Source organism: Pseudomonas sp. D4002, from assembly GCF_013385665.1.
GTDB lineage: Bacteria > Pseudomonadota > Gammaproteobacteria > Pseudomonadales > Pseudomonadaceae > Aquipseudomonas.
The window spans coordinates 356,496-452,172 of record NZ_JACAPN010000012.1 but is presented as its reverse complement, the minus strand read 5'-3'; the positions used below and the strand labels follow the sequence as shown (position 1 = coordinate 452,172).

The 95,677-nt window shown below is 60.4% G+C and carries 99 protein-coding genes (1 of these 99 running past the window's edge); 58 read left to right on the top strand and 41 right to left on the bottom strand.

The features are described 5' to 3' along the window. Window positions 1-143: 143 nt before the first annotated feature. Window positions 144-1,232, bottom strand: a complete 1,089-nt coding sequence (locus HX824_RS07070) for an LLM class flavin-dependent oxidoreductase (protein WP_177054370.1) — start codon at window positions 1,230-1,232, stop codon at window positions 144-146. 250 nt (window positions 1,233-1,482) lie between these two features. On the opposite strand from HX824_RS07070, the gene HX824_RS07065 reads away from it, so the two are divergent. The 4 genes from HX824_RS07065 (at window position 1,483) to HX824_RS07050 (ending at window position 4,790) form a co-directional block, all read left to right on the top strand. Next, complete coding sequence (locus HX824_RS07065) at window positions 1,483-2,346, top strand: ABC transporter permease (protein WP_177054369.1); 864 nt, start codon at window positions 1,483-1,485, stop codon at window positions 2,344-2,346. A 1-nt stretch (window position 2,347) separates the two neighbouring features. Continuing rightward, window positions 2,348-3,115: an ABC transporter ATP-binding protein gene (locus HX824_RS07060; RefSeq protein WP_008435484.1), complete on the top strand. Its 768-nt coding sequence runs from the start codon at window positions 2,348-2,350 to the stop codon at window positions 3,113-3,115. Then, window positions 3,108-4,097 (top strand): ABC transporter substrate-binding protein, encoded by a 990-nt coding sequence (locus tag HX824_RS07055; RefSeq protein WP_177054368.1) that lies wholly within the window; start codon window positions 3,108-3,110, stop codon window positions 4,095-4,097. Before HX824_RS07060 ends, HX824_RS07055 begins: the two co-directional genes overlap by 8 nt. Window positions 4,098-4,166: 69 nt before the next feature. After that, the gene (locus HX824_RS07050; protein WP_008435482.1) at window positions 4,167-4,790 is read left to right on the top strand and encodes a hypothetical protein; all 624 of its coding nucleotides are present in this window, start codon (window positions 4,167-4,169) and stop codon (window positions 4,788-4,790) included. Here the strand turns inward: HX824_RS07050 and HX824_RS07045 are convergent. The 3 genes from HX824_RS07045 to rfaH form a co-directional block, all read right to left on the bottom strand. Beyond that, entirely contained in the window at window positions 4,742-5,089 is a 348-nt protein-coding gene (locus HX824_RS07045; RefSeq protein WP_003211325.1) for a hypothetical protein, read from the bottom strand. The genes HX824_RS07050 and HX824_RS07045 overlap by 49 nt on opposite strands. Beyond that, the gene (locus HX824_RS07040) at window positions 5,086-5,394 is read right to left on the bottom strand and encodes a hypothetical protein (RefSeq protein ID WP_023658750.1); all 309 of its coding nucleotides are present in this window, start codon (window positions 5,392-5,394) and stop codon (window positions 5,086-5,088) included. Before HX824_RS07040 ends, HX824_RS07045 begins: the two co-directional genes overlap by 4 nt. Before the next feature lie 120 nt (window positions 5,395-5,514). Beyond that, complete coding sequence (rfaH, locus tag HX824_RS07035) at window positions 5,515-6,024, bottom strand: transcription/translation regulatory transformer protein RfaH (protein WP_003211330.1); 510 nt, start codon at window positions 6,022-6,024, stop codon at window positions 5,515-5,517. A gap of 232 nt (window positions 6,025-6,256) precedes the next feature. Between rfaH and HX824_RS07030 the strand changes: the two genes are divergently transcribed. From HX824_RS07030 to HX824_RS06950, 17 genes are all read left to right on the top strand, one after another. After that, window positions 6,257-6,697 (top strand): low molecular weight protein-tyrosine-phosphatase, encoded by a 441-nt coding sequence (locus tag HX824_RS07030; RefSeq protein ID WP_032899408.1) that lies wholly within the window; start codon window positions 6,257-6,259, stop codon window positions 6,695-6,697. A 45-nt stretch (window positions 6,698-6,742) separates the two neighbouring features. After that, window positions 6,743-8,971, top strand: coding sequence for a polysaccharide biosynthesis tyrosine autokinase (locus HX824_RS07025; RefSeq protein ID WP_177054367.1), 2,229 nt, complete (start codon window positions 6,743-6,745; stop codon window positions 8,969-8,971). A gap of 105 nt (window positions 8,972-9,076) precedes the next feature. Then, window positions 9,077-10,348 carry a DUF6369 family protein gene (locus HX824_RS07020; RefSeq protein WP_008435476.1) on the top strand — a complete coding sequence of 424 codons (1,272 nt, stop codon included), beginning with the start codon at window positions 9,077-9,079 and terminating at the stop codon, window positions 10,346-10,348. Next, window positions 10,345-11,805: an oligosaccharide flippase family protein gene (locus tag HX824_RS07015; protein WP_087694220.1), complete on the top strand. Its 1,461-nt coding sequence runs from the start codon at window positions 10,345-10,347 to the stop codon at window positions 11,803-11,805. Before HX824_RS07020 ends, HX824_RS07015 begins: the two co-directional genes overlap by 4 nt. Continuing rightward, a complete protein-coding gene (locus HX824_RS07010; protein WP_134326349.1) occupies window positions 11,802-12,953 on the top strand; it encodes a polysaccharide pyruvyl transferase family protein in 1,152 nt (383 codons plus the stop codon). The genes HX824_RS07015 and HX824_RS07010 overlap by 4 nt, the downstream gene beginning before the upstream one ends. Before the next feature lie 18 nt (window positions 12,954-12,971). Continuing rightward, the gene (locus tag HX824_RS07005; protein ID WP_307517645.1) at window positions 12,972-13,817 is read left to right on the top strand and encodes a polysaccharide lyase; all 846 of its coding nucleotides are present in this window, start codon (window positions 12,972-12,974) and stop codon (window positions 13,815-13,817) included. Then, the gene (locus HX824_RS07000) at window positions 13,818-14,360 is read left to right on the top strand and encodes a DapH/DapD/GlmU-related protein (RefSeq protein WP_102368815.1); all 543 of its coding nucleotides are present in this window, start codon (window positions 13,818-13,820) and stop codon (window positions 14,358-14,360) included. 53 nt (window positions 14,361-14,413) lie between these two features. Then, window positions 14,414-15,376 (top strand): glycosyltransferase family 1 protein, encoded by a 963-nt coding sequence (locus tag HX824_RS06995; protein WP_177022019.1) that lies wholly within the window; start codon window positions 14,414-14,416, stop codon window positions 15,374-15,376. Window positions 15,377-15,411: 35 nt separating this feature from the next. Next, window positions 15,412-15,867 carry a hypothetical protein gene (locus HX824_RS06990; protein ID WP_023658755.1) on the top strand — a complete coding sequence of 152 codons (456 nt, stop codon included), beginning with the start codon at window positions 15,412-15,414 and terminating at the stop codon, window positions 15,865-15,867. Beyond that, window positions 15,868-16,344 carry a glycosyltransferase gene (locus tag HX824_RS06985; protein ID WP_003211352.1) on the top strand — a complete coding sequence of 159 codons (477 nt, stop codon included), beginning with the start codon at window positions 15,868-15,870 and terminating at the stop codon, window positions 16,342-16,344. Window positions 16,345-16,398: 54 nt separating this feature from the next. Further along, complete coding sequence (locus HX824_RS06980; RefSeq protein WP_177054366.1) at window positions 16,399-17,826, top strand: mannose-1-phosphate guanylyltransferase/mannose-6-phosphate isomerase; 1,428 nt, start codon at window positions 16,399-16,401, stop codon at window positions 17,824-17,826. Between the two features lie 12 nt (window positions 17,827-17,838). Then, window positions 17,839-19,182: a UDP-glucose/GDP-mannose dehydrogenase family protein gene (locus tag HX824_RS06975; protein WP_003211357.1), complete on the top strand. Its 1,344-nt coding sequence runs from the start codon at window positions 17,839-17,841 to the stop codon at window positions 19,180-19,182. Window positions 19,183-19,361: 179 nt separating this feature from the next. After that, window positions 19,362-19,646 carry a hypothetical protein gene (locus HX824_RS06970; protein ID WP_003211359.1) on the top strand — a complete coding sequence of 95 codons (285 nt, stop codon included), beginning with the start codon at window positions 19,362-19,364 and terminating at the stop codon, window positions 19,644-19,646. 85 nt (window positions 19,647-19,731) lie between these two features. Next, window positions 19,732-20,844 (top strand): polysaccharide export protein, encoded by a 1,113-nt coding sequence (locus HX824_RS06965; protein WP_143495494.1) that lies wholly within the window; start codon window positions 19,732-19,734, stop codon window positions 20,842-20,844. 14 nt (window positions 20,845-20,858) lie between these two features. Further along, a complete protein-coding gene (locus HX824_RS06960; protein ID WP_371319409.1) occupies window positions 20,859-21,518 on the top strand; it encodes a YjbF family lipoprotein in 660 nt (219 codons plus the stop codon). Continuing rightward, on the top strand, window positions 21,515-22,282 hold the full coding sequence (locus tag HX824_RS06955) for a capsule biosynthesis GfcC family protein (protein WP_008435436.1): 768 nt from the start codon (window positions 21,515-21,517) through the stop codon (window positions 22,280-22,282). The genes HX824_RS06960 and HX824_RS06955 overlap by 4 nt, the downstream gene beginning before the upstream one ends. Next, entirely contained in the window at window positions 22,279-24,369 is a 2,091-nt protein-coding gene (locus HX824_RS06950) for a YjbH domain-containing protein (protein ID WP_177054365.1), read from the top strand. Before HX824_RS06955 ends, HX824_RS06950 begins: the two co-directional genes overlap by 4 nt. Before the next feature lie 262 nt (window positions 24,370-24,631). Here HX824_RS06950 and HX824_RS06945 read toward each other — a convergent pair whose 3' ends face one another. From HX824_RS06945 to HX824_RS06925, 5 genes are all read right to left on the bottom strand, one after another. Further along, the gene (locus HX824_RS06945) at window positions 24,632-26,026 is read right to left on the bottom strand and encodes an undecaprenyl-phosphate glucose phosphotransferase (RefSeq protein WP_177054364.1); all 1,395 of its coding nucleotides are present in this window, start codon (window positions 26,024-26,026) and stop codon (window positions 24,632-24,634) included. A 220-nt stretch (window positions 26,027-26,246) separates the two neighbouring features. Further along, on the bottom strand, window positions 26,247-26,936 hold the full coding sequence (locus HX824_RS06940; RefSeq protein WP_003211376.1) for a winged helix-turn-helix domain-containing protein: 690 nt from the start codon (window positions 26,934-26,936) through the stop codon (window positions 26,247-26,249). 32 nt (window positions 26,937-26,968) lie between these two features. Then, a complete protein-coding gene (locus HX824_RS32425) occupies window positions 26,969-27,724 on the bottom strand; it encodes an EAL domain-containing protein (RefSeq protein WP_008435428.1) in 756 nt (251 codons plus the stop codon). Next, complete coding sequence (locus HX824_RS06930; RefSeq protein ID WP_003211381.1) at window positions 27,717-28,445, bottom strand: winged helix-turn-helix domain-containing protein; 729 nt, start codon at window positions 28,443-28,445, stop codon at window positions 27,717-27,719. Before HX824_RS06930 ends, HX824_RS32425 begins: the two co-directional genes overlap by 8 nt. A gap of 291 nt (window positions 28,446-28,736) precedes the next feature. After that, window positions 28,737-29,588: a helix-turn-helix domain-containing protein gene (locus tag HX824_RS06925; RefSeq protein WP_008435424.1), complete on the bottom strand. Its 852-nt coding sequence runs from the start codon at window positions 29,586-29,588 to the stop codon at window positions 28,737-28,739. 109 nt (window positions 29,589-29,697) lie between these two features. Between HX824_RS06925 and HX824_RS06920 the strand changes: the two genes are divergently transcribed. Continuing rightward, window positions 29,698-30,108 carry a hypothetical protein gene (locus tag HX824_RS06920; protein WP_003211385.1) on the top strand — a complete coding sequence of 137 codons (411 nt, stop codon included), beginning with the start codon at window positions 29,698-29,700 and terminating at the stop codon, window positions 30,106-30,108. Here HX824_RS06920 and HX824_RS06915 read toward each other — a convergent pair. Continuing rightward, window positions 30,102-31,097, bottom strand: coding sequence for a LacI family DNA-binding transcriptional regulator (locus tag HX824_RS06915; protein WP_177054363.1), 996 nt, complete (start codon window positions 31,095-31,097; stop codon window positions 30,102-30,104). The genes HX824_RS06920 and HX824_RS06915 overlap by 7 nt on opposite strands. A gap of 167 nt (window positions 31,098-31,264) precedes the next feature. Here HX824_RS06915 and HX824_RS06910 point away from each other — a divergent pair, with 167 nt between their 5' ends. From HX824_RS06910 to HX824_RS06885, 6 genes are all read left to right on the top strand, one after another. Beyond that, complete coding sequence (locus tag HX824_RS06910) at window positions 31,265-32,395, top strand: Gfo/Idh/MocA family protein (RefSeq protein WP_177054380.1); 1,131 nt, start codon at window positions 31,265-31,267, stop codon at window positions 32,393-32,395. Between the two features lie 14 nt (window positions 32,396-32,409). After that, a complete protein-coding gene (locus HX824_RS06905; RefSeq protein ID WP_087694231.1) occupies window positions 32,410-33,462 on the top strand; it encodes a sugar phosphate isomerase/epimerase in 1,053 nt (350 codons plus the stop codon). A 42-nt stretch (window positions 33,463-33,504) separates the two neighbouring features. Further along, a complete protein-coding gene (locus HX824_RS06900; RefSeq protein ID WP_087694232.1) occupies window positions 33,505-34,731 on the top strand; it encodes a nucleoside permease in 1,227 nt (408 codons plus the stop codon). A gap of 104 nt (window positions 34,732-34,835) precedes the next feature. Then, a complete protein-coding gene (locus tag HX824_RS06895) occupies window positions 34,836-35,321 on the top strand; it encodes a DUF2199 domain-containing protein (RefSeq protein ID WP_003211394.1) in 486 nt (161 codons plus the stop codon). Between the two features lie 187 nt (window positions 35,322-35,508). After that, a complete protein-coding gene (glsB, locus tag HX824_RS06890; RefSeq protein ID WP_003211397.1) occupies window positions 35,509-36,417 on the top strand; it encodes a glutaminase B in 909 nt (302 codons plus the stop codon). A gap of 193 nt (window positions 36,418-36,610) precedes the next feature. Then, complete coding sequence (locus HX824_RS06885; protein WP_087694233.1) at window positions 36,611-37,297, top strand: M24 family metallopeptidase; 687 nt, start codon at window positions 36,611-36,613, stop codon at window positions 37,295-37,297. Window positions 37,298-37,359: 62 nt separating this feature from the next. Here the strand turns inward: HX824_RS06885 and HX824_RS06880 are convergent, their stop codons facing one another. From HX824_RS06880 to HX824_RS06865, 4 genes are read right to left on the bottom strand one after another with little or no spacing between them, the layout of a single operon-like run. Further along, window positions 37,360-38,625, bottom strand: coding sequence for an FAD-binding oxidoreductase (locus HX824_RS06880; protein ID WP_008435415.1), 1,266 nt, complete (start codon window positions 38,623-38,625; stop codon window positions 37,360-37,362). Beyond that, window positions 38,622-39,374, bottom strand: coding sequence for an amino acid ABC transporter ATP-binding protein (locus HX824_RS06875; protein ID WP_008435413.1), 753 nt, complete (start codon window positions 39,372-39,374; stop codon window positions 38,622-38,624). The genes HX824_RS06880 and HX824_RS06875 overlap by 4 nt, the downstream gene beginning before the upstream one ends. After that, a complete protein-coding gene (ehuD, locus tag HX824_RS06870; protein ID WP_008435412.1) occupies window positions 39,371-40,039 on the bottom strand; it encodes an ectoine/hydroxyectoine ABC transporter permease subunit EhuD in 669 nt (222 codons plus the stop codon). The genes HX824_RS06875 and ehuD overlap by 4 nt, the downstream gene beginning before the upstream one ends. Continuing rightward, entirely contained in the window at window positions 40,036-40,818 is a 783-nt protein-coding gene (locus tag HX824_RS06865) for an ABC transporter substrate-binding protein (RefSeq protein WP_177054362.1), read from the bottom strand. The genes ehuD and HX824_RS06865 overlap by 4 nt, the downstream gene beginning before the upstream one ends. Before the next feature lie 215 nt (window positions 40,819-41,033). On the opposite strand from HX824_RS06865, the gene HX824_RS06860 reads away from it, so the two are divergent. Continuing rightward, a complete protein-coding gene (locus HX824_RS06860) occupies window positions 41,034-41,813 on the top strand; it encodes an IclR family transcriptional regulator (RefSeq protein ID WP_177054361.1) in 780 nt (259 codons plus the stop codon). 213 nt (window positions 41,814-42,026) lie between these two features. On the opposite strand, the gene HX824_RS06855 is transcribed toward HX824_RS06860, so the two are convergent. Then, entirely contained in the window at window positions 42,027-43,271 is a 1,245-nt protein-coding gene (locus HX824_RS06855; RefSeq protein ID WP_003211412.1) for a saccharopine dehydrogenase family protein, read from the bottom strand. Between the two features lie 29 nt (window positions 43,272-43,300). Beyond that, on the bottom strand, window positions 43,301-44,398 hold the full coding sequence (locus HX824_RS06850; protein ID WP_003211413.1) for a carboxynorspermidine decarboxylase: 1,098 nt from the start codon (window positions 44,396-44,398) through the stop codon (window positions 43,301-43,303). Between the two features lie 184 nt (window positions 44,399-44,582). On the opposite strand from HX824_RS06850, the gene HX824_RS06845 reads away from it, so the two are divergent. Further along, complete coding sequence (locus tag HX824_RS06845; RefSeq protein WP_177054360.1) at window positions 44,583-45,245, top strand: DUF2268 domain-containing putative Zn-dependent protease; 663 nt, start codon at window positions 44,583-44,585, stop codon at window positions 45,243-45,245. Between the two features lie 218 nt (window positions 45,246-45,463). Here HX824_RS06845 and HX824_RS06840 read toward each other — a convergent pair whose 3' ends face one another. Then, a complete protein-coding gene (locus tag HX824_RS06840; protein ID WP_177054359.1) occupies window positions 45,464-45,937 on the bottom strand; it encodes a GNAT family N-acetyltransferase in 474 nt (157 codons plus the stop codon). 207 nt (window positions 45,938-46,144) lie between these two features. On the opposite strand from HX824_RS06840, the gene HX824_RS06835 reads away from it, so the two are divergent. The 5 genes from HX824_RS06835 (at window position 46,145) to HX824_RS06815 (ending at window position 53,886) form a co-directional block, all read left to right on the top strand. Continuing rightward, entirely contained in the window at window positions 46,145-46,990 is an 846-nt protein-coding gene (locus HX824_RS06835; protein WP_003210222.1) for a LysR family transcriptional regulator, read from the top strand. Between the two features lie 388 nt (window positions 46,991-47,378). Next, on the top strand, window positions 47,379-49,667 hold the full coding sequence (metE, locus tag HX824_RS06830) for a 5-methyltetrahydropteroyltriglutamate--homocysteine S-methyltransferase (protein WP_177054358.1): 2,289 nt from the start codon (window positions 47,379-47,381) through the stop codon (window positions 49,665-49,667). A gap of 247 nt (window positions 49,668-49,914) precedes the next feature. Continuing rightward, the gene (locus tag HX824_RS06825) at window positions 49,915-50,412 is read left to right on the top strand and encodes a sigma-70 family RNA polymerase sigma factor (RefSeq protein WP_102606001.1); all 498 of its coding nucleotides are present in this window, start codon (window positions 49,915-49,917) and stop codon (window positions 50,410-50,412) included. Beyond that, a complete protein-coding gene (locus HX824_RS06820) occupies window positions 50,409-51,356 on the top strand; it encodes a FecR domain-containing protein (protein ID WP_177054357.1) in 948 nt (315 codons plus the stop codon). The genes HX824_RS06825 and HX824_RS06820 overlap by 4 nt, the downstream gene beginning before the upstream one ends. A gap of 88 nt (window positions 51,357-51,444) precedes the next feature. Beyond that, entirely contained in the window at window positions 51,445-53,886 is a 2,442-nt protein-coding gene (locus HX824_RS06815; protein WP_177054356.1) for a TonB-dependent receptor, read from the top strand. A gap of 187 nt (window positions 53,887-54,073) precedes the next feature. Here the strand turns inward: HX824_RS06815 and HX824_RS06810 are convergent, their stop codons facing one another. After that, window positions 54,074-55,132 carry a HoxN/HupN/NixA family nickel/cobalt transporter gene (locus HX824_RS06810; RefSeq protein ID WP_087692446.1) on the bottom strand — a complete coding sequence of 353 codons (1,059 nt, stop codon included), beginning with the start codon at window positions 55,130-55,132 and terminating at the stop codon, window positions 54,074-54,076. A gap of 127 nt (window positions 55,133-55,259) precedes the next feature. Between HX824_RS06810 and HX824_RS06805 the strand changes: the two genes are divergently transcribed. Continuing rightward, a complete protein-coding gene (locus HX824_RS06805; RefSeq protein ID WP_177054379.1) occupies window positions 55,260-55,784 on the top strand; it encodes a DUF924 family protein in 525 nt (174 codons plus the stop codon). Here HX824_RS06805 and HX824_RS06800 read toward each other — a convergent pair. Further along, on the bottom strand, window positions 55,781-57,211 hold the full coding sequence (locus tag HX824_RS06800; protein WP_177054355.1) for a hypothetical protein: 1,431 nt from the start codon (window positions 57,209-57,211) through the stop codon (window positions 55,781-55,783). The two genes, HX824_RS06805 and HX824_RS06800, sit on opposite strands and share 4 nt — an antisense overlap. A gap of 171 nt (window positions 57,212-57,382) precedes the next feature. Between HX824_RS06800 and yfcF the strand changes: the two genes are divergently transcribed. Both yfcF and HX824_RS06790 read left to right on the top strand, forming a co-directional pair. Then, window positions 57,383-58,015, top strand: a complete 633-nt coding sequence (yfcF, locus tag HX824_RS06795; protein ID WP_177054354.1) for a glutathione transferase — start codon at window positions 57,383-57,385, stop codon at window positions 58,013-58,015. Window positions 58,016-58,048: 33 nt separating this feature from the next. After that, entirely contained in the window at window positions 58,049-58,780 is a 732-nt protein-coding gene (locus tag HX824_RS06790) for a GntR family transcriptional regulator (protein WP_003210205.1), read from the top strand. Between the two features lie 15 nt (window positions 58,781-58,795). On the opposite strand, the gene HX824_RS06785 is transcribed toward HX824_RS06790, so the two are convergent. Then, entirely contained in the window at window positions 58,796-59,059 is a 264-nt protein-coding gene (locus tag HX824_RS06785) for a hypothetical protein (protein ID WP_177049703.1), read from the bottom strand. A 143-nt stretch (window positions 59,060-59,202) separates the two neighbouring features. On the opposite strand from HX824_RS06785, the gene HX824_RS06780 reads away from it, so the two are divergent. Then, a complete protein-coding gene (locus HX824_RS06780) occupies window positions 59,203-59,841 on the top strand; it encodes an ATPase (protein WP_177022007.1) in 639 nt (212 codons plus the stop codon). Window positions 59,842-59,870: 29 nt separating this feature from the next. Then, the gene (locus HX824_RS06775) at window positions 59,871-60,212 is read left to right on the top strand and encodes a hypothetical protein (protein WP_177054353.1); all 342 of its coding nucleotides are present in this window, start codon (window positions 59,871-59,873) and stop codon (window positions 60,210-60,212) included. 159 nt (window positions 60,213-60,371) lie between these two features. On the opposite strand, the gene HX824_RS06770 is transcribed toward HX824_RS06775, so the two are convergent. Together HX824_RS06770 and HX824_RS06765 are read right to left on the bottom strand one after the other, a co-directional pair. After that, window positions 60,372-61,121 (bottom strand): creatininase family protein, encoded by a 750-nt coding sequence (locus tag HX824_RS06770; RefSeq protein WP_102368837.1) that lies wholly within the window; start codon window positions 61,119-61,121, stop codon window positions 60,372-60,374. Between the two features lie 86 nt (window positions 61,122-61,207). Next, the gene (locus tag HX824_RS06765) at window positions 61,208-61,921 is read right to left on the bottom strand and encodes a murein L,D-transpeptidase catalytic domain family protein (RefSeq protein WP_023658766.1); all 714 of its coding nucleotides are present in this window, start codon (window positions 61,919-61,921) and stop codon (window positions 61,208-61,210) included. A 37-nt stretch (window positions 61,922-61,958) separates the two neighbouring features. Here HX824_RS06765 and HX824_RS06760 point away from each other — a divergent pair, with 37 nt between their 5' ends. Then, entirely contained in the window at window positions 61,959-63,521 is a 1,563-nt protein-coding gene (locus HX824_RS06760; RefSeq protein WP_177054352.1) for a murein L,D-transpeptidase, read from the top strand. Here the strand turns inward: HX824_RS06760 and HX824_RS06755 are convergent. Continuing rightward, on the bottom strand, window positions 63,518-64,018 hold the full coding sequence (locus tag HX824_RS06755; RefSeq protein WP_177054351.1) for an AAA family ATPase: 501 nt from the start codon (window positions 64,016-64,018) through the stop codon (window positions 63,518-63,520). The two genes, HX824_RS06760 and HX824_RS06755, sit on opposite strands and share 4 nt — an antisense overlap. A 45-nt stretch (window positions 64,019-64,063) precedes the next feature. Then, the gene (locus HX824_RS06750) at window positions 64,064-65,122 is read right to left on the bottom strand and encodes an alginate lyase family protein (RefSeq protein ID WP_177054350.1); all 1,059 of its coding nucleotides are present in this window, start codon (window positions 65,120-65,122) and stop codon (window positions 64,064-64,066) included. Window positions 65,123-65,252: 130 nt separating this feature from the next. Here HX824_RS06750 and dapF point away from each other — a divergent pair, with 130 nt between their 5' ends. After that, window positions 65,253-66,086 carry a diaminopimelate epimerase gene (gene dapF / locus HX824_RS06745; protein WP_134326373.1) on the top strand — a complete coding sequence of 278 codons (834 nt, stop codon included), beginning with the start codon at window positions 65,253-65,255 and terminating at the stop codon, window positions 66,084-66,086. Here dapF and HX824_RS06740 read toward each other — a convergent pair. Together HX824_RS06740 and HX824_RS06735 are read right to left on the bottom strand one after the other, a co-directional pair. Next, entirely contained in the window at window positions 66,055-67,230 is a 1,176-nt protein-coding gene (locus HX824_RS06740; protein ID WP_177054349.1) for a PAS domain-containing sensor histidine kinase, read from the bottom strand. The two genes, dapF and HX824_RS06740, sit on opposite strands and share 32 nt — an antisense overlap. Continuing rightward, entirely contained in the window at window positions 67,217-68,035 is an 819-nt protein-coding gene (locus HX824_RS06735) for an alpha/beta fold hydrolase (RefSeq protein ID WP_177054348.1), read from the bottom strand. Before HX824_RS06735 ends, HX824_RS06740 begins: the two co-directional genes overlap by 14 nt. Window positions 68,036-68,162: 127 nt before the next feature. Between HX824_RS06735 and HX824_RS06730 the strand changes: the two genes are divergently transcribed. Continuing rightward, window positions 68,163-69,368, top strand: coding sequence for a YgcG family protein (locus HX824_RS06730; protein ID WP_177054347.1), 1,206 nt, complete (start codon window positions 68,163-68,165; stop codon window positions 69,366-69,368). Window positions 69,369-69,382: 14 nt separating this feature from the next. On the opposite strand, the gene HX824_RS06725 is transcribed toward HX824_RS06730, so the two are convergent. Then, the gene (locus HX824_RS06725; protein WP_134326377.1) at window positions 69,383-70,063 is read right to left on the bottom strand and encodes a class I SAM-dependent methyltransferase; all 681 of its coding nucleotides are present in this window, start codon (window positions 70,061-70,063) and stop codon (window positions 69,383-69,385) included. 132 nt (window positions 70,064-70,195) lie between these two features. On the opposite strand from HX824_RS06725, the gene HX824_RS06720 reads away from it, so the two are divergent. The 3 genes from HX824_RS06720 (at window position 70,196) to HX824_RS06710 (ending at window position 71,537) form a co-directional block, all read left to right on the top strand. Beyond that, complete coding sequence (locus tag HX824_RS06720; RefSeq protein ID WP_256346935.1) at window positions 70,196-70,711, top strand: GNAT family N-acetyltransferase; 516 nt, start codon at window positions 70,196-70,198, stop codon at window positions 70,709-70,711. 75 nt (window positions 70,712-70,786) lie between these two features. Beyond that, window positions 70,787-71,332: a hypothetical protein gene (locus HX824_RS06715; protein WP_017475120.1), complete on the top strand. Its 546-nt coding sequence runs from the start codon at window positions 70,787-70,789 to the stop codon at window positions 71,330-71,332. Beyond that, the gene (locus HX824_RS06710; RefSeq protein WP_087692434.1) at window positions 71,325-71,537 is read left to right on the top strand and encodes a hypothetical protein; all 213 of its coding nucleotides are present in this window, start codon (window positions 71,325-71,327) and stop codon (window positions 71,535-71,537) included. The genes HX824_RS06715 and HX824_RS06710 overlap by 8 nt, the downstream gene beginning before the upstream one ends. A gap of 10 nt (window positions 71,538-71,547) precedes the next feature. Here the strand turns inward: HX824_RS06710 and HX824_RS06705 are convergent, their stop codons facing one another. The 3 genes from HX824_RS06705 to HX824_RS06695 all read right to left on the bottom strand — a co-directional run bounded on the left by HX824_RS06705 (window position 71,548) and on the right by HX824_RS06695 (window position 74,098). Further along, window positions 71,548-71,973, bottom strand: a complete 426-nt coding sequence (locus tag HX824_RS06705; RefSeq protein WP_087692433.1) for an N-acetyltransferase — start codon at window positions 71,971-71,973, stop codon at window positions 71,548-71,550. Next, window positions 71,970-72,461, bottom strand: a complete 492-nt coding sequence (locus HX824_RS06700; RefSeq protein ID WP_177054345.1) for a GNAT family N-acetyltransferase — start codon at window positions 72,459-72,461, stop codon at window positions 71,970-71,972. The genes HX824_RS06705 and HX824_RS06700 overlap by 4 nt, the downstream gene beginning before the upstream one ends. 221 nt (window positions 72,462-72,682) lie before the next feature. After that, window positions 72,683-74,098 carry a cytosine permease gene (locus HX824_RS06695; RefSeq protein WP_008435358.1) on the bottom strand — a complete coding sequence of 472 codons (1,416 nt, stop codon included), beginning with the start codon at window positions 74,096-74,098 and terminating at the stop codon, window positions 72,683-72,685. Window positions 74,099-74,349: 251 nt separating this feature from the next. On the opposite strand from HX824_RS06695, the gene HX824_RS06690 reads away from it, so the two are divergent. Next, entirely contained in the window at window positions 74,350-75,261 is a 912-nt protein-coding gene (locus HX824_RS06690; RefSeq protein ID WP_003210159.1) for a LysR substrate-binding domain-containing protein, read from the top strand. A 117-nt stretch (window positions 75,262-75,378) separates the two neighbouring features. Here the strand turns inward: HX824_RS06690 and argE are convergent, their stop codons facing one another. From argE to HX824_RS06670, 4 genes are read right to left on the bottom strand one after another with little or no spacing between them, the layout of a single operon-like run. Beyond that, window positions 75,379-76,524, bottom strand: a complete 1,146-nt coding sequence (argE, locus tag HX824_RS06685; protein WP_177054344.1) for an acetylornithine deacetylase — start codon at window positions 76,522-76,524, stop codon at window positions 75,379-75,381. Further along, window positions 76,521-77,198, bottom strand: a complete 678-nt coding sequence (locus HX824_RS06680) for a DUF1028 domain-containing protein (RefSeq protein WP_003207324.1) — start codon at window positions 77,196-77,198, stop codon at window positions 76,521-76,523. Before HX824_RS06680 ends, argE begins: the two co-directional genes overlap by 4 nt. 16 nt (window positions 77,199-77,214) lie before the next feature. Next, window positions 77,215-77,625, bottom strand: coding sequence for a RidA family protein (locus tag HX824_RS06675; RefSeq protein WP_003207327.1), 411 nt, complete (start codon window positions 77,623-77,625; stop codon window positions 77,215-77,217). A gap of 24 nt (window positions 77,626-77,649) precedes the next feature. Continuing rightward, entirely contained in the window at window positions 77,650-78,981 is a 1,332-nt protein-coding gene (locus tag HX824_RS06670) for a flavin-containing monooxygenase (RefSeq protein WP_371135990.1), read from the bottom strand. Window positions 78,982-79,176: 195 nt separating this feature from the next. Here HX824_RS06670 and HX824_RS06665 point away from each other — a divergent pair, with 195 nt between their 5' ends. The 6 genes from HX824_RS06665 (at window position 79,177) to HX824_RS06640 (ending at window position 85,451) form a co-directional block, all read left to right on the top strand. Continuing rightward, window positions 79,177-79,974, top strand: coding sequence for a helix-turn-helix transcriptional regulator (locus HX824_RS06665; protein WP_052024240.1), 798 nt, complete (start codon window positions 79,177-79,179; stop codon window positions 79,972-79,974). A 46-nt stretch (window positions 79,975-80,020) separates the two neighbouring features. Further along, window positions 80,021-81,403: an aspartate aminotransferase family protein gene (locus HX824_RS06660; RefSeq protein WP_177054343.1), complete on the top strand. Its 1,383-nt coding sequence runs from the start codon at window positions 80,021-80,023 to the stop codon at window positions 81,401-81,403. A 119-nt stretch (window positions 81,404-81,522) separates the two neighbouring features. Next, on the top strand, window positions 81,523-82,902 hold the full coding sequence (locus HX824_RS06655; protein WP_177054342.1) for an APC family permease: 1,380 nt from the start codon (window positions 81,523-81,525) through the stop codon (window positions 82,900-82,902). A 39-nt stretch (window positions 82,903-82,941) separates the two neighbouring features. After that, window positions 82,942-84,432 carry an aldehyde dehydrogenase gene (locus tag HX824_RS06650; protein ID WP_177054341.1) on the top strand — a complete coding sequence of 497 codons (1,491 nt, stop codon included), beginning with the start codon at window positions 82,942-82,944 and terminating at the stop codon, window positions 84,430-84,432. A 27-nt stretch (window positions 84,433-84,459) separates the two neighbouring features. Next, window positions 84,460-84,957, top strand: coding sequence for a GNAT family N-acetyltransferase (locus HX824_RS06645; protein WP_080673230.1), 498 nt, complete (start codon window positions 84,460-84,462; stop codon window positions 84,955-84,957). A gap of 17 nt (window positions 84,958-84,974) precedes the next feature. Beyond that, complete coding sequence (locus HX824_RS06640; RefSeq protein WP_177008600.1) at window positions 84,975-85,451, top strand: GNAT family N-acetyltransferase; 477 nt, start codon at window positions 84,975-84,977, stop codon at window positions 85,449-85,451. Between the two features lie 162 nt (window positions 85,452-85,613). On the opposite strand, the gene HX824_RS06635 is transcribed toward HX824_RS06640, so the two are convergent. Further along, window positions 85,614-86,102 (bottom strand): HIT family protein, encoded by a 489-nt coding sequence (locus HX824_RS06635; protein WP_102368849.1) that lies wholly within the window; start codon window positions 86,100-86,102, stop codon window positions 85,614-85,616. A 141-nt stretch (window positions 86,103-86,243) separates the two neighbouring features. Here HX824_RS06635 and HX824_RS06630 point away from each other — a divergent pair, with 141 nt between their 5' ends. Beyond that, entirely contained in the window at window positions 86,244-86,573 is a 330-nt protein-coding gene (locus HX824_RS06630) for a DHCW motif cupin fold protein (RefSeq protein WP_087692424.1), read from the top strand. Between the two features lie 14 nt (window positions 86,574-86,587). Here the strand turns inward: HX824_RS06630 and HX824_RS06625 are convergent, their stop codons facing one another. Beyond that, window positions 86,588-87,502, bottom strand: coding sequence for a LysR family transcriptional regulator (locus tag HX824_RS06625; RefSeq protein ID WP_003207349.1), 915 nt, complete (start codon window positions 87,500-87,502; stop codon window positions 86,588-86,590). A 118-nt stretch (window positions 87,503-87,620) separates the two neighbouring features. Between HX824_RS06625 and HX824_RS06620 the strand changes: the two genes are divergently transcribed. After that, a complete protein-coding gene (locus HX824_RS06620) occupies window positions 87,621-88,853 on the top strand; it encodes a cation:dicarboxylate symporter family transporter (RefSeq protein ID WP_177054340.1) in 1,233 nt (410 codons plus the stop codon). 138 nt (window positions 88,854-88,991) lie between these two features. On the opposite strand, the gene HX824_RS06615 is transcribed toward HX824_RS06620, so the two are convergent. The 4 genes from HX824_RS06615 to HX824_RS06600 form a co-directional block, all read right to left on the bottom strand. Beyond that, window positions 88,992-90,602, bottom strand: a complete 1,611-nt coding sequence (locus tag HX824_RS06615; RefSeq protein ID WP_003207353.1) for an argininosuccinate lyase — start codon at window positions 90,600-90,602, stop codon at window positions 88,992-88,994. Window positions 90,603-90,622: 20 nt separating this feature from the next. Next, on the bottom strand, window positions 90,623-91,870 hold the full coding sequence (locus HX824_RS06610; protein ID WP_008435327.1) for an OprD family porin: 1,248 nt from the start codon (window positions 91,868-91,870) through the stop codon (window positions 90,623-90,625). A gap of 297 nt (window positions 91,871-92,167) precedes the next feature. Beyond that, window positions 92,168-92,644 carry a copper chaperone PCu(A)C gene (locus tag HX824_RS06605; protein WP_003207356.1) on the bottom strand — a complete coding sequence of 159 codons (477 nt, stop codon included), beginning with the start codon at window positions 92,642-92,644 and terminating at the stop codon, window positions 92,168-92,170. Then, window positions 92,644-93,249 (bottom strand): SCO family protein, encoded by a 606-nt coding sequence (locus HX824_RS06600; protein ID WP_003207358.1) that lies wholly within the window; start codon window positions 93,247-93,249, stop codon window positions 92,644-92,646. Before HX824_RS06600 ends, HX824_RS06605 begins: the two co-directional genes overlap by 1 nt. Before the next feature lie 265 nt (window positions 93,250-93,514). Between HX824_RS06600 and HX824_RS06595 the strand changes: the two genes are divergently transcribed. The 3 genes from HX824_RS06595 to HX824_RS06585 all read left to right on the top strand — a co-directional run bounded on the left by HX824_RS06595 (window position 93,515) and on the right by HX824_RS06585 (window position 95,162). Beyond that, on the top strand, window positions 93,515-93,898 hold the full coding sequence (locus HX824_RS06595) for a DUF2946 domain-containing protein (RefSeq protein WP_177054339.1): 384 nt from the start codon (window positions 93,515-93,517) through the stop codon (window positions 93,896-93,898). 62 nt (window positions 93,899-93,960) lie between these two features. Then, window positions 93,961-94,515 (top strand): putative natural product biosynthesis protein, encoded by a 555-nt coding sequence (locus HX824_RS06590; RefSeq protein WP_177054338.1) that lies wholly within the window; start codon window positions 93,961-93,963, stop codon window positions 94,513-94,515. A gap of 146 nt (window positions 94,516-94,661) precedes the next feature. Beyond that, on the top strand, window positions 94,662-95,162 hold the full coding sequence (locus HX824_RS06585; protein ID WP_102606270.1) for a DUF2165 family protein: 501 nt from the start codon (window positions 94,662-94,664) through the stop codon (window positions 95,160-95,162). 117 nt (window positions 95,163-95,279) lie between these two features. Here HX824_RS06585 and HX824_RS06580 read toward each other — a convergent pair whose 3' ends face one another. Next, a protein-coding gene (locus HX824_RS06580; RefSeq protein ID WP_177054337.1) for a metalloregulator ArsR/SmtB family transcription factor crosses the window boundary here: on the bottom strand, window positions 95,280-95,677 show its 3' portion. Its footprint extends 259 nt past the window's final position; only the last 398 of its 657 coding nucleotides appear in the window; its start codon lies beyond the right edge, outside the window; it ends in the stop codon at window positions 95,280-95,282.

The window sequence follows — 95,677 nt, the reverse complement described above, 5'->3', positions numbered from 1 at the left end:
GGCACCGAGTGGTGGGGCAAAGACCTTTTGGTTACTTTTGGCTGGGCCGGCATTCCGGGCGTTTGCCAAAAGTGACCCGCTGTAAGAGCGGAACCCTAAGTGGCCGTTACCGAAGAAACGGATATGTACTCGGTCCCCCTCCCTCAGGCCACTTTTCCAGCCGCCTGGCGCTCCCGCTCAGCCACCAACTGCCGAGTCAGCGGAATCAGCCTCTTCCCGTAATCAATAGCATCATTCAGCGGATCAAACCCACGAATCAAAAACGTCGTGATACCCAGGTCGTAATAATCCAGCAACGCCTCGGCCACTTGATCGGCCGTACCCACCAGCGATGTAGAGTTACCCTGGGCCCCCAGCAACCCCGCAATCCCGGTCCACAACCGAATATCCAACCGCGACCCCTGGGCCGCCGCCGCCAACAGCCGCCGCGACCCCTCATTCGGCGGTTCACGCCTCACAAACCCATTCTTCTCAGCCAACGCCGTCGCCTGCTCCAGGATGCTGTCCGCACGCTCCCAAGCCAGCGCTTCAGTCTCTGCCAGAATCGGCCGCAACGACAAACTGAAGCGAACCGTACGCCCATGCCTGGCCGCCTCAGCCCGCACCTGGGTGACTACTTCCTTCACCTGCTCGTAGGTCTCACCCCACAGCGCATACACATCCGCATGCTTGCCCGCCACCGCAATGGCCGCCGCTGAAGACCCGCCAAAATACAACGGTATATGCGGCTGCTGCGGCGACTTCACCGTCGAAAACGCACCCTCGTACCGGTAGTAAGTGCCGTGATGGTCGAAGGGCTTTTCACTGGTCCATTCCTGCCGCACCACGCTCAAGTACTCGTCGGTGCGCGCATAACGCTCATCCTTGTCGATATGACTGCCATCGGCCCGCAGTTCACGGTCGTCGCCGCCGGTGATGATGTGCACCGCGGTGCGCCCGCCGTTGAACACATCCAGCGTGGCGAACTGCCGCGCAGCGAGGGTGGGTTGGACGAAGCCGGGCCGGTGGGCAATCAGGAACTGCAGCTTTTTCGTCACGCTGGCCGCATGGGCAGCGATCAACGTACTGTCCGGGCTGTTGGAATGGAAGGCCACCAGCGCGCGGTCGAAGCCGGCCTCTTCGTGGGCGCGGGCCACGGTCTCCACGTAGTCGGGCTGCAAGGTCGGGCCGCTGCGAGGGTGGATCTCGGAGGCGTGGTGGCCGCCGATATAGCCGATAAATTCGATGCTCATGGTCAGTCCTTGTTGAGGGCAGGAATAAAGCTGCTATCGAAAATAGAGGCCGTACCCGAGCCTGTAAAATGCCGATTGGTTCTATCCTAATTATAAAAATACAGAATCATAGTTTTAGATTGTTATTAGTAATGCGCATTTTAATCGTATTAGGTTATTCCCAAATAGAATTTCACTGAGGTTTTTTATGCGAATAGCATGAAACCGCAGCGGCGCTCCTGGCCGTGTTCTTGATGAGGAAGGAAGCCCGATGACTGAAAAGTCCCTTAACGCCAGTTCGTTTTCCGTCGACAAGGCCGAGGGTCAAGCCGGCGTTGCATCCCGCTTGATTCCGCGCTGGCTGCGCAACTGGCGCACCCCCGATGTGTTGCTGCGGCTGGTCAGCCCGATTGTGTTGCTGTTGCTGTGGGAACTGGCCTCCGAGCTGGGCTTGATCCCGGCACGGATCATCGCCGCGCCGTCTCAGATTGGCGGCACCCTGTGGGCAATGATCGTCTCCGGAGAGCTGGGCAAGCACCTGCTGGTGTCCCTGCAACGGGCGCTGCTGGGCTTGAGCATCGGCGTGAGTATCGGGGTGGTGGCCGCGTTGATCACCGGCCTGTCGAAGCGCGGCGAGGTAATCCTCGACTCACCGATGCAGATGCTGCGCACCATTCCTTCCCTGGCACTGGTGCCGTTGTTCATCCTCTGGTTTGGCATCGGCGAGTTCACCAAGATCGCACTTATCGTTACCGGCACCACCTTTCCGGTGTACCTCAACCTGTTCGCCGGCATCCGCAACATCGACCCCAAACTGATCGAGGCCGCCAACACCCTCGGCCTCAACCGTCGCGAGCTGATCTGGCACGTGATCCTGCCGGGCTCGTTGCCTTCGTTTTTTGTCGGCCTGCGCTATTCCCTGGGCATCTCCTGGCTGGCCCTGGTGTTTGTCGAGCAAATCAACACCACCGCCGGTATCGGCTACCTGGCCAGTGATGCGCGGGACTTCATGCGCACCGACGTGATCGTGATCTGCCTGTTGATCTATAGCGTGCTGGGCCTGCTGATCGACGGCTTGATCCGCGCCCTGGAACGTTTTGCCCTGGCCTGGCGCCCATCGTTTGTGAGGAACTGACATGTCGATTCTCGAAGCTTCAACAGCACCGGTGCAGTTGCGCAATGTGGTGCGCCAGTTCGGCCAGCAGCGGGTCATCGACGGCCTGGACCTGGATATCGCCCCGGGGGAGTTCGTTGCGTTGCTGGGCGCCAGCGGTTCCGGCAAGACCACCTTGCTGCGCAGCCTCGCGGGCCTGGACAGCATCGACAGCGGCCAGTTGCGCGTGCCCAAGGCTCGGGCGGCGGTATTCCAGGAGCCACGCCTGATGCCGTGGAAGCGCGCCTGGAAAAACGTGATTCTCGGCCTGCGGGTTCCCGACGCCAAGGCCCGTGCGGTGCAGGCGTTGACGGAAGTCGGGCTGGCCCATCGGCTGGAGGCGTACCCGGCGACCCTCTCCGGCGGCGAGGCCCAGCGCGTGGCATTGGCTCGCGGCCTGGTGCGCGAGCCCAAGCTGCTGTTGCTCGACGAACCCTTCGCCGCGCTGGATGCGCTGACCCGTATTAAGATGCATCGCCTGATCATCGAGCTCTGGCGCAAACACACGCCGGCCGTGTTGCTGGTGACCCACGACGTCGACGAAGCGATCCTGCTGGCCGACCGCGTGATCGTGCTGGCGGAGGGCAAGATTGCCGAGCAACTGCGCATCGACCTGCCCCGTGCACGGGATACCGGCCAGGACGGTTTCCAGGCGATTCGCGCGCGCTTGCTGAGCCTGTTGGGGGTTGAAGTGGACGCCCCGGCCGCCCAGCCTGCGAACGCCAGCGTCAGGCGGTTTGCCCATGGTTGAATTCAGAACCCTTTGCCTGTTGGCGGCTGCACTGCTGATGGGCGGTTGCGACAAAGCCGCTGAAGCGCCGAAGTCTGCATCGGATTTGTCGGGTGTGACCCTGATCCTCGGTGACCAGGCCAAGGGCTTGCGTACGGTGGTGGAGGCCGCCCACGCCCTGGATGGCATCGACTACAAGGTCCAGTGGGCCAACTTCCAGGGCGCCGCGCCGCTGTTCGAGGCCTTGCGCGCCGGCGCCGTGGACCTCGGCCCGGCCGGGGATACGCCGGTGCTGGCGGCTGCCACCGGAGGCACGCCGCTGCGTATCGTTGCGGTGCGCCGCAGTCAGGCGCGCAGCATTGCGATCCTGGTGCCGCCCGATTCACCGATCCACAGCGTGGCCGATCTGAAAGGACGCAATGTGGTGGTGTCGTCGGCCCGTGGGAGCATTTCCCAGTACCTGCTGATCCGCGCCCTGGCGAATGCCGGCGTGGATGAAAAGGACGTCAACGTCGGCTTCGTGCTGCCCACCGATGCATTACCTGCGTTCAACGCCGGCAAGATCGAAGCCTGGGCGACCTTCGGGGTGTACCAGGCGTTCGCCGAACAGCAGGGCGCGCGGGTGCTGATCAGCGGGGAGGGCATCAATACCGGCCTGACGTTTATTACCGCGTCCGATGAAGTGCTCAGCGACCCGCTCAAGCGCCAGGCGTTGCGTGACGTTTTGCAGCGGTTCGCCAAGGCCTTTGAATGGGCGCAGCAGAACCCCGAGGAATACGCACGGGTGTTTGCCACGGTCAACGATATCCCGCTCAAGGTTTCACAGTTGCTGCGCACATGGGGTGATGAGTCGCTGCTGCCGGTAGAGGAGCGGGATGTGCAGGCGTTGCAGCAGGTGGATGATTTGTTTGTGGAAAAGAAGATTTTCCCGCATCGGGTAGAGGTACGGAAACTGACGGATACCGAGGTGTTTTCGCCGCAACCGCTGGCTGCCGCGCCCTGAAGTCGTTGTGTTTTGCCCGGACCTGAGGTCTCATGGGTCCGGGAAAAACTTGCGGGTAGGGAACAGCACTTGATACGGGAAGAACTGGCGCAATATGGCGGTATCACCGTCATGATTCCGGCCGCAGTGGTGATCGCCGTCTGGCTCTGGTATTCCCGGCCCCAGGCGGTCAAGTGGTGGCTGATGACCATCGCCTGCACCTATTCCATCGTGGCGTTCAGCAAGTTGCTGTTCAAGGGCTGGGGCGTGGCGCTCCAGCAGCTGGATATTGCGGTGCTCAGCGGTCACGCCATGAATACGTCGTTGATGGTGCCCGTGGCGATGAGCCTGGTGGCGCGCCGGGTCAACCCCGAGTGGCGCTGGCCCGCAGCTATCGCCGGGATGTTGATCGCCGGCTGGTTCAGTGCCTATTGCGTGGCACCCTATATTCACCCACTCAACGAAGCACTGGCCGGTGGCTTTTTGGGCGGCATGGCGGCACTGGCGTTTCTATGGCGCCTTGAGGTGGTGGAAGTGCGGGTTTCCCCATCGTTGATCGGGGGGGGAATGGTGATCCTGTTGTTAAGTGCGATGGCACCCAAGTACAACGCCGAGAAGCTGCTCAACCATGTGGCAGTGGCCGTATCAGGTGCCGACCAGGCCCATCAGGAGCCTTCCTGGCGGACCTCTTCCATGCAGTTGAACGCCGAGTAAGTGGCCAGGTCCAGGGCCAGGTTACTTTCCACCAGCAGCTCCAGCAGCACCGTCTGGCAATTGAAGCGCCGGGCATCGCCACGGCGCTGCGAACGCTTCATCTGCTTGAACAGCGTGTCGGTTATGTCCTGCGGTGAGATGCCGCGCAACTGATCCAGCCAGTGGGACATGATCCGGGTGTTGCGCGCATATTGCTCCGCCGGCAGTTGTTCGTGCGGTGCCAGGCCCACGAAACCTTCAAACGTGTTCGTCAGCCTTTTCAAGGCGTAGGCCCGTTTCAGATCCTCATAAATGCTCATGGCCGCTCCTCGGTGCAGGAAATATTCGCCAATAGTTCGGCCGTCTTCATTTGCATCAGGTGGCTGTCGCCGCGGCTCTCCACGCACAGGCAGATGGACAGGGGATTGCTCACCTGCAACTTGAAGCGCCAGTCGGCGAACACCATTGAAAGCCCGGTACAGGATTCGTCACTGTCCAGGGAATGGCCGGCGTATAATACCTGCATGCGTTCTACAACGGTGGTTGAACTATTAACCTTGACGTGAATGTTTCCCGAAGAAGGAAACAGGCCGATACGCTCTACCAATAGCTTTGAACTTTTCATGGCCGTCCCTCGCTGTTAATTCACGTATTACTTTATTCTCAAGAGGTGAAAAAGTAAGCGGATGTTATTTTTAGTCTGTTATTAAGTTGAATGTTATTTCTTGTCTGTTCAGCGCCGCTATCAGTCACTTCTTTGCACTCGGCTGATTTCTGCCAATGGCAAGTTGATGCGTTGTTCCCGTTGCAGGAAGTTCATCAGCAACACCACACGTTCCTCACCGTCCATGGCCAGGAAGACCGCTTCAAGTTCGGCAAACGGCCCTTCATTGATGCGCACGCTTTCGCCGGGCTGCAACAGGGCGCTCACCACGGCCTGGTGGTCGCGCTCCTGGAGTTCGTCCACCAGCGTGTCGCTGATGGGCAACGGGTGCGCGCCGAATGCCACCACCCGCGACACACCGCGGGTCGAGCGCAGTGAGCTCCAGCTGTCCTGCTGGCTCATTTGAATAAACAGATAACCGGGAAACAACGATTCACGGGTGGTCCTGCGCTGGCCCTTCAACAGCCGTTCGCGTTTATAGGTAGACCGGAAGCAGGTATAGCCCTGGCGCTGGAGGTGCTCCTCGGCGCGCTCGTCCTGCCGGGATTTGCACTGGACCAGGTACCAGGCTTTGTTGGCATTTGCGCTCATGGGAGTTCCTCTTCCTATATAAGACGATACGTGACAAGGCTGTAATTTAAAGCCGGTGGGAGTGACGAAGTAATGAATGTTATAAATTGTCGGGTTGAAGGCGGTGGTTGTTATTTTTCGTCCGGAGATAATTTTGGGGGAAGTAAGGGTTACGTGTTAATAAATACTGCCGTGAAGTAATGAAGTTGAAGAGGTTGCTTCATGGGGTAATGGATGGCCCGGGGATAGTGCCTTGTTTAAAAGAGTGTTGATTGTCTGTATTGGCAATATTTGCCGTAGTCCCACCGCGGAAAGTCTTTTGCGTGGCGCACTCCCGTGCTCCGATATCAAGATCAGTTCTGCAGGTATTGCCGCGTTGGTCGGCAAGCCGATTGAAACCACCGCCCGTGCGGTACTCGAAGCCCACGGTCATCCGGCCGACAAGCACCAGGCCACCCAGTTGGCGCCACAGGCGATCAGTGAAGCCGACCTGATCCTGGTCATGGAACGACAGCACATCAATGCCGTGCTCAGCATGGCGCCCGAGGCACGAGGCAAGGTCTTGCTGCTGGGCAAATGGCAAAACGAGCGAGAGATCAGCGACCCGTACCGTCAAGGCAAGGCCGCGTTTGTGCACGCTTATGCGTTGATCGAAGAGGCTGTAAACGCATGGGCGCAGCGTCTTGCACGCTGATCGCCACTACTTTTTGAATCGAAATAAAGGCTAAGAATCCGACTTATGCAGCAAACGCCAGCAGTCACCGTACAGGAAGACGATAACGGGGAGATTGATCTCCTCGGTCTGTTTGGAACACTGATCGACCATAAATGGCTGATCGCTGCGGTGACCGGTGCCTTTATGGTCACTGGCGCCGCCTATGCGGTGCTGGCAACCCCGGTCTACCAGGCGAATGCCCTGCTGCAGGTCGAAGCGAAAAAGAACGACTTGCTGGGCTTCTCGGACATCGGCGGGATGCTGGGCAAGGAGTCGCCGTCGGCCACCGAGATCGAGCTGATCCAGTCCCGCTACGTGATTGGCAAAACCGTCGACAACCTGAAACTCGATATCGTCGTACAGCCGATGTACCTCCCGGTAGTGGGTGAGTTCCTGGCGCGCCGCTTCCAGAAGGCCAACCCCGGTGCAATCGCCGAGCCGCTGCTGGGCCTGGACAGCTTCGCCTGGGGCGGCGAGTCGCTGAAGATCTTCAAGCTGGACCTGCCCGACGGGCAATTGGGCAAGAAGCTGACCCTGACCGTGGGTGAAAACGCGCACTACACCCTGGTGGATGAAGATGACCAGGTGCTGGCGGCCGGCGAGGCCGGGCAGCCGTTCGAGCAAAATGGCGTGGCATTCCAGATTGAAGAACTGCGCGCCAAGCCCGGCACGCGTTTCCGGGTGATCCGCAATGCGCGACTGACCAGCATCCTCGACTATCAGGAGAACCTGGATGTGGTCGAGCGAGGGAAGGAGTCGGGCATGATCGGCCTGGCGCTGGAAAGCACCGAGCCGGACCAGGCGATCAAAATCCTCAATCAGATCGCGGCGATCTACGTGCGGCAGAACGTGGAGCGCACCTCGGCTGAGGCGGCGCAAAGCCTGGCGTTTCTCAAGGAGCAACTGCCGGAGGTCAAGAAGGACCTGGAAAAAGCCGGGAAGGCCTTGAATGAATACCAGACCCGCAGCAAGTCGGTGGACATCACCCTGGAAACCAAGGCGATTCTCGACCAGATCGTGGGCCTCGATACCAGCATCTCCGAGCTGAAGCTGCAACAGGCCGAGATGGACCGCAAGTTCACCCGCCAGCATCCCGCGTATCGCGCATTGCTGACCCAGATCGGCGAGCTGACCAGCAAGCAGCAGAGCCTGGCGAGCCGGGTCGAGAGCCTGCCTTCCACCCAGCAGGAACTGCTGAGCCTCACCCGGGATGTCGAGGTCGGCACGGCCATTTACACCCAGTTGCTCAACAAGTCCCAGGAACTCGATGTGATGCGCGCGGGCACCGTGGGCAACGTGCGCCTGATCGACACCGCAGACGTCAATTTCTTCAAGCCGATCAAGCCGAAAAAGATCCTCATCGTGCTGATCGCGACGCTGCTGGGCGGCTTCCTGGCGGTGACGCTGGTGCTGCTGCGCAAGGCGCTGAACCGTGGCCTGGAAAGCCCCGAGGCCATCGAGCAACTGGGCTTGCCTGTGTACGCGTCGATTCCGTACAGCACGCTGCAAAAGGTCGAAGAAGACAAAATCAGCCGCGGGCGTGGGCGTGCCGATGCCGGTTCTTCATTGCTGGCCATCAGTCACCCCACGGACCTGGCAGTGGAGGCCTTGCGCAGTTTGCGCACCAGTTTGCACTTCGCGATGCTCGAGGCGCCGAATAACCGGATCATGATTTCCGGCCCCAGCCCCGAGGTGGGTAAAACCTTTGTCTCGGTGAACCTGGCGGCGGTCATCGCGCAAACCGGGCAGCGCGTGTTGTTGATTGACGTGGATATGCGACGGGGCTACCTGCACAAAGTGCTGGGTGTGCCGGCCAAGGATGGGCTTTCCGACATCCTCTCCAATCAATGCACCCTTGAATCCGCCATCCACAAAACCGGCATTGAAAACCTCGACATCATCAGCCGCGGGCAAATACCGCCGAATCCTTCCGAGCTGCTGATGCACCGCAACCTGACCGAGCTGTTGGCGCAGGTCAGCGAACGGTATGACCTGGTGATTCTGGATACGCCACCGCTCTTGGCCGTGACCGACGCAGCCATCGTGGGACGGCAATCGGGGACCAACCTGATCGTCACCCGCTATGGCTTGAACCCGGCAAAAGAGATCGAGCACACCATGCGCCGATTTGCCCAGAACGGCATCGTGCTCAGGGGCGCGATCTTCAACGGCGTTGAAAAGAAAGCGTCGGCCAAATATGGCTACGGCAACTACGGGTATTACCAGTACGAGTACCAGGCTGATCGGAGCTGATTCACCACTGTAATTGCAGGATAGAGGTCACGTTTTCAGGAAATGAACGAAAAATCCTGGGGCGGTAGCGTGCCAAATTCAAATCAGCATAAAGAATACCCAGCCATGTTTTACCTGTTATCCCTTATCGCGCTGTCAGCGGGTTTGCTCGCGGCGAAAAATCCAAAATACTCAATCGTAGTGTTCGGGATAATGCTGGCTGTTATTCCCACGGGTAACTCCTACAGCGAAATAATCTCGCTCAAGGGTATCTACTTCTTTGACTTTTATATCGTGGGCGGGCTGGGCGCACTGCTGATCCGGCAGGTGGCTACACAGAAGAAACAATTGACGGTACCGGGCGGCCTGCTTTTTGGTTGCGGGCTGTATGTGGTGTTACTCGCCTGCGGCCTGCTGGAGTCCTCGAACAAGTACCTGTTGAAGGATGTTCGGCCGTTTATAATGATCCTGTCATTTATCGTGCTCTCGAACATCGCGACCCTTGCCGCAAAAACGCTGAAGTTGCAGACAGTGCTCCTGCTATTGATCGCGATGACCGCCTTCAATGTACTGGACATTGCCTGGTTACGCTTGGGCTTGTACAAGTTTCAAGACGTCTACTATGAAGAAAACGCCTACCGCTACCTGGACGGCGGTACGTACGCCGCCGTGGCCTATCTGATTTATTACTTCATAGACCCACGGCTGTTCGAACACAGGAAAAAGCTCGCAAGCATTTGCCTGGCCACTTCATTCATCTGTTTGTTCATTGCCAACTCTCGCTTCATCTTTGTCTCGGTGTTTGCGGCGATTATCATCCACCAATACACCCGGCCCGCCCGCATGATAGGCGTTGCCCTGGCCGGGGCGGTGGTGCTGATGGCGTTCATTGGCATCAGCAATATGATCGGGGCTGATCGAATCAATGATGGTTTGTCGTCCGAAGGCATGGCCGCCCAATTGGCCACGCGCTTCAGCCCGGCACTGGAGTTGATTCGTGGCATGAACCCGCTGCATTACTTTGTGGGACTGGGCGCGGGCACGCCGTTCGAGATTCCCTGGTTCGAGTACCGTGGCCTCGATGACAAGAACTCGAATATCGACAGTGCCTACTTAACCTACTTCGTTAAGTACGGGCTGATCGGCGTGTACTTGCTGTACGTGTTCATTACCTCGATTACCCAGCACATGAACAGCCGGGTGGCGGTTTCGATCGCCATCTTTCTGGGGGTGATGTTCGTTGTCTCGGCCACGCCTTATCAGCCGTACGCCATCGGTATCGCGTATGGCGCGATTGTGCTGCGGGTCTGTTCCGAACACACCGCCAGGCAACGCAAAAAGATCCTCAAGCCTGGCCAGCCGCTGATAACCACACCCTTGCAGGTGAATGCCGGATGAACAGCACACTGTTGAAAAAGTTCGTGTCCAGTACGGCATGGAGTTTCGTTTCTGCCGTGGCCACCAAAGTGTCGGTGGTCATCACCGGCATCCTGGTTGCCCGGGTATTGGGTGCGCAATCGTTTGGCGAGTATGGCTTGATCCAGAGCGCGATTGTGATGCTTGCCAACGTCGCCGCCCAAGCCACCACCACGGCGACGGCCAAGCATATCGGGCAGTTCAAGGAGACCTGTCCCGAGAAGACCGGCAGGGGCATCGCGCTGACGCTGCTGTTCTCGGTTGTGTTCAGCGGGATGATCATCGGGACAGCGCTGTTTTTCCCGCACTTTTTCTCCAGCGTTATCCTGGGGGCAGACAGCCTCAGCGCTGCATCGCTGATCGTATTGAGCACCATCACGTTGATTATCCTGTCGGGATGGACCCAGGGCTGCCTGACCGGTTGGGGCCAATACCGGACAATCGCGACCATCAACGGAATCATTGCGATTGTCGCGATCCCGGCGACGTACTTCCTGACCCTGCAGTTCCGACTCAACGGTGCGCTGCTGGGCTTGGCCGGTTCTCAATTGCTGATCGTGTTCTTCAGCGCACTGGCCTGCTGGAAGACATTGAAGGCCCGAAATACCACGCTGAGTTTCAAAGGTGCAATGACTGAAAAGCACGCAGTGCTGTCGGTTGGCCTGCCGGTATTGCTGACGGGGTTGATGGTCGCCCCGATGAACTGGTTCGCCAACAAGTTGCTGGCGGAAACAACTAACGGCCTTGCCGCATTGGGCATGTACGCCGCCGCGATGCAATGGAACGCGATCTTTTCCCATGTTTCCGTGGTGTTGGGCTCTGTGCTGGTGCCGATGCTGGCCGCCGCGCTGGGCGGTAAAAGCCGCAAGTTGGACGCCTTGAACTTTCTGTCGGGCTGGCTGGTGGTGTTGGTGATCATACAGCCGGTGATCATGTTCCCCGAGTTGCTGGCCAAACTGTATGGCAGCAGTTTCCTGGGGCGGGATTTTGAAGTGACATTAGTCCTGGTAATCCTGGGTTCGCTGCTCAGTGCATTCAAGTCCGGTATTTCAAGAAAAATGATCGTGATGAACCTGGCCTGGTTCAGTGTGATGAGTAACATTCTATGGGGAGTGTTATTCATTGCCGGAGCACTGTGGCTTCGGGAAGAAGGTGCAATCGGGATTGCCAAGGCATTTATCGGTTCGCAGTTTATTCACTTCCTGCTGGGACTGCCGTATTTCGTCTACAAGAAGATATTACCTCTGGAGTTGCTCGTATCTCCCAGGATCCTGATCTTGTGGACATTGCCTTTCATCAGTTTCATATCAAGCGCCTATGTCGAAAGTGTGCTGTATCGATTAATGATCATGGCGCTGATATTTATCTACATTCTCGCAACAACGTTTGCCTTGAATGCCGTGTTTAATGACCCCGTGGAAAATGGAAGCCCAGCATGAATGTCAGCAAAGTATATATCCGGGGGGCATACGGTCCTGGTAATTTGGGTGATGACGTATTAATGCTATGCGTGATCAATATTCTGAAAAAACGCTTTAAGGAATCGGATATAGCGGTGGGTGTCGATCATCCGCAGATCGCCAGGAACTTCAACCCGCGTATCAAGTGGCTGCACATCAAGGAGCCGGTCAAGGCTGACCTGGTGGTGTTGGGCGGTGGGGGCCAGTTCTTCTCGTTCATCCCGCCGGCCAAAGAGGCGGCTGCCAACAAAGGCATCGTGGCGAAGCTGTGCAAGAGCATCAAGGCGCAGACCGACCTGAAGTCCACGCTTCTGCGTTTGTATGTCGGGTTGCGCGGTGGTGTCGACAGGATCTATTTCCACCGGCGCCTGGCAGCGTTCTGCATTGGCCTGGGCCCCTTCGATGGCGGCGGCAAGCTGCTGACCCGCGCCGTCAGCGTGATCAATCGCTGTGACTACATTTCCGTGCGGGACGGTACCAGCCAGCAGCATTGCAAGGCCTTCGGAAAGTCCGACGTCGAGGTGTACACCGACCCCAGCCTGCTTTCCGACCTGTGGATCTCCAGCAAAGACCTGGAGGTCGGCAGCCTCAAGAAGGGCAAGTACCTGTCCTTCATCCTGCGCGACTGGCCCCATGACGCGAACGGGCAACAGTTCATCAAGGCGATGGTCCAGGCCGCGGATGAGCTCGCCAAGCGTGGCGAGCAGGTACGCCTGGTCTCGCTGTACAAGGAACGTGACCAGCACCTGATCGACAAGTACCACACGTTCGAATGGTTGTGCTGGGACGCGGCGGGCGATACGCCCGAAACCTTCATGGCGAAACTGATCGTCGAGTCCGACGTGATCATCAGCGCCCGTGCACACGGTGTACTGCTGCCGGCTTCCCTGGGCTTTCCCACCATCGCGGTTGAAATCGAAAACAAGCTGAAAAAAGTCCATGAAATGCTGCCGCAGGGCACCCGGCTGGTCAGCACCCCAGACCCTGAGGTGATCAAGGCCACCATCAGCGAATTCCGGCAATCCAAGGCGCAAATGGCCGAGCACCTCAAGCAGGAGATCGCCCAGCGTTCTTCCCTTGCGCAAAAAGCGGTCGACGACTTTTTGAAATGGGTCGATGAAAAATAAAGTGGAGGGGCAACCGACGTGAAAAAGACAGCCTCGACGCTACTCATTGTGGCGTGCGCTCTGCAGGTGGCTGCCAGCGGCGCATCTGAGTTGAACGACCGTTGCGAGCCAGGCATCAAGAACATCTACCCGTCACTGCCGGACGTTTCGCAGATGGCCGACGGGCCCCAGGCGCAAAGCAGCATAAAGGGCAGGGCCAATCTGACGAACAAGGCCTACAGCCAAAAGATCAAGGACATTGCCGTGCATTTTCCGGCCGGCTCCTATGACCCGGGTTCGATGGTGCGCCTCGGGTTGCCCTACGGCGGCATTGAATTCAAATCCCCACTGCCGCAACCGGGCAGGGAATGCCTGGTACTGACCTATGAGTTGAAGTTCGACAGGAATTTCGACTTTGTAAAAGGCGGCAAGCTCCCGGGCCTCTACGGTGGCACCGGCAATACGGGCGGCAAGATACCGAACGGCCATGACGGCTTTTCCACGCGCTACATCTGGAAAGAAAAGGGCGCCGGCGCCATTTACGCGTATTTGCCCACCAGTAAAACCTGGGGCACGGCAGTCGGGTTGGGTTCCTGGATCTTTACGGTGGGGCAATGGCACAAGTTGGAGCAACTGGTGAAGTTGAATACGCCGGGGCAGGCCGACGGTGTGATTTCCATTTGGTACGACAACCAGCTGGTGCACTCGGAAACCGGGCTGACGTTTAGAGACACGCCGGAGATCACCATCGACGGCTTGCTGTTTTCGACGTTCTTCGGTGGCAATAACCCGTCTTTCGCCACGCCGGTGAGTACCAATATCCGCTTCAGGAATTTTGTGATGAGTTCACAGCGCGTAACGGATACTTCAGGGCAGGGCGAGTAGATGAAGAACCTGAAACTGAACATCAAGAAGGCCGCTGTTGCGCTGTTCAATACGCTGCTCAGCCTGGCGTTGTTTTTCAATCTGCGACGCGCGTTGCTCCGGGCAACCGGATGCCGGGTGGGCGCCCGGACCACGATCCACCGCAACGTGGTGTTTTTCTCCTTCGGCAACTTCTCGGTCGGGAAAAACTGCACGGTCAATTACGACTGCTACCTGGATAACCGGGCGGGCATCCGCATCGGCGACAACGTCAATATTTCCCATAACACCCGGATTTATACGCTGGGCCACGATATTGATGACCCCATGAGTTGCCTGGTGGGGAAGCCGGTGTTGATTGAAGACAATGCCTGGATCTTTCCCAATGTGATGGTGATGCCAGGCGTCACCATCGGAACAGGCGCGGTTGTTTATCCGGGCAGTGTGGTCACGCGCAACGTTGCAGCGTATTCGATCGTAGGTGGCAATCCGGCCAAACATATCCGCTTCAGAAACAACACCATTCGATACAACGCCGACTTTCCGATCTGGTTTGCAGTGTAAGCAATTTCACTGGCCCACCTTTATTTATGCAGGACTCTGACGTGAAATCATTAATGATTGCATGGATTGGCTATCAACGACGCGCCGATACCATGAAGCAATACTGGGCGTATGACATTTTGCATCTGCCCAACCAGTTCAAGAAGAAATCCGCGCGGCCGCTGGATTACTTGATCAAGTCGTTTAAAACCCTGAAGACCCTGTTGGCCGGTTCTCCCGACGTGCTGTGGGTGCAGTTGCCGCCGAGCCCGGTATTGCATATAGCACTGGCCTACAAGTTTATATTCAACCGGCGGCTGAAGATTATCGCCGATGCCCACAACAGCCTGTTGCGCAAACAATGGATAGGCTTTCCGGGCACGGTAGCGCTGTTGAATAGAATCGATGCCGTCGTCGTTCATAATTTTAAAGTCAAAGAGGAGTTGGCCGGCCTGGGCGTCAAGGACACCAATATCTTTATCCTGGAAGACTTGCCGTGTGACTTTCACGCGGCGCCCGCCAGTGAGCGCGAGACACCCTATGTACTGTTTCCGTGCTCGTTTGATATCGATGAACCGATCGAGATCGTGATCAACGCCGCCCGGGAAATGCCCGGTGTCGACTTCCTGATCACCGGCAAGCATCAGGGCAAGCTCTCCGAGGAGCTCGTGGCGTCACTCCCCGAGAACATCAAGCTGACCGGCTTCCTCAGCAAGGCGACCTTTGAACAGCTGCTGTGCGACGCGAATGTGGTGCTCGGCCTGACCACCCGCGACAACGTCCAACTGAGCGTGGCCAACGAAGCGGTCAGCGCCGGCAGGCCGATGGCGCTTTCCAATACCACGGTACTGCGCTCGTTGTTTTCCGAGGCGGCGGTGTTTGTCGACACCCTGGACCCGCTGTCCATCAAGGCCGGCGTCGCGCAGCTCATCGCCAATCAAGAAACCTATAAAGAGAAATCGGCCTTGCTCAAAGCCAAGCGAATAACCCGCTGGAAAGGCCAGGCCCAACTGTTAAGAACTGCCGCCACTATTTAATGATGTCTATTACACCTGACAGGAAGGGAACCGTCATGAGTCAATCAAGTGATGTTTTATTGATTTGTTCTGGAGGTGGGCACTGGGTACAAATGAGCAAGTTGCTGCCTGCCTTCGACGGTCAAAAAGTTACCATCGCCACCGTGGATATCAGCATTGGCTCGCAGTATCCAACCCATGCCTTCGCGCAAGTCCCGGACTTTAATCGCAGTGAACCGTTGAAGATCATCAAGGGCTTTTGCCAGATCTTTGCGATCGTTTACCGCAGCAAGGCCAGGTACGTGATCTCCACCGGGGCGGCACCGGGGTTGCTGGGGCTGGTCGCGGGAAAACTGATGGGCAAAAAGACCCTGTGGATCGACAGCATTGCCAATCCCAAGAAGCTCTCGTTGTCCGGCAGGATCGCTGTGTATTTTGTCGATGAGTTGCTGACCCAGTGGCCCACGCTGTCGCAAAACAGCCGGGCCCAATATAAAGGGAGGATTGTATAAATGATATTTTGCAGCGTTGGCACTCAAGCACCCTTTGAAAGAATGCTCGGCTACTTGCATGAGTGGAGTCATGCAAACCCGCAGGTCCCGATTGTTGCCCAGGTGGGCAATAACGAAAATGACCTGGGGCGCATTACGGCTTACAAGACCATCGCCGAGCCGCTGTTTTCCAAGAACTTCAATGCGTCCAAGGTGATTGTTTCCCATGCGGGCATGGGCAATATCATTCGCTCCCTTGAACTGGGCAAACCGATTGTTATTGTCCCGCGCGACAGTCGGCGCGGTGAACACATCAATAATCACCAGTACGACACCGCCGAAAACTTTTCAGACCTTCCCTCTGTGTTTATCGCCCATGATAAAGATGCGTTCTTTTCGGCGATTGATTCGGCGCTTAACTACAGCAGTGCCGAAAGTTCACTGGACTTTACCGAAAGGGACCGCTTGATCAGTTATGTGAAGTCATTCACTTCTTAAGTTTCGGCTGTTTGTCAATCCGCTCTTATTGCCTTTAATCATCGAGTAATCGTTATGATCCCAGTTATATTGTCTGGCGGTTCAGGCACGCGCCTGTGGCCGCTTTCAAGAGCGCTTAAACCAAAGCAGTTTATTGCGCTGCACGGTGACTTGAGTTTGTTTCAAGCCACCTTGGATCGCATCAAGAACCTGTCGATAGAGGGCGAGACCGTCAGCCCGCCGATCATTGTGTGCAACGAAGAACACCGTTTCATCGTGGCCGAGCAAAGTCGATCATTGGACTTGATCCCGCAGAAAATCCTCCTTGAGCCGACCGCCCGCAACACCGCCCCGGCGATTGCGGCGGCAACCCTGTCGGCGCTGGCGGATGGGGACGATCCGATCCTGCTGGTGCTGGCGGCGGACCATGTGATCGGCGATACCCAAGCCTTTAATGCGGCCTTGACGCTGGCCAAGGTGGAAGTCAACAAAGGCAAGATCGTCACCTTCGGGGTTGTGCCCACCAAGCCGGAGACCGGCTACGGCTATATCCGTACTCAAGCGGCTGCGGTGGACGGCGCCGCGCATGTCGATGCCTTCGTGGAAAAGCCCGACCTGGCGACCGCGCAAGGCTACCTGGAACAAGGCAACTACTTCTGGAACAGCGGCATGTTCATGTTCCGCGCCTCGGTGATGAAGGCCGAGCTGGAGCGCCTGAGCCCGGAGATCATGGTGGCTGCGGAACTGTCCCTCTCCAACGCGGCCCATGACCAGGATTTCACCCGGCTCAGCCAGGTGGATTTTGTGAACGCACCCAGCGTGTCGATCGATTACGCGGTGATGGAAAAGACCCACATCGCGTCGGTGGTCATCCTCGATTCGCCGTGGAGCGACCTGGGCGCCTGGGACTCAGTGTGGGAAGCGGGCCTCAAGGATCAGAACCAGAACTGCACCCAGGGCGACGTGCTGCTGCAGGACGTCACCAACAGCTATGTGCATGCCAGCCACCGCCTGGTCACGGTTGCAGGGATCAATGATGTGGTGGTCGTCGAGACCGCCGACGCGATTCTGGTGACCACCAAGGATCACGCGCAAGACGTCAAGAAAATAGTCGCGCAGCTGACTGAAAAGCACCGGATCGAGAGCACCAGCCACCGCGAAGTCTATCGGCCGTGGGGCAAATATGACTCGGTGGACCAGGGCTATCGGTACCAGGTGAAGCGGATCACGGTGAAGCCGGGGCACAAGCTGTCGGTGCAACTGCACCACCACCGGGCCGAGCACTGGATCGTGGTGTCCGGCACCGCGAATGTGCAAATCGCCGACAAGCAAGTGCTGCTGACCGAGAACCAGTCCACCTACATCCCCATTGGCGTTGTGCACTCCCTCGAAAACCCGGGGCGAATCCCGCTGGAGCTGATTGAAGTCCAATCGGGTTCGTACCTGGGCGAGGACGACATCATCCGCTTTGAAGACCGCTATGGCCGCCTCGAGCTTGTTTAAAGGAAGATTGAAATGAATGTAACTGTATTTGGAATCGGCTATGTGGGTCTTGTGCAGGCAGCGGTGCTGGCCGACGCGGGGCATGAGGTGTGTTGTGTCGACGTGGACGCGACTAAAGTCGAGAACCTCAAGGCCGGCATTATTCCGATCTTTGAGCCCGGGCTGAGTGCGCTCGTCCAGAAGAACCACGATGCCGGACGCTTGCACTTCACCACCGACGCCGCGCAAGGCGTGCGGCATGGAGAGGTGCAGTTCATCGCCGTGGGCACCCCGCCTGATGACGATGGCAGCGCCGACATCAAGTACGTGCTCTCCGTTGCCGCGACCATTGCGCTCAACATGACCGAGCCGAAGATTATCGTTAACAAGTCCACGGTGCCGGTGGGGACGGCGGACAAGGTCCGGGCGAAGGTGTCCGAGGTGTTGACGTCGCGGGGGCTCGAGGTGGAGTTCCACGTGATCTCGAACCCCGAGTTCCTCAAGGAAGGTTCGGCGGTCGCCGACTGCACCCGGCCCGACCGGATCATCATCGGCAGCGACAGCAGTTACGCCGTGGACCGCATGCGGGAGCTGTATGAACCCTTCAACCGCAACCACGAAAAGATCATCACGATGGACATCAGGAGTGCCGAGCTGACCAAGTACGCGGCCAACTGCCTGCTGGCCACCAAGATTTCCTTCATGAATGAAATGGCCAATTTCGCCGAACGCTTGGGCGCCGACATTGAGGCGGTTCGTAAAGGCATTGGCTCCGATCCACGGATCGGCTACGACTTTATCTACCCAGGCTGCGGTTATGGCGGTTCGTGCTTCCCGAAAGATGTGCAGGCGCTGGAGCGCACCGCGTCGTCGATCGGCTATCAGGCAACGCTGTTGTCTGCCGTCGAGGAAGTCAACAAACGCCAGAAGCAGCACCTGTTCGGGCATATTCACCACCACTTCGGCGGCCAGCTGGAGGGCAAGACCTTCGCCATCTGGGGCCTGGCCTTCAAGCCCAATACGGATGACATGCGCGAAGCCTCGAGCCGCGTGTTGATCGAACAACTGCGCAGCGTGGGTGCCCGGGTCCAGGCATTCGACCCCGAAGCGATGGCCGAGACCCAGCGCATTTATGGGATGAACGAAGACCTGTTGCTGATGGGCACCAAGGAAGCGGCGTTGCAAGGTGCCGATGCGCTGGTGATCGTGACCGAATGGCGGGAGTTCAAGGCCCCGGACCTGGACTTGATAAAAGAAAAACTGAGCACGCCGGTGATCTTTGACGGCCGCAATATATTTGATCCGCAGCGTATGAAAGCCAATGGTTTCGAGTATTACGGTATTGGTCGCGGGTTATCGGTACGCCCCGTTGTTTAATCCTGACGATTATTAACATTGGTGGTTTGAGCTATCCACAAGTGAGATGATTTCGAGGAGGTTAAGTGCGTGATCCAACAGGATCTTTGCGCAGTTTGCATAGCCTGTTTATCTCCGTTCCATCACTACGCCCTTATTGCATTATTTGATAAGGGGTAAATATCGAGAAGGAGTCTGATATGAGGAAAATACTGTTGGCCGGCGTGCTGGCCTTTAGCAGTACTGCGGCATTGGCGGCAGGTGAAGTCGCGAGCGAGGCCTTGAGCGATGCGGCCGGCGCGAGCGAGCCCCTGTCGTTGAGCACCCCGCTCGTGGGCGGCGTGACGCTCGGTGAAACCGTCGGGGTCGGTACCGCGGTAGTCGGCGCTGCGGCGGCGGCTTCCAACTCGGGCGGCAGTTCCAATGGCGGTACTTCCGGCACCGGCGGCACCACCGGTACAGGCGGTACCACCGGTACCAACTAATAACCCGCAATGTGTGTTGTTCAAGATCACCCGGAACTTCTGGGTGATCTTTTTTAGACTCGCCCTCGACTAGCGTAGTGCCATTATGATTCGTAGGTTACCTGTTCTTTTGCTGGCAAGTTTCAGCTTGCACGGCTGCATGTTTTCGCCTGGTCAACATATGGACACCAGTCAAATGTCCAGTGAGGGTTCTTCCGAAAGTACTCGGGTAGAGTTGATTCCCATCACCCCCAAATTGATTGCCATGGATGCCGCCACGCATGTTCGTGAATCGGTGCCGGCAGAACTGTTGTCTTATGTGCCCGGTGGCTATCGCGTCGGTGCCAATGACCTGTTGTTCATCACGGTCTGGGACCATCCCGAGTTGACGGCACCGTCCGGGCCGCAACAGCAGATCGACGCCAACGGGCGCCTGGTTCGCCCCGATGGCACGTTGTTTTATCCGTATATCGGCAACGTCCCGGTGGCCGGCAAGACCATCGAAGAGCTGCGGGCCTTTATCGCCGGGCGCTTGTCGCAATTTATTGAAAGCCCACAGGTCGACGTCAGCGTCCTGCGGTTTGCCAGCCAGACAGTGGTGGTGACCGGGGCGGTGATCAAGGCCGGGCAACAGCCGATCACCACCACGCCATTGAGCGCCGTCGAGGCCATTGGCGCTGCCGGTGTCGACCCCACGAATGCCGACCTCTCGAGCCTGACCCTGACGCGCGACGGCCGTGAGTACACGCTTGACCTGGACAGCCTCAATCGCCAGGGCTCGCAACTGCAGGGCATCTACCTCAAGGGCGGCGACCGGTTGTACCTGCCCTATAACGACCAGAAACGTGTCTACCTGATGGGCGAAGTCAATCAGCCCCGGGCCCTGAGCTTCAAGGGCAAGTCGATCAACCTGACCGATGCCCTGGGTACCGTAGGCGGCTTGAACCAGACCACTTCCAATGGCAATGCGGTCTATGTGATTCGCGGCGTGGACAACCTGGAAGCCGAACCGGCCAAGGTGTTCCAGCTCGATGCCCAGTCACCGTCCGCGCTGGTGCTGGCTACCCGGTTCGACTTGCAACCCCAGGACATCGTGTACGTCGGGCCGGCCGGCGTGACGCGCTGGAACCGCCTGATCAGCCAGTTGCTGCCGACCGCCAGTGCCATTGGGATTGGTGCCCGATCGGCCAATGACCTCAGTGAAGTCAACAGCAGATAAGGCGTTATCCCGTGGTGAAAATGTTGCCTACCAGCGCCTGCCTGTCGGTGGCGCTCTTGTTGTGCGGGTGTAACCCGTTGATGAGGGCGTCGTGGTACACCCTCGAAACCTCTGTGACGGGCCCGGCCCCGATCAACGTGACCCGCGCCCAGGTCGACGCGGTGCCATACCCGCAGATCCTGGTGACCACCGCCGTCAGCGAGGGCGTGATGGCCATGGCCCGGCGCCGGGGCGACCTGCAGTTCTGGGTCGCTTCCGGCAAGCAAGTGGTGATGATGCGTGACGGCCTGGTGGTACGCACTGTCGGGCTGGGTGTTTCCCTGGATGGCACGCGTTTCAGTGGCGAATCGCCGTTCAAGCGCGGGCTCCAGCATCTGCCCGACGGCTACACCGGCACACGCTGGATCGACCTCTACGACGGCAACCGAATCGGTATCGCGGTCAACAGCCGTTTCAGCAGCCACGGTATCGAGACCCTCCGCATTCTGGACAAGGATTACGCCTTGCTGCGCATCGACGAGCAGGTGGACGCTCCCACCTTGAATTTCCGCGCCACCAACCATTATTGGGTCGACCCGCAGGATGGTTTCATCTGGCGCAGCGAGCAGCATTTGACGCCCCGGTTGGCCCTGAAAATCGTGCAGTTGCGTCCCGACCGGGAGGCAGCCCGATGAAGTGTTCGAAGCTTTTATGGCTGGGCCTGTTGCTGATCGGCCCCGGCACTGGCCAGGCGGCCGTTACAGTCAGTGGCGATGTGCGCAGCCCCGGCGCCTTCGAGGTCAAGCCGGGGGCGCGTTTGCTGGACGTTATTCGTGTGGCCCAACCCAATGCAGAAAGCTACTGGTTGGGCGCCGCATGGCTGCACCAGTCGTTGGTGAGCACGCAGGAACGCTTGAAGGCAGGGGTTTTGTTCGATCTGAAACTGCTGCAACGAGGGGCCTTGCTGGATGACCGTGGCTCCCGGGCGGACTTGAGTGCGCGTTTGTATCGACAGGTCGAACAGTTGCCGGTCACCGGCCGCCAGGTGCAAGTGCTGGACCCGATCGCCGTGGAGACGGGGTTCGCGCGCAACGCATTGCTGGATGACGGGGACCGGCTGGTCTACCCCGTGAGGCCGTCCACCGTGCACGTGCTCGGCGCGGTCGCGCAGTCCTGTGATGTGCCGTACCGGGCCATGCGCGAGGTGCGGGATTATGTTGGCGACTGCACGGTCCTCGATGACGCCGAGCGCGATGACCTGTGGCTGATCCAGCCCGACGGCCAGGTACGGCGCGTGGGCGTGGCGGCGTGGAATCGCGAGGACGGCGTGGTGGCGGCCCCCGGCAGCAGGATCCTGGTGCCGATCCGCAGCGACGACCTTGAGACGCCGACCCCTGATCTCAACCAACAACTGGCCGAGTTTTTCGCCACTCAACCGTTGGCTGAGGTGAACCCTTGAATTTACGTTTTGCGGCTGTACTGCTGTTGCCTTGCGGGTTGGCTCACGGTGACCCCCGTTACACCCAAAATGATTTCGGCGGCGTGGGCCTGCTACAGACCCCCACCGCACGCATGGCCCCGGCGGGAGAGTTGAGCGCCAACGCCAACCGCACCGATCCCTACTCGCGCTACAGCTTTTCCCTGCAACCGTTTGATTGGCTGGAGGGTTCGTTTCGTTATACCGCCATCAGCAACCGCAGGTACGGCGCCGAGGCGTTGAGCGGAAGCCAGAGCTTCAAGGACAAGGCCATCGACTTCAAGGCGCGGCTCTGGGAGGAAAGCCGGTGGGCACCGCAGGTGGCTTTCGGTGCCCGGGACATCGGCGGTACCGGGCTGTTTTCCAGCGAATACTTTGTCGCCAACAAGCGCCACGGCAACCTGGATTTCAGCCTCGGCATCGCCTGGGGCTACCTGGGAAACCGAGGCGACTTCGGCAACCCGCTGTCGGTGTTCGGCAGCAAGTTCAACGACCGGCCCAAGAGCACTGCGGTCGTCGCCAGGGCAGGGGACGTGAACTCCAACGCCTATTTCAGGGGCCGCCCTTCGTTGTTCGGCGGGATCGCCTATCAAACGCCCTGGGAACCCCTGAGCCTGAAACTCGAATACGAGGGCAATGACTACAAGCACGAGCCGTTGGACAACCCGATCAAGCAGGACTCGCCGGTAAACATTGGCGTGGTCTATAAGCTGGCTGACAGCGTCGACCTGAGTGCGGCCTGGGAACGCGGGAATACCGCGATGTTCGGCATCACCCTGCACACCAACTTTGTCAGCCGCAAGGCACCGGTCAAGACCTATGACCCGCCCGCCGAACCGTTGCCGGCGCGCATGCCCACCACCCCGGCCGACCAGGTCAACTGGGCCAACGTCGCCGACAGGCTGCAGCAGAATGCCGGCTACAAGGTGGAGCGCATTGCCCGGCGCGGCTCGGAATTGATGGTATATGGCGAGCAGCAACGCTACTTCTATTCGGCCAAGGCCGTGGGACGCGCCAGCCGGATTCTCGACAACAGCGCCAATCAGGATATCGACTGGTTCACCCTGGTGAACAAGCGCTATGACATGCCCATCGAAGAAACCAGCGTGCCCCGTAACACCTTCCGCGCCGTGGTGAACAACCAGCAGCCGTTGACGGACCTGCACCGTAATACCGAGGTCAACCCGGCGGTTGCCCATCGGGAAACCACGCTCTACAGCAGGAAATCCGAGCCGTTCAACTATGGCCTTGGCCTGGGTTACAAACAGAACATCGGTGGCCCCGACGGCTTGCTTTATCAGTTCACTGCCGACGCCGACGCGGAGTACCGTTTTACCCGCAATACCTGGTGGAGCGGCTTGCTCAGCGCCAACCTGCTGAACAACTACGACAAGTTCACCTACGACGCACCCAGCGGGTTGCCGCGAGTACGCACCGACCTGCGCCAATACATGACCACGTCCGATGTGACGATGCCGAACTTCCAGGTCAACCATGCGCAGCGCCTGGACCGCGACCTGTATGGCATGGTCTACGGCGGCTACCTGGAGTCTATGTACGCCGGGGTGGGAGGCGAGGTGTTGTTCCGGCCGGCGGGCAAGCACTGGTCAGTGGGCGCAGACCTGAACTTCGTGCGCCAGCGTGATTTCAACCAGGGCTTCGGCCTGCGGGATTACCAGACCATCACCGGCCATGTCACCAGCTATACCGAGCTGCCCTATGACACCCTGGCCGCCGTCAGTGTGGGGCGTTACCTGGCGCGGGACTGGGGCACCACCGTCGACATCTCGCGCCAGTTCAAGAACGGCGTGAAGTTTGGTGGCTGGGTGACGCTGACCACCGCCTCGAAGGAAGAATATGGCGAAGGCAGCTTCGACAAGGGTATCTATATTTCCGTCCCCTTCGACGAATTGATGAGCACCTCGACGATGCGTCGGGCCAACGTCGTATGGGCGCCACTGACCCGTGACGGCGGCGCACGCCTGAACCGCGGCTATTCGCTGCAGACCATGACCGACGGGCGTGACAGCGAGTTGTTCTACAACAACTTCGAGAAGATCACTGAGTGACGGGGCGGCATCTGCCGACCAGGTTGTCGACTGCCCGGCGTTGAATGCGCCGGGCAGTCGCCAAGCCGAACGCTACAGCGCCAGGTGCAATGCCGGCGCGCAACACTTGCCTGACTTTCCTCTTTGATGACTATGCGAACGGCCCGGGCCGGGCGTTGCTGTGGGCGCTATCGTTGCGCCTTGCGGGGAGTGGTGGCGGGGAGGGCGCAAAGCGCGCCTGGTGCCCCGCGCCGCCGATGCAGCGGCACGGGGAAGGGCGGGGTCAGTAGATGTCTTTGGACAGCAGGGTAAACGGCGTCTTGAACAGGATCTTGATGTCCAGCCACAGCGACCAGTTGTTGATATAGCGCAGGTCGATATCGACGCGTTGCTGCATCTTCTCCAGGGTCTCGGTTTCACCCCGGCAGCCATTGACCTGCGCCAGGCCGGTGATGCCGGGCTTGATGCGATGCCGCGCCATGTACGCGCGAATCTTGCCCGAGTAGTAGTCATTGTGGGCGACGGCATGCGGGCGTGGGCCGACCAGTGCCATATGCCCTTGCAGCACGTTGAACAGCTGGGGCAGCTCGTCGATGGAGGTGCGGCGGATAAAGCGCCCTACGGGGGTAATGCGTGAGTCGTTGCGGCTCGCCTGGCGCACTTCGTGGTCGTCATGCACGCGCATCGAGCGGAACTTCCAGACCTTGATCACCTCGCCGTTCCAGCCGTGACGATCCTGCTTGAAAATTACCGGGCCGGGAGAGGTAAGTTTGATCAGCAGGGCGAACAGCAGCAGCAACGGGCTGAGCAGGATGATCGCCAACAGGGCCAGGCTCTTGTCCAGCAGCGACTTGCTCAGTGCTGCGGTCGGCCGGCTGGTCAGCGGGCTTTCATTGAGGAAGATCGCGGGCAATCCATCCACCTCGGCCACGCTGTGGTTGAGCAGCAGCATGTTGTTGAGGTCGGGCACCCAGATCACGTCCACGCTGATCTCCAGCAGGTTGAGGTACAGCGCCTCGATGTGGGTCGCTTCCTGGAGAGAGTGAGTGATGTACAGGCGGCGGATACCGTGCTGGCGGATCAGCGCGGGAAGATCGGGCAAGTCACCGAGGATCTGAGGCTGGGTGCTGGCCTGGGGGGAGGTGGTGCGGGGACCTACGAGACCGACCAGAGGGGAGCGTTTTTGCCTGGCGAGAGTATTGGCCAAGTCGGTTGCAAGTTTTCCCGTACCAATAATCAGCGATTTCTGGCGCTCATGTAGTTGCCGGTGGTAGTACCTGGATAGACTGTGAATGGGAATGTAGCAAAGGGCTAGTATTGGATAGCTGACAGCGGCCCACAGTAGCAGGATCTCGAAGGGAAACAGCGAACTGGCATTACAGGCTATGCCGACCGCGAACAATATGCCCAGGGTCAATAACCAGCCGGTGAATAATCGTCCCAGCCCAACAAAAAAGTCATCTTTTTTGCTATAGACGTCACATAACATGTAGGCCGGTATAGAGGCCAGTATTGTAATGGCTGCCAATATCCGGTAGTGGGATTCCAATTGCCCGGTCTTGAAAAGTACCAGTGAAAACAAAAGTACAACGACCACACTCAGGGCAATTGCCCACTGTCCCCAAAAGGTCAGGCCTTTGGGTGTAAGGTTACGATGCATTCTTCTGTTGTTAAGCATACTTCTGCTCCCTGTGGTATCCACTCACGTGCTGGCAGGTTAAAGCGAGGCGTGGTTTTAATGACTATCAAATGGCAGGCGCACGCGTAGGCGTGCGTATTGATAGTAATAAATGGCAGGGAGCAATGGCTGACGACTTATAACGCGGTCATGTTGTTATAAAATGGCAGATAGAAAGGCGTTCTAATAGGCAGGGTGAATTGTAATTTTTATGAAATAATTATTGTTCTGTGACGTTTGCGCGACTGCTCAGCGGGCTTTTTATTTTTTGTGTCAGGCAGTAGCCACGGTTACGCACCGCGCGGAACAGGCGTTCGCCATCATTCACGCGTTTGAACTTGTCCTGCAATCGGCTAAGGCACATTTCAAGCCCGCGATAGAGGTCGGGCTCACGTCCGATGTTGCGGATAAGTTCTTCCTTGCTGACCACACGTTCTTCATGGTTCAACATTTTCTTAATCAATGCCGACTCAATAGTGGTCAAGGAAATGCGTAGCCCACCTTTCACCAGCGCACGATCTTGCTGGGTAAGTAGCCAGACATCGGGGCCGCGTAATGCAGAGGATGAGTTAACTGTTTCCGCGGTGGTGTTATTCAGGTCCGTGTGTGTGACGTCTGATTTTAGAGCCGTGATGTTAGGTTTTTTTGATGCGTCGTAAAGTTGTCGGGTCAGCCGATTACTGGCTTCGTAAAGTCTTTTGGCGGCGACATAGTTACTGAGCCACAGATTGAAATTCTGCTCTTTGGTAACGGCGTAGGAACTGGTCGAAGCGTCCGATGTTTTTTCCACGGTTTCGATCAGCGGCCCGCTGTCGACGTCGTAATGTAAAAATGCCACATTTGGCGTGAAATCGTGCAGTGCGATTGACGGGTACGTCGATGTAAATGTGTGTTTCTTGAGAGAACTCATGGCATTCACCGATTCCAGGAAAGTACGGGGGTTCATAAACTATCAGCAGGGGAGAAGTAGGGGCCCTGAAAATAGTCAAAAGGCAAGCGTCTGGCGAGAAGTGCGCTGTCGGCGTGCTCGACGTTGTCGGCGATGAAGGAGACCCGGGTGGTGCTCATCAGCCCCAGCATCTGGTCGTAAAGCCGGTCGAACAGGCCCGAGCGGGTGTTCAGACTGAGCCTGAGGGCCGAGTCTGGAAAAGGCATTTTTATATAGTCATAAAGACTCAAGTCGATCAGCAGGTCGGTGTTTTTTGTATTTAATGTGTAATTGTTATAGGCAAGCTTCAGGTTGCTCTGGTCTTTCAGGCTATACAGTTGACGGATCATGCTCCGGCGTTCCAGCGGGCCCGGAAGGGTGTCCAGTGTATTTTCAACGCTGACAATGAGTTGTTGTCTGTTTTTTTCCAGCGTGTGTGAAGTATCGATAATTTCCTTGAGCAGGTCCTCATTCATCAACAGCGATTGCTCAACTCGGAAAAACTTGTGGAGGCCCGGGCTTTTATCCGCGCGCAAACGTTTACTTGTGCGGGCAAATGAACTCGGCCTGGCATGTTGCAGGGCTTCGCTGTAGGCGTCTTTAAGTTGTTCGGAATAAAACGGGCAGGCGTCATCACGCGGGCTGTCGAGCGCAGGCTCGGCGTGGACGCGGATCTCACTGCCCCACAGCGTGCAACTTCGTTCAAGTATCGCTTGCCGCGAAAAGGTGAAGCAGGCTGACGCCTCACGTAATAAGGTTCCGCTATTCACGGTTCGACCGCTCCCTGACGGGGTGGATATGATTAACCGAAGCCAGCCCTCTGCTTAGTTTGTAGCCGTAACCGCGAATGCTCTGAATTATATTGCTTCCGTAATGTGATTTTATTTTGCCACGTAACCGGCTAATCGATTTTTCGAGGGCCCTTGAATCATAAAATCGGGGATTCAGCCCCATTACCACGGCGATTTCATCATGGCTGAGCAATCGATTATGAATGAGCGCTTCCAGTACTTTCATTTCGACAAAGGACACTTCGAGCTTTTTGCCACCCCCGTAGATGCACATGCGATCCTGATCGAGTAGCAAATCAGTATTACTTAGCCAGTATGTCTCGCTGAGGAACGCGGCAAACAGGGCAAGTTTTTTCTCGGGCGAGCTCTCGACGACCTTTATGCAGTAATCGGCGCCTGCGAGATAATATTTGGTTTTGCTTAGTGTAGTGGCGAAGGTGACAACCAGGAAAATGGTGCTGCCAGGATTTTCCGATCTGGTTTTTTTAATGATGTCCAGCGTTTGGGTGCTGGCAGAGGGGGTGTCGATCTCTATGATGATGGCACGGTAATGTCCATGGCTTGCATAGGGACCGATTAGTTGGCCGTAGGAGCGTGTATCGACTTTTAGATTTTTCGGTACAGTACGAACTATAAGCTCGCTGAAGTCCTCGGATTTCGATGGGGTCCGTGCAATAGCGAGGACGTTGGAAAAATGCATCACGTTGCTCCCTTTTCCGGCATGCGAGGCCGTCAATTCAATCGCTGCAGGCGTTTAGATGTTAATCGAATTGAATACGCCAAAACGTGACAAATTTTAACATTCGGCACTTTATTTGCGGGGGGTAAGGCGGATTTCAGGCGGGTGTTGAGAGCGGGTTTGTGGACCGGAGTACTCATATGCTAGTGCAAATTTTTTAGTGTGCGATAAGTATTTTAGGCGGGTTGATTTTTTTTGGCTGGAATGATTTAAGCCTTCTAGTCCCTTAGCTCTAAAAATGCTTATACGTGACTATTTATAATAATCCAGCAAGGCGATAGCGGGCGTCGTGTGCTGGGGGATGCTCGCGCGGTCGGCCAGGTAGCGCGCCGGCGGTTGGCCGATGGCCTTGCGGAACATGGTGATAAAGCCGCTGGCGTTTTCATAGCCGAGGTCCAGTGCCACCGTCTGCACACTTTCGCCTTTCGCCAGGCGCTGCAGTGACAGGATCACATGCAGTTGCCTGCGCCAGCGGCCGAAACTCAGGCCGATCTCCTCCAGCAACAAGCGCGTCATGCTGCGTTCGCTCATGCCGATGCGTACGGCCCATTCGCCCAGGGTGGCCTTGTCGCTGGGGTTGGCCAGCAAACTGTCGGCCAGGCGCCGCAGCCGAGTGTCCCGGGGCATGGGCAGGTGCAGGGCCTCCACCGGTGCCAGTGCCAGTTCGTCCAGCAGCGTGGCCACCAACCGGCCCTGGGCGCCCTCGGTGTCGTACAGCGGTGGGAAGCTGACGGCCTTGCTGATCAATTCGTGTAACAACGGCGATACCGCCAGGGTGCAGCATTGCCGGGGCAGGGCGCCGGCGGCGTCGGGGTCGACCAACAGACAGTAGACATCCGCTGCCCCCGACCCGCGCGCGGCATGGGAAAGGCCGCCCGGAATCCACAATGCGCACTGGGGGGGCACGATCCAGATACCTTCTTCGATGACGCAATGAATCACCCCGCGCAACGTGTACATCAACTGGCCCTTGCGGTGCTGGTGCGGTGCGTGCTCCCAACTCGCAGAGGTGCTTGAGGCGCTCACTGCAACCACCGCACGGGGGATCGCATCGGCGAGGGCCGGGCGCAAGGGGTCACGGGTTTCGAGGCGGTGGTTGTACATGGCGGCGCGGCGTCTTGGCTGGAATGCGAAACATTCTGGCCATTCTGTGCAATGGCGTCCAGTGATGGCATGGCTATCATGAGAAGCATTCTCGTTAAAGGAGCTTCCCATGCAACTCGACAGTTCAACATTCCCCGTGGTGAAAATCGTGTTTGACGCCCCCAGCGACACCCCCCCGCAAGATACCTTTGGCGCATTCGAGGCCTTGTTGCAGCGCGAGGAACCCTTTGTCCTGCTGCACGAGAAAGCCGTGGATGAAAGCACTCACGAGCACTCCCACGAAGAGCGCAAACAGGCCTCGATCTGGATGAAGAAGCACAAGGTGGCCCTGCGTACTTTCGTCAAAGGCATGATTCAGGTGGAGCCCAGCGCAGCCAAGCGCCTGGCGCTCAAGCCGTTTGCCGTGATGTTCGGCAAGGCGTGGGGCTACCCGTTGCTGGTGGTGGAATCCACGGATCAGGCCTGGGCATTGGCGCGGGACGTGCTGGATACCCAGGTGTCGGATGTGGCGCACTATTGAGTGTGGGGCGCTGCCGTGCTGCCGCGTACTGTGAGTTCGAACGGCACTACAACCCGACGCTCCGACAGCGGCGTTTTCTCGATCAGTGCGATGAGCATCTCGACCGCCTTGCGGCCGAAGATTTCGGCAGGCTGTGCAATGGTGGTCAGGGGCGGGTCGCAGTAGGCCGCGAAGGGGATGTCATCAAAGCCCACCAGGGAAATATCCTGGGGCACGCGCAGGCCCTGTTGCTTGATGCGCTTCAAGGCGCCGATGGCCATTTCGTCGTTCTCGCAGAACAGCGCAGTGGGCCGCTTGGGCAGGGCGAGCATGTTGCCTGCGCCCTCGAAACCGGCGTGCAGGGTGAAGTCGCCGTGGCAGATAAGCGCCGGGTCGCGGGGGATGCCCGCCGCGAGCAAGGCATCTTCATAACCGGCCACGCGGTCACGGGTCAGTGGGCTGCTTTTCGGGCCTTTGATCAAGCCGATGCGGCGGTGGCCGAGGTCGATCAAGTGCTGGGTCATGGCCCGGGCGGCGCCACGGTTGTCGAGGCTGATGGTGGGGTGGCGACCGTCCTGGATCACCTCGCAGGCGTTCACCAGTGGCGGTGAGTCGCTGCAGTCGCTGAACGGGTCCGAGGCCCGCAACTGAATCACACCATCGGCCTGATGGGCGTGGACCAGTTCGGCGAACTGTTTTTCGATTTCTGCCTGGCCCCGAGTGTCGCACAACAGCAACCGATAACCCGATGCCTGCGCCGCTTGCTGTGCACCGCTGATGACCCGGGCGAAAAACGTGTTGGCAATCGCCGGCACCAGGATCACCAGGTTGCCGGTGCGCCGCGAACGGAATTGCACCGCCATGCGGTTCGGCCGGTAGCCGGTCTGTTCCACGGCGGCGTTGACCTTGTCGCGGGTCTCGGGCAACACGCGTTCAGGGCTGGCCAGGGTCCTGGACACGGTGGCCACCGAGACCCCGGCCAGCCGGGCGACTTCACGAATATTGGACAAGACCACCTCGTTATCAGAACAGCAGCCTGCAAGTTTACCGCAGTCGGGGTTTGACACCGCGAGCAACCAGGCCTAAATTTCCGGCACGATGTAACCGGTTACATCATGATCGGTAATTGCCCATAAAGAGAAGACTTGCGATGACGGTTGCTGTGCAAAAAATAAGAATGGGCTTTGTTGGCGGCGGCGAAGGCGCCTTCATCGGCCAGGCTCACCGCCAGGCGGCGGGGCTGGATGGGTGTTATGAACTGGTGTGCGGTGCCTTCAGCCGTGAGCCCGAGAACAACCGGAGCACCGGCAATGCGCTGGGCCTGCCCGCGTCCCGCTGTTACAGCGAATGGCAGCAGATGCTCGCCGCCGAACAGGCACTCCCGGCCGAGCAGCGCATGCAGCTGCTGGTGATCGTCACCCCCAATCATCTGCATGCACCGATTGCGACCCAGGCGCTGCAGGCGGGCTTCCACGTGTTCAGCGAGAAGCCGGCCGCGCTCAATCTTGCTGAAGTGCAGGCGCTGGCAGACGTTGTCAAAAACGGTTCCGGGCTTTATGGGCTGGCACACACCTACCTGGGTTACCCGATGGTGTGGCAGGCCCGCGACATGGTGCGCAATGGCGTGATCGGCGCGTTGCGCAAAGTGATCGTCGAGTACCCACAAGGCTGGCTCAGCCAGGACGTGGCCGGGCAGGGCAACAAACAGGCGGACTGGCGCAGCCGGCCCGAGCTGTCGGGACTGGGCGGCTGCATCGGCGACATCGGCACTCACGCCTTTTCCCTGGCCGAGTTCATCGCCGACCAACCGATCGAACAGCTTTGCGCGAGCCTGGGCATCCATGTACCCGGCCGGCAACTGGATGACGATGCCGCCATGCTGTTCAAGATGGCCTCCGGCGCGAGCGGCGTGCTGATCGCCAGCCAAGTGTGTGCCGGTGAAGAGAACCCGCTGAAGATCCGCCTTTATGGCGACAAGGGCGGCCTGGAATGGCGCCAGGAAGAACCCGCCAGTCTGATCCATCGTTCCCTCGACCAACCGCTGCGCATCCTGCGTTCCGGCGTCGGCCAGCCCTGGCTGTGCGACGCGGCATTGCAGCGCATGCGCCTGCCCGCCGGGCATCCCGAGGGTTACCTGGAAGCCATGGCCAACCTCTACCGCGACTTCGCCAAGGCCATTCGCCAGGGCACCGAGGCCGAAGGTGTACCCGGCATCGAAGTCGGCGTGCGCGGCATGTCCTTTATCGAAGCGGTGATCGCCAACCATCGCGGCGAGGCGAAGTGGACCACCCTGGCGAACCACCCATGAAGGAGACTACAGACATGCGCGGCCCAGGCATTTTTCTCGCCCAGTTCATCTCGGACGAAGCGCCTTTCGACACCCTGGCCAACATCGCCCAATGGGCGGCGTCCCAGGGCTACAAGGCGATCCAGTTGCCCACACTCGGCACCCGCTACATTGACCTGGCCCGCGCTGCAGAAAGCCAGGCCTACTGCGATGAACTCAAGGCGACCTGCGCCCATGCGGGCGTCGAAATCAGCGAGCTATCGACCCACCTGCAGGGCCAACTTGTGGCCGTGCACCCGGCATTCGACACGCTGTTCGACGACTTCGCCCCGGCCCATCTGCGCGGCCAGCCCCAGGCACGGACCGAGTGGGCCATCGACCAATTGAAACTCGCCGCCCGCGCCAGCCAGCGCCTTGGCTTGACGGCCCACGCGACCTTCTCCGGCGCGCTGCTCTGGCCGTACATCTACCCCTGGCCACAACGCCCCAGCGGCCTGGTGGAGCAAGGCTTTGCCGAGTTGGCCAAGCGCTGGCTGCCGATTCTCGATTGCTTCGAGGCGGCCGGCGTCGACCTGTGCTACGAAATCCACCCCGGCGAAGACCTTCACGACGGCGCCTCTTTCGAGCGCTTCCTCGAAGCCGTCGACCACCATCCCCGGGCCAACATTCTCTACGACCCCAGCCACCTGCTGCTGCAGCAAATGGATTACCTGGGCTTCATCGACCGCTACCACGCGCGCATCCGCATGTTCCACGTCAAGGACGCCGAGTTTCGCCCCGACGCGCGCTCCGGCGTGTATGGCGGCTACCAAGGATGGGTCGACCGCCCTGGCCGTTTTCGCTCATTGGGCGATGGCCAGATCGACTTCAAATCGATCTTCAGCAAGCTCACCCAATACGACTTCCACGGCTGGGCCGTGCTGGAGTGGGAGTGCTGCTTGAAGGACGCGCAACAAGGCGCGGCAGAAGGGGCGGAGTTCATCCGCCAGCACATGATCCGCAAGACCAGCAAGGCATTCGATGACTTCGCCGGCGTGACATCCGACGAGCAATCCAACCGACGGCTGCTGGGCCTGCCCGACGCCTGAACAGCGCTTCTGACTCAAAATAACAATAAAACGGTGACCACAATGAAAGCGCGACTGAGCGTCATGATGTTCCTGCAATTCTTCATCTGGGGCGGCTGGTTCGTCACCCTCGGCACCTTCCTCGCCAGCAACCTGGGGGCCAGCGGCGGGCAGATCGGCATGGCGTTTTCCACCCAGTCGTGGGGGGCGATCATCGCCCCGTTTATCATCGGCCTGATCGCCGACCGCTACTTCAACGCCGAGCGCATCCTGGCGGTGCTGCACCTGATCGGCGCGGTGCTGCTGTACCAGCTGTACCGCGCGCCGGACTTCGTCGGCTTTTATCCCTACGTGCTGGCATACATGGTCATCTACATGCCGACCCTGGCACTGGTGAACTCGGTGGCCTTCCGGCAAATGAGCGACCCGGCCCAGGAGTTTTCGCGCATCCGTGTGTGGGGCACCCTGGGCTGGATTGTTGCGGGGCTGGTGATCAGCTTTGTGTTCGCCTGGGATTCGCAGCAGTCGATCACCACGGGCGCGTTGCGCAACACCTTCCTGATGTCTGCCATCGCGTCAGTGGTGCTGGGTTTCTACAGCTTCACCTTGCCGCGTACCGCGCCCTTGAAAGCCGAGGCGGGCAAGGGTGATATCAAGCAACTGCTCGGGCTGGATGCGCTGGGGTTGCTCAAGGATCGCAGCTACCTGGTGTTCTTCATCGCCTCGATCCTGATCTGCATTCCCCTGGCGTTCTACTACCAGAACGCCAACCCGTTTCTCGCGGAAATCGGCGTGACCAACCCCACGGCAAAAATGGCCATTGGGCAAGTGTCCGAGGTGCTGTTCATGCTGCTATTGCCGCTGTTCATCCAGCGTTTTGGCATCAAGGTCGCGCTGTTGGTGGGCATGCTGGCGTGGGCGCTGCGCTATGCACTGTTCGCCTACGGCAATAATGGCGAGCTGGCCTTCATGCTGTTTACCGGGATTGCGCTGCATGGCATCTGCTATGACTTCTTCTTTGTCTCGGGGCAGATCTACACCGACGCCAAGGCCCCGGAGCGCTTCAGGAGTTCGGCCCAGGGGCTGATTACCCTGGCTACGTACGGTGTGGGCATGTTGATTGGGTTCTGGGTGGCAGGGCAGGTGACCGACCACTATGTGGCGGCGGGTGGCAGCCATGACTGGCGCAGCATCTGGTTGTTTCCGGCGGGGTTTGCGCTGGTGATCTTTTTTTGTTTTTCGCTGGCGTTCAAGGGGCGGGAGCGGGTGGCAGCAGAGCCGGCTGATTGACGCATGGCGCCCGCAAAGCGGCGTTGCGCAGCGTTGGTATCGCGCTAGAATGGCCCGGCGCAGCGAGTCGACTGTGCGGCCAGAACGTTTGAAGGAGACGCTAATTGCTGTGCAACCAGTGCGAAGAAGAACACCGGATTGACGAGATGGAGCTGGCGTTTCGACGTCCTGATGCCGTTATGGCGCTATCGCAAGACGACAGAGAGAGTGGGGTCCAGGAGAACAATGACCTGGCCATCATCGGCGGTAAGCAATTTTTCATTCGTGCGTTGCTGCCATTGCCGGTGCTGGGTCGCGAGGAGGTTTTTCACATCGGTATTTGGGTCAGGATCGAGCAGTTGGATTTTGAGCGGGTTTACGAACTCTGGGATGACCCGCAGCAATCAAGCGAACCACCGTTTTCGGTGACGATTGCCAATGACATCCCGGGTCTGCCTGCAACATGTGGGCTCCCCGCCATGCTGAACCTGACTGACCCGGCTAACCGGCCAAAGGTGACGCTGATCGCGAGTAACCATCCGCTGTCGTTTGAGCAATGCCGAGGCATTACGGCGCATCGTGCACACGAATATGTGGTGTGGACACGTTGACGCCACTGCCAGTAGAGACCATAAGAAACGCTGCGACCGAATGCCCGACTCTTCATGGATCGACCAACAGTTAAAGTCTGAATAAACGAAGACCTCGTTGTGCGCGCCTGCGCGTTTCTACCCCCTGGGTTTCAGGTATCCTCCGCGCCCGCCAATCACTATTTTCCAAACCATGCCAGAACACAACATGCAGGCCCTGTTGGAGTCGATCCTCGACGAAGTCCGTCCACTGATCGGCCTCGGCAAGGTCGCCGACTACATCCCCGCGCTCGCCGACGTGCCGGCCCAGCAACTGGGCATTGCCGTGTATGGCAATGACGGCTCGTCCTACTGCGCGGGCGATGCCCACACGTTGTTCTCCGTACAGAGCATCTCCAAGGTATTCAGCCTGGTGCAGGCCATCGACCATGGCGGCGAGAGCATCTGGGAACGCCTGGGCCACGAACCCTCGGGGCAGCCGTTCAACTCCATGGTGCAGCTGGAGTTCGAGCGCGGGCGGCCACGCAACCCGTTTATCAACGCCGGTGCGCTGGTGATCTGCGACATCAACCAATCGCGCTTTGCCGTGCCGATTTTGTCCATGCGTGATTTTGTGCGGCGGCTGTCGGGCAACCCGCAGATCCTGGTCAACAGCGTGGTGGCCGAATCCGAAGCCCAGCACGGTGCGCGCAATGCGGCCATGGCGTACCTGATGAAGTCCTTCGGCAACTTCCACAATGACGTGGATGCAGTGCTGCACAGCTACTTCAACTATTGCGCATTGCAGATGAGCTGCCTGGACCTGGCCAAGGCATTTTGCTTCCTGGCGAATGAGGGGGTGTGCACCCACAGCGGCGAGCAGATTCTGACGGCGCGCCAGACCAAGCAAGTGAACTCGATCATGGCCACCAGCGGGCTGTACGACGAGGCGGGGAATTTTGCGTATCGCGTCGGGTTGCCGGGCAAGAGCGGGGTAGGCGGCGGGATTCTCGCGGTGGTGCCGGGGCAGTTTACGGTGTGCGTGTGGTCGCCGGAGTTGAATGCGGCAGGCAATTCGCTGGCGGGGATGAAGGCGTTGGAGTTGTTGAGCGAGCGGATCGGATGGTCGGTTTTTTGAAGAGACTTGATCGCTCCCACGCTCTGCGTGGGAGCGCAGCCCTGGACGCTCTGCGTCTGCCTTTGTGACGCGGAGCGTCACCGTAGGCATTCCCACGCGGAGCGTGGGAACGAGCTTAAAATCCGAGTGCGTCTCCCTGTCGAGGAGAGTGCTGCTACCATCGACGCAATCCCTCATGAGTCAGAGACAATCCATGTTGCCTAATCGCGTGGTCCAGGCCGCCGCCAAGTCGGTGCTGCAGCAGCTCGTTACGCGGATCACGCCACAGTCCACCGAAGCCTCCATCGCCGAAATGGCGACGCAGATGCTCGCGGATTCCGGCTATCCGCAGACCTGGTATTACGACTGCCCGGCCTTCGTATTGCTGGGTTCGCGCAGTGCGCTTTCGGTGTCGGGACGCGACTATCGGCCCAGTGATGAAGCCGTTGGTTTACACAATCTGATCACGGTGGATTTGAGCCCGAGAGCAGGCAATGTGTGGGGCGACTGTGCCCGCTCTTTCTATGTGGAGGAGGGCGTGTGCCGGGCGGTGCCGGTGGGGGCCGAGTTCAGCAGGGGTTATGAAGTCGAGCACCTGCTACACGCGATGATGCGCACATTCGCCCGGCCTGAAACCACGTTCAACGATCTCCACGCGTTCGCCAATGACCTGATCGCATCCGAGGGTTTCGAGAACCTCGATTTCGCCGGCAACGTCGGCCACAGCATCTGCGAGCAGCGTGACCAAAGGCTCTACATCGAGGCGGGCAATCATCGGCGCCTGGAGGAGGTGACGTGCTTTACCTTCGAGCCGCATGCTCGCGAGCGAGGCGGTCGCTGGGGCTACAAGCATGAAAATATCTATTTCTTCAGTGATGAGGGAAAGGTCTGCGAGCTTTGACGAAGGCGCCGGTCTCCTGAGGACACGCGGCGCCTTCGGTTTTTTCGCGAGCAAGCTCGCTCCTACAGGGAGAGGCGATCCAGCAGGCTGTACCACGCCACGCCCGCGCCGATGTAGAAGCGTTGCAAGCCATGCAGTGGCAACCGCTGCAAAGGCGTTACCGGGTAAGCGAAGTCGGAGCGGCTGTCACACAGGCGTCCGGCCAGTTGCTGGCCGAGGCTGGTGCACAGGGCTATCCCGCGTCCGTTACAGCCCAATGCCAGGGTCAGGCCGGGTGCGGGCTCGTGGACGTGGGGCATAAAGTCCCGGGTGATCGCGATCCGGCCCGCCCAGCGGTACTCGAAGTCCAGCTTGCCCAGCTGCGGAAACAGCAGTGCCAGCGAACGTTCCAGGTGCGCAAAATCCGTGGGCCCGGTGGGATCTTCGAACAACCCGCGCCCGCCCATCAGCAGGCGGCCATGGGCATCCTTGCGAAAGTAAAGCAACAGGCGCTGTGCGGTTGAGACGGTTTCCTGCCCCGGCAAAATGCTCTCGGCCCCAGGCCCGCTCAAGGGCCGGGTGGCGACGATAAAACTGTTGGCCGCCAGCACACTCTGGGCCATGCCTGGCCACAAGTCGCCGCTGTAGCCGTTGGTGGCCAGTACCACCTGGCCGGCCGACACCTGCGCGCCGCTCGCGGTCTGCAACTTCCAGCCCGCGCCCGCCTGTTGCATCGCGGTCACTGCGCTCTGCCCATGAATGCGCACGCCCGCCGCCTGGGCTGCACGCACCAGGCCCCGAGCATAGGCCAAGGGTTGGATGGCGCCCGCGCGACCGTCCAGCCAGCCACCGGCAAACGCCTGGCTGCCCATGCGGGCGGACACCGCGCCGGCATCCAGGCGCTGCACCGGCACCCCGCGACGCGCCCACTGTTCGGCCCGGGCGTGCAGGCCCGCCACGCCTTTTTCGGAATAGGAAACCTGCATCCAGCCCTTGCGTGTGGGCGCACAGTCAATGCCATGGCGCTCGATCAGGTTGAACACCAGGTCTGCCGAGTTGGACACGGTGTTGATCAGTGGCTCGGCGCGCTCGGCACCGTACATCTGCACCAGTTGATCCGGGTCGTATTTGAGTGTCGGGTTGACCTGCCCGCCATTGCGCCCCGACGCGCCCCAGCCAGGTTCGTTGGCCTCCAGCACGCACACGCTGACGCCGCGCTCCGCCAGGTGCAGCGCCGTGGACAAACCGGTATACCCGGCGCCGACGATGGCCACGTCCACCTTCAATGACTCAGCCAGCGCGGGTGTCGGCGGTGCAGCGGGCGCCGTCGCGGCCCAGAGTGACTTCATGACAGGCTCCGGGTATTGGCCGTCGGGTGCAGCACGCGGCGCAGGAAGTCCTGGGTGCGCGGTTGTTGCGGGTTGCCCAGCACCTGCTCGGCCGGCCCGCTTTCCACGATGTAGCCGCCGTGCAGGAAGCACACGCGGTCGGCCACTTCCCGGGCAAAGCCCATTTCGTGGGTCACCACGATCATGGTCATGCCTTCGTCCGCGAGGGTGCGCATCACCTCCAGCACATCGCCCACCAGTTCCGGGTCGAGGGCCGAAGTGGGTTCGTCGAACAGCATGGCGTCGGGTTTCATCGCCAGTGCGCGGGCGATGGCCACCCGCTGTTGCTGGCCGCCGGAGAGTTGTTCCGGGTAGGCATCGGCCTTGGCCGACAGGCCGACTTTATCCAGCAGCGCCAAGGCTTCTTCCCGGGCCTGTTGCAGCGGTTCGCCCTTGACGTACACCGGGCCTTCCATCACGTTTTCCAGCACGGTGCGATGGGGGAACAGGTTGAAGCGCTGGAACACCATGCCCATGCGGCTGCGCAGGGCGTGTACGGTCTTGCTGCCACGTTGCACGGTTTCGCCGAACACGTTGATGGTGCCGCCATCGTAGGCTTCCAGGGCGTTGATGCAGCGCAGCAAGGTGGATTTGCCCGAGCCGGACGGGCCGATCAGGCACACCACTTCGCCCTTGGCCACGTCCAGGTCGACGCCGTGCAGCACGCGATGGGTGCCGTAGTGCTTTTGCAGTTGGCGAATCTCGATCATGCTTTTTTCCTCCGGCCCAGGTGCTGTTCCATGCGGCGCAGGCCATACACCAGCGGCAGGCTCATCAGCAGGTAGAGCAGGGCGACCAGGGTGTAGACGGTCATGTTCTGGAAGGTGGACGAGGCGATCAGTTGGCCCTGGCGCGTCATCTCGGCCACGGTGATGGTCGACACCAGCGATGAGTCCTTGAGCATCATCACCAGGGTGTTGCCGTAGGGCGGCAAGGCGATGCGAAACGCCTGGGGCAGGATCACCCGGCGCATCATCAGCACCGAGCGCATGCCCAGGGCTTCGGCGGCTTCACGCTGGCCCTGTTCGACGGCGATGATGCCGGTACGGAAGTTCTCCGCCTGATACGCCGAGTAGGCGATGCCCATGCCGATCACACCCGCCTGGAATGCACTGAGGTGCACGCCCATGTCCGGCAACACGAAGTAGATGTAGAACAGCTGCACGATGATCGGCAGGCCGCGAATCACATTGATCACGGTGCTCGCCGCCCACGACAGCGCCTTGATCGGCGACAGCTTGAGCAGCGCCAGCACCAGGCCGATCGCGCTGCTGAGCAGGAACGACAGCACGGTGATCTGGATCGTCACCCAGGCGCCTTGCAGCAGGATCGGCAGGAAGTCCTGGGCGTTTTGCAGGAATTCAGCCGGGTTCATGGCTGCACCCGGGCATCAAGCCCCCACTTCTTCAGGATCGCGTCCAGGGTGCCGTCGGCCTTGATGCTGGCGATGGCCTGGTTCAGGCGTTCGAGGGTTTCGCTGTCGCCTTTGCGCACCACCAGGCACACCTCGCCGACGTTCACCGGCTTGTAGTCGGCGGCGAGCTTCACGCTCTTGAACAGCTTCTGGCGGATCTGGTACGCCACCACCGGCTGGTCACCCACGGCGGCCTTGATGCGGCCCAGGCTCAGGTCGCGGACCATTTCGCCGATGGAGTCGTAGGTGCGGATTTCCTTGAAGATCCCCAGCTTGTTGAGCATGTCGTAGAAGATCGTGCCGGCTTGTACGCCCACTACCTGGTCCTTCAAGGAGCTGAGGTCGGTATAGGTCGCGTTGTCGTCGGCACTCACGATCAGCCCTTCACCGTAGGCGTACACCGGCGCGCTGAAGTCCACCACCTGGGCACGCTCCGGGGTCTTGAGCATGCCGGCGGCGATGAAGTCGAGCTTGCCCGAGGTGAGGGACGGGATCAGCGCGGCAAAGTTGGTCTGCTCGATTTCGCTGGTGAAACCACCGGCCTTGCCCACTGCGTTGGCGACGTCGACCATCACGCCCTGGATGCTGTTGCTCTTGATATCGAGGAAGGTGAACGGCGAACCGCTAGCCGTTGCACCGACTTTGTACGAGGCTGCACCGGCGGCGTGCACGGTGGCCACGCAAAAGGTGGCGCAAAGACCGAAGGCGAGGCGGCGAAACAAGGGCGAAAGACTGTTCATCGGGTTACTCCAGAAGGAAAACGGATCGTCAGTACCGCGAGCGGTTACCGAGCAAACCGCAAGCTCTGTGCCATTTCGATTAAATAAAATTGTTTTACGCTATGGAAATTGAACAAAATGAACCATTCGTATCGGTATGCGATTTTTAGTAGTCGAATTTCGCGATTTCGTGTAGAAATATCGCCACGCTTGATCGACCTGACCGCGAGTTCGCCATGTCCGAAGAACGCAACAGCTTGCACAACCAATCCCTGGAAAAGGGCCTGTCGGTGCTCAAGGCATTCAGCGCCCAGCGCCGCAGCATGAGCCTTGCAGAGGTGGCCGAGGCTGCCGGCATGACCAAAAGCTCGGCCCAGCGCATGGTGTTTACCCTCGAGAGCCTGGGTTACCTTCGGAAACACTCGCGCACCCGTCATTACCAACTCACACCACGGGTGCTGGAGTTGGGCTTCAGTTATCTGGATGCGCATTCGCTGATTGAAGTGGCTAACCCGTTCCTCTCGGAATTGACCCGCCTGACGGGAGAAACCTCGTGCCTGACCGAGCCTGCGGGTTACGACATGACGTATATCGCGCGGTTTGTCAGCTCCGGCTTCGTGCCGGTACACATGCCGATTGGCTCGCGGGTGCCGATGTATTGCACGGCGTCGGGGCGGGCGTATCTGAGTGCGTTGCCGCAGGATGAGGCGCTGGCGTTGATCGAGCACAGCCAGCGGGTGGCGCATACCAGCCAGACGTTGACTGAGGTCGACAGGATCATGGCGTCGTTGCAGCAGGTGCGCGAGCAGGGTTATGCGGTGAATGGCCAGGAACTGTTTCTGGGGGACATGACCATCGGCGCGCCGGTGCTGGGGGCGAATGGCCGGCCAGTGGCGGCGGTGCATGTGGTGGCGCCGACCAGTCGCTGGAGCCGGGCGGATGCAGAGAAGCAGTTGGCGCCGGCGTTGTTGCAGTGCTCAAGGGCGTTGAGCAATTCGGCGCGTAACCTGGAGTAACCCGCTCTCAAGAACACAGCAAATCCAAAATGTGGGAGCGGGCTTGCTCGCGAATGCGGTGTATCAGTCGCCAGATGCAGTGACTGGCACACCGCATTCGCGAGCAAGCCCGCTCCCACATTTTGATCTTCATTGTTCTTTGATATTTATGTGAGCCCCAACAAAAAATGCGCCCCTGAGGGCGCATTTTTTTGTTCGGTCAACTATCGCCTGTCAGGCAATCGCATCCCAGGCACGGTCACCGTTCTCGTCTTTGATCCGAGTCGGCAAGCCCATCACGTCCAGCGCCTTCAGGAACGGCTCAGCCGGCAGTTCCTCGACGTTGGCCATGTGCTTCACGTCCCACTCGCCACGGGCAACCAGCAGCGCTGCGGCTACCGGCGGTACGCCGGCGGTGTAGGAAATGCCCTGGCTGTCGGTCTCGGCGAAGGCTTCTTCGTGGCAGGCCACGTTGTAGATGAACAGCTCGCGTGGCTGGCCATCCTTGGTGCCCTTGACCAGGTCGCCGATGCAGGTCTTGCCGGTGTAGCCAGGCGCCAGCGACGACGGGTCGGGCAGCACGGCCTTGACCAGTTTCAGCGGCACGACTTCCAGGCCTTCGGCGGTGGTGACCGGTTTTTCGGAGAGCAGGCCGAGGTTTTTCAGCACGGTGAACACGTTGATGTAGTGTTCGCCGAAGCTCATCCAGAAACGCACATTGGGCACGTCGAGGTTTTTCGACAGCGAGTGCACTTCATCGTGGCCGGTCAGGTACAGGTTCTGCGAACCGACCACAGGCAGGTCGTCGGTGCGTTTGACTTCGAACATGGTGTTGCTGGTCCACTGGCTGTTCTGCCAGCTCCACACCTGTCCGGTGAATTCGCGGAAGTTGATTTCCGGGTCGAAATTGGTGGCGAAATATTTGCCATGGGAGCCGGCATTGACGTCGAGAATGTCGATCGAATCAATGCGGTCGAAATGCTTTTGTTGCGCCAGCGCTGCATAAGCGTTGACCACACCCGGGTCGAAGCCCACGCCAAGGATGGCCGTGATGTTCTTCTGTTTGCACTCTTCCAGGTGGTTCCATTCGTAGTTGCCGTACCACGGCGGGGTCTCGCAGACCTTGCCCGGCTCTTCGTGGATGGCGGTGTCGAGGTACGCCACGCCGGTGTCGATGCAGGCACGCAATACCGACATGTTGAGGAACGCGGAACCGACGTTGATGACGATCTGCGATTCAGTCTCGCGGATCAGTGCCTTGGTCGCTTCCACGTCCAAAGCGTTCAGCGCGAAGGCCTGGATGTCGGCGGGTACCTTGAGGCTACCCTTGGCCTTGACGCTGTCGATGATGGCCTGGCATTTGGAGATGTTGCGCGACGCGATAGCAATACGACCGAGTTCGTCGTTGTGCTGCGCGCACTTGTGGGCCACCACCTTGGCGACACCTCCTGCACCAATGATAAGAACGTTCTTTTTCAATTGCTTTATCTCTCCTTTATCTGTCCGCTTTACGAAAGGCTGGACAGGTAGTCGTCGTAACCAAATTCACGAACCACTTCGACTGTACCGTCGAGTTGTTTCACTACGATGGACGGCATTTTCAGGCCGTTGAACCAGTTTTTCTTGACCATGGTGTAGCCTGCCGTGTCGATGAACGACAGTCGATCGCCGATGGCCAGCGGCTGATCAAATTGGTACTCACCGAAGATGTCCCCGGCCAGGCACGACTTGCCGCACACCATGTAGGTGTGTTCGCCATTGCTTGGCGCCAGCTTGGCGTTGAGGCGATAGATCAGCAGGTCCAGCAGGTGGGCTTCGATGGAGCTGTCTACCACGGCGAGGTTCTTGCCGTTGTAGAGGGTGTCGAGCACGGTCACTTCCAGGGAGGCGCTGTTGGTGATCGCCGCTTCGCCGGGTTCCAGGTACACCTGCACGTCGTACTTCTGCGAGAACGCCTTGAGGCGCTGGCAGAAGGCGTCGATGGCATAGCCTTCACCGGTGAAGTGGATGCCGCCGCCGAGGCTGACCCAGTTGACCTTGTGCAGCAGCGCGCCGAAGCGTTCTTCGATGGTGTTGAGCATCTGGTCGAACAGGTTGAAATCACCGTTCTCGCAGTTGTTGTGGAACATGAAACCGGAGATTTGCTCGATCACACCTTCGATCTTCACCGGGTCCCACTCGCCCAGGCGGCTGAACGGGCGCGCCGGGTCGGCCAGCAGGTAGTCGGAGCTGCTCACTTGCGGGTTGACGCGCAGGCCGCGGGTCTTGCCTTCGCTGCGCTCGGCAAAGCGCTGCAGCTGGCTGATGGAGTTGAAGATGATCTTGTCGCAGTTGTCGAGCATCTCTTCGATTTCATCGTCGGCCCAGGCCACGCTGTAGGCGTGGGCTTCACCTTCGAACTTCTGGCGACCCAGCTTGAGCTCGTACAGCGACGACGAGGTGGTGCCGTCCATGTATTCCTGCATCAGGTCGAACACCGACCAGGTGGCGAAGCATTTGAGGGCCAGAAGAGCCTTGGCGCCGGACTGTTCGCGCACGTAGGCGATCTTCTGCATGTTGACCAGAAGCTTCTGTTTGTCGATGAGGTAGTACGGCGTTTTGATCATTTTCAGAGCCTGCGGCGGTGCCTGCCAAAAAAGGACACGCATTGTGCCCGCACTTGGGACAGATCGAAAGGTTAGTCAGCGGAATTTGCTGGCCCGGTTATAAGCTGGCCTGTGAATATGACAGGCCGTAGGTATGATGAGCCGCTTTGATAACGGACCACGGCTTGGGCGACGAGAGGTGAGAATGGACGCATGGACGCTGCATTGGCTGGAAGCTTCGGGGAGCCTGGCGCAGTTTCGCCCGCAGCTGATCCGAGAGTTTGAGGTCGCCTACGAGGCAATCGCGCAACTGCTGCCGCCGCCGCGGCTGGACATTCTGATCCAGCGGTTGCCGGGGGAGACCCTTCCGGAACTCGGCCTGGTGGGCCGTGCTTATCGCAGCACGATGTTCAGCATGACCCTTGATCCCGATAACCCGAATTTCCTCACCAGCCTGCGAAGCGGTGCATTGCGTCGACACGTGGTGCATGAGGTGCACCATTGCCTGCGCATGGCGGGCCCCGGTTATGGCTGGACGCTGGGGGAGGCGATGGTCAGTGAGGGCCTGGCCGGGCAGTTTGTGCGGCAGGTGCTGGGCAGTGAGCCGGAGTTGTGGGAGCGGGCGCTTGCCCCCCAGGAACTGCTGAGTGCCCCGGTAGACCGCCAGCTTCTAGACGCCACGTATTACGATCACAGTGAATGGTTCTTTGGTACCGGCGCGCGGCCAAGATGGCTGGGGTACACGCTGGGCTACCAGATGGTGGAGGCCTGGCTGGCAAAACAGGGCGAGGTGGACGCCGCCACATGGGTCAATGTACCCGCCCAAGACATACTCGCCAACGCCGCCAAAGCGGGTTTGGTGGCCTGACTTTGAAACACAAGCCCACCAAACAACCCCTATCCCCTGTGGGAGCTGTCGAGCCTCAGCGAGGCTGCGAAGGCGGCGGCACAGCCGATAAATAAGCTGCCTGACACACCGCTATCGCAGCCTCGCTAAAGCTCGACAGCTCCCACATGACAAAAACGCCCCCACACTGACATTAAACCGTCATCTCCCCCGAACGTATTCAGGCCGGTTGTCGTTGATCACCTGCATGAAGCCTCCTGATCAATTAATGATTTAGCGTGGGTTGCATGTTCATCCTGTACCGGCTCAAACCCGCAGCGCAGATAAAAGCTTGCGCCCTCGTGGGTGTCGGTAGACAGGCGCACGACATGGAAGGATTGCGCCGCGCGTGCCAAAAGCTGGCCCACCAACGCTTTGCCCACCTGGCGTCCCCTTGATGCCCGTGCGACGTATACCCGGCGCAGCCTGCCAACCTCCGGACCGGCGTAAGGGTCATGGGACAAACCGCCAACGGCGATCAACTGCCCGTTGCTGAATACACCCAAAAGACATTCGCCTGGCTGGTCAAAACGGTTGGCGCCGCTGTGCCACTCTGCAACGAGTCGCGTGAGAAACCTGAACCCTTCGGCGACGGCTTCTGCTTCCAATACCAGGATCTCTTCGGGCAACGCCGAGAGGGTGCGTATCGACAAACCGTCCGTTGACCTATCCACTGTATTGACTCAATTCCCTATTCGATGCAGCGACTATAACGCTCTCCTGGTATCACGTATTGGTCTTCAACTTGGTCCACCACCGAGTGGCCAACCGTGCAATCGCCGGCGGCCTCACACCCAGGCTGTGAACTGATCATGCAGTGGTTTGGTCAGCAGGCGCGGCATGCTAACGTCACGTCTTGACTCTCTATCGCCAGCCCATCCATGAAAATGCCCGATATCGACGCCATCCAGGCGTTCGTCCTGGTCGCCGAACTCAAGAGCTTTACCCGCGCTGCCGATGCTATCGGCGGCACCCAGGCGGCTATCAGCCTGAAGATAAAACGCCTCGAAGAAAGCCTTGGCCGCAAGCTGCTGGAACGCACGCCGCGACGGGTCACGCTGTCGGCCCATGGCCAGATGTTTTTGGCCAGCGCCCGCCGCTTGCTGGACAACTACCAGGATGCGATGAATTGTTTTGGCCCGCAGAAACGCACCTTGCGCGTGGGCGTCAGCCACCACATTGTCGGCGCCGATCTCAGCCTGTGGCTGCGACGTTTGGCGACCACCGACCCGGACGTGATCGTGGCGTTCAGCCTCGGCACCTCGCGGGATATGTTGATGAACTACGAGCAGGGCAAGCTGGATGTGGCGATGATCCTGCGGCACGACAACCGTCGCCAGGACGGCGAAGTGGTGGGCATCGAACGCTTTGGCTGGATGGCTTCCCACGACTTCGAATTGCGCCAGGGCGGGGCGTTGCCCCTGGCGATCCAGCCGGAACCCTGCGGCATGCGCAGCATGGTGATGGCGGCGCTGGCCGAGCAGAACCGTGCCTGGGAAGAGGCGTTCGTGGGCAGCGGGATCCTGGCGATCGGCGCTGCTGTGGTGGCGGGGATTGGCATCGGCGCGATGGTTGGGCGAATGGCGCCCAGTGGCTGCGTCGACGTGGAGCAGCGTTTCGACCTGCCGCCGCTGCCCAGTCGTGAAGTGGTGCTGTATACGGCGCAGCGGGACTCTCAGGCGCAAGCGTTGATCCGCACGTTGAGCGCCGATATTCCCGCCGATTGAACTAGAAAATCAGACGCCCGGCCCAGGCCATCAGCAGCGCCAGGCTGCCGATGCCGAGGAGTGTGAGCCCAAGGGCTACGAAGTGAACGAGGAGGGTGGTCAGTGGCGGCTGCTGTTCCATGTGAGGGCTTCCTTGGGGCTTGGGAAGCAAAAGTATGCTGAGCGGCCGGGCACCGAAACAGACGCTGCCAGCTATTTCAGTGATAAGCAAAACCAAGGCCCACCCACTCCCGCGCGCATGGAGCGTGAGCGCCGCGCGATCACTCAGGCCTGGGCGGTGCATTTCATCATGAGTGGAACTTGTGATCATCTCAAATAAAATGAGTTTGTCTCACTATTACTCGATCCCGACAATGGCTCCCATACAAACACATTGGAGCTTTACGTCATGGCTGTTGCCCATTCCCTTGGATTCCCGCGCATTGGTCGCGATCGTGAACTGAAAAAAGCGCAGGAAGCGTTTTGGAAGGGCGAGCTCGACGAAGCCGGCCTGCACGCCGTAGGTCGTGAACTGCGCAAGACGCACTGGGACCTGCAAAAGAAAGCCGGCATCGAACTGTTGCCCGCCGGTGACTTCGCCTGGTACGACCAGGTACTGACTCACTCGCTGATGTTCGGTGTGATCCCCGAGCGTTTCCGCCCGGCCGACGGCAAAGCCACCCTGCACACCCTGTTCGGTATGGCCCGTGGCGTCAGTGACAACTGCTGCGGCGGTGCCCACGCCCAGGAAATGACCAAGTGGTTCGACACCAATTATCACTATCTGGTCCCTGAATTCAGCGCCGACCAGCAATTCCAGCTGGGTTGGGAGCAACTGTTCGAAGAGGTCAAGGAAGCCCGCGACCTCGGCCACACCGTCAAGCCGGTGGTCATCGGCCCGCTGACCTACCTGTGGCTGGGCAAGGCCAAGGGTGGTGATTTCGACAAACTCGACCTGCTGGACCGCCTGCTGCCGCTTTACGGCCAGATCTTCCAGCGCCTGGCGGACCTGGGCGTGGAGTGGGTGCAGATCGACGAGCCGATCCTGGTGCTGGACCTGCCGCAGGATTGGAAAAACGCCTTCGAGCGTGCCTATAACCTGATCCAGCGCGACCCGCTGAAGAAGCTGGTGGCCACCTATTTTGGCGGCCTGGAAGAGAACCTCGGCCTGGCAGCCAACCTGCCGGTGGACGGCCTGCACATCGACCTGGTGCGTGCACCGGATCAGTACCCGACCATCCTCGATCGTCTGCCGGCTTATAAGGTGCTGTCCCTGGGCGTGGTCAACGGCCGTAACGTATGGCGCTGCGACCTGGAAAAAGCCCTGGCCACCTTGCAGCATGCTCATGAGCGCCTGGGGGATCGCCTGTGGGTGGCGCCATCCTGCTCGCTGCTGCACAGCCCGGTGGACTTGGGCCGGGAAGACAAGCTGGATGCCGAGCTGAAAAGCTGGCTGGCGTTTGCCGTACAGAAGTGCGAAGAAGTGGCGGTGCTGGCCCAGGCCGTGAACCAGCCTGAAGCGCCGAACGTGATCGCTGCCCTGGCCGAAAGCCGTGCCGTGCAGGCGGCCCGTGCCGCTTCGCCGCGTATCCACAAGCCGGCGGTGCAAGCCCGTGTGGCGGCGATCACCGCCAAGGACAGCCAGCGTGACTCGCTGTTTGCCCAACGTATCGAGAAACAGCGTGCCGGCCTGAACCTGCCGCTGTTTCCGACCACCACCATCGGTTCATTCCCGCAAACCGCTTCGATCCGCCTGGCTCGCCAGTCCTACAAGGCCGGCAAGTTGAGCGAAGCCGAATACGTCGAAGCCATGCACAGCGAGATCCGCCACGCTGTCGAAGTGCAGGAAAACCTTGGCCTGGACGTGCTGGTGCATGGTGAAGCCGAGCGTAACGACATGGTCGAATATTTCGCCGAACAGTTGGACGGTTATGTATTTACCCGCTTCGGCTGGGTGCAGAGCTACGGTTCCCGTTGTGTGAAACCGGCGGTGATTTTCGGTGACCTGAGTCGTCCGAAAGCCATGACCGTGGAGTGGATCCGCTACGCCCAGGGCCTCACCAACAAGGTGATGAAGGGCATGCTGACCGGCCCGGTGACCATGCTGATGTGGTCGTTCCCCCGTGAAGACGTGAGCCGCGAAGAACAGGCGCGGCAACTCGCCCTGGCGATTCGTGACGAAGTGGTGGACCTGGAAGCCGCCGGGATCAAGATCGTGCAGATCGACGAAGCCGCGTTCCGCGAAGGCTTGCCGTTGCGCCGGGCGCAGTGGAAGGAATACCTGGACTGGGCCACCGAAGTCTTCCGCCTGTGCGCCTCCGGTGTGCGTGACGAAACCCAGATTCACACCCACATGTGCTACAGCGAGTTCAACGATGTGATCGAGTCCATCGCGGCGATGGATGCCGACGTGATCACCATCGAAACCTCGCGCTCGGACATGGAACTGCTGGAGGCATTCGAAGCCTTCGCTTACCCGAACGACATTGGCCCAGGTGTGTATGACATCCACTCGCCACGGGTGCCGGATGCCTCGGAAATGGCCAACCTGCTGCGCAAGGCAGCCAAACGCATCCCGGCCGAACGCCTGTGGGTCAACCCGGATTGCGGCTTGAAAACCCGTGGCTGGCCGGAGACCGAAGCGGCGCTGATTCACATGGTGACTGCGGCGCGTCAACTACGGGCCGAACTGGCCTGATCCAACACCCGGAATTACACGCCGGGTGAAGATCAAAAATGTGGGAGCGGGCTTGCTCGCGAATACGGAGTATCAGCCGCTGGAGATGTCGACTGACCCACCGCATTCGCGAGCAAGCCCTCTCCCACATTGGGTCACCGGCGTTATCAAAATCATGAAATTGCCAGCATTACCCCGCGCAGACTAGAATGCGATCAATTCTTAATTACGCTTGGGCCCCACCGCCCGGCGCGCCCCGGTGATCGGCATGTCGTCTCCCCTCAATCTGCATATCCAGGACCTGTACTGCGAACACCATGGATGGTTGCACCGTTGGCTGGACCGCAAGCTGGGCAACGCCAGCGATGCCGCCGACCTGGCCCATGACACGTTCATGCGCCTGCTGACCCGGCAAACCACCGGCAACCTGGGCGCCGAGCCACGGGCATTGCTGACCCATATCGCCAAGGGCCTGATGATCGACAGCTGGCGGCGCCAGGAAGTGGAACGCGCCTACCTGGAAACCATCGCCCACCTGCCCGAACAGCACGTACCTTCGCCGGAAACCCGCTGGCTGATCCTCGAAGCGCTGTACCGCATTGAGGCGATGCTGCGGGATCTGCCGGAAAAAACCCGCCAGGCCTTCCTGATGTCGCAGATCGACGGCCTGACCTATCAGCAGATCGCCGATGCCCTGGGTGTGTCGCTGATTTCGGTCAAACGCTACATGCGCGATGCCTTCCTGGCCTGCCTGAGCGTGGCATGAGCCAGTCGATTGATCCGCTGATCCTCGGTGAAGCCGCCGACTGGATGGTGCAGTTGCAGTCCGGCAGCGCCACCGATGAGGACCGCCGCGCCATCGCCCAGTGGCAGGGCCGCAGCGCCCAGCATGCCCAGGCCTGGCAACGGGCGCAGGCTATTCTGGGGGACTTCAACAGCGTGCCGGCGGCGATTGCCGGCGATACCTTGAAGCGCATCGGGCGCAAAAAATCCCTCGGCCGACGCCAGGCGCTCGGGTTGTTGCTGGCGGCCGGCCCGGCGGCCTGGCTGGCGTATCGGCAGGTGCCGTGGCAGCAGTGGACCGCCGACCAGCACACGGCCATCGGCGAACAAAGGAACCTCACCTTGCCCGACGGCACACGCTTGCTGATCAACACCGGCAGCTCGCTGAATATCGCGTTCTCCGAGCAGGTGCGGCGTATCGAGCTGCTCAAGGGCGAAGTGCTGATCACCACCGCCAAGGATTCGGCCCATCGCCCGTTCATCGTCCAGACCCGCCACGGTACCGCCAGGGCCTTGGGCACCCGATTCAGCGTGCGAGTGGGTGAGCAGGCAAGCCGAGTGGCCGTGACCGAAGGCGCGGTGGAGTTGCTGGCGGTGCATGCCGGCCAGGGGGTGATCGTCAAGGCGGGCGAGCAGGGCGCCTTCAGTGTTGACCGGGTAGCCGCCGTCGAGCCGCTGGACGTCAGCACCCTGACCTGGGAGAACGGCATGCTGCTGGCCCAGCATATGCGCCTGGCGGACCTGCTGGATGAGCTGGGGCGTTATCGCGCCGGCGTATTGCGCTGCCATGTCTCGGTTGCCGACCTCACGGTGTCGGGTGCGTTTCCCCTGCGCGACACCGATGCCAGCCTGCACCTGTTGCAGGAAACCTTGCCGGTCAAGGTCAGCAGCCTGACGGGGTATTGGGTGACGGTCGAGCCGCGCTGATCTTTTTCAACTTTCGCTGATACCTTTTTCGTTGTCGCCCGGTGTAGGGGAGAACCCTCAACATTGCTCCGCGCCGACAGGAATGCCCATGACCGCCAGACCGCTCCCGTACTGCCCCCGTCCGTTGAAGGCACTGAGCCTGGCGGTCGCCCTTGCCGCCGTCGCACCGCTGCAGAACGCCCAGGCAGAAGATGCTGCGCCAAGCAGTGCGGCGCGCAGCTATAACATCGCGGCGGGGCCGCTGGGGAATGTGCTGGCGCAGTTTGCGGCGTTGTCCGGGGTGCCGTTGTCGTTCGATTCCACGTTGCTCAACGATCAACAAAGCCCGGGGCTGCAAGGCAGCTACAGTGCACAATCGGGTTTTGCTCAGTTACTGCAAGGCAGCGGCTACACCCTGCAAGGCACCGGCACCAACGGTTATACCGTGGTGCCCCAGGCCAGCGGCGGTGCGTTGGAGTTGGGCACCACCACCGTCAGCGGTGAAGCGAGCGGGGCGCAGGCAGACACGTATGCCGGTGGCCAGGTGGCACGTTCTGCACGCCTGGGCGTGTTAGGCAATCGGTCCATCAACGACGTGCCATTCAGCGTGGTCAGCTACACCTCGAAAACCATCGCCGACCAACAAGCGCGAACCGTCGGCGACGTATTGCTCAACGACGCGTCGGTGCGCCAGTCGTCCGGGTTTGGCAACTTCTCCCAGGTGTTCACCATTCGCGGGCTGCCGCTGAGCACCGATGACATCGCATTCAATGGCCTGTACGGCGTGCTGCCCCGGCAGATCATCACTACCGAAGCCCTGGAACGGGTGGAGTTGTTCAAGGGCCCGAATGCCTTCGTCAACGGCGTGTCGCCCTCGGGCAGCGGGATCGGCGGCAGCGTCAACCTGGTGCCCAAGCGCGCTGAAGACACGCCCACCCGCAGCGTCACCCTCGATTACGCCAGCGACAGCCAGGCCGGCGGCCACATCGACCTCGGCCAACGCTTTGGCGAAGACAACCGCTTTGGCGCCCGGGTCAACCTGGCGCGGCACGGCGGCGAAACCGCCGTGGATGACGAAAACAAAAGTTCGCAGTTGATCGCCGTTGCCCTGGATTATCGCGGCGATCGCTTGCGGGTCTCCACCGATTTTGGCTACCAGAAAGAACGCATCAATAACGGCCGCTCGGTGGTCTACCTGACCGGCACCAAAGTGCCCAGCCCGCCGTCGGCCAAGAACAACTACGCCCAGGACTGGAGCTGGTCGCAGCTGGAAGACACCTACGGCATGGTCAACGCCGAATATGACTTGAACGATAACTGGACGGTCTACGCGGCAGGTGGCGCCAAGCACACTCGGGAGAACGGCCAGTATTCGTCGCTGTATGTCGCCAACGATGGCAGCGCCAAGGTGGGCTTCCTCTATTCACCCCATGACGAAGACAACAAAAGCGCCATGGCCGGCTTGAACGGGCACTTTGCGACGGGGCCGGTGACCCATCAGATGAACTTCGGGCTGTCGGGGATCTGGGGCGAGCAGCGCTCGTCCTACGAGGCGATCCTGCAAGCCAACCGCCAGCCCGGCAACCTGTACGACCCGACGCAAACGCCGCGACCTACCAACACCTATTTCGGCAGTGATATTCACGACCCGCGGGTTGTCGGCAAGAACCGCATCAAGAGTGCGGCGGTGTCCGACACCCTGGGCTTTTTGGATGATCGGGTGCTGTTGACCCTGGGCGTGCGGCGCCAGACCATCGAGGTGGACAGTTGGAACACGGCCACGGGGGCACGGGGTACACCGTACTCCGAGTCCATCACCACACCGGTCTATGGCCTGGTGATCAAGCCATGGGAGCACGTATCGTTCTACGCCAACCGTATCGAAGGCCTGGCCCAGGGCCCGACGGCGCCACTCACGAACGTGACCAACCCCGGCGAAGTCTTCCCGCCCAAGCGCAGCAAGCAGACGGAAGCCGGGGTGAAGCTGGACTGGGAAAACTATGGCGCCACGCTGGGTGTGTACCGCATCGAACAGCCGAACAACGCGACCACCCGGTTCCCGGGCCAGAAGTTCGACACCTTCACTGTCGACGGTGAACAGATCAACAAAGGCGTGGAACTCAACGTGTTCGGCGAACCCATCGACGGCCTGCGCCTGCTGGCCGGTGCCACCTGGATGGACACCGAACAGAAGAGCACTTCCAACGGCGCCACCGACGGCAACCGCGCCGCGGGTGTGCCGCGCTTCCAGTACAACGTCGGTGCGGATTGGGATGTGCCGGGCATCCAGGGTGCGGCGGTCAGCGCACGGATGCTGCGCACCGGTGGCGAATACGTCAACGCCGCCAACAGCCTGAGCATCCCGGCCTGGACCCGCGTCGACCTGGGAGCGCGTTATGGCTTCAAAGCGGATGACAAATACATCACCCTGCGCGCCAACGTCGAAAACGTAGCGAACAAGGCGTACTGGTCGTCGGCGTCGACGGCCAATAACTACCTGACCCAGGGTGAGCCGCGGACAGTGAAATTGTCGGCGACGGTGGATTTCTGAGCCTGGGAAAACCTATCGGGTGAATGAACAACCCGTGGCGAGGGAGCTTGCTCCCGCTGGGCTGCGAAGCTGCCCCAAAAAAAGGACACGGTGTTCTTTCAGGTGGCTCTCGATTGCCTTATTGGGGCCGCTTCGCGACCCAGCGGGAGCAAGCTCCCTCGCCACAACAAGGCTGAATGTCCCTCGGTCAACCCGCGTTCACTTCAATCCGGTCAAAGCCCTTGAGGCGATACAGCATCACCGAGATCGCCCAACTGGCCACGAAGATACCGATGATCATGTAGCCCAGCATCCCGAAACTGTCGTTCAGCGAGCCGATAAAACTCCAGAACGATCCCTTCAGGTCCAACTGGTCACCCATCAACCCCAACGCCTCGATACTGCCGATCACCACCGCAACCACCACCGATACCAGGGTGATGGTCATGTTGTAGTAGATCTTGCGGATCGGTTTCATGTACGCCCAGCCGTATGCCCCCAGCATCAGATGACCGTCGAGGGTGTCCACCAGGGACATGCCGGCGCTGAACAGCAGCGGGAACACCATGATCGCCCACGGCGACAGCCCTTGAGAGGCCTGGGTCGCAGAAATCCCCAACAGGCCGATCTCGGTGGCCGTATCAAAGCCCAGGCCGAACAGGAAACCCAACGGGTACATGTGCCAGCTGCGGCTGATCAGGCGAAACACCGGGCGGAAAATCCGCGCCATGAAACCCCGGTCCGCCAGCAGCAGGTCGAAGTCGTCCTCCACATACGCACCGCCCTGGCGCACATGGCGCCAGGCCTTGTAGATCGCGTGCAGGATCACCAGGTTCATCAAGGCGATGACCAGCAGGAACGAGGCCGAGACCGACGTGCCGATCACCCCGCCGATGGCCTTGAACCCTTCAAACCGCGCCTGCATCACCGAGGCCGCAAACGCGACGCCAATGGATGCCAGGACCACCACCGAAGAATGTCCCAGGGAGAAAAAGAAGCCCACCGCCACCGGACGTTTCTTTTCCTGCATCAGCTTGCGGGTCACGTTGTCGATGGCGGCGATATGGTCGGCATCCACCGCATGCCGCAGCCCGAAACCGTAGGCCAGGAGCGCGGTGCCGAGCAGCACCGGGTGCTCATGGAACGCCACCAGCGCCCAGATCCAGGCGACGACGTTAATGCCGATCAACAACCCGTAGATGCCAAACAGCTTGGCGCGAACCTGGGTGCTGGAGTCACTGAAAATCTGGGCAAGGCGTAGGATCATCAACACTACCTGTGTGCATTGGAAACATTCAGACACGTTCCGAAACTTTATAGATTTTGTTTAGAGTGATGATGAAATTTGTGGAGTGAGTGAGGAGAGGATTGTGACGACGATCGAAAATGCAGCAATGGCGGTTACTGAGTTCTGGAAACAGGCGGGGCCCAAGCTCTGGTTTGCCAAGGATGAAGGGTTTGACCGGCGTTTTCGCGAGGCTTTCTACACTACGCATTTGCAGGCGGCCCGGTGCGAACTGGAGAGCTGGATGCAAACGCCGGAAGGCGCGCTGGCGTTGCTGTTACTGCTGGACCAGTTCCCGCGCAATACCTTCCGTGGCACGGCGCATATGTTCGCCACCGACCCGCTGGCGCGTTTGTACGCGCGGCAGATGGTCGAGGCGGGGATGGACAAGTCGATCGAAACCCCGTTGCGGGCGTTTTGTTATTTGCCCTTCGAGCATTCTGAAGATCCCGGGGATCAACAGCTGTCGGTGGCCCTGAACAAGGACCTTGATGCCAATACCTACCGCTGGGCCAAGGAGCACGCCCGCATCATCGAGCGGTTCGGGCGCTTTCCTCATCGTAATGAGGTGTTGGCCAGGGTCACGACAGAGGAGGAGCGGGCGTTCCTGGAGGACGGTGGCTTTTCGGGCTAGGCCTCGGGTTCAGCCACTAAGTCTCTGACGCCCGCCTGGCGAAAACGCCGCACACCCTTGAGATCAATCGCCCAGCGCAACGCTTCAGTCGCCGACGGACGTTCGCCTTGGGTAATTGCAGCGTCATCGGTGGTCAGTTTATTCAGGTAGCCCTTGGCGCCGCCGCGTTCGCTCCAGTAATGGGTGTGGCTGAGCCAGGACCTGGCGAGCCAGCCTTTCCATTTGCCCACGCTGACCGGCAGGTCCAGTACGCCGGGGCCCATCACCGGGCTGACCGGGCCGCCGACGATGTCGCCAAACAGGCCCAGGGGCGCGGGGAAGTAGAGGTTGGTCCAACGGGTCACGGCGAAGGCCGCGGCATGGTGCAAATACAGGGGTGAAAATGGGCGACCGCCCACGGTGACGGGCAGCCGGCCGCTGTAGCCGTAGCCCTTATCGTCGAGCGTCGGCGGGCAGGCGGGGGCTTCGCGGCGTTCGATGCGGCGCTTGAAGTCGCTCACGCTGCGGCCCAACAACAGGCTGGCGTGGGCCATCGGGCTGCCGAGGGTGACGAGGTCGGTGATGCGCCACGGGTTGCCGAGGTTGCGTTGTTCGATAAAGGCTTCGGCTTGCTGTTCGCGGAACCTGAGGAGGCTTTGCAGGCGGCCGTCGAGGGCGTTTCCAGCCTTTGGCAGGGTGTCCTGGACCACCGGTTGCAGTCGCTCGTGGTTGGCGTAGCGGGCGGCGAGTTCCGGGCCGCCGGGGCGTAACTGATCGTGATGCTCGTGCCACAGGTAGCCGACGATGTCGTAGGCAATCACGCTGCCCAAACTGTGGCCGACGACGATGATGCGGTCGTAATCACCCTTGTCATGCAGGGCGCGCAGCAGGTCGACGCCATCGGCGCGGATCTGTTCGCGCACCACCACGTTCTGCGGGTTGGGGCTCAGGTAGCGGGCGGCATCGCCAAGGTATGACAGTGCCGAGTACTTCAGGGCCAGGCCGATCACCGCCAGCAGCACCGGGATCAGGGCGAAGGGGTTGTCGCTGTGGGGGAATCGGCCATACAGCGTCGCCAGGGTTCCGCTGACCAGCAGCAGGAGCAGGGCCAGCAAGGCCCAGCGCGTGGCGCGCCAGATCGGCACGATGGCCGTCGGGATATCCCGGCGCGGGCGCTTGAAAATGTCCCATAGCCAACTGAGCAGGTGCCCGACCTTGGTGCCCTGCATCTTGTGGGCCCAGTAGTACTCGTAGAAATCGGTGGTGTTGCGACCCGCCGACTTCAATACGCGCAAATCGAAGTTGCGCGAAAACCGGTCGGGTTTGCTCCAGTAGAAAGGCGTCGCCTCGGGGGTGTCCGCCGGGATCGCCGCTTCGACGAAGCCACGCAGGGTATCCATCGGGCGCTGCTCGCCGATTCCGTGGATGACGACAACCGCTTGTTTCATCTAGTGATCGTTCCTTGATCCGCTTTACGGGGCGTTACGGGTGGGGTTCAAGGGGCCATAGTATTGCCATTATCGATGGTATTCCAGCCAGGAATGCCCCCATAAAAACCGCGCATTTCATTTGCGCGGCGCGATCTCGTAGTGTGGTGCTCCCACCAAGGAGATGTCGCCGTGAACCATCGCCCGCTGAGCCTGTACGTTGATGCCCATTTCACCAGTCCCTACGCGATGTCGGCGTTTGTGACCCTGCGGGAAAAGGGCCTTGAATTTGAACTGCTCACGTTGAACCTCGATACGGCCGAGAACCAGACTGACGCGTACACGCACTTGTCGCTGACCGGGCGCGTACCGAGCCTGGTGCAGGGTGAGTTTGCGCTGTCCGAGTCGTCGGCGATTACCGAGTACCTGGAGGATGTGTTCCCGCAGGTGCCGGTGTACCCGGCCGAACCCCGCCAGCGGGCGAGGGCGCGGCAGGTGCAGGCGTGGTTGCGCAGTGACTTGATGCCGATTCGGCAGGAACGCTCGACCCTGGTGGTGTTTTACGGGCTCAAGGGCGAACCGCTGTCGCCGGTTGCTGAAGCAGCGGCCCACACGCTGATCAACGCGGCGCAGGCGCTGTTGGCCGACGGCCGCGACTACCTGTTCGGCGCGTGGTCGATTGCCGACGTGGACTTGGCCGTGATGCTCAACCGGCTGATCCTCAACGGTGACAGCGTGCCCGCCAACCTGGTGGCGTATGCCCAGCACCAATGGCAACGGCCTTCGGTCCAGGAATGGGTCAAGCAGGCACGACCGTCGCTGTAGTCACCTCCTTAATTACTAAGTGAATCCTGATCCATGAATATACTGTCGAGTGACTCCCGCCTGCCGTTGTACCAGCGTTTTCGGGATCATCTGATTGAGCAGATTGCCAATAATCACTGGCGTGCCGGTGCGGCTATTCCCCCTGAAGCGGTGTTGTCCACCCAGTACCAGCTGTCTACCGGCACCGTGCGTAAAGCGATCGAGGCATTGGTGGGCGAGGGCATTCTGGAGCGCCAGCAGGGCCGTGGTACGTTTGTGCGCCGCCCGAAGTTTCAATCGTCGTTGTTCCGGTGTTTCCGCTTCCAGGGCCCGGGCGGTGAATGCCAGCTGCCGCAGAGCCGGATCCTGTCGGTCAAGCCGGTGAAGGCGCCGTTGTCGGTGAGCGAGGTGCTGGGGCTGGCAGCGGATGCGCCGGTAATCTGCATCGTGCGGGTACACGTGCTGGACACCGGGCCAGTGCTGGCCGAGGAAATCTGGCTGCCGCGCGAGCGGTTCCAGGCGCTGCTGGACGTGGATCTGACCCGGCAGGGATTGCTGTTGTACCCCACTTACGAAGAAGTCTGCGGGCAAGTAGTCGCTTCTGCCGAGGAAGCCCTCACCGCCGAGTCCATCGATGACGTGTGGGCCCGCTGGTTGCAGGTGCCGGTGGGCAGCCCGGTGATGGTGATCGAGCGGCTGGCCCGGGATTACGCCGGCCAACCCCTGGAGTTGCGACGCGGCCGTGGCCACGCCGAACATTTCCGTTATCGCGTGGATATACGCTGAGCTTGAGGCGCGGTGCTATTCGGCTTTGAGCAGCACCAGCCAGGTTTGCACCACCCGGCGGTCAAGGTCTTCCCAGTCGGCCATGCCCAGCACCCGGGTGGTGTTCAAGCCGCGCAGGTAGCCACGCAATTGCTGGGCAATCGCGTAGACCACTTCCGGTTCGGCGGCGTTGTCTAGCAGCACTTCCTCATAGTCGACCAGGTAATCGGCAACCCGCTCGCGAAACTCCGGAAGCACAGCTTCACGGATGCGATCGAAGGTTTTCTGGTGGGGCTTCATAGGCGTTCCTTATCATTTTGTGTGAGGCGGCCTGCACGACACTATTGCTCTAGATAATAGTCACCATCAAGTATTGCGAGTTCTGTTTTTCTGAAAAAGGAGGACAATTGCCATCATTGAACATGATGTGCAAGGACCCTGCGATGAGGACTTTTACCGGTTTGGCCCTGGTGGCGCTGCTGATGAGCACAATGGTTGGCTCTGCGTCGGCCGGGGGGCTTCAAGCCAGCCACCTGGCGCCAATCGTCGCCAGCCCGGTCGGGTTGCAGCATTCGCAATCGGTCGGCGTGCTCTACAGCGACAACACCCTCGACAACCTTGAGTACCTGGCGCGCTACCACGCCATGGCGGTCAATGGTGCCAAGGGCCAGCTGGACGAGCAGATTCGCCAGGCCTTCGTCGACAGTTCCGACCCGGACCTAGCGATTGACTGGCTGATGGCTTCGTTGCGGCACACCTTTGCCTCGGTCACCCGTTACGACAACCTTGATGCGCTGTTGCAGGCGCACCCGGATGTGGTGGTGATGCTCGATACCTACAACCAATTGCTGACCCAGCGTAATGATCGGGTGGAAGCGCGGTTTGTTGCCAAGTTCTATGACCTTGACCTGCAATACATCGCCAAAGCCGAGGGTTCGATGCAAATGCACTTGCCTAATGTGTGGGTACATGACAAAACGGCGCCCCAGATCGCTGCACAGATTGGGCAGCAGCGCGACGTTCAGTTGAACGCATTAAAGCAGTTCGATGCCTCGCTCAAGGCGTTGCTCGCTGCCGGTTAGCCCACTTCGTTTATTTTTCAGGAATTTTTATGCGCGTGTTGTTAGTGCCAGCGATGGCTTCTGCTTCTTTTTTGATGACGGGCTGTGCATCCGCCCCCAATGCCCCAACCCTTACCCTGCAAACCGCCAAGGACCCTGAAGCCTACGTGCAGTGCGTGGTGCCCAAGTTCGAGAAAAACGGCATGACCTCCACGGTCACGCAGAATTCGCGGCATGCCCGGATCGTGGTGAGCAGCAAGATCGCCGCGGACAACATCCTCGAAGTCTACAAGTCCCAGGACGGCGGCAAGGTGTTCCTGTACGAGCGCAAGCCGTTGGCATCGACGTTCAAGCCGTCGCGGTTCGAGCATGCGGCGCAGGATTGCCTGTAATCGACTGGGGCCAGTCTGTGGTCTGTGGGAGCTGTCGAGCCCCGGCGAGGCTGCGATGGCATCGCTGCGGTATGACAGTGACACCGAGGTGATCCCATCGCAGCCTCGCTAAAGCTCGACAGCTCCCACAGTTGATCTTCATTGTCTTGAGCGAATGATTCAGCTCGGCTTTGGCTCGCTGCTGAACGTATCGACCGCTTTCACCAACCCCTTGGCCGCCAACGCCACCAACTCACCGCCTTTTTGCGGGGTGGCCAGCGCCGGGTCTGAACCCATGCGCCCATCCGGGAATCGCGCGCGGAAGTCGCGGGCTTCGCGGATCGGGCCGGTGTTGGCGATTTGCGGCGAGTAGTCAGCCGACTTGATCGCGTCCGGGTAGGCCCATTGGGTCACGGCAATCTCCGACGGCGTGGCATGGCTGCCATGGCCCACCGGGAACTGCTGGTGGGCCAGTTCGTTCACGCCTTCCAGGTCCCACCAGTTGCACAGTTTCAGCGCATAACCCGACGGGCGCCCGCTGAAGCTGGCTTCGGCATACAGCTCGGAGAACGCCGCTTCGATCGAGGCGATATTGCCGCCGTGGCCATTGAGAAACAGGATCTTCTCGAAACCATGGCCTGCCAACGAGCGTACCCAATCACCAATCGCCGCGATAAAGGTCGAAGGGCGCAGGGAAATGGTGCCCGGGAAGCCCAGGTGATGCTGGGCCATGCCGATATTGAAGGTCGGGCCGATCAGGATGTCGGCGTTCTTCTGCGCTTCATGGGCAATGATTTCCGGGCACATCCAGTCGGTGCCCAACAGGCCGGTGGGGCCGTGTTGTTCGTTGGAGCCGATGGGAATCACGATGCTGCGGCTGCGTTCCAGAAACTGGCCAATCTCGATCCAGGTGGATTGATGTAAAAGCATCTCAGGTTCTCTCTCTCATCAAGCCCAGGAACACGGTGGAGTTCCTGGTGGCGTGAGCCGCATGGTGCACGGCAACAGCGAGAGCATCAACCGCCTTTGACAGTACCGGCACTCGCCATCTGGCGCGGCTTGCAGTTGAGGTAAGCCGAGGACTTCAGCCAGCGCTGGTCGGGGTACCAGGAAAACATGAACTGGCCGTCCTTGAGTTTGTCCACCACCTGGCGCGCTACCTGCGGGCGTACGGCGGGGCAACCCTGGCTGCGGCCGATACGGCCTTCGCGCTTGCTCCACAACGGGCTTACATAGTCGGCGGCATGGATCACGATGGCGCGGTCCCGTGCACGGTCATTGAAACCCGGCTCCAGGCCGTCCATGCGCAGCGAGTAGCCGTGGGCGCCTTCGTAGCTCTCCTGGGTGCGGAACAAGCCAATGCTGGACTGGTAACTGCCTTCACGGTTGGAGAACTGGGTGGCGAAGTTTTCCCCGGATTTTTGTCCGTGGGCCACCAAATCCCGCAGCACTAATGTCTTCTTGCGCAGGTCGAAGATCCATAGGCGACGAGCGGTCGAAGGTTGGGAATAGTCGATCACCGCCAGCCGGTCGGACTGTTCGATGCCATTGCCCACCGCGCATTGCATGGCGCTCAAGGCTCTTTTCAGTACATCGGGGTTGAGTTCTGGAGCGGCGTGGGCGAGGCTGCTATACAGAGTAAGAGGTTTACCCGTGTCTGCGAGCGCAACGGTGCTCAGCGAGGCAAAGGTCGAGATGATCAGGCCGAGTCGGCAGCAAAAGGTCAGCATGTATAAAGCATCTCCGCCGTGGATGGGAGCTAAGCGATTGTTCAAAAAACACGCATGTTACTTGAGCATTTGCCTGCTCGTTGCACCGCTGGTCGCGACAGCCGAAGACCTGTTGGTGGTGTCGCCGGCCCCGGTGCAATTGGCGCTCTCGCAATTGTCGACCGTTTGCCCAGGCCCGGCCGGGCAGGTCGATGCGCCTTCCCTGGCGCGTTTGCAGGCGTTTTATCAGCAGCAGGGCGACGTGGTGCTGTGGTCCGAGGGGGATCGCCGCGCCGCATTGCTAGCCCAACTGCAGTTGCTGGCCGACGATGGCCTGGACCCGACTCACTATAGACTGCCCCCGGCGGATGCCACGGGGAACGTGCTGTGCATCGATATCGGTACCAGCCAGCAGTACCTGCAAGCCCTGCAGGACCTGCATTTCGGCCGCTTGCAGCAGTCGCGCTTCGAGCCCGTCTGGCATTCGCAACCGGCCCCGGACCCCGACACCCAATTGCTGGCCATGGCCGAGGCCGGCATGCAGAACGTCGCCCGAGCCTTCGACCAGGCCCGCCCGAGCGCGCCGCTATACCTTGGCCTGCGCAGTGCCTACGCCGCCTTGCGCCAGCAACCGTTGCAGCATTGGGAAGCCGTGGCCAGCGGCCCGTTGCTGCGCCCGGGCATGGACGATTCGCGGGTGCCGCAACTGGCGCGGCGAATGGTCAATGGCGGCTACCTGAGCGCCACCTCCGCGGGGACGCAATACCGTGGCGAGTTGGTCAACGCGGTCAAGACCTTCCAGCAAAGCCATTCCCTGCAAGCCGACGGCGTGATCGGCCCCGGCACGGTCACCGAGCTGAACATCAGCCCGGCGATTCGCCGCGAACAATTGCGCATCAACCTTGAACGGTTTCGCTGGCTGTCCCGGGACCTGGAACCCGAGGGCGTGCTGGTGAACGTGGCCGCGGCGCAACTGAGCTTCTACCAGGGCGGCGTGCCCGTGTGGCAAACCCGCCTGCAAGTCGGCCGCGCCGACCGCCAGACGCCGCTGCTGAAGTCGCGCATCACCCGGCTGACCCTGAACCCCACCTGGACCATCCCGCCCACCATCATGCGCGAGGACAAGCTGCCGGCGATCCGCCTGAACCCCGAATACCTGCGCCAGCAGAACCTGCAAGTGCTCGACAGCCAGGGCAACCCGCTGGCACCGGAACAGGTCGACTGGTCGCACCCCGGCAACATCCTGCTGCGCCAGGGCGCCGGCCCGCGCAACCCGCTGGGCCGGATCGTGCTGCGCTTTCCCAACCCGTATTCGGTGTACTTGCACGACACGCCGAGCCAGCCGCTGTTCTCCAAGGGCCCGCGGGCCTTCAGTTCGGGATGTGTGAGGGTTGAGCAGCCGCTGCTGTTGCGCGACTTGCTGGTGAGCCCGGCGGAGAAGATCCGCACCGAAGAATTGCTGGCGACGGAAACCACCCACGAGTTCCGGCTCGCGACGCCGGTACCGGTGCTGCTGGGGTATTGGACGGTGCAGGTCGATGGCAAGGGCGCGTTGCTCTACGCGCCGGACATTTACGGGCGCGACCCGGTGTTGATGAAAGCGATGGAGAGTGCGCTCTAGGCGCTTAGCTGAGCGTTGATCATCGTCAGCGCCTCATGGGGAGACAAGCGCGCCGTATCGACGGTCAATGGCGACTCGACCCATGGCTCATATTCATGGGCCAGGACGGACTGCCAGGTGGGCGGTGTGAGCCCCGGAATGTCGCTGGTGCGTGATTCCACGCGACGTTGGTGTTCGTGTGGGTCGGAGCACACCACCTGGATATTCACCAGCGGCTTACCGGCGCTTAGCGCAGTGTCGCTCCACGCCTGACGACTTTCATCCACCGGGTTAACGCAATCGACGACAACCGTGTGGCCCAGCAACAGGTTGCTCAACGCCAGCGCATTGGCCACCTGGTAACCGCTGCTGCCCACACCTTGCTCCAGTACCCCTGCATCGCGGATGGCCTGCTCGATGGTGTCGATGCGCAGATACACGGCGCCGGATTGGCCGGCAAGGGCCTTGGCAATTGTGGTCTTCCCGGTGCCGGGCAGGCCGCTGAACACAATAAGCATGGTCGATCCTTCGAAGGGGTGAGTCGGCTCAGTCTACCGGGCGACTCACTTCAAATAACAGGCGCTGATCCAGTCCGAAGGCTTGGGCGCGAGTTGTTCGGCCACTGGCAGATACCGGGCGTCCAACTGCGCCGCCAGCCAGTACAGCGTATTGCTGCTTTTCGGGTTCCATTCGCCGCTGTAGCCAGGCTCACCTACGCGGGCCCGGTCCCGGTCGAACTGCACGTGGGTATGCACGAACTCTTCGTGGCTGCGCTGGCCTTTGGCATACGGCGCAAGCCAGTCCAGTGCTTCGCTCAGCGAGCCGCCGTGGGGCGCGGTGACGTCCAGCCAGTTGCCGCCAATGCCGTAGGGCTTGGCCGCCAATGCGGCCTGCACCAGCGGCTCCAGGTCGTAGACCACATAGTGCAGGGCGTCACGGTCCTGGAAGTCGCTCACCGAGCCGTCGGGCAGTACGTTGTCGTTGATCTGTTGCCGGAACAGCTGGAAGGCCTGTTCGAGCATCTCGCGGTCGCCCAGTGCGGCGGCGGCCACCGTGACCAGTTTTACGCGGTGGCTCTGCCAGTTATTGGTGTTGGTGGCTTTCTTTTCGCCGTGGAACTGCTTGATGCGCTCGATATAGCCATTGCCCAGGTTGGTCAGCAGCGCGCGGGTGGCGTCGCGGGTCTGGGGGCGAAGGTCGCTGGCGGTGAGGGCGTAGGCGCTGATCAGCATGTCGAGGTTGGTTTCGTCGATCGGGTTGAAGTCCGGCTGGTAGGTGCTGGCCCACGCGCTCAGGTAGTCATCCACTTGCTTGAGGTAGCGCGTGTCACGGCTCATGCGCCAGGCCAGGGCCGCCTGGCGCATGACTGGCCAATCCTTCTCGGCGGCGATGCTTTGCTCGCGGATGCCGTGGTTCGGCAGGGTACCTTCGGTGTGCAGATGGGGCAGGGCGTCGGGCTGGTCGCCGAGGTGGCGCTGGGCGGCAGCCAGCAGCGATTTGGAGGTCGGATTCGAGGTGGCGGGCTGGCAGGCACTCAGGACCTGGGGCGCGGCAAAGGCGGCGTTGGCGAACGCGGCGAGCAGCGCGGCGAGGGCCACGGTTTTCAGAGAGCGTTGTAGCATGCAGTTTCTCGGTGTTGGATTGACCGGGTCGGGGCGCAGCCACGCTACCATGCCCGTGATGGGAATTTGATGAAATACCCGCCAGCCCCCTATCCTAGCCCGCCAAGCCCGGTCGAGAACAGGACGCCCCATGACTTTGCAGTTCGTGAAGATGCACGCCCACGGTGATGATTTCATCGTGATCGACCGGCGCGGCCAGGATGACCCGATCACCGCTGAAATCGCCCGCCGCCTGGGTGACCGTCATCGCGGCATCGGCTTCAATCAATTGGCCGTGGTGCTCGACTGCACTGACGCGGCCGCCCGTATCAAATTCTGGAACCCCAACGGCACCCCGCTCGACACCTGCGGCAGCGCCACCCGCGGGGTTGCAGACATGCTGATGCGCGAAGCCGGCACTGCCACCCTCGTGCTGCGAACCAACCGGGGGCTGCTGACCTGCGTGCGCGAATCGGCGCAGCGGGTGTCGGTGGACATGGGGCGGCCGTCAGTGGGCTGGGAAGCTATTCCGCTAGCGCAAGCGATGGACACCGAACGCTTGCCGCTGGAGGGCAACCCGGCGGCGTGCAGCATGGGCAACCCGCACTGCACCTTCTTTGTCGATGACCTGGCGACGGTCGATATTGCAGCGGTTGGCCCGTCGCTGGAAACCCACCCGTTGTTCCCCAACAAGACCAATGTGCATTTCGTGCAGGTACTCGACCGGGGTCATATCCGCCTGCGCATCTGGGAACGGGGCGGCGGTATCCCGCAGGGCTCGGGTTCGTGCTGTTGTGGCGCGGTGGTCAACGGGATTCGTCGTGGGCTGCTGGATGACACCGTCGACGTGCAATGCGATGGCGGTACCGTGACGGTGCATTGGGATGGGCGTGGCGGCGTGGTGTTGACGGGGGCTGTCCAAACCGTTGTTCACGGCACTGTGGCTGCCGCGCTCATGGGTGGCGCAATGGAAAGTGCACACTGAAGGTGGTGCCCCGGTCCGGGTTTGAGCTCACCGAAACACCTCCATCATGGGCCTTGGCAATTTCCCGCACGATAAACAGCCCCAGGCCAACGCTACGCACCTCACTGTCCTGCTCCGTGCCTCGGGTCATGGGCTCAAACAAGCCAGCCATCAACGCTTCGGGAATCGCCGGGCCGTGGTTATGCACCGAGAGCCGGCTCTCTTGCGCGTCCTGGTGCGAGGTGATGGTAATCGGCTGTTGCAGGTCGCCGTACGCCACGCTGTTGGCCACCAGGTTGCCGATGATTTGTTGTATGCGGTCGGCATCCAGGAACGTGCGGGCGCTGCCCGTGGCGTGATGTTCGAGGGTCGCCGTGGGGAATGCCACTTGCAACTCGTCGAGACTGTCACGGGTGACGGCGTGCAGGTCGAGTGCTACGGGATTGATGCTGATGCCCTGGCCGACTCTGGCCTGGGTGAAGTCCAGCAAGTCGGCGATCATCCGCTGCGCCCGTTCGGTGGACAGGCCGATATGCCCCAGGAGTTGGCGCTCCTTGGGGCTGCGCTCGCCACGGGCGAGGAACTCCGAGGCCATCTTGATCGCGGTCAGCGGGTTCTTCAGGTCATGGCTGACAATCGCGACCATCTGTTCGGCAAACAGCGCCCGGCGCTGGGCGATTTCATAGGCGCTGCTCAGTTCGGCCTGGGCCTGCTGCAGCGCGACTTCAGTGGCGGTCTTTTCCTGCAACAAGGCTTCAGCCAGTTTGCGGGCATTGAGCAGTTCACGCTCGTACTTGTCGCGGTCGGTGGTGCCGAAGAGGGCCAGTTCGTTATAGGCAATGCCGGCATGTTCGTACCTGACGCCGTTGAGCAATACCGTGACGGTGCGCCGGTCACGGTGCAGCAGGTCGAGTTTTACTTCAGCGATGGAGCCCTGCATTTTCATCAGCGGCCCCAGGTGCGTCTGATGGAAGATCCGCCCGCCCATCGTCAGCAAGTCCTGGAACCGTCGTTCTTTCAACTCATCGATGCTGAAGCCGGTCCAGTCGCTGAAGCACTGGTTGGCCTGCACGATGGTGCCGTCTTCCCGGGTAACCACCAAGGCGCAGGGCGCGCCGTCGAACAAACGTTGAGGATCCGGCAACGACAGGTTATCGACTGGCATCGGCACCTACCCATGGCAACAGGAAACTGTCCATGGTCGCTGAGCAGGCCCCAGGTGCACTCATGTGCGGGCAATGCCCCACGTTATCGACCAGGCAATACGTGCTGGCGGGCAACGCCGCGTGCAGGTATTCACCCACGCAGACCGGTGCGATCAAGTCGTCGGTGGATTGCAGAATCAGGGTGGGGGTCATCAGGCCCGCGATGTCCTGGCGGTTGTCCGACAGGAAGGTTACCCGTGCGAAGCGCTTGGCGATGTCCGGCTCGGTGCGGCAGAAACTGTTGGTCAGTTCTTCGCCGAGGGCAGGTTGCCCGGGTGCGCCCATGATTACCGGGGCCATGGTGCTGGACCAGCCGAGGTAATTGCTGTCGAGGGTATCGAGCAACGAATGGATATCGTCGAGGGTGAACCCGCCCGTGTAGTCACCGGAATCGATATAGCACGGCGAAGGACCGATCATCACATGGGCGGCGATTGTTCCGGGCGCCTGGCGATCGGCCAGGGCGCCGATCATCGCGCTGACGGAGTGCCCCACCAGCACCACCGGGCCCACGGCGTATTCATCAACAATCTCGCCCAAGTCATGGGCGTAGCCGGCGAGTGAGCTGTATTTTTCGCTGTCGTACGCGCCCAGGTCGGACTGGCCAGCCCCCACCAGGTCATACAGCACCACACGGAAACGCCCGGTGAAATGAGGAAACAGATAATTCCACATGGTTTGATCACACCCGAAGCCATGGGAGAAAACCAGGGTCGAGGGACCGCTGCCATACACCCTGACATTGTTGCGCTGCTGAAGGTCCATGGCGTTCTCGTGTAGGGCGTGTGTGGGGGTGGCGTAAGTCTAGATAGTCGGTGGCGTCGGGTCACCTGTTTATAGCGTCGATAGGGTAAAGTCGGCCGATTCAGGATGAAACTTCAGGTAACAAAACATGATGGTGTTCCTACGGCGATGTGTCTTGGGCTTGCTACTGATCGTTTCCGGCTCGCAGGTGTGGGCCGATACCGTTCCCCCGGCGCCGGTCACGGTTGCGCTGGACCAGCGCGTGATCGACCTGACCCACACCTTCGACGCCGCCACTCAATCGCGCATGACCGCGCAACTCGCCGGCCTGGAACAACGCAAGGGCGCACAGGTGGCAGTGATGCTGCTGCCGAGCACCCAGGGCGTGGGCATCGAGGACTTCGCCAACCAACTGTTCCGTGCCTGGAAACTGGGGCGCAAGGACGTCAACGACGGCATCCTGCTGCTGGTGGCGAAGGACGATCGCAAGGTTAGGATCGAAGTCGGTTACGGCCTGGAGGGCGTGGTCACCGACCTGCTGGCCCACCGCATCATCGAGGAACACATCACCCCGGCGTTTCGCCAGGGCGATTACGCAGGCGGCGTGCAGCAGGCGGTGGACGACCTGACGCTGCTGGTGGACGGCGGCAACTTGCCCGAGGTGGCCAAGGCCGGTTTTCCGCCTGAAGCGTATGCGGTACTCCTGGCATTCATGTTTGGCGGGGTGGTCGGGGTATTGATGGGCGCCGAAAAACTCCCTTGGCGCCGGGCCCTGATGGCGGTGGTCGTTGTCACCGTGGTGCTGGTCGCGGTTGCGGGCGGCAAGGACTGGCCGGTCTATTTGCTGTTGCTGCCCCTGTGCATGCTGATCGGTGGCGCTACTTTCGGCGCGTTGTGGCAGGCGAGGGCGGCGTTTTACACCGTGCTGGTGCTGTTGGGCTATATCGCCGGCGTGCTGCTGACCGATAACTTCGTGCGCGAGATATCCCTTATTCACTGGCTGGCTTATCCATTCGCAGGGTTGCTGGTCCTGGGCCTGTATCTCGGCCTGTTCCTGGTGATGAAGAGCATGTGGCAAGAGAGCCAGGTGGGCTTTATCGCGCGGCTGTTGGCGGTGCTGGTGTTGTACGGGGTCGCTGGGGCATTGATTGACAAGGGCGCCACGGGATGGCTGCTGGCGTTTCCATTCGCTTCGTTCGCGGCGCTGTTCATCTTTGCCCACGGTATCAGCGGCGGGTCGGGGTCGGGGTCTGGTGGGGGCTCCAGCTCCTCCGGTTCGAGTTCCAGTTCCAGCAGCAGCTCATCGGGTGGTGGTGGTTCCAGTGGTGGGGGTGGGGCGTCGGGGAGTTGGTAAGCCTCCCCCGGAAGCTAGGCGGGCTTGTACGCAACCCAGCCCTTGAAGCTGAAGCCCGCGTAGAACAGTTCCACACCTTCGAAGCCTGCCTCCCGTAGCAGCGCTTCATCGTCGTTGGGTGACAGCACCGGCAAGTGGCTGCTGATGGCGGCAACCGCCCGCTGGGCATCTTCAGCCGGTACGCCGGAATCCACGGCATAGGCTGCATAACGCTTCAGCCAGCGCGCTTTTTCCTCTGGCGACGACTGCGGGAAGCTGTGATGCGCCGCAATCAAAGGCGCGCCCGGCGACAAGCGCCGCCACAGTTCTTTCAGGGTGTGCAGACGCTCTTCGGCCGGGATGAAATGCAAGGTCAGCAAGGACGTGGCGGCATCGAACGGCCCCTCGGGCGCGGTATCGATATAGCCTTCATGCAACTGCACCCGGGCCATCAGCGGACCCAAGGTGGCCTCGGCCAGCTTCAGCATCTCGGCAGACGGGTCCACCCCCACAAACTGCCACTCGGGCTGGCTGTCGGCAAACTTCTTCAACTCCAGGCCGCCGCCTGCACCGAGTACCAATACCTTGCCGGTGGCTGGGACGCTTTCGCGCAGCAACAGGGTGGTCATGCGCTGCAGGGACTCGAAACCCGGTACCAGCCTCACCGGGCCTTCGGCGTAGCGGGCAACAGCGTCGGGGTCTGAAAACCAGGTCATTGCTGGCTCCTGTTGGCGGGGGAAGCGATAACCCTACTGGGGCGAATTCAGGCTGGCAATTGCAGAGATGTGCAGTTGTGTTAAAACGTTGCCTTTGCTGATTTTGAGAGTACCCCTCGAATGCTCCCCGACATGCTTATCCGCGATGCACGACCTGAAGACGCGTTATGCATTGGCGTGCTGGGCATGCAGGTTTTTCTCGATACCTACGCCACCGAAGGCATTCGCGACTCAATCGCCGCCGAGGCGCTGCAAGCGTTTTCGCCCCAGACGATTTCCGCGCTGATCGCCCAGCCGGGCACGGCCATCATCGTCGCTGAAGCCAATGGGCATCTGGTGGGGTTTGCCCAAGTGGCGATGGACACCGGCCATGCGCTGATCTCAACCCCGAAGGCGGCGGAGTTGCAGCGGCTCTACATCCAGGAACGGTTTACCGGACTCGGACTCGGCTACCGTTTGCTGCAAGCGGCTGAACAGCGCGCAGGGCAGGGTGGCGCTTCTTTGTTGTGGGCGACGGTGTGGGTCGGCAACGAGCGGGCGCTGGGTTTTTATCCGCGTCGTGGTTATGAGTTGCTGGGAGCGCCGACCTACACGTTTCAGAATGAGAGCCATGAAAATCGGCTGTTTGGTAAAAGACTTCAGTCTTAACGCGTGAGCAATTGCACTTAAGAAAATCGAAATAATGTCGATATGATGTCATCGCTCACAAGGACCGTTTATCCGATGAAAGTGTTAAAGCTCGCCGTTGCCTGTGTATTCCCGCTGCTCGGCGCCTGTTCCGACTACCACTACAAGAACTACCAAGGCGATTGGGCCCCGGAAAAAATGCAACCGGTCGACCTCTCCGACAACCACCCGAATGCAGCGCTGGTGTACTTCGAAACGTTCCGGGTACGTGAACTGGGCGTGCCGTTTCACCGCTTGGTGTTGGCCACGGAAGTAGACGGCGTTGCGCTCCCGGGCGCCGGTCGACGTTCAATCCTTGATGTGTCCGGTGAACAGGCGCTCAAGTTGGCTCCGGGCAAGCATTCATTGCGCTGGTGCAACGTGTCGATGAACGCCTTGGGCACCGGCGGCGCCTTCTGCAACAAAGGCGCCGATGATGTGGTGTTTGCCGGGGGCCAGCGGTATGTCGTGACCTTCCGCATGACCGCCAGCACCAAGGGCTACCCGGGTGCCTACAGCGTGGAGTACCGCACGTACTCGACGATCAAGAACCTGGATACTCAGGAAGTCATTTTTCCGTTGGAAGGACAGGGTGATGGCTGAGCGCCTCGCACTGGAGAAGTTGGCTTATCTGGAGTTCCTGCGCCTTCTTGAGGCGAGTCATTTTGAATCGCAGCGCACCGGCCAAGCGTTCTACAACCACTTCGACTTGCACCGGCTTTCGGATCAACAAGCGCTAGCTGGGTTGTATGCGGCGGATGGGCGTCAGGCGATAAAGCTGATTGAGCGTATGTTCGACATCGAGTGAAGTAAGTTCCTCAGAGCATTTTGCTCAGGAACACCCGGCTGCTGCCTTCCGGGTCGCACGGGATTTCACCAAACCGCACCCAGCCATTCTTCTCGTAAAACTCCGGGGCCTGGAAACTGAGGGTGTACAGCATCGCCGAGCGGCAGCCACGATGACGGGCTTCGTCTTCGAATGCTTTCAGCAGCGTTGTGCCCAGGCCTGAGCCACGCAGGGCCTCGGGCAGATAAAACAGGTCGAGAAAGGCCATGCCGAGGCTGGTTTTTCCGGTGATGCCGCCGAGGGTTTCACCGGTGTCGGGATCCTTGATCAGCACCGTCAACGGACGTCGGTCATTGGACCCGGTGACGTGCTCGTTGAAGGCGGCGAGGCCGCTGCCCAGGAGCTGCTCGGCTTTGGCGTCTGGCTGGTCGCCGACCTCAATCAGATGCGGCTTCATAGATCCATCACCATCTCATGCCACGCCATCCCGCCATGGTCCGACGCCGACGGCTGCACATAGCGATAGCCCATGCGCTTATACAGCTCCACATGGCGGTCCTTGCACATCAGGTGAATGGTCTTCTTGCCCATCGCCTGCATGCGCTGCACGAACTCCGTCATCAAGCGCGTGGAGTAGCCCTTGCCTTGCTGGGCGGGATCCACCACCACCGACATGATCACCACATTCGGCGCATCGGCTGAATGCCCGACCAACTCCTTGAAGGCCTCATCCGACATCACCACTTCATCGGCGCAACCGCAGTTGATGAAACCGACCACAACACCATCCGCCTCCAGGATCAGAAAGCCTTGCGGGTACAGCGCAATGCGCGTGGCGATCTTTTCCAGGGTCGCGGCTTCGTCGCCTTCGTAGGCGGTGATTTCGATTTCGTAGCAACGGTTGGCGTCGGCGGGGTTGGCGTTACGGAAGGTGAGGGCGGGCATTGGGTTACCGGAGAAGTTGAACGACGGCCCCCATGATAAAGAAAGAACACCCCGACAGCACCGCCGAACACAAACCCCACTCACACCACCGACCCCCTGTGGGAGCCGTCGAGCTTTAGCGAGGCCGCGATGGCGGCCTTCCTGGCACCACCAATATTCGCCAAGCCGGATAACTGGAAAACCCGCAAATGCGGGTTTTCTCGTAACTGAGCCAGGCTCTATTAAACCCCACCCACCAACTTCCCCCCCTCCAACCGACGCTTATACGCACTGTCCCGACTCGCCAACCAGAAATACAACGGCGACGTCACCACCAACCCCACCAACCAGGACAAATCCGCCCCGTTGATATGCGCCGAAATCGGCCCGACATACAGCGGCGTATTCATAAACGGAATCTGCACCACAATCCCCACCGCATAGGCCACCAGCGCCTGAGGGTTGTACCGCCCGTAGATCCCTCCATCCACGCGAAAGATCGAACCGATGTCGTACTTGCCCTTATGGATCGCGTAGAAGTCGATCAGGTTGATCGCCGTCCACGGCACCAGCACCACCAGCAGCACCAGCACCATGTCCACGAAGTGCCCGATAAAATCCTTTGACGCAAACACCGCCGCAATCGAGCACGCCGCCAGCACCAGCACCGAGATCACGGCACGCGCCTTGGCGGTCGGGATCCAGCGGTAGGCAAAGGTCTGTACCAGGGTGATCAATGACAGCACGGCGCCGTACAGGTTAAGTGCGTTATGGCTGATCACGCTGAGCAGGAACAGCAACAGCATCAGCGGGCCAATGGAGCCGGTCGCCAGTTTGACCGCGTCCATGGTGTCCATGCCCACCGGCGTAGCCAGTACCGCAACCGCACCAAAGATGAACGACAGGCTGGAACCGAGCACGGTGCCCAGATAGGTGGTCCAGAAGGTCGACGCCACCGGCACATCCGCCGGCAGGTAGCGCGAATAGTCCGAAACGTACGGCGCAAACGCGATTTGCCACAGCGCGGCCAGCGACACGGTGGCCAGCCAGCCGGAGATGTTGAAGTTACCGCGTGTCAGGAAGTCGGCCGTCTGCACATGGGTGAAGATGTAGCCGAAACCCAGCACGATGCCCGCGCCCAGCACCCAGGTGCCGATGCGGTTGAGGACGTGGATGAAGCGGTAGCCGATGATGCCGATGATCCCCGAGCCGATGGCGCCGATGACGATGCCGACCGGTACCGGGATCACGTCGACGACGCCGTGCAGGGATTTGCCCGCCAATACGATGTTGGAGGCGAAGAAGCCGATGTACATCACGCCGGCGATCACCACCACCAGCAGTGCGCCAAGGGAGCCGAACTGGGCGCGGCTCTGGATCATTTGCGGGATGCCCATCTGCGGGCCCTGGGCCGAGTGCAGCGCCATCAGCACGCCGCCGACGAGGTGGCCGACGAGGATGGCGATGATGCCCCACACCAGGTTCAGGCCGAACAGTTGCACGGCCAGCGCGCCTGTGACGATGGGCAACGGCGCGATGTTGCCGCCGAACCACAGGGTGAACAGGTCTCTTACCTTTCCGTGGCGATCTTCCGGGGGCACGTATCCAATCGTGTGTTTTTCGATAAGCGGGGCGGAGGATGTTGCAGTGGTAACCATGACGAGCTCCAAGGCAAGGTGAGTACGTTGACGTACTTCGCTGGGCGGCGCGTGTGCGTCGCTTTTGTTGTTGGAGTGATCATGTGCAATGGTCACAGGGAGGTAAATTAGTAAGTTTGTTGCTATAGACCTTAAAAATAATATCTCGCGGGGTTTTTTGCTCCGGTATGTTGCATGCACTTGAATCAGTGTGAAAAAGCCGATTTTCACGCACTTGTTTGGGGCGAAATCCCACGTTTATGGAGGTCCCGATGGCTGCCTATAACCTGCGCCAGCTCAGATATTTTGTAACCACGGCCGAGTGCGGCAGCGTGGCAGAGGCCTCGCGCAAGCTCTATATCGCGCAACCGTCGGTGTCGACGGCCATCAAGCAGTTGGAAGACAGCTTCGGTGTGCAGCTGTTTATCCGCCATCACGCCCAAGGGGTGTCGCTGACGCCAAGCGGTGCGCGGTTCTATCGTAAAGCCCTGGAGCTGCTGCGGGTGGCCCATGAGTTTGAGCAGAACGCCCTGGCAGACAATGACGTGGTGGCGGGGCAGATCGATATCGGTTGCTTCGAAACCGTGGCACCGCTGTATTTGCCGCGGTTGATTGCCGGTTTCCGGGAGCGTTGGCCGGGGGTGGAAATCCGCCTGCGCGATGGCGAACAACAGGAACTGGTGCAGGCGCTGACGGCCGGCAGTATCGATGTGGCGATGCTGTTTGAGCATGACCTGGGCAGCGCCATCGAGACCACGCCGCTGATGCCGCCGCAGCAACCCTATGCGTTGCTGCCGGCGGATCACCGGTTTGCGCAGCAGGCCAAGGTGTCGTTGGCGGACTTGGTGCTGGAACCGATGATTTTGCTGGATGTGCTGCCGAGCCGGACGTACTTCGTGAGCATCTTTGAAGAGCGTGGGCTGACGCCGAATATTGTCTTCAGTTCGCCGTCGATCGAGATGGTGCGGGGGATGGTGGGGCGCGGGTTCGGGTTTTCGATCCTGGTGACCAAGCCGTTTTCGCCGTATTCCTATGACGGGCAGAAGCTGGTGTGCGTGCCGTTGGCGGAGACGGTGACGGGGTCGGGGTTGTCGGCGGTGTGGTTGCGGCGGGCGCCGTTGACCAAGCCGGTGCAGTTGTTTGTGGAGTATTGCCGGGAAGAGCTGGCGCGGTTGTTAGGTTAGACACAGAACTAAAATGTGGGAGCGGGCTTGCTCGCGAAAGCGGTGGATCAGTCAATACATCGGGTGACTGTCGCACCGCATTCGCGAGCAAGCCCGCTCCCACATTTGGCCCGCGTTTCAGGCGCGAATCGAGTCGAGCATGCGCAACAACATGGCATCGCAAGCCTTCAGTTGCGCAACACTCACAAACTCATCCGGCTTATGCCCCTGGTCCATGCTCCCAGGCCCGCACACCACCGTCGGAATGCCCGCCGCATCAAACAACCCACCCTCGGTCCCGAACGCCACGGTTCCAAATTCCCGCGAGCCGCAAAACGCCGCAATCAGCTCCGCCGCCTGGCTGCGCTGGTCGGTGGCCAGCCCCGGGTACGCCGACAACTCACTGAAGCGAATCGCACTCTGCCGGCTCACCGCCTGCATCCGCGGCAACACCTGCTGCATCGCATAGGCTTGCAGCTCCTCGGCCACTTCACCCGGGTCCATCGAGGGCAGGGCGCGCACTTCAAAGTCAAAACGGCAATCGGCAGGCACGATATTCAACGCCTTGCCCCCGGAGATCACCCCGGTTTGCACGGTGCTGAACGGCGGGTCAAAGCGCTCGTCCTGATGCACCTTGAGGCGCTGGCCGATTCGCCCCAGCTCACCAATCAACTCGGCCGCATACTCGATCGCATTCACGCCCTGGGGCGCATACGCCGAATGGCAGGCCTCGCCATGCACTTCACAGCGCATGGCGAGCTTGCCTTTATGGCCCAGCACCGGCTTCAACTCGGTGGGCTCGCCGATAATGCACAGCACCGGTTTCACCGGCCATTGTTCCAGCACCTTGAGCAACGAACGCACCCCAAGGCAGCCGACTTCCTCGTCGTAGGACAGGGCGATGTGCACCGGCATGCGCAAGTCTGCGCTTGCCAAGGCCGGCACCAGCGCCAGTACACAGGCGATGTAGCCCTTCATGTCCGCAGTGCCCCGGCCAAACAGCTTGCCGTCGCGTTCGGTCAACTCAAACGGCGGCAACGTCCACGGCTGGCCATCCACCGGCACCACATCGGTGTGCCCCGACAGCACAATCCCGGGCACATTCGCCGGGCCGAGGGTGGCGAACAGATTGGCCTTGCTGCGCTCATCGTTGTAGATCAACTCGCAAGGCACGCCGAACCCTGCCAGGTAATCGCGCACGAACTCGATCAGCTTCAGGTTGGATTCGCGGCTGGTGGTATCAAACCCCACCAGCGCTTGCAGCAGTTCCCGGCTGGTGCTCATCGGTCGTCTCCGGCCACGCCGTAGCCAGGGGAGCGGTCCGGGGCGAGGGCGCGGTCGATGTAGTCCTGCACCTGTGGACGGTAGGCGTCCCAGAGCTTTTGCAGCTCGGCGATCGGCTGCTCGTCGGCCCAATCCACCCGCAGGTTGATGATCGGCCAGGTCAGCTCGCCCACCACCACCAGCGCGGCGGAATGCACCGGCCCGGCTTCGCCCCCGGCGGCAATGGCCGCATGCATCGCGGCCAGCAGGCGGTCTGCCAGTTGGCCTTCGCCTTGCTCGAAGGCCTTGACCATCGCCTCGATCACCGCGCGGTCGGCGAGCATATTGCCGGCGGCCACGCACTGTTCGCCCGACACCGCATTGTGGGTGCCAAGGGTTTCGTTGCCGCTGAAATGCACCGTGCGCCCGAGGTGATCAATCGCCGTCAGTTGCCGGTATTGGCTGTAGCCGTTGCGGGTCAGGGCCTTGTCTACGGCATCGGCAGGGGCAAGGCCTTGCTCCAATAGATCGAGTACGTCCGGGCCCAGGGCGGGCAGGGTGATGTTCTGGGTCGAGACCGCACCCACGCCGGGCCGCAGCCATGGGCAGCGGGCGCCTACGGCGATGCTCGATGAGCTGATGGCAATGCCCATCTGGCCGGTTTCCGCGCAGCGGGCGACGATTGAAAAGGTCATGTCGTGCCTCCTTGGGTTACTCGGGGATAACTGCAATCACGTCGATTTCCATCAGCCACTGTGGCTGGCCCAGGGCCGAAACCACCAACCCGGTGGAGATCGGGAACACGCCCTTGAGCCACTTGCCGACTTCCTGGTACACCGGCTCGCGGTAGCGCGGGTCGATCAGGTAGGTGGTGGTCTTGACGATGTGGCTCAGGTCGCTGCCGGCCTCTTCCAGCAGTTGCTTGACGTTTTTCATTGCCTGTTCGGCTTGCGCGCGCGGGTCGCCAAGGCCGATCAGGTTGCCGTCGAAATCGGTGCCCACCTGGCCCCGTACATACACCGTGTTGCCGGCGCGTACGGCCTGGCACAGGTCATTGTCCAGGCTCTGGTTAGGGTAGGTTTCCTTGGTGTTGAACATGCGGATGCGAGTGTGAGTAGGCATCAAAAAAACTCCAGAAAAAAGTGATCAGGCGCTGACAGGTGAGGTGTGAACAACCGGTGTGGGTTCGCGGTACTCAAGGTATTGACGCTGGATGGCGATATGGTCGGCCACGTACTTGGCGTCATGCCACACCCCCCAGATAAACGACGAGCCCCGGCGCGACTGCCATGGCAAACCGAGGAAGTAGATGCCCGACTCGCTGGCCACGCCGCGCTGGTGCTGCGGCTTGCCGGCGGCGTCAAATGCATCGACCTTCAGCCAGCTGTAATCCACGGCAAACCCGGTGGCCCAGATGATTGAAGTGATACCGGCCTTGGCCAGGTCCAGTTCCAGGATCGGGTGCTTGATGCACTCGGCATCGGGAAACACACGACGCGCTTCGGGCTCTGGCGGCAGGTCGAGGCCGTTGCGCTCGATATAGGCATCCGCCGCATCCAGCAGGGCCAGGTAGTTCTCATCGCCGCGGGCCAGGTTTTCCACCAGGTTGGGCTGGAAGCTCGCAACGCTGCCGTTGAAGGATTGGGTCAGGCCGACCAGGGTCATGCCTTGTTGGGCCAGCTCGCGGAAGTCGATGGTCTTGCCGCCGTGGGCGCCGCTCACCGCAATGGTCACGTGCTCGCGGCCGGGTTTCATCGCGGCCTGGTCCCACTCACCCAACACGCCCAGCCACCAGCAGAAATCGCGGTTGCGATAGGCACGCGGTGGGCGGTCGTGAGCACCCACCGACAGGTACACCTGGCGCCCGGAGCGTTGCAGTTCGTCGGCGATCTGCACCCCGGAGGAGCCCGCCCCCACCACCAGCACCGCGCCGGCCGGCAGTTGCGCGGGGTTGCGGTAGTCGGCGGAGTGGATCTGGTGCAGCGCGCTGTCTTGAGGCGCAATTGCCGGAATCACCGGCTTCTGGAACGGCCCGGTGGCCGCCACCACGCGGTTGGCTTCGATCACGCCTTCGCTGGTGTGGATGGTGAAGCCTGGGCGACCGACATTGCGCACCACCGAGGTCACGTCGACGCCGGTACGAATCGGTGCATTGAACTTGCGTGCATAGGCTTCGAAGTAGTCCGCCACACGCTCTTTCGGCGCAAAGCCATCGGGGGCGACGTTATCGAAAGCCAGGCCCGGAAAACGGTCATGCCAGGCCGGGCCGTTGGCGACCAGCGAGTCCCAGCGGCCGGTGCGCCAGCGCTCGGCGATACGGCTGCGCTCCAGCACCAGGTGCGGCACGCCTTGCTTGCTCAGGTGCTCGCTCATGGCAACGCCAGCCTGACCGGCTCCCACCACCAGCGTGTCTGTTTTTGTTATTGCTTGAGTCATGTGTCTGTCCTTGCGTAATGCAGTTGGATTCAGCTTGGGCATGGCTTCAAGGCTAGGGGGAGGGCGGTTTTTAATAAAATATTATTAAGCTGGGAAGTGAGCATAAATATCGGATGCAGGCTCACCCTATCGGGTGATTTCGAGGATGGAGCGGGTGTGCAACCATCCTTGCAGTTCTTTCAGCGAGTGTTTGAAGTGGAAAACGACCGGCTTTCTTCTGCGCAATGGTTCGAACAGATGGCCCGGGTGACCGATAGCATCGGGCAATCGGGGTTCGCCGCGACCTTGTTCGAGGCTCTCGGTTATCTCCAGCCGATCCAGGCCACCACGCTGTATTTCTACCCGCGCGGCGGTATGCCCAGTGCGCTGTTCGAGCTGGACGGGCCATGGTTGCCACAAGGCAATGTGCGCCAGTACCTGTCGGGGTTTTATCTGCTCGACCCGTTTTACGGGGCCTGTGTGGAGGGCGTCAGCTCCGGGTGTTACGAGCTGGCCGAGGTCGCCCCCGATCACTTCGAGCTCAGCGAATACTTCCAGTCGTTTTACCGGCACTCCCATCTGGAGGATGAGCTGAACTACATTCTGCAGTCGAGCAACGGCTCGAGCCTGGCGGTGTCGCTGGCCTTTACGCAAAAGCTCGACGCCACCACCACCGGGCAATTCAAACGCATCGCGGCGTGGGTGCTGGCGGTGCTGGGCAAGCATTTCGTTGGCCTGGATGCCCAGGGGGCGCGTTTTGAAAACCTGCTGGAGCAGCGCATTCACTCGGCGCTGAACAACTTCGGCTCGTCGATATTGACCGAGCGGGAATGCCGGATCGCCCAACTGATCCTGCGCGGGCATTCCACCCGTTCGCTGGCCGAACGCCTCGATGTCTCGGAAGACACCATCAAGTCCCACCGCAAGCACATCTACACCAAGCTCGATATCGGCGCGCAATCGGAACTGTTTGCCCTGTTTATCGATTCGCTGGCCGAAGCCCAGGGCGTCCTGAGCAAAGACCCCCTTGAAAGCTACATGAGCAAGCACCGCTGAGCGGCGTTGCTCGCCCTTGCGTCACTACTAATAAGAGAGAAATACCATGAACGTACCCGCCCAACTGAACCGCCTGACCGAGGACTACCAGAAGTCGGATGCGGCCCACCACATCCATGCATTTGTCGATCAAAAAGCGCTGAATGCCGAAGGCCCGCGGGTGATGGTGCGCGGTGAGGGCCTTTACCTGTGGGACAGCGAAGGCAAGCGTTACCTGGACGGCATGTCGGGCCTGTGGTGCACCCAGCTGGGTTACGGTCGCAGGGACTTGACTGCTGCCGCTGCCGCCCAGATGGACCAGTTGGCGTACTACAACATGTTCTTCCACACCACCCACCCGGCGGTGATCGAGCTGTCGGAGTTGCTCTTCAGCCTGTTGCCGGGCCACTACAGCCACGTGATCTACACCAACTCCGGCTCCGAGGCCAACGAAGTACTGATCCGTACCGTGCGCCGTTACTGGCAAGTGGTAGGCCAGCCGCAGAAAAAAATCATGATCGGGCGCTGGAATGGTTATCACGGCTCCACGCTGGCGGCGTCTGCCCTGGGCGGCATGAAGTTCATGCACGAGATGGGCGGCCTGATTCCCGACGTGGCACACATTGACGAACCCTACTGGTACGCCCATGGCGGCGAGCTGACGCCTGCCGAGTTCGGCCGCCGCTGCGCCTTGCAGCTGGAAGAGAAAATCCTCGAGCTGGGCGCTGAAAACGTCGCCGGGTTTATCGCCGAGCCGTTCCAGGGCGCGGGCGGCATGATCTTCCCGCCGGAAAGCTACTGGCCCGAGATCCAGCGCATTTGCCGGCAATACGATGTGCTGCTGTGTGCCGATGAGGTGATTGGTGGCTTTGGCCGTACCGGCGAATGGTTCGCCCATCAACACTTCGGTTTCGAGCCCGACACCCTGTCCATCGCCAAGGGCCTGACCTCCGGTTACCTGCCGATGGGTGGCCTGGTGCTGAGCAAGCGCGTGGCCGATGCGCTGGTGGAGCGCGGCGGCGTGTTTGCCCACGGGCTGACCTATTCCGGGCACCCGGTGGCGGCGGCGGTGGCGCTGGCCAACCTCAAGGCGCTGCGGGACGAAGGCATCGTGCGCCAGGTGAAGAACGACACCGGACCATACCTGCAAAAAATCCTCCATGAAGTGTTTGGCAATCACCCGGTGATCGGCGAGATCCAGGGCACGGGCTTGCTCGCGGCCTTGCAGTTCGCTGAAGACAAGAGCACCCGCAAGCGCTTCGAGAACGAAAACGACCTGGCCTGGCAGTGCCGCACGTTTGGTTTCGAAGAGGGCGTAATCATTCGCTCGACGCTGGGCCGCATGATCATGGCGCCGGCACTGGTGGCCACGCGCACTGAGCTGGACGAGCTGGTTGAAAAGACCCGCATCGCCGTGGATCGCACCGCACGGATCGCGGGAAAACGCTGAAGTGACCAGCGCGCCACCCCAGGCGAGGGGTGGTGCGCAACCTCCATCAGGCAACGCTGAACGGCATCGATGCCATCGAATGCCGCGACGCCCTGCATCCCCATTTCCAGGAGTCACCCATGAATACAATAACAAACGTGACCGATACACCCGCTCATCAATCCTCACCCAAAGCCGCCTCGTCCCGCCGGTTCCGTCAGCCGCTGGGTCTTATCGGGCTGGTGCTGTTCGGCCTGGCGTACATGGTGCCGCTGGCGGTGTTTACCACCTACGGCCTGGTAACCCAAATGACCAAGGGCCACTTGCCGACCGCCTACATGCTGACTCTCGCCGCCATGCTGCTGACGGCCTACAGCTATGGGCGCATGGTCCAGGTGCATCCCTATTCGGGCTCGGTCTACTCTTACACCCGCAAGGCGTTTGGCGCCTACTTCGGCTTCATCGCCGGGTGGACCCTGTTGCTGGACTACATCTTCCTGCCGTTGCTCAGCTATTTGCTGATCGGCATCTACATGTCCGAGTATTTTCCCGGGGTGCCGACCGCCGTGTGGGTGCTCGGCTCGATTGCCCTGGTGACCACGCTGAACCTGGTGGGCATCGAGTCCATCACCCGGGTCAACTGGATACTCATCGTCGCTCAGTTGGTGTTCATCGTGGTGTTCGTGGCGTTGTCGGTACACACCCTGAGCGAGCAGTCCGCACCCGTGTCGCTGCTGGCGCCATTCCACCATGAAGGCTTCAGCGCGCCGCTGATCATGGCGGGCGCCGCGGTGCTGTGCCTGTCGTTTCTTGGCTTCGATGCGGTATCGACCATGGCCGAGGAAACCCCCAACCCACGCCGCACCATCCCGTTGGCGATCATGGTGGTGTCGCTGTTCGGCGGCCTGCTGTTCCTGCTGGTTTCGTATTTCGCGCAAATGGTGTTCCCGCAATGGAACAGCTTCGTCGACCCGGATGCCGCCTCGGTGGATGTGATGCGCCGGGTGGGCGGCGAACTGCTGGTGACCGCCTTTACCGCAACCTATGTCGCCGGTTGCTTCGCCTCGGCGATGGTCTCCCAGGCCAGTGTGTCGCGGGTGCTGTTCGCCATGGGGCGTGACGGCGCGCTGCCCCGCGTGCTCGGCAAGCTGGTGACGAAAAAGCGCGTGCCCGCCACGGCCATCGTGCTGGTCAGCCTGTTCTCGCTGATTGCCTTGTTCATCACGCTGGATACCGTCGCCAACATGATCAGCTTCGGTGCGCTGTTTGCGTTCTCGGCGGTGAACCTGGCGGTGATCAAGCACTACCTGGTCGACCAGAAGTTGCGCGGTACCAGGAACTACTTGCTGTACGCGGTTGTGCCGGCGCTGGGGTTCCTCAGCACGATCTGGCTATGGAGCAGCCTTTCCAGCCTGTCGTTCACCATCGGCCTGTGCTGGATGGGGCTTGGGCTCCTGTGCCTGCTGGGCATCACGCGGGGGCTGCGCGTGAAGATGCCGGAACTGCAGATCGCCGAGTGAACCCCTCGTCTATCCATCGCCATTCATTGGGAGTACAACGTGTTCGACCTTAACTACTGGCAACAGCGTGTTGCCCGCCAGACGTTCATCAACACCGCCCTGATCGGTGGCCGCTCAGTGAATGCGGCATCCGGGGCGACCTTCGATGCCATTAACCCTGCGACCCAGCAGTTGCTGTCGCGGGTTGCAGCCTGCGGTGACGCAGAAGTCGACCTGGCCGTGCGCAGCGCACGCCAGGCCTTCGAGACCGGCCCCTGGCGACGGATGCCGCCGGTGGAGCGCAAGAAAATTTTGATCAGGCTCTCCGAATTACTGATGACCCACCGCGAGGAACTGGCGCTGCTCGATTCGCTGAACATGGGCAAGCCGGTGATGGACGCCTACAACGTTGACGTGCCCGGCGCCGCCAATGTGTTTGCCTGGTACGGCGAAGCCCTCGACAAACTCTACGATCAAGTCGCGCCCACCGCTCACAACGCGTTGGCAACCATCACGCGTGAAGCACTGGGGGTGATCGCGGCGGTGGTGCCGTGGAACTTCCCGCTCGACATGGCCGCCTGGAAACTCGCGCCGGCGTTGGCGGCCGGTAACAGCGTGGTCTTGAAACCTGCCGAGCAGTCGCCGTTTTCTGCCCTGCGCCTGGCCCAGCTTGCCCTGGAAGCCGGTGTCCCGGAAGGTGTGTTGAATGTAGTGCCCGGCCTCGGCGACAGTGCCGGCAAGGCCCTGGGGCTGCACCCCGACGTGGATTGCCTGGTGTTCACCGGCTCCACTCAGGTGGGCAAATACTTCATGCAGTATTCCGCCCAGTCCAACCTGAAACAGGTGTGGCTGGAGTGTGGCGGCAAGAGCCCGAACCTGGTGTTTGAGGACTGCCAGGACCTGGACCTTGCGGCGGAGAAGGCCGCCTTCGGCATCTTTTTCAACCAGGGCGAAGTGTGTTCGGCCAACTCCCGTCTCTACGTGCAACGCTCCATCCATGACGAATTCGTCGAGCGCCTGATCGCCAAGTCGCGCGCCTGGATGCCGGGTGATCCGCTGGACCCCGGCAGTGCGGCCGGGGCCATTGTCGACAGTCAGCAAACCGCGCGCATCATGCACGCCATCAGCCAGGCCCAAGGGGAGGGCGCCAGGCTGTTGTGCGGTGGCGAACAGTTGGCCATCAATGGCTCCTCCAACTTCATCCAGCCAACCATTTTTGCCGACGTGACCCGCGACATGGCCCTGTCCCGTGATGAAGTGTTCGGCCCGGTGCTTGCGGTGAGCGCCTTCGACACGGAAGGGCAGGCAATCCAGCAGGCCAATGACAGCCTCTACGGCCTGGCGGCCTCGGTATGGAGTGATGACCTCAACCGTGCGCACCGTGTGGCCCGTGCCCTGAATGCCGGGACGGTGTCGGTCAACACCATCGACGCCCTGGATGTGGCGGTGCCGTTCGGTGGTGGCAAGCAATCCGGGTTCGGGCGTGATTTGTCGCTGCACGCTTTTGACAAGTACACGCAGCTGAAAACCACCTGGTTTCAGCTGCGTTGACTCAAGCGGTTATCCGGTCGTGTATTTATGCGTGCGCGGCCGGCACAACTACAGGCAAAATCAGCGCGAACTCAGAGGGCTTTGAACACCATGGTCACTATTCGCGTAATGAGCACTGCCGACTACGACGCCGTGCTCGAACTGATGCAGAAAACGCCTGGCATCTCCCTGCGCGATGCCGACTCCCGCGAGGCCACTGAGCGTTACCTGGAGCGCAATCCAGGCATGAGTTTCGTCGCCGAGGTCGATGGGGGGCTGGTTGGGTGCGTGATGTGCGGGCACGATGGCCGGCGCGGGTATTTGCAGCACTTGCTGGTGCTGCCCGCGTATCGGCGCCAGGGTATTGCGAACGCGTTGGTTGAGCGCTGCCTCACCAGCCTGGCGCAATTGGGCATCCGCAAATGCCACCTGGATGTGTTCAAGACCAACGACAGCGCTGCCCGTTATTGGCAGGGCCAGGGCTGGCAGCTGAGGACCGATATTGATCGCTATTCGTTTACCCGACCGGGTGACGAGAACGCCTGACGTCCATGGAGGGACAGATGCTCGAGATACGACGCGCCACGCTGGAAGATGCACAGGCAGCCTTCGACATTCGCCTGTTGGCCATACGCAGCCAATGCATCGGCGCCTATACGTCCGAGCAGATGATGTTGTGGACGCAAGGCGCAGCCAAGGACGGTTACGACACGCTGATGGACAAGCATTTTTACCTGGGCTGCGTGAACGCTGAACCTGTGGCCACCGGCATGCTGGATCTGGCGAACAACGAAATCGGTGCGCTGTTTGTGCTGCCCGGGTTTACCGGACGCGGGATTGGCAAGCAGATACTGGCGTATCTGGAAGCGTTGGCGCAGGAATTGGGGATCGAGGAAGTGATCCTGGACGCGACGTTGAATGCGGCGGATTTTTATCGGCGGTGTGGGTATGTGGGCGATGAGCAGGCGATCTACCACTCGCCATCGGGGTTGCAGTTGGCCTGTATTCCTATGCGTAAACACCTGCGCCGTTTGCGCTGACACGGAAAAACTGTGGTGAGGGCGCTTGCAGTGGCGAGGGAGCTTGCTCCCGCTGGGTCGCGAAGCGGCCCCAATAAAGCTATCGCAATCTGACTGAAAGAACTCGCTGACCTTCTTGGGGCTGCTGCGCAGCCCAGCGGGAGCAAGCTCCCTCGCCACAGGTCATGTGTCGTCCTGGGTATTGAACTCCGTACGCAAACACCTGATCACCTCGCTCACCGAAGCTCCTTGAACCACCGGCGGCGTAGGGCTCTCACCAAACTCCCGCCAGATAAAAAGCGTCAGCTCCGCACCGTCGGTAGCCTTCTGCTGCGTCCCGAAATCCTGCAACACCCGATAGCGCTCATCCTGCCAGAACAGCGCTTCAACCCATCCATACACCGGTATGAAATGAAAGTGCAGCGGGAAGCCCGGCATATGCCCGAACCGGCTGATGTAAAGCCACTTGGGCTTCAACTGAGCCTCCATGACCCGCTGGGTTTTGGCCAGCAACCCACCCAACTCCGCGAGCGCCGCATCGGGCATCTCGGCCAGTGAGTCAACCGGCGCCTTGGCACCCAGCATCAGGTAGCCCGGCAGTGCGGATGACAGGTGATGATTGAGCAGCCAGTGCTCGGTCTCATGCACAACAAAGGATGGATCGATCTTCATCGACGGGCTTCCATGCGAAGAGGCTTGGCAGAATACCAAGAGTCATCGCCCTGTATCCCGCAAATGCAGCGGATCTGTCTCTATCGCGGCATTCACCTTATAGATACGGTTCATCCATACCTATTCAATGCCGAGAAAACCATGGACCTGACCGCAATCCCCTTTGGCACCACCGACTGGTCGACCCTCGAGCCGGTGATGCATCCCGGCGAAACCGGCAGTGCGTATTGGCGCACTTGCCAGTTCGGTTCAACCCGCGTGCGCATGGTCGAATACAGCGCCGGTTACCTGGCTGATCACTGGTGTTGGCGCGGGCATATCCTGCTGTGCCTGGAAGGTGAGCTGCACACCGAGCTGGAGGATGGCCGGCAGTTCACGCTGACTGCCGGGATGAGTTATCAGGTGGGCAATGACATGGAGGGGCATCGTTCCTCCACTGCCATTGGCGCAAAGTTATTTGTGGTCGATTGACGTTCCATCGCCCTTCAACCCTTGCGATAAACCCCCGCCAACTCCCGCGCCAGCCCAATGAAATTCTGCAACGGCGTCGACGGATTGAACGCGCGCCGCACCAGGGTGATCGGTGCCAGCAACCTTGGCCGTGCATCGCTGATCCGGCAGTACACCACGCTTTCGCGATGCACGTCGCGCATCGACGCCGGCACCACCGAGATGCCTTCGCCGGCGGCCACCAGGCTGACGTTGGTCAGCATGCGCTCCACTTCAAAGGCAATCTTCGGCTCGAAGCCGGCGTTCTGGCAGGCCTTGATCAGGTTGGCGTACATCCCCGGCGCGCCGGGGCGGCGGACCAGGATGAAGCGTTCGTCCTTGAGGTCGGCCATGGTGATTTTTGGCTCGGCGCCCTTGAGCAGCGCATGCCCGACGGGCAGGGTCAGCAGCATTTCTTCGTTGAGCAATCGGTGGAACGTGAGGCTCTGGTGGTCGCCCACCGGTGCGCGGAGGATGCCGATGTCGATGCGTTTTTCGATGGTGTCTTCGGTGACTTCCCGGGCGCTGCCTTCGTTGATCGAGAGCTCCACGCCCGGGTATTGCTCGCGGTAGGCGCGGATGATTCGCGGGATCAGCGGGTGGGCGGCGGCGGAACTGGTGAAGGCAATGACCAACGTGCCTTCGATACCCTGGGCAGCGCGAGCCGCCTTGAGGGAACCTTGCTCGACGCGGGCGAGGATCACTCGCGCTTCATCGAGAAACACCAGCCCGCCGGCAGTCAGGTCGACGCCCTTGGGGTGGCGCTTGAACAGGTCGAATCCCAGCTCTTGTTCGAGGGCACGTATCTGTTGGCTGAGGGGCGGCTGCTGCATGTTCAGGCGAGCGGCGGCGCGGGTGAAATGTCGCTCTTCGGCCACCATGATGAAATAACGTAAATGGCGAAGTTCCATGGTGGTATATCCCGTGACAAGACTTTATTATTTGTGGCCTGAATGCGCCTTGGCGACCAATATGCCGAAAGTGGCCTGATCCGACAATAACAATAAATAAAAAGACCATGGAGCATTGATGTCGACCCGATTTTCGAATAACGCCACCTTGCCTATTTTGATTGCCATTGCTCTTGGCATGGTGTTGGGGCTTTTTTATCCGGGCGTGGCAATCGAGATGAAGCTGCTCAGTGACGCCTTTATAAAAGTGGTCGGGTTACTGATGCCATTTCTGTTGTTTGTGCTGGTGTCGACCGGTGTCGCAGGTATCAAGCGCGAGCCCCACCATCGGCATGTAGTGGGGCGGATCGTGGTGTATTTCCAGCTGATGTCCCTTGCTGCATTGGTGTTGGGAATGTCGACGGGGTGGTTGTTCAGCCTGGATCATACGGCAGTGGCCAACCTGGATTTTGATCATCTGACACCGCCTGCCGCGCCCGAAACGCTGCTGCACGAGCTGTCGATGACCTCGATTTCGTCCAGTCTTTACAAGGTTTTCACCCAAAGCCTGGTGCTCCAGGTGATGCTGGTGGCGGTGCTGTGCGGCCTGCTGCTGGGGCGTGGCGGCCAGGTCGCAAACCGCTGCCTCGGTTGGCTGGAAGCGGCGGTCGCCGGGTTGTTCTGGTTGCTGCGGTTTATCCTGAAGTTCGCACCGCTGGCGGCGTTTGGGGCGATGGCATTTGTGGTGGGAAAGTACGGTTTAAGTTCGGTGCTGCCGCTCTTGAAGTTCATTGTTGTTATTTACCTGGTTTGCGCGGTGTTCGTCATTCTAGTGTTCGCCACGATTACCCGCCTGCTCGGCGTTAAATTGAGTAGGCTAATTGCTTACTTGAAAGAAGAGTTGTTGTTGGTGACGTTCACCGGCTCTTCAGTAGCCGCACTTCCAGGTTGCGTCAGCAAACTTGAGGCGCTGGGCTGTGATCGCCAATTAGTGCGCCTGGTGTTGACCACCGGGTATACGTTCAACTTGGCCGGTACCAATCTTTACCTGACCACTGCCATTATGTTCCTGGCGCACCTCGCCGGGGTGGAGATTGCCGTGCCCGAGTTGCTGGCGGTGCTGGTGATCTGCCTGTTTACCTCGCTGGGGTCTACCAGTGTCGCGGGCTCGGCGCTGTTTACCCTGATTGCTACCTTGAACATCCTGCAACTGGTGCCACTGGAAGGGGTGGGTTTGTTGTTGGGAGTGGAACGGCTGATGAAGTGTCGGTCGTTGACCAATGTGCTGGGCAATTGCGTGGCGTGCCTGGCGATATGCGGGTGGCAGAAGTCGATTGACCATGAGGTGTTGAAGCGGGAACTGAGTCACTGAGCCGAACATGCTTTCCAGACCCAAACGCGGTCAAATGTGGGAGCGGGCTTGCTCGCGAATGCGGTGGGTCAGCCAATAAATCTGCTAACTGATACACCGCCTTCGCGAGCAAGCCCGCTCCCACATTCAGATCGCATTTCAGCCCTTGGCGTTGAGCAACTTGTCGAAGGCCTTGTCCAGGTTGCCTTCAGCACCTTTCAGCTTCTCACGACGCTCCTTCAACCAACTCTGGTCCGCGTCGAGATTCTTGCGCGCTTCCACCAGCATCCGCTTGACCTCTTCCGGCTGCGGCCCACCCGTACCCTTGCGAGTCTTGACCATCGTGGTCGGCGACAGTGCAGCCCGGAAACCGGCCTCATCCAGCGGCAACGTATTCGGCGTCCATTTGTATTTGTCCGCGGCCTGGGTGTACAGCTTCTGCGCGTCCGCATACGCGAAGGTCTTCGGCGTGGTGCCATTGCTGCGCGCCTCGGTGACGATCAACGAGGCGAAGCTGTGGCCAATGCGGAACGGCACCTTGAACTGACGCTCCAGGGTGTCGGCCAACTCCATGGACGTGGTCCATTCCGACTCCAGCTCATCCAGCGCTCGCTGCGGGTTGATCTGCAGCGCATCCAGCACGGCATCCATGCTTTTGAACATGTCATCGGTGGACTGGAACAGCCCCAATGAATCGAACGCAAACTTGTAGTCGGTCATGCCGGTGGTGACGTTATGCGCGCGCAAGGTCACGGTTTGCGCCAGGCCCACCACGTCCGAGGCCGATTCCCGAGTGCGCATCAACAACCCCGGGTTGCGTTTTTGCGGCATCGCACTGCTGGTGTAGGTGGACTCTTCGTCCAGCAGCAACCAGGGGCGGATCTGATGGTACTGGGTATGGATATCGCCAATCATCGCGCCGATGCGGATCGCCGAAGACGCCGCGAGGTTGGCCGCCTCGATCGGGATGTCGTAGGTCGACACCTGGCTCGAATCCAGGGAGTTTTCCCGCACGCCGTCGAACCCCAGCAACTCGGCCAGGCGTTCGCGGTTCAGCGGGTAAGCGGAGTTCGCCAGTACCGCGGTGCCCATCGGGCTCAGGTTGAGGCGAGTGTAGAGTTCACGGATGCGTTGGCCGTCGCGATCAAATGCGGCTTCGAACGCCAGCAGGTAGTGCGCATAGCTGATGGGCATGGCCTGCACGCCGTTGGTGTAGGCGGGCACCAGGGTGTCGATGTTCTTGTCGGCGATGTTCAGGATACGTTGGCGGGTGGCGTTCAGTGCCTCGCTGTAGGCCAGCACCTGGGAGCGCAGTTTGGCCAGGCGGTAGGTGGCGAGCATGTCCTGGCGGCTGCGGCCGGAGTGGATCAGCGACGCTTCCGGACCGATCTTGTCGGTCATGATTTTTTCCAGTTGCAGCACGTCTTCCGGGCGCTTGCCATCGGGCTGGTCGGCCTGGTCGATGGCAAAGCGCACGCCGCCGGCGATCTTGTGGCCCATGTCCGGCTTGACGATGCCTTCTTCGGTGAGCATCACGATCGAGGCTTTGTTGATGCGGTTCAACCAGGCGAACTGGGTTTGGGTCGGGTCGCCCTTGGCCTTGTGGGCGCTTTGCGAGGAGCCCGGCGTGGCGCCGACTTTGGCCGCCTGGGCGGCGCACTCTTCGGTGGTTTTGCAGGGCAACGCGCCGGTGTCGGCGGCGTAGGCGCCGTAACTGCTGAACAGGGCAAAGGCGACGGCCAGGTGGATCAGGCTTTTTCTGCTATTCATGTGCAACGCTCCGGGAAAAATCACAGCAAGGGCAGGGTGTAGCTGACGATAAAGCGGTTCTGGTCGATATCGCTGCCGCTGCCATTGCTGCGATACGTGCCATTGCGCCATTTCACTTCAAGGTTCTTCAGGGCACCGCTCTGGAACACGTAGCCGATATCGGTGTTGCGCTCCCACTCGGTACCTTCCAGGGTTCGGGTACGCACGAAGTTGTCACCCTTGAGGTAGCGGGTCATGAAGGTCAGGCCGGGGATGCCGAGGGCGGCGAAGTCATAGTCGTAGCGGGCCTGCCAGGACTTTTCCTCGGGGTTTGCGAAGTCTGGCGAGATCATCACGTAGTTGACGAGGTAGGAGTCGGTACCGTCCAGGTGGGGGAAGCCGGTGGTGCCTTTCATGCGCTGGTAGGCGGCGCCGAACGAGTGGCCGTGGAGGCTGTAGGTGAACTTGGCACCGAAGGCCTGGTTGTCGATGTTGCTGTTGCCTTCCTTGCTGGAGTCGGCGTAACGCAGGTCGGTCTTGAACGACTGCGCGTCACCCAGTGGCAGGGTATGGACCAGGTTGAAGATGTGTTGCTTGTAGTTGTTCTCGAGGTTGGCGTAGTGGTAGCCGGTGACCAGGGTTTTGGTCCAGCTGTAGCTGGCACTGGCGAAGTCGAATTTATCGCTGGGCACGGCGCCCTTGATGCCTTTGCCGTCGACTTCGATGTCTGCATGGCCGCTGTCGTTACGCAGGGTGTTGCTGGTCAGGCGCCCGGCATCGAAGGTCAGGCCGGCGATGTCCTGGCTGGTCAATTGAGTGCCGCGAAAGGTCTGGGGCAGCAGCCGGCCATCGTTGGGCAGTACGGTCGGCAGCTTGGGGATCAGCGTGCCGAATTTGAGCACGCTTTTGGAGATCCGCGCCTTGGCGGTGGCGCCCATTCGACTGTAGCTGTCCGGTGCGCCATCCTCGCCCACGGGGAGCAGGCCGGTGTTTTGGCGGTCGGGGCTTGAGTCCAGTTTCAAACCCTGCAGGCCGATGGCATCGAGGCCAAAGCCCACCAGGCCTTCGGTGTAACCCGACTGGTAATTGAGGATCAGCCCTTGGGCCCACTCATCGCGCTTGGACTGGCTCGCGTTGGGCTGGCGGTAATCGCTGTTGAAGTAGAAGTTGCGAAATTCGAGGTCGGCCTTGCTGTCTTTGAAAAAGTCAGCTTCGGCAAAGGTTGGGAAGGCGAGGGTCAAACCGAGGGTGGCCGAAGTCAAGCCCAGGGTAATGGGGGATTTGTTCATTGTTATTCCCGTTGTCTGCTGCTTATTTTTAGAATTATCTGGCCGGACGGCGACAGGGAGACGCGTCCGGCTTGCGCAGGCTAACGAGTTGTATTGCAGATTGAAAATATATAGAAAGTGTTGATGCGAGACGAAAAAAGTATGAAGAGGGCGCCCGATTTTTCAGGCCCTGAAGGGCCAATGTGGGAGCGGGCTTGCTCGCGAAAGCGGTGGATCAGTCAATACATCCGGTGACTGTCACACCGCATTCGCGAGCAAGCCCGCTCCCACACAAGCCCCAACATTTTGATCTGCGCTTTAGTGCATTTTGCTGTGATCCATGGTTTCCGTCGCATTCAACGCACGGGCTTGGGCCTTCACTTCGATCGACTGCTTTTCACCCTTGGCATTTTCCACGGTGACGGTCAGCGGCACCTGGTCGCCTTCCTTGATCTGGGCGGTGAGGTCGATCAGCATCACGTGATAGCCATCCGGGTCGAGCTTGACCGCCTTGCCCGCGGGCAATGGCACCGAATCCACCGGGCCCATGCGCATCACGTCGTCCTTCATGGTCATCTCATGGATCTGCACGGTCTTGGCGACCGGCGACGCCACGCTGAGCAGTTTGCTGTCGCTGTCGGCGGTAACGGTCATGAACGCGCCGCTGGACGGCTGGCCCGGTACCGAAGCGCGTACCCAGGCGTCGGTGACCACTGCCTGTGCACTGGCGTGGGCGGCGAGGCCCAGCAGGGAGAGACCGAGGGCGAAGCGCTTGAGGTGTTGAACGGCAGTCATTAGCAGACCTCCATGACGGTGAGCAGGTCTTCTGCGCACTCTTTGGCGTTAAGCGAGGCAGACAAGCCCAGGCGCAGGGTGCCCCGGGTGTCGAACACAAAGCTGGTGGCGGTGTGGGAGAGGGTGTAGCTGTCGCCGGCGGGGATCTTTTCATAAAAGATTCCGAATTCCTTGGCGGCCACGGCGATTTCTTCCGGGGTGCCGTACAGCGCCTGGAAGCTGGGGTCGAAGGCCTTGACGTAGGCGTCGAGTATCTTGGGCGTGTCGCGTTCCGGATCCAGGGTGATAAACACCACCTGCATGATCTTGCCGTCGCGGCCCATCAGTTTTTTCGCCTGGGCCATGCGCGCCAGGGTGGTCGGGCACACGGCCGGGCACTGGGTGAAGCCGAAGAACACCACCGGCATCAAGCCACGGAAAGAGCTCAAGGTGACGGTCTCGCCGTCGGTGTTCTTGAGCTTGAAGGTACGGCCCATGATCTTGTCGCTCAGATCCTTGCCGTACTTGAAGTTCAGTTTCGGGCTGTTGTCACAGCCGGCCAGCAGGCCCAGGCCCAGCAATCCCATGCCGGAGAGGACTTTGCGGCGGGTGAATAACGTACTCATCAACTGTGCATCCTGTGAAGCGCCTGGGTACCACGAAGCGTTAAATCAGGCGAGGAGAGCGTGGCATTCTAACAACCCGGGCCTCTGGGCGTAATCTGCGACGTTCTGTCACAGGCCCTGCCGGGCAAGACCAAATGTGGGAGCTGTCGAGCTTGAGCGAGGCTGCGAAGGGATCGGCTCGGTATTCCTGCAAGACCGTGGCGCCTGCATCGCAGCCTCGCTAAAGCTCGACAGCTCCTACAGGGGGAATGGTAAAGTCGCCGCCATGAAACTCTCCCGCCCGGACCGTTCACTCATTGCCTGGACCCTGTATTTTTGCGTCCTGTTCAATGTGTTCGTCTGCGGTTTGGGCCATGGGCAGATGATGGGGCTTGAGCTCAATGGCCTGGGCGGTCAGTTCTGCTCAAGCCTGGGTACCAAGGCGCCGGCCTCGGATGCCAGCCTGGGCAATCCGACGGCCAGCAGCTGGTCGAACTTCTTCGCCTGCCCGGTGTGCTCCGCCGTGACCCTGGGCATCGTCTTCCTGTTTTGCCTGGCCTGGCTGTTGGGCCTGGGGCAAAAGCCGCGCCCGGCCCATGAGCGGCGCAACAAGGCCCCTCCGCGGTATTCCTGGCCTTCGGCCAACCCTCGCGCTTCCCCTGCATTCTGACGTGTGCCCCGGGCCTCCTGATACCAGGAGGCGTTCTATCGTCACGAGTGTGAGTGCGTTCCATGAGCTCTATCCTGCCTTCCGGCGCTGCCCGTCTGGTCAGCAAGGCGTCGCGCCGTCCGTCCCGCAGCGACGTGTTGCTACCGTCTGTCGAATACCCGAGTAACGCCCGCTGTTTCGTCCACCTGGATGCACGGTTGCTGCCGTACTGGCACACCTTGTTCGACATCTGCCCCGGTTTGCTCAAGCTCGACCCGCCGGAGGGCTTGAACCTGTTTCGCAGCTTCATGACCTGGGCTTACCGCAACCGTCCCTCCCTGGACTGGACCTACCATGTAAACGTGTGCCGTTGGCTGCTCGGTTCGGTGTATCGCACGCAGATCGATGAAGAGCCCATCGAAGCATTCATGACGGCGGCTGCGGCCCGTTGGGTCAGCGATGACACCAGCCAGGTCCGGGGCGTGGTCCTGGCCTGGCAAGGTTCATCCCTGCAAGTGGTGGACTGGAAGCAGGGCAGCGGCGTACCGCTGCAGAACTTGCCGCCGCTGCCCGGAGATTTCGCCTGGTGCGCGCTGGATAGCCAGGGAAGGTTCAGCGGGTGGTTGCCGGTGCCTTGAGGTTCCGCTCGATCCACTGGGCAACAACGGTTACCGGATCTAAAAGTTTGCCTTGTGTAAGTTAAAGCGCTCACCGTATTATCCAAGTGTATTCTTGGTTATATGCCAAGAGCCTGATTTGCCCTACAGCAGACAAGGAGGTTTGGATGAGCGTCGAGCTATGGTTGCCGGGAGTTACCGCAGGGCTGTTCCTTATCACTCAGGCCCTGGGTTTGAGTGTCTGGCTGACCCTCGCCGTGGTCAACAACTTGCAGGCATTTCGCAGCTCGGTCGGTGCGGTGGGCGCGACCATGGCCATGGCGCCACTGCACCAGGCTCCGGCCATCGACATACCCCTGTTAAGGCGCGCTGTGCGTTCCCACCACCTGCATCAATTGGCACTGCTGATTGTGTTGGCGCTGCAGGTGATCGCGGCAGTGGCGGCATGGACCGGCAGCTACCAGTTGGTCCTCGGTGATGGCCTCTCGGCCGCGCGGCCATGGCTCAATCTCGCCCTCAGCGGCTTCTCGGCTTTCGTTTTCGCGATGCTGCTGGGTGGCTTGTGGTTTGGCTACTGGATTCGCCAGGAGGGCTTGCAACTGACGCACTTGGTGCTGGCGATCTGGGCGCTGTTGGCGTTCGCTCTGTTCAACCTGCAATGGGCCTGACTTCGGCCTGAGGCTGCGATGGACTGCGCAGCAATGGTGAGTCCTGAACCGTTGGTGTATCCGGGACACTGCGGCGCGGGAATTACGGTTGCTGCGCAGCCCATCGCAGCCTCTTTCTTACGGGTGGCGGGGCTGGATGCTGTAGGCGCAGCGTCGATCCCCAGAGATCAAATGCTCGCAGCGTTCCACCACATTCTCATCGCCCAGCGCAGCCTGGAAAATCTGCAACTCCGAGCGGCAGAAACCCTGGCATTTGCGGGCGGCCACGCAGATCGGGCAGTGGTTTTCCACCAGTAGCCAGCCTTCGTCCAGCGGCTCCATCTGCGCCATGTACCCGGCGCGCTCACGAATCTGCACCAGGATCGCGACTTTCTCCTGCAAGCTCGATGCGGCGGAGCAGGCCTGGATGTATTCGTGCTTGGCGGTCGCCTCCATGCTGGCGATGACTTTTTCCACGCCTTCACTGCCAAAAATCCCTTCGATGGACTCGATCAGGTGCAAGGTCAGCACGCTAT

Bases quoted from the DNA above. Each gene is read 5' to 3' on its own strand.
- HX824_RS06595 (WP_177054339.1), top strand. From the start codon at position 93,515: ATGAAACTCTCCCGCCCGGACCGTTCACTCATTGCCTGGACCCTGTAT.
- HX824_RS06820 (WP_177054357.1), top strand. From the start codon at position 50,409: ATGAGCCAGTCGATTGATCCGCTGATCCTCGGTGAAGCCGCCGACTGG.
- HX824_RS06865 (WP_177054362.1), bottom strand. From the start codon at position 40,818: ATGAACAGTCTTTCGCCCTTGTTTCGCCGCCTCGCCTTCGGTCTTTGC.
- HX824_RS06675 (WP_003207327.1), bottom strand. From the start codon at position 77,625: ATGCCTACTCACACTCGCATCCGCATGTTCAACACCAAGGAAACCTAC.
- HX824_RS06985 (WP_003211352.1), top strand. From the start codon at position 15,868: ATGATATTTTGCAGCGTTGGCACTCAAGCACCCTTTGAAAGAATGCTC.
- HX824_RS07065 (WP_177054369.1), top strand. From the start codon at position 1,483: ATGACTGAAAAGTCCCTTAACGCCAGTTCGTTTTCCGTCGACAAGGCC.
- HX824_RS06710 (WP_087692434.1), top strand. From the start codon at position 71,325: ATGGCTGAGCGCCTCGCACTGGAGAAGTTGGCTTATCTGGAGTTCCTG.
- HX824_RS06790 (WP_003210205.1), top strand. From the start codon at position 58,049: ATGAATATACTGTCGAGTGACTCCCGCCTGCCGTTGTACCAGCGTTTT.
- HX824_RS06785 (WP_177049703.1), bottom strand. From the start codon at position 59,059: ATGAAGCCCCACCAGAAAACCTTCGATCGCATCCGTGAAGCTGTGCTT.
- HX824_RS06720 (WP_256346935.1), top strand. From the start codon at position 70,196: ATGCTTATCCGCGATGCACGACCTGAAGACGCGTTATGCATTGGCGTG.
- HX824_RS06920 (WP_003211385.1), top strand. From the start codon at position 29,698: ATGCAACTCGACAGTTCAACATTCCCCGTGGTGAAAATCGTGTTTGAC.
- HX824_RS06700 (WP_177054345.1), bottom strand. From the start codon at position 72,461: ATGCCCGCCCTCACCTTCCGTAACGCCAACCCCGCCGACGCCAACCGT.
- HX824_RS06825 (WP_102606001.1), top strand. From the start codon at position 49,915: ATGTCGTCTCCCCTCAATCTGCATATCCAGGACCTGTACTGCGAACAC.
- HX824_RS06780 (WP_177022007.1), top strand. From the start codon at position 59,203: ATGAGGACTTTTACCGGTTTGGCCCTGGTGGCGCTGCTGATGAGCACA.
- HX824_RS06600 (WP_003207358.1), bottom strand. From the start codon at position 93,249: ATGAGTACGTTATTCACCCGCCGCAAAGTCCTCTCCGGCATGGGATTG.
- HX824_RS06980 (WP_177054366.1), top strand. From the start codon at position 16,399: ATGATCCCAGTTATATTGTCTGGCGGTTCAGGCACGCGCCTGTGGCCG.
- HX824_RS06705 (WP_087692433.1), bottom strand. From the start codon at position 71,973: ATGAAGCCGCATCTGATTGAGGTCGGCGACCAGCCAGACGCCAAAGCC.
- HX824_RS06755 (WP_177054351.1), bottom strand. From the start codon at position 64,018: ATGCTTATTGTGTTCAGCGGCCTGCCCGGCACCGGGAAGACCACAATT.
- HX824_RS06975 (WP_003211357.1), top strand. From the start codon at position 17,839: ATGAATGTAACTGTATTTGGAATCGGCTATGTGGGTCTTGTGCAGGCA.
- HX824_RS06680 (WP_003207324.1), bottom strand. From the start codon at position 77,198: ATGACCTTTTCAATCGTCGCCCGCTGCGCGGAAACCGGCCAGATGGGC.
- HX824_RS06800 (WP_177054355.1), bottom strand. From the start codon at position 57,211: ATGAAACAAGCGGTTGTCGTCATCCACGGAATCGGCGAGCAGCGCCCG.
- glsB (WP_003211397.1), top strand. From the start codon at position 35,509: ATGCAGGCCCTGTTGGAGTCGATCCTCGACGAAGTCCGTCCACTGATC.
- HX824_RS06775 (WP_177054353.1), top strand. From the start codon at position 59,871: ATGCGCGTGTTGTTAGTGCCAGCGATGGCTTCTGCTTCTTTTTTGATG.
- HX824_RS06990 (WP_023658755.1), top strand. From the start codon at position 15,412: ATGAGTCAATCAAGTGATGTTTTATTGATTTGTTCTGGAGGTGGGCAC.
- HX824_RS06610 (WP_008435327.1), bottom strand. From the start codon at position 91,870: ATGAACAAATCCCCCATTACCCTGGGCTTGACTTCGGCCACCCTCGGT.
- HX824_RS06850 (WP_003211413.1), bottom strand. From the start codon at position 44,398: ATGATCAAAACGCCGTACTACCTCATCGACAAACAGAAGCTTCTGGTC.
- HX824_RS06885 (WP_087694233.1), top strand. From the start codon at position 36,611: ATGTTGCCTAATCGCGTGGTCCAGGCCGCCGCCAAGTCGGTGCTGCAG.
- HX824_RS06930 (WP_003211381.1), bottom strand. From the start codon at position 28,445: ATGCATTTTTCCAACGTCCTCGCTATTGCACGGACCCCATCGAAATCC.
- HX824_RS07020 (WP_008435476.1), top strand. From the start codon at position 9,077: ATGTTTTACCTGTTATCCCTTATCGCGCTGTCAGCGGGTTTGCTCGCG.
- HX824_RS07070 (WP_177054370.1), bottom strand. From the start codon at position 1,232: ATGAGCATCGAATTTATCGGCTATATCGGCGGCCACCACGCCTCCGAG.
- HX824_RS07045 (WP_003211325.1), bottom strand. From the start codon at position 5,089: ATGAGCATTTATGAGGATCTGAAACGGGCCTACGCCTTGAAAAGGCTG.
- HX824_RS06735 (WP_177054348.1), bottom strand. From the start codon at position 68,035: ATGGACCTTCAGCAGCGCAACAATGTCAGGGTGTATGGCAGCGGTCCC.
- HX824_RS07060 (WP_008435484.1), top strand. From the start codon at position 2,348: ATGTCGATTCTCGAAGCTTCAACAGCACCGGTGCAGTTGCGCAATGTG.
- HX824_RS06725 (WP_134326377.1), bottom strand. From the start codon at position 70,063: ATGACCTGGTTTTCAGACCCCGACGCTGTTGCCCGCTACGCCGAAGGC.
- HX824_RS06730 (WP_177054347.1), top strand. From the start codon at position 68,163: ATGATGGTGTTCCTACGGCGATGTGTCTTGGGCTTGCTACTGATCGTT.
- HX824_RS06815 (WP_177054356.1), top strand. From the start codon at position 51,445: ATGACCGCCAGACCGCTCCCGTACTGCCCCCGTCCGTTGAAGGCACTG.
- HX824_RS06625 (WP_003207349.1), bottom strand. From the start codon at position 87,502: ATGGAACTTCGCCATTTACGTTATTTCATCATGGTGGCCGAAGAGCGA.
- HX824_RS07010 (WP_134326349.1), top strand. From the start codon at position 11,802: ATGAATGTCAGCAAAGTATATATCCGGGGGGCATACGGTCCTGGTAAT.
- HX824_RS06660 (WP_177054343.1), top strand. From the start codon at position 80,021: ATGAACGTACCCGCCCAACTGAACCGCCTGACCGAGGACTACCAGAAG.
- HX824_RS06965 (WP_143495494.1), top strand. From the start codon at position 19,732: ATGATTCGTAGGTTACCTGTTCTTTTGCTGGCAAGTTTCAGCTTGCAC.
- HX824_RS07000 (WP_102368815.1), top strand. From the start codon at position 13,818: ATGAAGAACCTGAAACTGAACATCAAGAAGGCCGCTGTTGCGCTGTTC.
- HX824_RS06665 (WP_052024240.1), top strand. From the start codon at position 79,177: ATGGCCCGGGTGACCGATAGCATCGGGCAATCGGGGTTCGCCGCGACC.
- HX824_RS06910 (WP_177054380.1), top strand. From the start codon at position 31,265: ATGGGCTTTGTTGGCGGCGGCGAAGGCGCCTTCATCGGCCAGGCTCAC.
- HX824_RS06635 (WP_102368849.1), bottom strand. From the start codon at position 86,102: ATGAAGATCGATCCATCCTTTGTTGTGCATGAGACCGAGCACTGGCTG.
- HX824_RS06905 (WP_087694231.1), top strand. From the start codon at position 32,410: ATGCGCGGCCCAGGCATTTTTCTCGCCCAGTTCATCTCGGACGAAGCG.
- HX824_RS07040 (WP_023658750.1), bottom strand. From the start codon at position 5,394: ATGAAAAGTTCAAAGCTATTGGTAGAGCGTATCGGCCTGTTTCCTTCT.
- HX824_RS06585 (WP_102606270.1), top strand. From the start codon at position 94,662: ATGAGCGTCGAGCTATGGTTGCCGGGAGTTACCGCAGGGCTGTTCCTT.
- HX824_RS06875 (WP_008435413.1), bottom strand. From the start codon at position 39,374: ATGATCGAGATTCGCCAACTGCAAAAGCACTACGGCACCCATCGCGTG.
- HX824_RS06970 (WP_003211359.1), top strand. From the start codon at position 19,362: ATGAGGAAAATACTGTTGGCCGGCGTGCTGGCCTTTAGCAGTACTGCG.
- HX824_RS07055 (WP_177054368.1), top strand. From the start codon at position 3,108: ATGGTTGAATTCAGAACCCTTTGCCTGTTGGCGGCTGCACTGCTGATG.
- HX824_RS06645 (WP_080673230.1), top strand. From the start codon at position 84,460: ATGCGTGCGCGGCCGGCACAACTACAGGCAAAATCAGCGCGAACTCAG.
- argE (WP_177054344.1), bottom strand. From the start codon at position 76,524: ATGAGCACCAGCCGGGAACTGCTGCAAGCGCTGGTGGGGTTTGATACC.
- HX824_RS06860 (WP_177054361.1), top strand. From the start codon at position 41,034: ATGTCCGAAGAACGCAACAGCTTGCACAACCAATCCCTGGAAAAGGGC.
- HX824_RS06845 (WP_177054360.1), top strand. From the start codon at position 44,583: ATGGACGCATGGACGCTGCATTGGCTGGAAGCTTCGGGGAGCCTGGCG.
- HX824_RS06750 (WP_177054350.1), bottom strand. From the start codon at position 65,122: ATGCTACAACGCTCTCTGAAAACCGTGGCCCTCGCCGCGCTGCTCGCC.
- HX824_RS07015 (WP_087694220.1), top strand. From the start codon at position 10,345: ATGAACAGCACACTGTTGAAAAAGTTCGTGTCCAGTACGGCATGGAGT.
- HX824_RS06835 (WP_003210222.1), top strand. From the start codon at position 46,145: ATGAAAATGCCCGATATCGACGCCATCCAGGCGTTCGTCCTGGTCGCC.
- HX824_RS06900 (WP_087694232.1), top strand. From the start codon at position 33,505: ATGAAAGCGCGACTGAGCGTCATGATGTTCCTGCAATTCTTCATCTGG.
- HX824_RS06690 (WP_003210159.1), top strand. From the start codon at position 74,350: ATGGCTGCCTATAACCTGCGCCAGCTCAGATATTTTGTAACCACGGCC.
- metE (WP_177054358.1), top strand. From the start codon at position 47,379: ATGGCTGTTGCCCATTCCCTTGGATTCCCGCGCATTGGTCGCGATCGT.
- HX824_RS06940 (WP_003211376.1), bottom strand. From the start codon at position 26,936: ATGAGTTCTCTCAAGAAACACACATTTACATCGACGTACCCGTCAATC.
- HX824_RS06620 (WP_177054340.1), top strand. From the start codon at position 87,621: ATGTCGACCCGATTTTCGAATAACGCCACCTTGCCTATTTTGATTGCC.
- HX824_RS06715 (WP_017475120.1), top strand. From the start codon at position 70,787: ATGAAAGTGTTAAAGCTCGCCGTTGCCTGTGTATTCCCGCTGCTCGGC.
- HX824_RS06655 (WP_177054342.1), top strand. From the start codon at position 81,523: ATGAATACAATAACAAACGTGACCGATACACCCGCTCATCAATCCTCA.
- HX824_RS06805 (WP_177054379.1), top strand. From the start codon at position 55,260: ATGGCGGTTACTGAGTTCTGGAAACAGGCGGGGCCCAAGCTCTGGTTT.
- HX824_RS07025 (WP_177054367.1), top strand. From the start codon at position 6,743: ATGCAGCAAACGCCAGCAGTCACCGTACAGGAAGACGATAACGGGGAG.
- HX824_RS06740 (WP_177054349.1), bottom strand. From the start codon at position 67,230: ATGCCAGTCGATAACCTGTCGTTGCCGGATCCTCAACGTTTGTTCGAC.
- HX824_RS06945 (WP_177054364.1), bottom strand. From the start codon at position 26,026: ATGCTTAACAACAGAAGAATGCATCGTAACCTTACACCCAAAGGCCTG.
- HX824_RS06770 (WP_102368837.1), bottom strand. From the start codon at position 61,121: ATGCTTTTACATCAATCCACCTGGATCGAGATTGGCCAGTTTCTGGAA.
- HX824_RS06670 (WP_371135990.1), bottom strand. From the start codon at position 78,981: ATGCCCAAGCTGAATCCAACTGCATTACGCAAGGACAGACACATGACT.
- ehuD (WP_008435412.1), bottom strand. From the start codon at position 40,039: ATGAACCCGGCTGAATTCCTGCAAAACGCCCAGGACTTCCTGCCGATC.
- HX824_RS06880 (WP_008435415.1), bottom strand. From the start codon at position 38,625: ATGAAGTCACTCTGGGCCGCGACGGCGCCCGCTGCACCGCCGACACCC.
- HX824_RS06995 (WP_177022019.1), top strand. From the start codon at position 14,414: ATGATTGCATGGATTGGCTATCAACGACGCGCCGATACCATGAAGCAA.
- HX824_RS06695 (WP_008435358.1), bottom strand. From the start codon at position 74,098: ATGGTTACCACTGCAACATCCTCCGCCCCGCTTATCGAAAAACACACG.
- HX824_RS06605 (WP_003207356.1), bottom strand. From the start codon at position 92,644: ATGACTGCCGTTCAACACCTCAAGCGCTTCGCCCTCGGTCTCTCCCTG.
- HX824_RS06810 (WP_087692446.1), bottom strand. From the start codon at position 55,132: ATGATCCTACGCCTTGCCCAGATTTTCAGTGACTCCAGCACCCAGGTT.
- HX824_RS06955 (WP_008435436.1), top strand. From the start codon at position 21,515: ATGAAGTGTTCGAAGCTTTTATGGCTGGGCCTGTTGCTGATCGGCCCC.
- HX824_RS06765 (WP_023658766.1), bottom strand. From the start codon at position 61,921: ATGCTGACCTTTTGCTGCCGACTCGGCCTGATCATCTCGACCTTTGCC.
- HX824_RS06590 (WP_177054338.1), top strand. From the start codon at position 93,961: ATGAGCTCTATCCTGCCTTCCGGCGCTGCCCGTCTGGTCAGCAAGGCG.
- HX824_RS06640 (WP_177008600.1), top strand. From the start codon at position 84,975: ATGCTCGAGATACGACGCGCCACGCTGGAAGATGCACAGGCAGCCTTC.
- HX824_RS06925 (WP_008435424.1), bottom strand. From the start codon at position 29,588: ATGTACAACCACCGCCTCGAAACCCGTGACCCCTTGCGCCCGGCCCTC.
- HX824_RS06615 (WP_003207353.1), bottom strand. From the start codon at position 90,602: ATGAATAGCAGAAAAAGCCTGATCCACCTGGCCGTCGCCTTTGCCCTG.
- rfaH (WP_003211330.1), bottom strand. From the start codon at position 6,024: ATGAGCGCAAATGCCAACAAAGCCTGGTACCTGGTCCAGTGCAAATCC.
- dapF (WP_134326373.1), top strand. From the start codon at position 65,253: ATGACTTTGCAGTTCGTGAAGATGCACGCCCACGGTGATGATTTCATC.
- HX824_RS06630 (WP_087692424.1), top strand. From the start codon at position 86,244: ATGGACCTGACCGCAATCCCCTTTGGCACCACCGACTGGTCGACCCTC.